92 protein-coding genes and 1 riboswitch (1 of these 93 only partly in view) are annotated in these 103,918 nt (G+C 59.5%); of the genes, 37 read left to right on the top strand and 55 right to left on the bottom strand.

Annotation, left to right across the window (positions count from 1 at the left end; all coding sequences use genetic code 11):
- A partial coding sequence (locus I2I05_RS17420; RefSeq protein ID WP_196283531.1) for a DUF4136 domain-containing protein occupies nucleotides 1–659 on the bottom strand: 659 nt, incomplete at its 3' end.
- 227 nt (nucleotides 660–886) lie between these two features.
- Between I2I05_RS17420 and I2I05_RS17415 the strand changes: the two genes are divergently transcribed.
- Nucleotides 887–1,198 (top strand): hypothetical protein, encoded by a 312-nt coding sequence (locus I2I05_RS17415; RefSeq protein ID WP_196283530.1) that lies wholly within the window; start codon nucleotides 887–889, stop codon nucleotides 1,196–1,198.
- A gap of 170 nt (nucleotides 1,199–1,368) precedes the next feature.
- On the opposite strand, the gene gcvP is transcribed toward I2I05_RS17415, so the two are convergent.
- Entirely contained in the window at nucleotides 1,369–4,287 is a 2,919-nt protein-coding gene (gene gcvP, locus I2I05_RS17410) for an aminomethyl-transferring glycine dehydrogenase (protein ID WP_196283529.1), read from the bottom strand.
- Nucleotides 4,288–4,500: 213 nt separating this feature from the next.
- Here gcvP and I2I05_RS17405 point away from each other — a divergent pair, with 213 nt between their 5' ends.
- On the top strand, nucleotides 4,501–5,724 hold the full coding sequence (locus I2I05_RS17405; protein ID WP_196283528.1) for an NAD(P)-dependent oxidoreductase: 1,224 nt from the start codon (nucleotides 4,501–4,503) through the stop codon (nucleotides 5,722–5,724).
- 93 nt (nucleotides 5,725–5,817) lie between these two features.
- Here the strand turns inward: I2I05_RS17405 and I2I05_RS17400 are convergent, their stop codons facing one another.
- From I2I05_RS17400 to I2I05_RS17390, 3 genes are all read right to left on the bottom strand, one after another.
- The gene (locus I2I05_RS17400) at nucleotides 5,818–6,648 is read right to left on the bottom strand and encodes a DUF1206 domain-containing protein (protein WP_196283527.1); all 831 of its coding nucleotides are present in this window, start codon (nucleotides 6,646–6,648) and stop codon (nucleotides 5,818–5,820) included.
- 178 nt (nucleotides 6,649–6,826) lie between these two features.
- Nucleotides 6,827–7,045 carry a CsbD family protein gene (locus tag I2I05_RS17395; RefSeq protein ID WP_196283526.1) on the bottom strand — a complete coding sequence of 73 codons (219 nt, stop codon included), beginning with the start codon at nucleotides 7,043–7,045 and terminating at the stop codon, nucleotides 6,827–6,829.
- Between the two features lie 339 nt (nucleotides 7,046–7,384).
- The gene (locus I2I05_RS17390; protein ID WP_196283525.1) at nucleotides 7,385–7,648 is read right to left on the bottom strand and encodes a hypothetical protein; all 264 of its coding nucleotides are present in this window, start codon (nucleotides 7,646–7,648) and stop codon (nucleotides 7,385–7,387) included.
- A gap of 235 nt (nucleotides 7,649–7,883) precedes the next feature.
- Here I2I05_RS17390 and I2I05_RS17385 point away from each other — a divergent pair, with 235 nt between their 5' ends.
- Nucleotides 7,884–9,455: a hypothetical protein gene (locus I2I05_RS17385; RefSeq protein WP_196283524.1), complete on the top strand. Its 1,572-nt coding sequence runs from the start codon at nucleotides 7,884–7,886 to the stop codon at nucleotides 9,453–9,455.
- A gap of 66 nt (nucleotides 9,456–9,521) precedes the next feature.
- Here the strand turns inward: I2I05_RS17385 and I2I05_RS17380 are convergent, their stop codons facing one another.
- The gene (locus I2I05_RS17380) at nucleotides 9,522–9,902 is read right to left on the bottom strand and encodes a hypothetical protein (RefSeq protein WP_196283523.1); all 381 of its coding nucleotides are present in this window, start codon (nucleotides 9,900–9,902) and stop codon (nucleotides 9,522–9,524) included.
- Nucleotides 9,903–10,070: 168 nt separating this feature from the next.
- Here I2I05_RS17380 and I2I05_RS17375 point away from each other — a divergent pair, with 168 nt between their 5' ends.
- The 4 genes from I2I05_RS17375 to I2I05_RS17360 all read left to right on the top strand — a co-directional run bounded on the left by I2I05_RS17375 (nucleotide 10,071) and on the right by I2I05_RS17360 (nucleotide 13,415).
- Nucleotides 10,071–10,472 (top strand): hypothetical protein, encoded by a 402-nt coding sequence (locus tag I2I05_RS17375; protein WP_196283522.1) that lies wholly within the window; start codon nucleotides 10,071–10,073, stop codon nucleotides 10,470–10,472.
- A gap of 120 nt (nucleotides 10,473–10,592) precedes the next feature.
- On the top strand, nucleotides 10,593–11,603 hold the full coding sequence (locus I2I05_RS17370) for a hypothetical protein (protein ID WP_196283521.1): 1,011 nt from the start codon (nucleotides 10,593–10,595) through the stop codon (nucleotides 11,601–11,603).
- A gap of 107 nt (nucleotides 11,604–11,710) precedes the next feature.
- The gene (locus tag I2I05_RS17365) at nucleotides 11,711–12,718 is read left to right on the top strand and encodes a DUF3089 domain-containing protein (RefSeq protein WP_196283520.1); all 1,008 of its coding nucleotides are present in this window, start codon (nucleotides 11,711–11,713) and stop codon (nucleotides 12,716–12,718) included.
- A gap of 169 nt (nucleotides 12,719–12,887) precedes the next feature.
- On the top strand, nucleotides 12,888–13,415 hold the full coding sequence (locus tag I2I05_RS17360) for a DUF6624 domain-containing protein (protein WP_196283519.1): 528 nt from the start codon (nucleotides 12,888–12,890) through the stop codon (nucleotides 13,413–13,415).
- Between the two features lie 39 nt (nucleotides 13,416–13,454).
- On the opposite strand, the gene I2I05_RS17355 is transcribed toward I2I05_RS17360, so the two are convergent.
- The 5 genes from I2I05_RS17355 to rplM all read right to left on the bottom strand — a co-directional run bounded on the left by I2I05_RS17355 (nucleotide 13,455) and on the right by rplM (nucleotide 16,437).
- Nucleotides 13,455–13,760, bottom strand: a complete 306-nt coding sequence (locus I2I05_RS17355; protein ID WP_196283518.1) for a hypothetical protein — start codon at nucleotides 13,758–13,760, stop codon at nucleotides 13,455–13,457.
- A gap of 77 nt (nucleotides 13,761–13,837) precedes the next feature.
- Nucleotides 13,838–14,674 carry a translation elongation factor Ts gene (gene tsf / locus I2I05_RS17350; RefSeq protein ID WP_196283517.1) on the bottom strand — a complete coding sequence of 279 codons (837 nt, stop codon included), beginning with the start codon at nucleotides 14,672–14,674 and terminating at the stop codon, nucleotides 13,838–13,840.
- Between the two features lie 102 nt (nucleotides 14,675–14,776).
- Nucleotides 14,777–15,544: a 30S ribosomal protein S2 gene (gene rpsB / locus I2I05_RS17345; RefSeq protein ID WP_196283516.1), complete on the bottom strand. Its 768-nt coding sequence runs from the start codon at nucleotides 15,542–15,544 to the stop codon at nucleotides 14,777–14,779.
- Between the two features lie 18 nt (nucleotides 15,545–15,562).
- Nucleotides 15,563–15,949: a 30S ribosomal protein S9 gene (gene rpsI / locus I2I05_RS17340; protein ID WP_035563789.1), complete on the bottom strand. Its 387-nt coding sequence runs from the start codon at nucleotides 15,947–15,949 to the stop codon at nucleotides 15,563–15,565.
- A gap of 35 nt (nucleotides 15,950–15,984) precedes the next feature.
- Nucleotides 15,985–16,437 carry a 50S ribosomal protein L13 gene (rplM, locus tag I2I05_RS17335; RefSeq protein ID WP_092670442.1) on the bottom strand — a complete coding sequence of 151 codons (453 nt, stop codon included), beginning with the start codon at nucleotides 16,435–16,437 and terminating at the stop codon, nucleotides 15,985–15,987.
- 213 nt (nucleotides 16,438–16,650) lie between these two features.
- Between rplM and I2I05_RS17330 the strand changes: the two genes are divergently transcribed.
- Nucleotides 16,651–18,114 (top strand): hypothetical protein, encoded by a 1,464-nt coding sequence (locus I2I05_RS17330; RefSeq protein ID WP_196283515.1) that lies wholly within the window; start codon nucleotides 16,651–16,653, stop codon nucleotides 18,112–18,114.
- 7 nt (nucleotides 18,115–18,121) lie between these two features.
- Here the strand turns inward: I2I05_RS17330 and I2I05_RS17325 are convergent, their stop codons facing one another.
- From I2I05_RS17325 to recA, 5 genes are all read right to left on the bottom strand, one after another.
- Entirely contained in the window at nucleotides 18,122–18,835 is a 714-nt protein-coding gene (locus I2I05_RS17325; RefSeq protein WP_196283514.1) for an RluA family pseudouridine synthase, read from the bottom strand.
- A 95-nt stretch (nucleotides 18,836–18,930) separates the two neighbouring features.
- The gene (locus tag I2I05_RS17320) at nucleotides 18,931–19,986 is read right to left on the bottom strand and encodes a sensor histidine kinase (RefSeq protein ID WP_196283513.1); all 1,056 of its coding nucleotides are present in this window, start codon (nucleotides 19,984–19,986) and stop codon (nucleotides 18,931–18,933) included.
- Nucleotides 19,987–20,122: 136 nt separating this feature from the next.
- A complete protein-coding gene (locus tag I2I05_RS17315) occupies nucleotides 20,123–20,818 on the bottom strand; it encodes a response regulator transcription factor (RefSeq protein WP_196283512.1) in 696 nt (231 codons plus the stop codon).
- Between the two features lie 123 nt (nucleotides 20,819–20,941).
- Nucleotides 20,942–21,760, bottom strand: coding sequence for a DUF3108 domain-containing protein (locus tag I2I05_RS17310; protein WP_196283511.1), 819 nt, complete (start codon nucleotides 21,758–21,760; stop codon nucleotides 20,942–20,944).
- A 147-nt stretch (nucleotides 21,761–21,907) separates the two neighbouring features.
- A complete protein-coding gene (gene recA, locus I2I05_RS17305; RefSeq protein ID WP_196283543.1) occupies nucleotides 21,908–22,960 on the bottom strand; it encodes a recombinase RecA in 1,053 nt (350 codons plus the stop codon).
- Nucleotides 22,961–23,393: 433 nt separating this feature from the next.
- On the opposite strand from recA, the gene I2I05_RS17300 reads away from it, so the two are divergent.
- Nucleotides 23,394–24,425 (top strand): hypothetical protein, encoded by a 1,032-nt coding sequence (locus I2I05_RS17300; RefSeq protein ID WP_196283510.1) that lies wholly within the window; start codon nucleotides 23,394–23,396, stop codon nucleotides 24,423–24,425.
- A 52-nt stretch (nucleotides 24,426–24,477) separates the two neighbouring features.
- Here I2I05_RS17300 and I2I05_RS17295 read toward each other — a convergent pair whose 3' ends face one another.
- The 10 genes from I2I05_RS17295 to I2I05_RS17250 all read right to left on the bottom strand — a co-directional run bounded on the left by I2I05_RS17295 (nucleotide 24,478) and on the right by I2I05_RS17250 (nucleotide 37,168).
- Nucleotides 24,478–25,035, bottom strand: coding sequence for a GNAT family N-acetyltransferase (locus tag I2I05_RS17295; protein ID WP_196283509.1), 558 nt, complete (start codon nucleotides 25,033–25,035; stop codon nucleotides 24,478–24,480).
- Between the two features lie 176 nt (nucleotides 25,036–25,211).
- A complete protein-coding gene (locus I2I05_RS17290) occupies nucleotides 25,212–25,637 on the bottom strand; it encodes a hypothetical protein (protein WP_196283508.1) in 426 nt (141 codons plus the stop codon).
- 135 nt (nucleotides 25,638–25,772) lie between these two features.
- The gene (locus I2I05_RS17285) at nucleotides 25,773–26,738 is read right to left on the bottom strand and encodes an AAA family ATPase (RefSeq protein ID WP_196283507.1); all 966 of its coding nucleotides are present in this window, start codon (nucleotides 26,736–26,738) and stop codon (nucleotides 25,773–25,775) included.
- A 139-nt stretch (nucleotides 26,739–26,877) separates the two neighbouring features.
- The gene (locus I2I05_RS17280) at nucleotides 26,878–28,269 is read right to left on the bottom strand and encodes a peptidylprolyl isomerase (RefSeq protein WP_196283506.1); all 1,392 of its coding nucleotides are present in this window, start codon (nucleotides 28,267–28,269) and stop codon (nucleotides 26,878–26,880) included.
- A gap of 224 nt (nucleotides 28,270–28,493) precedes the next feature.
- Nucleotides 28,494–30,818, bottom strand: a complete 2,325-nt coding sequence (locus I2I05_RS17275; RefSeq protein ID WP_196283505.1) for a peptidylprolyl isomerase — start codon at nucleotides 30,816–30,818, stop codon at nucleotides 28,494–28,496.
- A gap of 271 nt (nucleotides 30,819–31,089) precedes the next feature.
- Entirely contained in the window at nucleotides 31,090–31,503 is a 414-nt protein-coding gene (locus tag I2I05_RS17270; RefSeq protein ID WP_196283504.1) for an ATP-binding protein, read from the bottom strand.
- A 60-nt stretch (nucleotides 31,504–31,563) separates the two neighbouring features.
- A complete protein-coding gene (locus I2I05_RS17265; protein ID WP_196283503.1) occupies nucleotides 31,564–31,893 on the bottom strand; it encodes an STAS domain-containing protein in 330 nt (109 codons plus the stop codon).
- A 21-nt stretch (nucleotides 31,894–31,914) separates the two neighbouring features.
- Nucleotides 31,915–34,008, bottom strand: coding sequence for a PP2C family protein-serine/threonine phosphatase (locus I2I05_RS22375; protein WP_196283502.1), 2,094 nt, complete (start codon nucleotides 34,006–34,008; stop codon nucleotides 31,915–31,917).
- A 180-nt stretch (nucleotides 34,009–34,188) separates the two neighbouring features.
- Nucleotides 34,189–35,667, bottom strand: a complete 1,479-nt coding sequence (guaB, locus tag I2I05_RS17255) for an IMP dehydrogenase (protein ID WP_196283501.1) — start codon at nucleotides 35,665–35,667, stop codon at nucleotides 34,189–34,191.
- A gap of 88 nt (nucleotides 35,668–35,755) precedes the next feature.
- Nucleotides 35,756–37,168, bottom strand: a complete 1,413-nt coding sequence (locus I2I05_RS17250; protein WP_196283500.1) for an alpha/beta hydrolase-fold protein — start codon at nucleotides 37,166–37,168, stop codon at nucleotides 35,756–35,758.
- A 150-nt stretch (nucleotides 37,169–37,318) separates the two neighbouring features.
- On the opposite strand from I2I05_RS17250, the gene I2I05_RS17245 reads away from it, so the two are divergent.
- Entirely contained in the window at nucleotides 37,319–38,170 is an 852-nt protein-coding gene (locus tag I2I05_RS17245; RefSeq protein ID WP_196283499.1) for an oxidoreductase, read from the top strand.
- A gap of 107 nt (nucleotides 38,171–38,277) precedes the next feature.
- Nucleotides 38,278–39,120: an FRG domain-containing protein gene (locus I2I05_RS17240; protein WP_196283498.1), complete on the top strand. Its 843-nt coding sequence runs from the start codon at nucleotides 38,278–38,280 to the stop codon at nucleotides 39,118–39,120.
- Nucleotides 39,121–39,140: 20 nt separating this feature from the next.
- Here I2I05_RS17240 and I2I05_RS17235 read toward each other — a convergent pair whose 3' ends face one another.
- The 4 genes from I2I05_RS17235 to I2I05_RS17220 all read right to left on the bottom strand — a co-directional run bounded on the left by I2I05_RS17235 (nucleotide 39,141) and on the right by I2I05_RS17220 (nucleotide 43,803).
- Nucleotides 39,141–39,875, bottom strand: coding sequence for a DUF2490 domain-containing protein (locus I2I05_RS17235; protein WP_196283497.1), 735 nt, complete (start codon nucleotides 39,873–39,875; stop codon nucleotides 39,141–39,143).
- 105 nt (nucleotides 39,876–39,980) lie between these two features.
- The gene (hrpB, locus tag I2I05_RS17230; protein ID WP_317192369.1) at nucleotides 39,981–42,581 is read right to left on the bottom strand and encodes an ATP-dependent helicase HrpB; all 2,601 of its coding nucleotides are present in this window, start codon (nucleotides 42,579–42,581) and stop codon (nucleotides 39,981–39,983) included.
- Between the two features lie 9 nt (nucleotides 42,582–42,590).
- Nucleotides 42,591–43,379 (bottom strand): YqjF family protein, encoded by a 789-nt coding sequence (locus I2I05_RS17225; RefSeq protein WP_196283496.1) that lies wholly within the window; start codon nucleotides 43,377–43,379, stop codon nucleotides 42,591–42,593.
- Nucleotides 43,380–43,470: 91 nt separating this feature from the next.
- A complete protein-coding gene (locus tag I2I05_RS17220) occupies nucleotides 43,471–43,803 on the bottom strand; it encodes a rhodanese-like domain-containing protein (protein WP_196283495.1) in 333 nt (110 codons plus the stop codon).
- Between the two features lie 75 nt (nucleotides 43,804–43,878).
- Here I2I05_RS17220 and pnuC point away from each other — a divergent pair, with 75 nt between their 5' ends.
- Together pnuC and I2I05_RS17210 are read left to right on the top strand one after the other, a co-directional pair.
- The gene (gene pnuC, locus I2I05_RS17215) at nucleotides 43,879–44,523 is read left to right on the top strand and encodes a nicotinamide riboside transporter PnuC (RefSeq protein WP_317192370.1); all 645 of its coding nucleotides are present in this window, start codon (nucleotides 43,879–43,881) and stop codon (nucleotides 44,521–44,523) included.
- 130 nt (nucleotides 44,524–44,653) lie between these two features.
- On the top strand, nucleotides 44,654–46,099 hold the full coding sequence (locus I2I05_RS17210; RefSeq protein WP_196283493.1) for an aldose epimerase family protein: 1,446 nt from the start codon (nucleotides 44,654–44,656) through the stop codon (nucleotides 46,097–46,099).
- 159 nt (nucleotides 46,100–46,258) lie between these two features.
- Here the strand turns inward: I2I05_RS17210 and I2I05_RS17205 are convergent, their stop codons facing one another.
- The gene (locus I2I05_RS17205; protein WP_196283544.1) at nucleotides 46,259–46,483 is read right to left on the bottom strand and encodes a hypothetical protein; all 225 of its coding nucleotides are present in this window, start codon (nucleotides 46,481–46,483) and stop codon (nucleotides 46,259–46,261) included.
- A 174-nt stretch (nucleotides 46,484–46,657) separates the two neighbouring features.
- Nucleotides 46,658–46,763: riboswitch (TPP riboswitch) on the top strand.
- Between the two features lie 61 nt (nucleotides 46,764–46,824).
- On the opposite strand from I2I05_RS17205, the gene I2I05_RS17200 reads away from it, so the two are divergent.
- The gene (locus I2I05_RS17200) at nucleotides 46,825–49,311 is read left to right on the top strand and encodes a TonB-dependent receptor (RefSeq protein WP_196283492.1); all 2,487 of its coding nucleotides are present in this window, start codon (nucleotides 46,825–46,827) and stop codon (nucleotides 49,309–49,311) included.
- Nucleotides 49,312–49,443: 132 nt separating this feature from the next.
- Here the strand turns inward: I2I05_RS17200 and I2I05_RS17195 are convergent, their stop codons facing one another.
- Nucleotides 49,444–51,183, bottom strand: coding sequence for an APC family permease (locus I2I05_RS17195; RefSeq protein WP_196283491.1), 1,740 nt, complete (start codon nucleotides 51,181–51,183; stop codon nucleotides 49,444–49,446).
- Nucleotides 51,184–51,385: 202 nt separating this feature from the next.
- On the opposite strand from I2I05_RS17195, the gene I2I05_RS17190 reads away from it, so the two are divergent.
- Nucleotides 51,386–52,621: an acyl-CoA dehydrogenase family protein gene (locus I2I05_RS17190; RefSeq protein ID WP_230688388.1), complete on the top strand. Its 1,236-nt coding sequence runs from the start codon at nucleotides 51,386–51,388 to the stop codon at nucleotides 52,619–52,621.
- 88 nt (nucleotides 52,622–52,709) lie between these two features.
- Here the strand turns inward: I2I05_RS17190 and I2I05_RS17185 are convergent, their stop codons facing one another.
- Nucleotides 52,710–53,054: a hypothetical protein gene (locus tag I2I05_RS17185; RefSeq protein WP_196283490.1), complete on the bottom strand. Its 345-nt coding sequence runs from the start codon at nucleotides 53,052–53,054 to the stop codon at nucleotides 52,710–52,712.
- Between the two features lie 120 nt (nucleotides 53,055–53,174).
- On the opposite strand from I2I05_RS17185, the gene I2I05_RS17180 reads away from it, so the two are divergent.
- The 3 genes from I2I05_RS17180 (at nucleotide 53,175) to queG (ending at nucleotide 55,865) form a co-directional block, all read left to right on the top strand.
- Nucleotides 53,175–53,522 carry an HIRAN domain-containing protein gene (locus I2I05_RS17180; RefSeq protein ID WP_196283489.1) on the top strand — a complete coding sequence of 116 codons (348 nt, stop codon included), beginning with the start codon at nucleotides 53,175–53,177 and terminating at the stop codon, nucleotides 53,520–53,522.
- 211 nt (nucleotides 53,523–53,733) lie between these two features.
- The gene (gene ruvB, locus I2I05_RS17175; protein WP_196283488.1) at nucleotides 53,734–54,789 is read left to right on the top strand and encodes a Holliday junction branch migration DNA helicase RuvB; all 1,056 of its coding nucleotides are present in this window, start codon (nucleotides 53,734–53,736) and stop codon (nucleotides 54,787–54,789) included.
- Between the two features lie 140 nt (nucleotides 54,790–54,929).
- Nucleotides 54,930–55,865, top strand: coding sequence for a tRNA epoxyqueuosine(34) reductase QueG (queG, locus tag I2I05_RS17170; RefSeq protein WP_196283487.1), 936 nt, complete (start codon nucleotides 54,930–54,932; stop codon nucleotides 55,863–55,865).
- A 42-nt stretch (nucleotides 55,866–55,907) separates the two neighbouring features.
- On the opposite strand, the gene I2I05_RS17165 is transcribed toward queG, so the two are convergent.
- The 7 genes from I2I05_RS17165 to I2I05_RS17135 all read right to left on the bottom strand — a co-directional run bounded on the left by I2I05_RS17165 (nucleotide 55,908) and on the right by I2I05_RS17135 (nucleotide 62,023).
- The gene (locus tag I2I05_RS17165; RefSeq protein ID WP_196283486.1) at nucleotides 55,908–56,123 is read right to left on the bottom strand and encodes a hypothetical protein; all 216 of its coding nucleotides are present in this window, start codon (nucleotides 56,121–56,123) and stop codon (nucleotides 55,908–55,910) included.
- A 209-nt stretch (nucleotides 56,124–56,332) separates the two neighbouring features.
- Nucleotides 56,333–57,223 (bottom strand): ferritin-like domain-containing protein, encoded by an 891-nt coding sequence (locus tag I2I05_RS17160; protein WP_196283485.1) that lies wholly within the window; start codon nucleotides 57,221–57,223, stop codon nucleotides 56,333–56,335.
- 24 nt (nucleotides 57,224–57,247) lie between these two features.
- Complete coding sequence (locus tag I2I05_RS17155) at nucleotides 57,248–57,964, bottom strand: ferritin-like domain-containing protein (protein ID WP_196283484.1); 717 nt, start codon at nucleotides 57,962–57,964, stop codon at nucleotides 57,248–57,250.
- A 146-nt stretch (nucleotides 57,965–58,110) separates the two neighbouring features.
- Nucleotides 58,111–59,130 (bottom strand): ferritin-like domain-containing protein, encoded by a 1,020-nt coding sequence (locus I2I05_RS17150; RefSeq protein ID WP_196283483.1) that lies wholly within the window; start codon nucleotides 59,128–59,130, stop codon nucleotides 58,111–58,113.
- Between the two features lie 40 nt (nucleotides 59,131–59,170).
- The gene (locus I2I05_RS17145; protein WP_196283482.1) at nucleotides 59,171–59,971 is read right to left on the bottom strand and encodes a ferritin-like domain-containing protein; all 801 of its coding nucleotides are present in this window, start codon (nucleotides 59,969–59,971) and stop codon (nucleotides 59,171–59,173) included.
- A 431-nt stretch (nucleotides 59,972–60,402) separates the two neighbouring features.
- Nucleotides 60,403–61,233, bottom strand: coding sequence for a ferritin-like domain-containing protein (locus I2I05_RS17140; protein WP_196283481.1), 831 nt, complete (start codon nucleotides 61,231–61,233; stop codon nucleotides 60,403–60,405).
- A 34-nt stretch (nucleotides 61,234–61,267) separates the two neighbouring features.
- The gene (locus I2I05_RS17135; protein WP_196283480.1) at nucleotides 61,268–62,023 is read right to left on the bottom strand and encodes a ferritin-like domain-containing protein; all 756 of its coding nucleotides are present in this window, start codon (nucleotides 62,021–62,023) and stop codon (nucleotides 61,268–61,270) included.
- 24 nt (nucleotides 62,024–62,047) lie between these two features.
- Between I2I05_RS17135 and I2I05_RS17130 the strand changes: the two genes are divergently transcribed.
- The 4 genes from I2I05_RS17130 to I2I05_RS17115 all read left to right on the top strand — a co-directional run bounded on the left by I2I05_RS17130 (nucleotide 62,048) and on the right by I2I05_RS17115 (nucleotide 65,842).
- Nucleotides 62,048–62,284, top strand: a complete 237-nt coding sequence (locus I2I05_RS17130; RefSeq protein WP_196283479.1) for a hypothetical protein — start codon at nucleotides 62,048–62,050, stop codon at nucleotides 62,282–62,284.
- 13 nt (nucleotides 62,285–62,297) lie between these two features.
- Entirely contained in the window at nucleotides 62,298–63,908 is a 1,611-nt protein-coding gene (locus I2I05_RS17125) for a BatD family protein (protein WP_196283478.1), read from the top strand.
- Nucleotides 63,909–64,014: 106 nt separating this feature from the next.
- The gene (gene aroC, locus I2I05_RS17120) at nucleotides 64,015–65,094 is read left to right on the top strand and encodes a chorismate synthase (RefSeq protein ID WP_196283477.1); all 1,080 of its coding nucleotides are present in this window, start codon (nucleotides 64,015–64,017) and stop codon (nucleotides 65,092–65,094) included.
- 145 nt (nucleotides 65,095–65,239) lie between these two features.
- Nucleotides 65,240–65,842, top strand: a complete 603-nt coding sequence (locus tag I2I05_RS17115) for a NifU family protein (protein WP_196283476.1) — start codon at nucleotides 65,240–65,242, stop codon at nucleotides 65,840–65,842.
- Between the two features lie 329 nt (nucleotides 65,843–66,171).
- Here I2I05_RS17115 and secDF read toward each other — a convergent pair whose 3' ends face one another.
- The 6 genes from secDF to I2I05_RS17085 all read right to left on the bottom strand — a co-directional run bounded on the left by secDF (nucleotide 66,172) and on the right by I2I05_RS17085 (nucleotide 72,310).
- Complete coding sequence (gene secDF, locus I2I05_RS17110; RefSeq protein WP_196283475.1) at nucleotides 66,172–69,159, bottom strand: protein translocase subunit SecDF; 2,988 nt, start codon at nucleotides 69,157–69,159, stop codon at nucleotides 66,172–66,174.
- A 151-nt stretch (nucleotides 69,160–69,310) separates the two neighbouring features.
- Nucleotides 69,311–69,685, bottom strand: a complete 375-nt coding sequence (locus I2I05_RS17105) for a hypothetical protein (RefSeq protein ID WP_196283474.1) — start codon at nucleotides 69,683–69,685, stop codon at nucleotides 69,311–69,313.
- A gap of 86 nt (nucleotides 69,686–69,771) precedes the next feature.
- Nucleotides 69,772–70,233, bottom strand: coding sequence for a DUF4268 domain-containing protein (locus I2I05_RS17100; protein WP_196283473.1), 462 nt, complete (start codon nucleotides 70,231–70,233; stop codon nucleotides 69,772–69,774).
- A 99-nt stretch (nucleotides 70,234–70,332) separates the two neighbouring features.
- Nucleotides 70,333–70,959, bottom strand: coding sequence for a uridine kinase family protein (locus tag I2I05_RS17095; protein WP_196283472.1), 627 nt, complete (start codon nucleotides 70,957–70,959; stop codon nucleotides 70,333–70,335).
- A 93-nt stretch (nucleotides 70,960–71,052) separates the two neighbouring features.
- Nucleotides 71,053–71,637, bottom strand: coding sequence for an RdgB/HAM1 family non-canonical purine NTP pyrophosphatase (rdgB, locus tag I2I05_RS17090; protein WP_196283471.1), 585 nt, complete (start codon nucleotides 71,635–71,637; stop codon nucleotides 71,053–71,055).
- A gap of 220 nt (nucleotides 71,638–71,857) precedes the next feature.
- Nucleotides 71,858–72,310, bottom strand: coding sequence for a hypothetical protein (locus tag I2I05_RS17085; protein WP_196283470.1), 453 nt, complete (start codon nucleotides 72,308–72,310; stop codon nucleotides 71,858–71,860).
- A gap of 202 nt (nucleotides 72,311–72,512) precedes the next feature.
- On the opposite strand from I2I05_RS17085, the gene I2I05_RS17080 reads away from it, so the two are divergent.
- The 7 genes from I2I05_RS17080 (at nucleotide 72,513) to I2I05_RS17050 (ending at nucleotide 78,577) form a co-directional block, all read left to right on the top strand.
- A complete protein-coding gene (locus tag I2I05_RS17080) occupies nucleotides 72,513–72,782 on the top strand; it encodes a type B 50S ribosomal protein L31 (RefSeq protein WP_068191230.1) in 270 nt (89 codons plus the stop codon).
- Nucleotides 72,783–72,970: 188 nt separating this feature from the next.
- Nucleotides 72,971–74,179, top strand: coding sequence for a GlmU family protein (locus I2I05_RS17075; protein ID WP_196283469.1), 1,209 nt, complete (start codon nucleotides 72,971–72,973; stop codon nucleotides 74,177–74,179).
- Between the two features lies 1 nt (nucleotide 74,180).
- Nucleotides 74,181–74,720, top strand: a complete 540-nt coding sequence (locus I2I05_RS17070) for a hypothetical protein (protein ID WP_196283468.1) — start codon at nucleotides 74,181–74,183, stop codon at nucleotides 74,718–74,720.
- Nucleotides 74,721–74,726: 6 nt separating this feature from the next.
- Nucleotides 74,727–75,872 (top strand): DNA polymerase III subunit, encoded by a 1,146-nt coding sequence (locus tag I2I05_RS17065; RefSeq protein WP_196283467.1) that lies wholly within the window; start codon nucleotides 74,727–74,729, stop codon nucleotides 75,870–75,872.
- A gap of 44 nt (nucleotides 75,873–75,916) precedes the next feature.
- The gene (hemC, locus tag I2I05_RS17060) at nucleotides 75,917–76,852 is read left to right on the top strand and encodes a hydroxymethylbilane synthase (protein WP_196283466.1); all 936 of its coding nucleotides are present in this window, start codon (nucleotides 75,917–75,919) and stop codon (nucleotides 76,850–76,852) included.
- 77 nt (nucleotides 76,853–76,929) lie between these two features.
- Nucleotides 76,930–77,586, top strand: coding sequence for a peptidylprolyl isomerase (locus I2I05_RS17055; RefSeq protein WP_196283465.1), 657 nt, complete (start codon nucleotides 76,930–76,932; stop codon nucleotides 77,584–77,586).
- Between the two features lie 91 nt (nucleotides 77,587–77,677).
- Complete coding sequence (locus tag I2I05_RS17050) at nucleotides 77,678–78,577, top strand: SDR family oxidoreductase (protein WP_196283464.1); 900 nt, start codon at nucleotides 77,678–77,680, stop codon at nucleotides 78,575–78,577.
- A gap of 177 nt (nucleotides 78,578–78,754) precedes the next feature.
- On the opposite strand, the gene I2I05_RS17045 is transcribed toward I2I05_RS17050, so the two are convergent.
- The 5 genes from I2I05_RS17045 to I2I05_RS17025 form a co-directional block, all read right to left on the bottom strand.
- Nucleotides 78,755–78,958, bottom strand: a complete 204-nt coding sequence (locus I2I05_RS17045; protein ID WP_196283463.1) for a hypothetical protein — start codon at nucleotides 78,956–78,958, stop codon at nucleotides 78,755–78,757.
- Between the two features lie 370 nt (nucleotides 78,959–79,328).
- Nucleotides 79,329–80,240: an ABC transporter permease gene (locus tag I2I05_RS17040; protein ID WP_196283462.1), complete on the bottom strand. Its 912-nt coding sequence runs from the start codon at nucleotides 80,238–80,240 to the stop codon at nucleotides 79,329–79,331.
- 62 nt (nucleotides 80,241–80,302) lie between these two features.
- A complete protein-coding gene (locus I2I05_RS17035) occupies nucleotides 80,303–81,367 on the bottom strand; it encodes an ABC transporter permease subunit (RefSeq protein WP_196283461.1) in 1,065 nt (354 codons plus the stop codon).
- 3 nt (nucleotides 81,368–81,370) lie between these two features.
- Nucleotides 81,371–83,119 carry an ABC transporter substrate-binding protein gene (locus I2I05_RS17030; protein ID WP_196283460.1) on the bottom strand — a complete coding sequence of 583 codons (1,749 nt, stop codon included), beginning with the start codon at nucleotides 83,117–83,119 and terminating at the stop codon, nucleotides 81,371–81,373.
- 71 nt (nucleotides 83,120–83,190) lie between these two features.
- Nucleotides 83,191–83,553, bottom strand: a complete 363-nt coding sequence (locus I2I05_RS17025; protein ID WP_196283459.1) for a hypothetical protein — start codon at nucleotides 83,551–83,553, stop codon at nucleotides 83,191–83,193.
- Nucleotides 83,554–83,923: 370 nt separating this feature from the next.
- On the opposite strand from I2I05_RS17025, the gene I2I05_RS17020 reads away from it, so the two are divergent.
- Nucleotides 83,924–85,450 carry a hypothetical protein gene (locus I2I05_RS17020; protein WP_196283458.1) on the top strand — a complete coding sequence of 509 codons (1,527 nt, stop codon included), beginning with the start codon at nucleotides 83,924–83,926 and terminating at the stop codon, nucleotides 85,448–85,450.
- Nucleotides 85,451–85,493: 43 nt separating this feature from the next.
- On the opposite strand, the gene I2I05_RS17015 is transcribed toward I2I05_RS17020, so the two are convergent.
- Nucleotides 85,494–87,554, bottom strand: coding sequence for an OmpA family protein (locus tag I2I05_RS17015; protein ID WP_196283457.1), 2,061 nt, complete (start codon nucleotides 87,552–87,554; stop codon nucleotides 85,494–85,496).
- Between the two features lie 90 nt (nucleotides 87,555–87,644).
- A complete protein-coding gene (locus I2I05_RS17010; protein ID WP_196283456.1) occupies nucleotides 87,645–88,712 on the bottom strand; it encodes a tetratricopeptide repeat protein in 1,068 nt (355 codons plus the stop codon).
- A 414-nt stretch (nucleotides 88,713–89,126) separates the two neighbouring features.
- Between I2I05_RS17010 and moeB the strand changes: the two genes are divergently transcribed.
- The gene (moeB, locus tag I2I05_RS17005) at nucleotides 89,127–90,230 is read left to right on the top strand and encodes a molybdopterin-synthase adenylyltransferase MoeB (protein WP_196283455.1); all 1,104 of its coding nucleotides are present in this window, start codon (nucleotides 89,127–89,129) and stop codon (nucleotides 90,228–90,230) included.
- A 47-nt stretch (nucleotides 90,231–90,277) separates the two neighbouring features.
- Here moeB and I2I05_RS17000 read toward each other — a convergent pair whose 3' ends face one another.
- Nucleotides 90,278–90,946: an HD domain-containing protein gene (locus tag I2I05_RS17000; RefSeq protein WP_230688387.1), complete on the bottom strand. Its 669-nt coding sequence runs from the start codon at nucleotides 90,944–90,946 to the stop codon at nucleotides 90,278–90,280.
- A 618-nt stretch (nucleotides 90,947–91,564) separates the two neighbouring features.
- On the opposite strand from I2I05_RS17000, the gene I2I05_RS21960 reads away from it, so the two are divergent.
- From I2I05_RS21960 to I2I05_RS16970, 6 genes are all read left to right on the top strand, one after another.
- Nucleotides 91,565–93,796, top strand: coding sequence for an ATP-binding protein (locus I2I05_RS21960; RefSeq protein WP_230688386.1), 2,232 nt, complete (start codon nucleotides 91,565–91,567; stop codon nucleotides 93,794–93,796).
- Between the two features lie 111 nt (nucleotides 93,797–93,907).
- Entirely contained in the window at nucleotides 93,908–96,025 is a 2,118-nt protein-coding gene (locus I2I05_RS16990; RefSeq protein ID WP_196283454.1) for a tetratricopeptide repeat-containing sensor histidine kinase, read from the top strand.
- A gap of 189 nt (nucleotides 96,026–96,214) precedes the next feature.
- The gene (locus I2I05_RS16985; protein ID WP_196283453.1) at nucleotides 96,215–97,606 is read left to right on the top strand and encodes a sensor histidine kinase; all 1,392 of its coding nucleotides are present in this window, start codon (nucleotides 96,215–96,217) and stop codon (nucleotides 97,604–97,606) included.
- A gap of 82 nt (nucleotides 97,607–97,688) precedes the next feature.
- Nucleotides 97,689–99,656: an ATP-binding protein gene (locus tag I2I05_RS21955; RefSeq protein WP_230688385.1), complete on the top strand. Its 1,968-nt coding sequence runs from the start codon at nucleotides 97,689–97,691 to the stop codon at nucleotides 99,654–99,656.
- Nucleotides 99,657–99,707: 51 nt separating this feature from the next.
- Entirely contained in the window at nucleotides 99,708–100,085 is a 378-nt protein-coding gene (locus tag I2I05_RS16975) for a response regulator (RefSeq protein ID WP_196283452.1), read from the top strand.
- A 105-nt stretch (nucleotides 100,086–100,190) separates the two neighbouring features.
- Entirely contained in the window at nucleotides 100,191–101,237 is a 1,047-nt protein-coding gene (locus tag I2I05_RS16970; protein ID WP_196283451.1) for an adenylate/guanylate cyclase domain-containing protein, read from the top strand.
- 10 nt (nucleotides 101,238–101,247) lie between these two features.
- Here I2I05_RS16970 and I2I05_RS16965 read toward each other — a convergent pair whose 3' ends face one another.
- A protein-coding gene (locus tag I2I05_RS16965) for a cyclic nucleotide-binding domain-containing protein (protein WP_196283450.1) crosses the window boundary here: on the bottom strand, nucleotides 101,248–103,918 show its 3' portion. 632 nt of this gene lie beyond the right edge of the window; the window shows 2,671 of its 3,303 coding nt (coding positions 633–3,303); its start codon lies off the right edge, out of view; its stop codon occupies nucleotides 101,248–101,250.

Raw genomic sequence — 103,918 nt, 5'->3', positions numbered from 1 at the left:
AAAGCGGCCCGCTGGTGCGCAGCTCGTATCATGCTGAGCGCCACGTGAACGTGCCGGTCTAAAGCTATAGCGTTGTTTCCCTGGGGAGGGTAAGTGCCGAGAATGCCGTTGACAATGCGCAACGTTTCAGCCTCGTTGATAGAGTTTTGGTCCACTTGCGCTTGTCCAGTACCCCTCCATGCCAATTCTTTGCGTCTGGCATCGATAATGTCAATCACCACCGTGCCGGCTTTGTACTGAGTGATGGGTTGCATGCCGCGGCCGTAGTACCCGTATCCGTAACCATACGGATAGCCAAGACCATTATAGTAAGGCGAAACTTGCTGCTTGTCCTCTACGCGGGCACTGTAGGCCACATAAATATCGGGAGCGGTTGTGACTTCCGTCAGGCCTTTGCGGACCATCTCGGCCGAAACGGCTGCCCGCATGCGTTTGTCCAAAAAGGACTCGTAGCCTTTGGCGGGCCCGCCCTCGGTGTCAGTGGGCTGCTGCGGATACCACGCCCAGGTTTTAAACGCCAAAAAGTTAACCGAATGGTCAAAGTCGTTGGTCACGCCCACGCGGGAAGAAGTGGCGCAACCGCTGGTGCCCAGCAAGAGCGCAAGGCTCAAGGCGGCTAAGGCAGCGGGACGAGCCATAAAATGGGTCATTCGAATCATGGGATTTGAAAAAGACAGGTTAATTGAAGGGTCCAAAAGGCTGAATTTAGAGAGGAACAGCCGTTTTTGGGGAGATGCTATTATAACGATGAAACAAACCCCGGCGTTCCACTTTCTGCAGCCCCCAATTAGCTTCCGTTGCAGGCAATTTGGATGGTTTTAGTTTGGTATAAACAGATTTTGTCCTACCTTACCCCCGAATTTCCACTCATACCCACGCTTCGTCAATGAAAAGTACCGCCTTGTTGTTATTGGCTGTTACGGGCTTGCTGGCTGCCTGCTCTTCCACTCGCGACGAACGCATGCAAACCGCGGCCGGCAACAATACGCCCGTTGCCTATAATACTATCGTAAACTGCCCGGTATACGACGGCATGAAGAAATCCTCCTTGGTGCTTGCCCAAACCACCGCAGGCAACGAAGTGCAAGTAACGGATACCATCAACGCGTACTTTGTGCGGGTACGTCTGGATAAAGATGGCAAAACGCAGACTGGCTACATGGACCGGCGTTGCTTCGGCGAACGAGGAGCTAAGTAGCGTTCAACGCTGATTTGAAAAAGAGTTAAGGATGCAATTACTTCAGCTTTGCTTAGCTAGCTGATACCAACTTCCGAACACAAAAAGCCCCGTCTCTAACCTTGAGACGGGGCTTTTTGTGTTTAAATAGGCAGATAAGAGACGCTTATGTTTCGCTTATTCTTTCGGAACTAGTACGATGGGCCTTTATCAGCCTGTACCAATTCTTCTTCTTGGTCGGCGTACTGCTCGATTGGGGTACAGCTGCAAATCAGGTTGCGGTCGCCGTAGGCCGAGTCGATGCGGCTGACGGTGGGCCAGAACTTGGCGGCGCGCACGTACTCCATGGGGTACACGGCTTTTTCGCGGGAGTAGGGACGGGTCCACTCGTGCACCAGCACGGTAGCGGCGGTGTGGGGCGCGTGCTTCAGCACGTTGTCCTTGGCATCGGCTTTGCCCGACTCTACTTCTGCGATTTCCTTGCGGATGGAAATCATGGCATCGCAGAAACGGTCCAGCTCATCTTTGCTTTCGCTTTCGGTGGGCTCAATCATGAGCGTGCCGGCCACGGGGAAACTCACGGTAGGAGCATGGAAGCCATAGTCCATCAGGCGTTTGGCAATGTCTTCTACTTCAATGCCGGCCTTCTTGAAGTGGCGGCACTCCAGAATCATCTCGTGGGCGCAACGGCCGTGGCTGCCGGAGTACAGCACCGGGTAGTGCTCTTCCAGACGGGCCTTGATGTAGTTGGCATTGAGGATGGCAATTTGCGTGGCGCGGGTCAGGCCCTCGCCGCCCATCATCGAGATGTAGGCGTAGCTGATGGGCAGGATGCTGGCCGAGCCCCACGGCGCCGCCGAAACCGAGCCGTTGGTGCGGCCTTCTACGGCCACCACGGCGTGGCCGGGCAGGTAAGGAGCCAAGTCAGCTACTACGCCGATAGGGCCAACGCCGGGGCCACCGCCACCGTGAGGAATGCAGAAGGTCTTGTGGAGGTTGAGGTGGCAAACGTCGGCACCAATGTTGGCGGGCGAAGTCAGGCCGACCTGGGCATTCATGTTGGCGCCGTCCATGTACACGCGGCCGCCGTGGTTATGAATGGTCTCGCAGATGTCTACAATGGTTTCCTCGTACACGCCGTGCGTGCTGGGGTAGGTCACCATAAGGCAGGAGAGGCGGTCGGCGTACTTGGCGGCTTTTTCCTTGAGGTCGGCCACGTCGATGTTGCCGTCTTCGGTACTTTTCACCACCACTACTTCCATGCCGGCCATTACGGCCGAGGCGGGGTTGGTGCCGTGGGCCGAAGCCGGAATCAGGGACACATTGCGGTGGTGGTCGCCGCGGGCTTCGTGGTAGCCGCGGATGGCCAGCAGGCCGGCGTATTCGCCTTGCGCACCCGAGTTTGGCTGCAGGCTGACGGCGGCAAAACCGGTGATTTCACATAGCCAAGTTTGCAAGTCGGCGAAAATCTGCTGATACCCCTTGGTCTGGTCAAGCGGCGCGAAGGGGTGAAGCTGGCCGATTTCGGGCCAAGTCACCGGAATCATCTCGGCGGTGGCGTTCAGCTTCATGGTGCACGAGCCCAGCGGAATCATGCTGTGCGCGAGGCTGAGGTCCTTGTTTTCGAGCTGCTTCATGTAGCGCAACAGCTCGTGTTCGGCGTGGTGCGTGTTAAAGACGGGGTGGGTGAGGTAGTCGCTGGTGCGAACGAGGCTTTTGGGCCAGGTCAGTTCCAGCGACTCGGGCAGGCCCACTAGCTGGTCGGCTTCTTTGCCGAGGACTTTGCCGAAGACGTCCAGAATGTCGGCCACGTCGTGCAGCTCGGTGTTCTGGTTGAGCGAAATGCCCACGCGCACCTCGTCGAAGTAGCGGAAGTTGAGGCGGGCGGCTTCGGCTTCCTTGCGCAGCGACTGCTGCAACTCGGCGCTTTCGAGGCGCAGGTTCAGGGTGTCGAAGTAATTTTCGTTGGTTTGCTCCACGCCGAGCTTCTTCAGGCCGGCTTCCAGCGTTTGGGCCAGGCTGTGGGTGTTCACGGCAAACTGCTGGATGCGCTGCGGGCCGTGGTACACGGCGTACATACCGGCCAGCACGCTCAGTAGCACCTGCGCGGTGCAGATGTTGGAGGTGGCTTTCTCGCGGCGGATGTGCTGCTCGCGGGTTTGCAAAGCCATGCGGAATGCCTTGTTACCGGCCGCGTCGATGCTCTGGCCGATGAGGCGGCCGGGAATTACGCGCTTAAACTGGTCTTTGCAGGAGAAGAAACCGGCGTGCGGACCGCCGTAGCCCATCGGCACGCCAAAGCGCTGCGAGTTGCCCACGCACACATCGGCGCCGAGCTCGCCGGGCGAGGTGAGGAGCGTGAGGGCCAGCAAGTCAGCCGCCATCACCACAAACACGTTGTTGGCGCGGGCCTGACCGATGAATTCTTTGTAGTCGAACACCTCGCCGTCGGCGGCAGGGTATTGCACCATGGCGCCGAAGAAGCCTTCGGCGCTCAGGTCAATTTCGCGGTGGTCGCCTACCACCAACTCAATGCCGACCGGCGTGGCGCGGGTGCGCAGCAGGTCGATGGTTTGGGGCAATACTTGCTCGGAAACGAAATACTGGTTGGCGCCTTTTTTCTTGGTCTGGCTGTGCAGCATGTGCATGGCTTCGGCGGCGGCAGTGCCTTCATCCAGCAAGCTGGCGTTGGCAATTTCGAGGCCGGTGAGGTCAATTACCATCGTCTGGTAATTGATGAGGGCTTCGAGGCGGCCCTGGGCAATTTCGGCTTGGTAAGGCGTGTAGGCAGTGTACCAGCCCGGGTTTTCGAGGATGTTGCGCTGAATAACCGGCGGCAGCGTGGTGTCGTGGTAGCCCAGACCGATGTAGCTCTTGAACACCTGGTTCTGGCTGGCAATCTGCTTGAATTTCGCCAAAAAAGCCCGTTCGCTGAGGGCGGCGGGCAGGTCGAGCGGTTTTTTCAGGCGGATGGCGGGCGGCACGGTTTCGTCGATAAGCTGCTCGATGCTGCTCACGCCGATGGTGCGGAGCATGGCCGCCTGCTCGTCGGCGCCGGGCGCGTTGTGGCGGTCTTCAAAAACGTCGGCAGGCTGGGGTTTCAGCGTCATAAAGGCGAGAAATGGTGGGGTGGGAAACGGTTTTGATGCGGTGATTTTCAGTTTCAGAATCCTAAACAAAGGTAAGGGCCAAAAGGTCCGGCGGACTGCGGGCAAAACCGTAATTTTGGCGGACACCGCCGGTCGTCCTGCTCACAGGATGACACACGATGTGTAGAAGAGTAGACGACTCTTGCCCCTCACCCCACCCAGCCAATCCCACCCATGTCCCTCACCATCGGCCTCATTCGCGAAGGCAAGACGCCGCCCGACAAGCGCGTGCCCCTCACCCCCAAAAAGTGCGTGGAAGCCCAGTCCACTTTCGCCGACCTCCAGATGGTGGTGCAAAGCAGCCCCGTGCGCAGCTACTCCGACCAGGAATACCGGGACTTAGGGCTGGAAGTACGCGACGACATATCCGATTGCGACGTGCTCATGGGCGTGAAAGAAGTGCCAGTGCAGCAGCTTATTCCCAATAAAACCTACCTGTTTTTCTCGCACACCGTGAAAAAGCAGCCCGCCAACCGCAACCTGCTGCGGGAAGTGCTGAAGAAAAACATCACCCTGATTGATTACGAACTGCTGACCAACGCCCGGGGCGAGCGCATCGTGGCCTTTGGTCGCTACGCCGGCATTGTGGGCGCCTACAACGGCTTGCTCACGTACGGGCGCAAACACCAGCTGTTTTCCTTGAAGCCCGCCCACGAGTGCGTGGATATGGACGACATGCAGGAGGAGTTTTTCAAAGTGAAGAAACTGCCGGCCATCAAAATGGCGGTTACCGGCTCGGGCCGGGTGGCGCAGGGCGCCTTGGAAGTGCTCGACCGCATGGGCATCCGCCGCGTCAGCGTGTACGACTATTTGTACCTCACCTTCAATGAGCCGGTGTACACCCAATTGCGCAGCTCCGACTACAACCGCCGCCGCGATGGCCGGGTGTGGGACACGACCGATTTTCATGCCAACCCGCAGGAATACGAGTCTACGTTCGGCCTGTTTCTGCCCGTGACGGACCTGCTCATTGCCTGTGCGTACTGGCATCCGGCGGCCCCCAAGCTCTTCGAAGAAGCCGACACGCAACGCCCAAACTTCCGCATCAACACCATTGCCGACGTGACCTGCGACGTGAACGGTTCCATTCCCACTACCAAGCGCGCCAGTACCATTGCCGACCCGGCATTTGACTACAATCCCCAAACCGGGGAGTTGGAGGCGGCTTACGCCCGTCCCACAAACATCACGGTGATGGCTGTGGACAACCTGCCCTGCGAGCTGCCGCGCAACGCCAGCCGTGATTTCGGCCGGCAGCTCATCGACAACGTGCTGCCTCATTTAGTGGGCCACGACGACGAGGGCGTAATTGCCCGCGCCACCATCACCAAAAACGGCCAACTAACGCCGCGCTACCAATACCTGGCCGACTACGTAGCGGATGCGGTTGAATTATAGTCCCGAATCGCAGCGCCGAAACCAGATTTGATTAACAAACCGTGGGCAGGGTTGCGGGTGCTATTCGCGCCGGTGGTGGCTTCCTGCGCAGGCTTATAGCCCGCGCAGCACCGGGTACTTGGCTTGCACCAGCATAAACAGGCCGTAGGCAACCAGCCCGGCGGCTACCACGCCCAGCACGGCCGGCCCCATGGCGGCCAAAAAGTCGAAAGCCTCGTCGGTGCCGCCCACAGCCGAGGCGCGCGACTGCTGCCCGGCTTTCAGCAAGAAATAACCCAGAATGGCCAATACCACGCCCCGCGCGGTGAATCCTACTTGGCCGGCGCGGTACACCAGCTGCTGCTGCCCAGCCGAAAGGCCACTGGCGTTCACGTCTTTCTGGAATTTGCCGGAATACGCCCGGTACATCTGATAAATAGCGATGCCGATAACCACCACGCCGGCCAGCATGATGAGCCATTCGCCGCCGGGCCAACCCAGCACGGTCGCGGTAAGGGTCTTCGAGGTGTTGCCGCCTTTTTCGGCGCTTCCGTTGAGGGCGAGGCGGGCCGCGTATAAGGCCAGGCCGCTATATACCAAGCCACTGGCCGCGTACCAAATGCGCGTGCCGATTCCTTTGGCATCAGCACCCTTGCTTTCGGTATCGATAATGGCCTGGGTGAAACGCCACACGATGTAGCCCAGCAAGCCCAGGGCAATGAGGCCCAGCAACACGTTGCCGGCGGGCAGGTCCTGCAGCCGCTGCACGGCTTCTTCCCGGTCGGCGCGCTCGCCGCGACCCAGGCCCGTCACGGCCATCAGCGCCAACACGCCCATCAGCACATACACCACTCCGATGGCGGCAAAGCCCAGGCGGGCCAGTGTCTTTATGCCCGACGATGGCGAGCCGGGAACGGCAGAAAGCAAAGTATCGGAAGCGGACATGGAAATCGGGCGAAAGGTGAAACCGGGATTTTATTACGCACTTCCCTCGGACAAAGGTTGAGATTGGGGGCGCAGTTAACCAAAAAAGGCCCTTTCTGTCTCCAGAAAGGGCCTTTTTTTAATGAGTCAACCGCGTGTGGATTGGAAGGCGGGCTGCCTCATTGGCAAATGCAACGGGCTAGAAGGTTCGGTTGAACCAGTTCTTGATGTCTTCCACGGCGTGGCCGGTTTTTTCTTGCAAGCGGCCGTACCACTCGTCCTGTTTGCCGTCCTCGTAGTCCAGGTCGTCGTCGGTGAGGTTGCCCCACTTCTGCTTGGCTTCGCCTTTAACTTGATTCCAATTGCCGCGGGCTTTCAGCTCGCTTTGGTCGTCGATGTTATTGTTGTTGAGGTCCATCGTGTGAAAGAAAAAGGGGTGAAGGAAATGTGGATGGGAAGGAGGAATTTCTGGGGTTTTTACGCCGCGCCTTTCCATAAAGTTGAGCTTGTGGCCACAATGCCGGAATCTTGTTAGTGACTGTATTTAATTATAATTACTTAGTATATATTATTTTAAATAATTAATAAACGTTGTTAGAATGTTTTTTAGCAGTTGAAAGGCAGCGCATCAATCGTTTTTCTCCTTTTGCCGCAACCATTCCTGCGTTGTGCCAAGGGGGGCTCTATTCAAGGCAAATGCTGACAACAAAAAGCCCCGCTACGATGGTAGCAGGGCTCTCAACTAGAACGGATGGAGTTAGTCCTTCTTGTCAGGAATCTCTTCCACCACCTTATCGGCGGGCTGGTTGCGGACCACGGCGGTATCGCCGGGCTCGCGGGCAATGTCTTCTTTGGCATTGTCTACGGCGTTATCCATAGCGTTGGTGGTGTTTTCGGCGGCGTTGTCGGCGGCGTTTTCCACGGTATCAGCGGTGTTTTCAGCCTTCTTTTCCGAGCAGGAAGTAGTGGCAAAGGCACCAAAGGCCGCGACGAGGAAAAGGGTTTTGGGGGAAAATTTCATGAGTTTGGAAAGAAAGAGGTGATGAAAATTCATCATTAAACGAAGGAAACTGCAACGGGTAATCGGCTTTTACCCTGTAAGTAAGCGTTAGGTTTCGCGCCCAGCCCCAGCGCCAAGGCGGGAATGCACTGCGGAAGCAATGTTGCTACCGCTGCGGAAGCCCTGAGCAAGTGGCAGATAACCGTGGCTGCGCTCTTCCTCAAAACAGCCGGCCGTCGCATCGTAATTTGCTGCCATGGACGACCTGCGCACGACGCTTTTAACGCTTGGCCCCGACGAGCGCCGCGACTTTGGCGTATTCATTCAGCGCCAGCGGCGCAAGACGGCGGGCCGGCAAGATTCGCGGCTGTACGAACTGCTGGTGCAAGCCAAAGCGCTCAGCAGCCCCCAGCTCATTGCCAAGCTCTACCCCGACGAGCCCAACCCGGTGGCTTACTACGCACTCCGCAAGCGCCTGCTGCGCCACCTCACCGATTTCCTGCTCCTCCGCCAGCGGCAACTCGATACTACGGCCGCTGCCTCGGTGCGCGGGCAACTTACCCTGGCCCAGTACCTGTTTGAGGCCGGCATTCCGCGCCTGGCGTGGAGCACGCTGCGCAAAGCCGAAAAGCTGGCCCACGACAACGAGCAGTACGAGCCGCTGAATGCCGTGTACAACCTGCAAATTCAGTACGCCAATTCGCCGCACGCCGAGCCGCTGGCCGAAATAATTGCCCGCCGCCACGTCAATAAAAAAGCCGCCGACGAAGAGGAGCGCGCCAACATTGCCGATAGTCTACTGCGCCAGCGCTTGGGCGAAGCCCGGAAGCGAGGCCGTGCCGGTGCGCCGCTCGACACCCTCATGCACGACATTTTGGTGGAGTACGACTTGCAGGAAGCCTTTGCCCGTTCGCCGTCGCTGCTGTGCCGGCTCATGTCCATTGCCCGCAGTGCCATGCTCGTGCGCCGGGACTTTGCCTCGTTTGCCGTGTTCATTGAGCGTTGCTATCGGCTCATGGAGCGACGCCACGGCTTTGCGCCCGCCCAGCGCAACTACCAACTGCGGCTGCTCTACATGCTGGCCCACGCCTTGTACCGGTCGCGGCATTTTGCCCAGTCGGTGGCCTATCTGGAGCAAGGACGGGCACTGCTGCAAGGCGCGACCAACCGCAAATTCGCGGAGTTCGGGCCGCGCTTCACTTTTCTGCTGGCGGCCAATCTGGCGTTTCTTCGCCGCAATTCCGAGAGTATTGCCCTATTGGAGCAGGAGCTTGCGGCCACGCCGGCCCTGCCGATGATGGAGGAACTCACCGCCCGCCTCCAGTTGGTCTTCCATTACTTTGCCGAAGGGAATTTTGGCAAGGCCAATTACACCATGCTTCGGCTGGGCCGCACCGACCACTGGCTAGAAGAGCACCTGGGCCTGGAGTGGCTGCTGAAAAAAAACATGGGCGAGATGCTCATCCAACTGGAATTGGGTCACGAAGACATTGCCCTCGGGCGCATCAAGGCCATCGAGCGCCGGTTGGTGGAGCAGTTTCCGGGTAGGCTCGCCGGCGAGGACGTGCTCGATACGGCGGTGGCACAAACCGCGCTGGCTGGCGGGCCCTATCACTTTGTGCTCAACTACTTGGGTTTGGTGCGCGACCTCATCCACGACCCTGCGCTGGCCCAGCGGCCGGCTTTTGCCGAGCGGGTAGCCGAGTTTCCGGCCTTCCTGCCCTCGGAGCGCGAAGATTTGCAGGCCATGAGTTTCTATTCCTGGCTGCGCGCGCGCCTGCTCGGCCGGCCCTACTACGATGTGTTGCTGGAAGTAGCCGAACTCTAAGAACATTAAAAAAAGCCCGCACGCATCATGCGTACGGGCTTTTTCAATGCTACTACGGCTTGTGGCTTATTCCCGGTTCGCGTCTTTGACGTTCTCTTTGGTTTGGGTGGCGGAGCGTTCGGCGGCCCTGCCCATGGCCTTCATTTTCGATTCGAGCTTTTCGCCGGCGGCTTCCATTTTGTCGCCGGCTGCGTTCACCTTTGCTTCAAACTTTTCGCCGGCGGCTTCCATTTTAGCACTGGCTTTTTCGGCCGCGGCATCCATTTTGTCTTCGGCCCGGTCGAGGCCAGCTTCGGCGCGGTCGCCCATCGAATCGGCGGCTATTTCGGCATCGTTTGCCGTCTTTTCGGTGTTGGCTTCGGCGTTGCGCTGCTCGGTTTCGGTACAAGCGGTGGCACTCAGGGCCACGGCTACGGCAACAAATAAGGTTTTCAAAGACGTTTTCATGGCGAAAAGGAAATGAGATGAATAGATGCCAATTAATAAAAATCGGGCCCGAAAGGTAACCCGGGAGTATGCCAATGGGTGAGTTCGCGGTGGTTTGATAGTGGGTAAGCTAACTTTTTATTCTCCACGCTAGTATAGTTCTCTTGTAACTTCTTACTCCCATTTCCCATGGATTCCACCGCCGCCACTCCGCAACCGACCGTCCCGCACGAAGTGCCCATGGCCGTGACCGACCAGCAAAATACCGCCTTGCTCGACGATACGCTGACGTTTCTCTCCGCCAGTACCCCCACCAATTCCGGTCCGCAGGGCCGCGTTGAGGTTGAGCGCTGGGAAGCCGTTCTGGCTTCTTCCGACCGGGCGGGCCTGGCCAAAATCAAGCAGGGCCTCCACCAGCTCAACGAGCTACTGAGCGATGCCAAAAGCCCCGCCCACGACATCGCCGAAGTATTGGCTACCCTGGGCGCCGAAACCGCCAAGGTAGCCGAGGATGCCGGCGGGGATTACAGCGCCCCGCTCACCAACCTGAGCAAGCTGCTCATCCGAGCTGGGTCGTCGCTCTCGCGATAAATCCCGTCCGGCTGGGTTCGCTAACCGCCGTAGCGCGAACTTTGTGGTTCGCATCGTCTGTCCGTTTGGCTTGTTCCACGGGCGCGGCGGTGCGGGCCACCAAGTTCGCTTTCTTGTTTTATGCCCCAGCTCACCCCCGCCGACCTCATTCCCTACGACCCGTTCGATGGCATGCGGTTTGGCCCCACTACTTGTTTTCTCAGCGGCCAGCCCGTCGGGCCTGATGACACCGTCCCCGTTTTTGCGGAGTGGCTCCAGGCCCGCTACCACTTGGCCGAGCGCCCCATTCAGCTTCTCGACCAACGCACCGTTCAGTTCCGCGATTTGCGTCTGCCCGCCAGCCCCGCCGTGCGCCAGCGCATCACGGAACTTGAGAGCAGGGTAGAGGCCGCTGCGGTCCAAGGCCCCGCCGCCCTGCGTGCCCTCGGCGACGATGCGTTGTTTCTGTGGATGGGCAAAATGTTCTACGGCATCTTCATCACGGAACTGCTGAATGAGTTCGAGCCGCTGATAAAGCCCAAGTATCCTTTGGCCGAGAATGCGGCGTTGGTGCGCCGCTTTCAGGCGTTTTTTCAGCTTTTGCAGGGCTTGCGCGTGCCCACTGAGTACGCCGATTTCGTGCCTGGCTCCGTTTTCGTGCTAGAGGCCGATGCGGCTGAGGACGTTACGCCGTTCGAATACGACGACGACCTGAATACCCTCGTTTTCAGCATAAAACTCGATAAAACCGTGCTGGTGGCCTGTTTGGTTGATATCGGCCTCATTGGCCAAGCCATGGGCAAAGTGTACCAAGATGCTCAGCGCCCGCTACACCCTGTGCAGGTTGCCGAGTTCAAAGCCCGCGTGTACTATGCTGCGCACCTCCTCCACGTCGTGCCCGATATCTACCCGCGCACCCCGCGTGCCGGTGATACCCAACTGGTGTTCGACGCCCTCATCGACGACGTGACCGGCGCCATTTTCAACCCCTGGGAGAATTCGGCTTACACCCAGACGCTGGCCGAAATGTGGCAGCGCTGGAACATTTCCCTGGCAGATGTCGTCGCCAAACCCGCCGAGCCCATGAGCCTGTTGTATGACGAAACCGGCCAACCACGCGTGATTCAGCACTGGCCCACACCAATTATTTAATTCAGTACCAAATAAAACCCGTCATGCTCCGACCTGCTCAGCATGACGGACTACACAATATTGTTCCTGTGTTAAAACCCTGGTTACGCTACCTCTGCTTATCGCTGTTGCTGATATCACTGAACTCCTGTCTCAAGCTCCTCAAGCCGCGCCACGACTTCGTGGCCTACACTCCCACAACCGGCCCCGACTATGCGCAAGACAGCTTGTGGGCTGCTCTGCCAACCCGCCGCGACTCTGCCGATGTAGTTCCCGAAAACTCCGGGTTGCGCGATGAGCAGGCGACTGCTGCTGCCGATGTTTTTTTTATCCACCCCACCACCTACTACTGGCGCAAAGCCTGGAACGCCGACCTAAGCCGCGAAAAGCTCAACCGCTTCACCGACAAAAGCACCATTCGCCACCAAGCCACGGCCTTCAACGCCGCCGGCCGTATTTACGCCCCGCGCTACCGCCAAGCCACGCTCTATTCTTTTTTCGACGAGCAAACCCCCAACGGCCAAGAAGCCCTCAATCTCGCTTATGCCGACGTGAAATCGGCCTTCCAATACTACCTCGCCCATTACAATCAGGGCCGCCCCATCATCATTGCCGGCCACAGCCAGGGCACTGCGCATGCCACCCGTCTGCTTCATGAATTCTTCGAAAACGACCCGAAAATGCGCCGCAGACTCGTGACTGCCTACCTCATCGGCTTCAAAGTGAAGCCCGGCGAGTACCAAACCATCCGTCCCTGCCCCGATTCCCTTGCTACCGGTTGCTTCATCAGTTACAATGCCGTGGCTACCGGCAACGATTTTCCTCCCTTTCATCCCTTCGCCGTTACCAACCCCCTCACTTGGACGCTGGATACCCTGCTAGCCCCCGCTACCCTTAATCGCGGCGGCGTCAGTCAGGATTTCAAGCGCATCGACCCGCAGGTGACGGATGCTAAAATCCACCAAGGCCTGCTTTGGATAACACCGCCCAAGCCCAGCGGCTACCCACGCTTCTTGCTTCCCGGCCGCCCCGAACTGCGCCATTCCTTTCACATCGCCGACTACGCGCTATTCTACCTGAACATTCGCGAGAACGCCAATTCACGGGTACGGGCGTGGCAAAAAAATAATCAATGAGCTGGCCATACGCGAAGGCAACAACTTCAGCGTTGACCTTGAAAAGCTACACCACACGTTCCTAATTAGCATGAAGCACCTTCTTCTCCTCCTGTTGGCAACAACTTGTTTGGCTTTGCCTGCCTGGGCCCAAACGCAGCCCGTGCTCTACCCCGCGCTCAGCAAAACGTTGGACAGCCTGGCTTACGTAGACCAATGGCCGATGCAGCAAATATTCGGCGGTCAAAAAGTAGACAGTTTGGGAAATAGCCTAATTGATATGGAGAAGACGAATTTTGCGCGTCACCAGCCCGTGCTGGAAAAAATAGTAAAGCTATACGGCTACCCCGGGTTTAAGCAGGTGGGAGAAAAAAACTCGAATAATTTTTGGCTGCTCGTGCAGCACGCGGATGCTCACCTGGATTTTCAGCGTCAGGTGCTAACCCTGATGTTGGCAGAGGTAAAACGCAAAAACGCCAGCCCAATCAATTACGCCTACCTCACCGACCGCATAGCCATACATACGGGCAAGCCGGAAGAATACGGCACGCAGGTGAAATACGAAGGGCCCGGCCTAGGCAAAGCCGTTCCGGTTTCTTTACGCGGCCCTAAAAACGTAAACAAGCGCCGGGCGGCTATTGGCATGGAAACGTTGGAGGGCTACTTGAAAATGATGACCGACACGCACATCCAAATGAATTCGCCACAAAGCAACTAGACACAAAAAGGCCCGCTAGCACAATGCCAGCGGGCCTTTTTATTGTGAGTCAGTCAAAGCCATTTCAAACACCTTCTTGAAATGTAGTACGCTCAATTGTGGATTTGCCTGACTAAAGCTCTCTATACCTTGCCAGAATGTTGCTTCATCGAATGCAATGAAGTCGTCAGCCGCTGCTAGAGCAAAATTATGAAGCAGATAGGCCACTGCACCAGCATAATTGACTTGATTACGACACTGTTCGTCAGTGAAATACGCAGAGCTGTCTGGAGTAGGAGCTGTGCGAATGTCAAGTAGGAATTGATAAAGCAAGTAACGGTATGCCCGTTTTCTATGATGTTCCATGAACAATTGTTGTATCAAAGAAAAAGGCCCGCTAGCACAATGCCAGCGGGCCTTTTTTATTCAACTATAAGCCGCAATTAAGCGCCGATAGCTACACGCTTGAAGTCCGAAACCGTCATGCCTTTCGACTTGCTGTCGAGCAGCTGGGCGATGGTCATCGAGTTGTCTTTCACGAACTCCTGGTTCAGCAGGGTATTCTCCTTATAGAATTTGTTGAGCTTGCCTTGAGCAATTTTCTCCAGCATTGCCTCGGGCTTGCCTTCGGTGCGGGCCTGCTCTTTGCCTACTTCGATTTCACGCTCCACCGTAGCCGAATCCACACCGTCTTTGTCAACGGCAACGGGCTTCATGGCTACAATTTGCATGGCTACGTCGCGGCCTACGGCAGCAGCGTCAGCCGAACCAACATTCTTCAGGCCCACAAGTACGGCCTTCTTGTTGTCGGAGTGGATGTACGAAGCCACTTTCTCAGCGGTCAGCGTCGCGTAAGTTACTTCCAGCTTCTCGCCGATTTTGCCCATCAAGTCGGTCACGTGCTCCTGCACGGTCAGGCCGTCCGAAGCCTTGGCAGCGAGGATATCCTCCTTCGTGCCTGCATCGATGCGGATAGCGGTGTCCAGAATTTGCTGGGCCAGCTCGCGGAAGTTAGCCACTTTGGCTACCGATTCGGTTTCGCAAGCCAACGCCACCAGTTTGCCTTGGGTGCCGTCTTCGCTCACGTTCACCAACACGAGGCCTTCCGAGGTTTCGTTCTCGGCGCGCTTGTCAGCGATTTTCTGGCCGTGCTTGCGGAGAATGTCGCGAGCGGCTTCGAAGTCGCCGTCGGCTTCCACCAGGGCTTTTTTGCAATCCATCATGCCGGCACCGGTCATGGTGCGGAGCTTGTTTACGTCTGCGGCGGTAATAGCGGCCATTAGATGTGTTTTTTGTTGGGTTGGAATTCAGGTAAATAAAAAAGGGAACCTCCGGAGCCTAGCTACTCGAAGGTTCCCTTTTTTCAAAGAGCGATGAAGGGACTATTCTTCGTCAGCAGCCGTTTTTTCAGCAATGGCAGCCTCGTCGGCTTCCTTGCGGTCGGCGTCTTCTTTGTCAACTTTGCGCTCCGACAGGCCGTCTTCGATGGCCTTACCGATTACGCTCACGATGAGCTGAATCGACTTCGAGGCATCGTCGTTGGCAGGAATCGGGAACTGTACCAATTCGGGGTTCGAGTTGGTGTCGCAGATAGCAAACACCGGGATACCCAATTTGTGGGCTTCCTTCACGGCGATGTGCTCACGCTTCACGTCCACTACGAACAGAGCAGCGGGCAGACGGCCGAGGTCGGCGATGCCACCGAGTACGCGGTCCAGCTTGGCGCGCTCACGCGACATCATCAGCTTCTCGCGCTTGGCGAGAGCGGCGTAGGCCGTGTTCTCTTTCACCATCTTGTCGATGGTGGCCATCTTCTTCAGGCTCTTGCGAACCGTAGCGAAGTTGGTGAGCATGCCGCCCAACCACCGGTCGGTCACGAAAGGCATCTTCAACCGCTCGGCTTCGGTGGTCACAATTTCTTGTGCCTGCTTCTTGGTAGCCACGAACATCACCTTGCGGCCGCTCTTCGCAATGTTGCGAATAGCAGTGGCGGCGTAGTCGAGCGAAACCAGCGTTTTGTTGAGGTCAATAATATGGATGCCGTTCTTCTCCATGAAGATGTACGGCGCCATTTTGGGGTCCCACTTGCGGGTGAGGTGACCAAAATGGGCACCTGCGTCGAGCAGGTCCTTATAAGTCGTCTGAGCCATGATATATTTCCTCCTGGTTTAGCGTTTCGAGAACTGGAACGAGCGACGAGCTTTGCGCTTGCCGAATTTCTTGCGTTCCACCATGCGCGGGTCACGGGTCAGGAAGCCTTCTTTCTTCAGAGCAGGACGAGTCTCCTCGTTGTCGCTCACGAGCGCCTTGGTGATTGCGAGACGGATAGCCTCGGCCTGCGCCGAAATGCCGCCGCCTTTCACGTTCACCTTGATGTCGTACTGGCCGACTTGCTCAAGAATTGCCAGGGGTTGGTTCACAACGTTTTCCAGCAACTCGTTGCTGAAATACGCCTTCATGTCCCGGTCATTGATAGTGATATTCCCTTGCCCGGCCTGCATGTAAATGCGGGCCACCGAGGTTTTTCTTCTACCAGAGGTGTTGGTAATTGCCATTAGTGGAAAAATTAAAGAACGTAAGCCGTCGTGGCTTACAGGTTTTTGAGTTCGATAGCAACGGGCTGCTGCGCCTCGTGTGGGTGCTCGGTGCCGGCGTACACGTACAGGTTGCGGTACTGTGCCGAACCCAACTTGTTGCCCTGCAGCATGCCTTTAACAGCGTGCTCGATAACACGACGCGAATCGCGGTCCATCTGCTCACGCACGGTGCGACGCTTCTGGCCACCGGGGTAGCCCGAGTGCGTGATGTAGACCTTCTCGGTCATTTTCTTGCCCGTTACGCGCAGCTTGTCGGCATTGAGAACGATGACGTTGTCGCCGCAGTCCGAGTTGGGGGTAAACGAAGGCTTGTGCTTGCCACGCAGAATGTTGGCAATCTGCGAGCAAACGCGGCCCAGCGGGGCTACGCTGGCGTCTACGATAACCCAGCTCTTCTGGGCGTTGGCCTTATTGACGTGGGTCGTCTTGAAGCTCAGGTGGTCCATGAGTCGAAAAAAAGGTATGCTAAACTATTGAATAAGAGTTCGAAGCCCCTACGGCTTCGGGAAAAACGGACACAAAGGTACTGATTTATCGGGAAATAGCCAAGCGTGGCTGAGTAGTTTTTCCAAAGCGCTTCCCAACGCGGGCTGTTGCGGAAACGGCTTAACCAGCGCCCAGTGAGCAGAAGCGTACTTTTGAAGCTTATTATTGCCTTTATGACACTAGCTGCCGTCCACTCAGATTCTGCTGCTACCGACCGGCGCGCCTGGCTGCTGCTGGCCGGTTTGCTGCTACTATCCATCACGGTGGCCTTCGTTACCACGAATACATATGATTCTGGCGACAGCATCAAACACTACCTGTTTGCGCGGCACGCGCCGCAACATCCCCTGAATTACTTGGATTCGTGGGCCAAGCCGTTGTTCACCCTCTTGGCTTCGGGGCCGGCGCAACTTGGCTTTATTGGGATGAAGCTGTTCCAGTGCGGCGTGGTGGCGCTCTCGGCTTGGTGCGCTTTTGTGGTGGCGCGGGCCCTGCGGCTGCCCGCGCCGGAGTTGGCGCTGCTGTTTGCCTACGCGGCGCCCGACTATTTTCTCATCCAATTCTCTGGACTTACGGAGCCTTTGTTCGGGTTGGTGTTGGTGGGGTCGGTGGCGCTGGCCGTAACGAACCGTCCGGGTTGGTCGGCCGCGCTTATTTCCTGGTTGCCCTTTGTCCGTTCCGAGGGATTTGTGCTGATTGGGTTGTGGGTGCTGTATTTGGCGTGGCGGCGGCAGTGGCGCTTTTTGCCGCTGCTGATGGTGGGCTACGTGGTATTCAGCGGGATTGGGGCCGTGGTCATGGGCGAGTTGGATTGGGTATTCAGCCGCAATCCATATGCCACGATATCCGTTTACGGCCACGGTGACTGGGACCATTTCATATTCAGCCTGCCCGGGTTACTGGGCTGGGTGCTGCTGCTATTGGCTCTAATAGGAGGCGTACGCATGTTGCGCGACTGCCTACGGTCGGAGCGTCGCCAGCGCCCCTTTTTTAGCGCGGAATTACTCCTGGTTTACGGCAGCATCACCGTTTTCATTGCCGCGCACACTGTTTTCTGGGCACTGGGCCTGTTCAATTCCTTTGGCCTGACGCGCGTGCTCACCGTGACTACGCCGCTTTTTGCCGTGGTGGCCCTCAATGGACTGGACTGGCTAACGCAATTGGCGCCGTTGCCCACAGCGCAACGCCGGATTCAAATAGGCGTGGTTGCGGCCGTGGTACTCTTCCCGTTCTTAGGCACCCGCCAAGGGTTCCGCTGGCAGCGCGATTTTACCCGGCCGCCCGACCAGGAAGTGGCGGAAAATGCCGCCGCGTGGATACGCAAAACCTATGGCCAGGGCGCGCGCCCACTCGCTTATGATTTTCCTTATGTAGCCTTGGCTACGCAGAACAATTTCTTTGACTCTCAAGCGCACCCGGCCCTGAGCGTGAACAATGTCAGCCAAGCGGAGTCGCTGCCCGTGGGCACGCTGGTGCTGTGGGACGATTGGTTTGCCCGCACCGAAGGCCACGTTTCCTTGTCCCAACTCCGCTCAGATGCGCGTTTCCGGGAGCGGTGGGCCGATGCCCGACCTCGCAACCGCACGCATCCCGAGCGCGACACCACCCGCATCATCGTGTTCGAGCGCGTGCAATAAAAGCGGCTTACTGATTTTGGCGCAACGCCTCCACCAATACCCGAAAGTCCTTGGGATAAGGCGCTTCCACGGAGATTTCCTCGCCGTTCAGGCCGGAAAATTGGAGCCGCATGGCGTGCAAGGCGAAGCGCTTGATAAACGGTTGCTCTTCCTCGCCCTGCTTCAGGTTGAATTTCTTCTTCAGCGAAGAGAGAAAAAAATCTTCCCCGCCATACAGCGTATCGCCCACAATGGGCGCCTGCAAGTACATGAGGTGCAGGCGAATCTGGTGCATGCGGCCGGTGACGGGCTCGCAGAGGATGAGCGAGTGGCGGGTGAAGTTTTCGAGGGTGGTGAAGTGCGTTTCGGCGGGCTTGCCTTTGTAAGCGAGCCGGGCCTTGCCGCGCGTGGTGTTTTCGATGCTGCGCTCCACAATTTCGTCAGTGAACTGCGGTGTGCCCCACACCACGGCGTGGTACTGCTTTTTTACCTCGCGGTTCTCAAACTGCATGGCAAGGTGGCGGTAAGCCTCCGGGTTTTTGGCGAAGGCCAGCGCACCGCTGGTCTCGCGGTCGAGGCGGTGAGCGGCCTGGATATCGTCGTAGTTCTGGCGGGCTAGGCGCAGCATGTTGGGCGCGCCGCCCACCCGCTCGTCGAGCGTAGCCAGAAACGGGGGCTTGTTGACGACGAGGTAATCGTCGTTTTCGAAAATAATGAGGTCGGAGAAATCAGGAAGCTTCATAAGAGGCCCCAAAGGTAGCCGGTACGTGATTGGGGCGGGGAGTGAAAGGGTAAGCACTTCTACACAACCCCCCTCTGATGAAGAGCGGCTGGTGGCTACCCCGCGCCTTTGGGCTTGCTTAGCTTGAATTCGAGCGTGGTGCCCTCGCCGATGGTGCTCTTCACGCGTATGCTGGACTTGTGCGCTTCCACGATGTGCTTGCTGATGGCGAGCCCGAGGCCCGAGCCGCCGGAGTCGCGCGAGCGGCTTTTGTCGATGCGGTAGAACCGTTCGAAAATGCGCGCCTGGTGTTCGGGCGCAATGCCGGCCCCGTCGTCGCGCACGGCAACGCGCACCGAGCGGCCGCTCTCGGTTAAGGCCACCACCACGCGGCCGTGGTCGCGGCCGTATTTAATGGCGTTATCAATCAAGTTCACCAAAACCTGGCGAATGCGGTTGCGGTCGGCCACCACCGGAATTTCGGTTTCGGCCAGGGCAGGCGGAAACAATTCGAGAGCGGTGCCGCGGCGGGCGGCCTGCTGTTCCAGCAGCTCAAAGATTTCGCGCACCAGCGCCACCAGGTCGAACCGCTGACGCCGCATGCGCACCACGCCCTTTTCGAGCTGGGCAATGGTAATCAAGTCCTGCACCAGCGCATCCAAGGTGTCGAGGCTGGTGGCGGCTTTGCGGAGGAATTTGCGGCGGGTGGCGGGGTCAATGTCGTCGGCCTCATCGTCGAGAATGGTATGCACAAAGCCCTGGGCGGCAAAGAGCGGCGTTTTGAGTTCGTGCGAAACGTCGGCCAGGAACTCGCGCCGCAGGGCTTGCAGCCGCATCAGCTCGTCCAGCTCCTGCTGGCGGCGCTCGGCCATGAGCAGAATTTCGTCGCGCACGCGCTTCACCGGCTCCGGCCGAAACAGGAATTTATTGCTCAGGTGCTTGAATTCCTTGCGCTTGATGTGCTCAAGACCGGCGTAAATGCCGTTGATTTCGCGGAAAATCAACGCTTCAAACGACAAGTATACCAACAGGAAGCACGCCGCTACCGTGATGCCCGCCGCCAAAAAAGCCTCCCGAAAGGCCAGCGTGGGGCCGAAGTGGGCGTAGGTGGTGAGCACACCCGCCACCAGCAGCGAAATGAGAATGGCAATGGTGCGGGAAGAAAGGTTCATGTTTTAGCAAGCTGGATGCAGGGAGCCGTAACAACCGCGTCAGGCTCACTTTAATAAATTGATTTTCAAAGTAAAGAAAATGAGCAACAGTCGGACTGACCATTGCTCATTAGTTACTGCGAACGGCACCCTGAATTTAATCAGCGTTGAACTTATAACCCACCCCTTTAATGGTCTGGATGTGGTGGTCGCCCACTTTCTCGCGCACTTTGCGCACGTGCACGTCCACGGTGCGGGCCAGCACAAACACGTCGTTGCCCCAAATATTCTGCAGCAATTCTTCGCGGTTGAAAACTTTGTGGGGCGAGGCGGCCAAAAATGCCAGCAGCTCAAATTCCTTCTTGGGCAGCGTGATTTTGCGGCCTTCCTGGTACACGGCAAAGCCGGTGCGGTCGATGCGCAAGCCGTTGATGTCGATGGCATCAATAGTGCCGTGGGGGTCCTGGTCGCGGCGCTTCACGGCAGCCAGGCGGCCGAGCAGGGCCCGCGGCTTAATGGGTTTGGCGATAAAGTCGTCGGCCCCAGCGTCAAAAGCCGCAACTTCTGAGAATTCCTCGGCCCGCGCCGTGAGGAACAAGATGTAGGTTTCCTTGAACTTGGGCTGCTCGCGCAGAAGCCGGCAGGTGGCAATGCCGTCGAGGTTGGGCATCATCACATCGAGTAGGATGATGTCGGGGTTGAACTCTGCGGCAACTTCTAAGGCTTTGCGGCCGTCGCTGGCAGAAGCCGTCCGGTAGCCTTCCTTTTTCAGGTTGAACTCCAGCAGTTCAACGATATCCGGGTCGTCGTCAACGACCAGAATCTTGTATACGGGCGTTTGAGGAGTAGTCACGGCGTTGGGGCTTAAATGAAGCAAGGCATTGCTGCTGCAAAAGTACCGCTTGCCGCGCCTATGGCTATGTTACGATTGTGTGACCTACTTTCTTCATGGCCGCGCCAGCCGCAGCGCCACGGGTTAGCGCACCCGGTTCAGCGGCGACTTCAGGCCCTGGTATTTCACCATGTCCACCTTCACTGTTCCCACAAACATTTCGGCCTGAAACAGCACCGGAATCTTGTTTCGGTCATCGGAGAGGTACACGGAAATCGCATTCTCGCCCCGAAACAGCTTGTTGTTGGGCAGCTTCGGCACCAGCTTGAAGGTGTGGATGTCGCCGGCCAAGGTTTCCACAATTTGCCGGCCCTTGTACGTGACCTCAAGCATGAAATTATCGCCGTCGAGAAAGCCGGGCACTTTGATGACTTCGCCCACGCGCATCTTGTTAAAATCGAACGTGCGCAGGTAGTAAAAGCCGCTCACCAGCTCCAGGGTGTTGTTGGCCACCTTCACGGTGGTGCGCTTTGGGGTGTTTTTGTTGTGCACTTCCACCTCCGCCAGGTCGTTGATGTGGTCGTACGTGACGGTTTCCTTTTTGCGGTAGTTCTTCTCGGCAATGTCGCGCTGCGAGCGCAGGGGCAAAATGCTGGTGGTGTCGATGTAAGCCCGCCACTGGTCGCGGATGCGCAAAAAGAAATCAAACGAACCCGTGGTGCGGCCGCTCACGGTGGCTTTGTAGCAGGGCCGGTCGTTCACGCGCTCCAGGCTGCCCGCGGTTTCCACCGTGGCTTCGCCACCGTTGATGAGGCCGTAATGCACCGTGTACCGGATGACTTCGCCCCGCCCAAAACTGGACTGCGGAATGCTGCGCACGGCATCGCCGGGGCCCAAAACAGGTTGCGTGGCAGCCAGCAACAGTAAAAGTGCGGGGGTTAAAAGAAGCCAGCGGCGATTCATAAATCGTAACAGAAGGGGAAGCTGAACCGGCCTAAACAAACGCAATGCCAGCCTCGGATTCCTCAAATATACAGACACAAAAAAGCCCGCTGCGGTTTGCGGCGGGCTTTCTATTACGGTGCGCAATCTACTCAGGTTGAACCCGGATTAGAGCGTGTCTTCGCCGTCATCCTCGATGCTCATGTCCACGGGAATGACGTCTTCGTCGCCCTTGGCCATGGCCCGGATTTTGGCTTCAATTTCGGCGGCCAGCTCAGGGTTGTCGAGCAGCAACGTTTTCACGGCTTCGCGGCCCTGGCCAATCTTGGTATCGCCGTAGTTGAACCACGAGCCCGACTTGCCGATGATGCCCATGTCGACGCCAAGGTCCACAATCTCACCGACTTTCGAAATGCCCTGACCGTAGATGATGTCGAACTCGACCACCTTGAAGGGCGGCGCTACTTTGTTCTTCACCACCTTCACCTTGGTGCGGTTGCCGGTCACGTTGTCCTTGTCTTCCTTGATTTGGCCGATACGACGAATGTCGAGGCGCACCGAAGCGTAGAATTTCAGGGCGTTACCACCGGTCGTGGTTTCGGGCGAGCCGAACATCACGCCGATTTTCTCACGGAGCTGGTTGATGAACACGCAGCAGCAGCCGGTCTTGTTGATGGTGCCGGTGAGCTTGCGCAGGGCTTGGCTCATGAGGCGGGCGTGCAGGCCCACTTTCGAGTCGCCCATGTCGCCTTCCAATTCGCCTTTCGGCACCAGAGCGGCCACGGAGTCAATTACGATGATGTCAATCGCACCCGACGAAATCAGCTGGTCGGCGATTTCGAGGGCTTGCTCGCCGTTGTCGGGCTGGGCGATGAGCAGGTTGCTGGTGTCGATGCCCAGCTTCTCGGCGTAGGATTTGTCGAAGGCGTGCTCGGCGTCGATGAATGCGGCCATGCCGCCCTTCTTCTGCGCCTCGGCAATCATGTGCATGGTCAGCGTGGTCTTACCCGACGATTCCGGGCCGTAGATTTCAATCACGCGGCCCCGGGGCACCCCGCCAATGCCGAGGGCAATGTCGAGCGAGAGCGAACCAGTACTGATGCTCGGAATGTCGCCCACTTTGTTGTCGCTGAGCTTCATCACGGTGCCTTTGCCGTAGGCTTTGTCCAGCTTATCGAGCGTGAGCTGGAGGGCTTTCATTTTTTCGGCCGCGACGTTCATATCGCCTTTTTCAGCCTTTTCGACTTTCTCAGCTTTCGGGGCTGTTCTGGTAGCTAGTGCCATGTGGGGTTATTGGGGAAAAAGGGATTAGGTTTGGTAAAGTTAAGGGTTTTGGAGCCGTCGCAATCAGATAAATCTATCCCCTGGTAAAGACGCTAAATAGCCTCTTTGGGGACGGCTTTTTCTAACACAATGCCTAACGGTTTCGTGCCGTTGGAAGTGGAAATATATGGTGAATTATCTAAGAATTTTAGTTGGCCTTGTGGCTGTGCTAATTACAGTGGGAGAAGCGCGTGCGCAACTGGATAATCGGGCGTTTACAAGTCCCACGCCAGGGGCACTGCGCGACAGTGTAGCGGTATTGGAGGGGAACGATACGCGCGCGCAATCCGACTCAATCAACCGAAAAGCCCAAGCTTTCCAAAAAGGTGACGTGCGGATTTCGCTCTACGCTTTCGTCTTCTTCAAAGACAACGAGTACTTCAACAAGATTATCGAAGGCTACACGCTCTACGGCACGCAACTGAACCCGCAGCTCGTCTATTACCCCACCAAAAACCTGCGCCTAGAGGGCGGGGTTTTTCTTTGGAAAGACTTCGGCAACCCGGTGTTGCAGCAGGTGCGTCCCACGTTCCGCGCCACTTGGACGCAAGGCAAGCAACAGATAATCCTGGGGAACATCCGGCCGCATCTTCATCATAATTACATCGAGCCAATGCTCAATTTCGAGCGGGTGATGCTGAACCCATTGGAAGAGGGCATCCAGGTGCGCTACAATGGTACGCGGCTGTTTGTGGACCAATGGGTAGACTGGCAGCGCCAGCAGTACCGCTACAGCAATTTTCAGGAGGAAGTAGCCGGCGGCGTAAGCAGCAGCTACCGCATCAGCCCCGATGGCAGCCGGTGGCACGTGGCCATTCCGTTTCAGTTCACGGCCACCCACCGCGGCGGGCAGATTGATACCCTGGACCGGCCCCTGCGCACATCGTTCAACGAGGCCCTGGGGCTGGAAGCGCGGTACCGGTTTACCGGGCCTGCCCTGCAAGCGGTGCGCTTCAACGGCTACGTGCTCGGTTTTCAGAACTACTCGTTCACGCCCGGCCAATTCCCCTTCAAGTACGGCCGCGCGCTGTACCTGAACGCCACGCTCGAAAGCAAATTAGTGGATGTGATGGTGAGTTACTGGCAGGGTTCGCGCTTCGTTGCGCCGCTGGGTGGCGACTTGTACCAGAGCGCCTCGCGCACGGTGTCAAACCCGGACTTCCTGGACCCAAAGCGGCAGTTGGTTTTTGTGCGCCTCATGCGCGACATCCGCATCTCCGACGCAGCCGCGCTTACGGCGCGGGTAGAGCCGGTGTTCGACCTGAATACCGGGCTGCTGGATTATTCCCTGGCGATGTACTTGAACTTCCGGCAGGAATGGCTGCTGGGCAACGTTGGCAAGCGCGCCCGCGTGGGGCAATAACAGCCCCCCGCAAAGCACACGGACGTGCCCGAACGCTCTACTTGAGCGGTTTTCAGTTTCCGTTGCCAGCGCGGGAAAGCCAGAAGCGGCGGATATTACTTACCGCATCGGAGTTCCGGAACCAGCCGGGACGTTTTGGCGGTATTTCGAGCACAAAGCCGGCTGCCCGTGCCACGGCTTGGCCGCGCTCGTTGTCGGCGTAGCACCGGATGAGGAGGCGCTGACTGCCCACGGCTTCAAAGCCAAACACCACAATGGCGCCCAAAGCCTCGCGGGCGTAGCCCTGGCCTTCGGCTCCTGCCCCCAGATAATACCCTATTTCGGCCTGGCCCTTTTGTTGGGGCATGATGCAAATGTCGCCGAGGTAAATGGCTGAAACCCGGTGCCACAAGCCAAATACGTAGAAGCGGCCCGTTTGCCAGTCGGTGCTGAAATCGTGCAGGGCCTTGGCGGCGTCGTTGGGCGTGCGCACGGCCTGCAGGCGGTCGGGAAACGATGCGCGGAACCGGTCCCGGTTGCCCTCGAGCAGGTCAAAAAAGGCCGGCGCGTCGCTCAGCTCATACGGCCGTAGGCACAGGCGGGTAGTGAAGAGTGGAGTTCGAGGCAGCATGAATGCGTTGGGTACAAAGGGAGTCCGCCCACCAATCAAAACGGCAGTCTAAGACGAAGGATAACCGCAGACTCCCCATTTTGACTAAAAAGCGGCCGCTACAACGATAAGTTAAATGCAAAAAAAGCCGCTTCTGTCTGACAGAAGCGGCTTTTGCTACAAACTGAAATGGGGGTTTATTTATTCACGCCCTCGTATTGGCTGGGGCTGCCCAGCGCTTGCTGCGTGCGCATCACATTCACCTGCCGAGCGGCCTCGTTGAAAAACTCCAGCCGGCGAATGAGCATTTCCTTCACCAACACGCGGCCCTCGGGCGTGCGCATGGTGCCGCGCTTGTCGGCCAGCACGCGCGCCATGGCCGCCAGGGTCTGGCCTTCGTGCTTCATAAATTGCTGCTGAAATTCAGCCAGCCGGGCCACGCCGGTGGCGGTGAGCACAAAGTCTTCGCCGGCGCCTTGGTTCAGCACTTCGCACAGCACGTACACTTCAATGGGCAGGCTGGTTTCGAGGGAAGTGGTGCGCAGCTCCAGGCCAGCGGCCAGAGCGTCGAGGATGATGCGCACGTTGCGCTCAAATTGCTGGTAATAGGCTTGGGCTTCCATTCTTTTTTTACGAGGGAGACAACAAAGAACGTCATGCTGAGTGAAGTCGAAGCATCTCTACTTTGGCAGTAATTGATTTACTACTGCGATAGAGATGCTTCGACTTCGCTCAGCATGACGTTCTTTTCATAGTTTTTACAATAACTCTTTCACAATCTGTTCCACGCCAATGCCCTCGGCTTCGGCTTTGAAGTTGCGCACGAGGCGGTGGCGCAGAATGGGCACAGCCACGGCGCGCACGTCCTCAATATCGGGCGAGTACTTGCCGTTGAGCAGGGCGTTGCACTTGGCGCCCACAATGAGGTGCTGCGAGGCCCTTGGGCCCGCACCCCACTCCAGCAATTGGGTGGCGCGGGGTGCAGCGCGCTCGCTGCCGGGGCGGGTTTTGTGCACGAGGCTCACGGCGTATTCCACCACGTTATCGGCTACGGGCACGCGGCGCACCAGTTCCTGAAAGGCCTGAATGTCGGCGGCGTGCAGCACTTTGTTTACCGTGTGCTTGCGGTCTGAAGTCGTATTTCTGACGATGCTCAACTCCTCGGCGTAGGTGGGGTAGCCCAACTCGATGTTGAACATAAAGCGGTCGAGCTGCGCTTCGGGCAGCGGGTACGTGCCTTCCTGCTCGATGGGGTTTTGCGTGGCCAGTACAAAAAACGGGCGCGCCAGAGGGTAGCGCTGGCCAGCCACGGTCACGGCGTATTCCTGCATCGATTCGAGCAGGGCGGCCTGGGTTTTAGGCGGCGTACGGTTGATTTCGTCGGCCAGAATGATGTTGGCGAACACGGGGCCTTTCACGAAATGGAAGTCCCGCTGCTGGTTCATGGTTTCCGAACCCACGATGTCGGAAGGCATCAAATCCGGCGTGAACTGGATGCGGTTGAACGACAAATCCAGCGAATCGGCAATGGTTTGAATCAGCAGGGTTTTGGCCAGGCCGGGCACACCTACCAAAAGGCTGTGGCCCTGCGAAAACACGGCGGTAAGCACCAGCCGCACCACTTCGTCTTGGCCCACGATGACTTTGCCAATTTCCTGGCGCAGCTTCTGAAAGGAGGCGGCCAGCGCATCGGCGGCTTCTTTGTCGGAGGGAAATTGGGCCATTCGGAATGCTTCGGAATCTAAGGGAAAGGAAAGCGTCATCCTAAGCGCCGCGAAGGACCTGCTCACGTTCAAACGGTTTGTTTCGACGCAAGCAGGTCCTTCGCGGCGCTTAGGATGACAAAAAGAAGGGCATTGGGTTTTATCGTTCGGCTACGTCCAGCACCTTACACTGGGCGTATTCGGGCGCAATTTCCAAATACACCGTGCCTCGGTTCTGGAGGAACCACTCGTCGAGCGCTTTGTTGCGCTTTTCGTTGAGCGCAGCGGCCGCGATTTTCTGGTAATCTTCCTGCAGGTTGGCTTGGTGGGGCGCGGTGTTCGATTTCAGCCACAGAATACGCATGGCGTCCTTGCCGTCGTCGGTGCGGTAAGGCAGGGGCGGGGTGATGCTGCCCACCTTCATGGTGTCGATGGTGAAGAACACGGCCGGGTCCAGCTTGTCGAGGGGCAGGCGAGTGCCGCCGTCTTGGCGGTTTTGGAGCAAGCCGCCGTTGCCGCCGGTGGTTTTGTCCGAAGAGTACTCCTTGGCTGCTTTGGCAAAGCTGATGCTGTCGGACAAGATTTGGCGGCGCAGCTTGGTGAGGGTTTTGGCCGCCGCGCTGGCGTCGGCCGTGCCGGTTTCGGGCTTGAGCAGAATGTGCCGCGTCGAAAAGGTGTTGCCCTTGCGCTCAATAAACTGGATGAGGTGGAAGCCGAATTGCGACTGCACCACCGGCGAAAGCTGGCCGGGCTCCAGTTTCATGGAAGCCGCTTCGTACTCCGGCACCAGCTCGCCGCGCTTGAAAAAGCCGAGGTAGCCGCCTTCTTTGGCCGAGCCGGGGTCTTCGGAATACTGCTTGGCTAGGGTAGCAAAATCGGCCCCGCCCTGAATCTGTGCCCGGATGTCATTGAGCTTGGCCAGGGCTGCCTGCTTGGCTTTGTCGTTCACCTGCGCCAGAATGATGATTTCGCCCACTTCTACTTCGGTGCTAAAGTAGGGCAGGCTGTCCTTGGGCACTTTGCTGAAATACTGCGCCACTTCGCGCGGGGTCACCGTCACCTTGCCAGTGATGGTTTGCTGCATTTCCTGCTGCGTGAGCTGGTCTTTTACCTGGGGCCTGAGGTCGTCCTTTAGGGATTTGATGGACTTGCCGTATTGCTCTTCCAAGCGTTTTTCCGAGCCGATTTGCTGCACAAAATAGGCCATGCGGCGGTCTACTTCGCTGTTCACGCGCTGGTCGGTCACGGTAACGGAGTCAACTTCGGCCCGGGCCAACATGAGCTTGTTCAGCACGAGGCTCTGCAGGATTTTGCATTTCAAATCCGGCGGCAGCGCCTTTCCTTCGGCACGGGCTATTTCCTGGGAGTAAATAAGCTCCACATCGGACTGAAGCACAATCTGATTGTCAACTTTCACTACAATGCCGTCGAGCAATTGCTGGCCTTTGGGCCGGGTAATGCCCAATTGGGCCTGTGAGGTGGGGGCAAAGCCGAGTAACAGCAGCAGCGTAAGCAAGGTCAACGCCGTTGCGCGATTCACTTTAAAAAGCATAGAGTAGTAATGTAAAGCCTGACGGCCCAATGCCGGGGCTTGCGCCACGAATGCATAACACACAAACGGGCCCGCAAATTTCACGATAAATCCGTGGGCAGACAAAAACAAGGAGGCGGCCCGGCTTCGGAAGGTTGCAGCGGCCCCAAACAGGTAACAGCGCGGCGCTAGCCGTGAACGGTTTAGACTAAACCATTCGTTGCTAACGCCGCGCTGCGAAGGACCTATTTCGTAACGAGCTTGTTTACCTCTGCCTCGTTCACTTTAACGGGGCGGGTGGTGCGCATTTCCGTAATCCACTCTTTTTCCAGGTACGTCTGGTAGTCGGAAGTAGCCTGGCCACGGGCTTCAGCCAATGTTTTGGGGCCGGCAGGCAGCATCTTGTCGATGGTAACGGCATTGTAACGGCCGTCTTTGGGCACAGTGTAAGTGCCGGGGCCTTTGACTATCAGCTCATCTACTAGCTTGTTGTCGCCTTTCTGGAATACTCTTTGGGTTATTTGCACCGACAGCGGATTCTTCTGGTTCAACTCGGCTTCAATGGCGGTTGGGTTGCCGGTCACCATCGCTACCTGCACGCCAGCGGTGGAACTTGCAGCAGTTGGCGCTGCCTTGCTGATGCGGGAAGCCGGTATGCCGCGTGCCAGCAGGTAACTGGCTGCCGATTCGGCGCGGGCGCGGGCGAGGCTGGCTTTTTCGCCTTTTTTCACGCGGCCGGTAAGGGTTACACGGGCCAAGGTGTCTTGTAGCATGCGATTGGCTACTTCCCCAAGTGTATTGCCCGCGCCTTTGCCCACAGTGGCGGTGCCAGTAGAGTAAAGCACGGCTTTGGGGACGTTCTGGGTAACGGGGAAACGTGCCGCCTTCAACTCTTTTTGCGCCCGAGCCAGCAAGGCCGGCGTAGCTGCGCTAACCACGGTGCCTTGCACGCGCTGCTCCCACTGGTATTTGTCCTGGTTTGCCGCGAAGTACTTCTTCAGGCCCACGGTGTCTTCGATGGCCTTGCTCCATACTTTCTCGTCCATCAATTGGAAGAGCAGAATGCCGTCGCGGTATTCTTTCACCAGCATGCGGTAGTCCTCGTATTTGGTTTCGAGGTTGTTTTTCTCAAACTCCGTCAGGGACTGCTCCACGTACTGGTCGTAGAGTTGCTGCATGGCAAACGACGGCTCTGCGCCAGCGCGGGGGCGCTGGTTTTGCTGCACAAAGGCCAAGAAATCAGCCGCGTAATACGGCTTGTTTTTGATGGTGAACAGAATCAGCTTGCCACCGCTCGTCTTAGCCTGCGCGGGTTTCATGCCCTCGCCGGCCGCCATTTGGTACTTGAAACGGCCGGCTACCAAAGAGGTGTCGGCCTTGCCGAAGATGTAGAGCTTGGCTGCCGGAATTTCCATGAACTGGTTTTCCTGGCGCACGCGCTTGAGGAAAGCGGCTTTGTTGAGCTCTGAGCGGGAGTCTTTGGCGACTTTACTTTTCAAGCTGGGCTCCATATCGGCGAACTGGGCCAAGGGCTGGCGCTCAATCAGCTTGATGACGTGCCAGCCGTAGGGCGTTTGCACCGGGGCCGAAATATCGCCAGGCTTTTGCAGCTTGAAGGCCACTTCTTCAAACGACGGAATCATGCGGCCCGTGCCGAAGGGGGGCAATTCACCGCCGTTGGCTGCCGAGCCCGCGTCTTCCGAAAACTGCGCCACAAGCTTGTCCCAGTTTTCGCCTTTTTTCAAGCGGTTGTACAATTCGTCTGCCTTCTTCTTGGCCGTGAGCGAGTCGGCTTTGGGGGCGTTTGCGTTCATGCGAATCATGAGGTGCGCCACCTTGATTTCGCCCTGCGCGGCCCGCCTATCGTTCACCTTGATAATGTGGTAGCCAAAGCGCGTGCGGATGGGCGCCGAAACTTGGCCCACGGGCGTGGTGTAAGCCGCCGATTCGAAGGGGTACACCATCTGCATGGCCGTGAAGTAGCCCAGCTTCCCGTCGTTTTCCTTGGCCGACGGGTCTTCGCTTAGGGTACGGGCCAGCTGCGCAAAATCGGCTCCGCCCACTACCTGCTGGCGAATGCCTTGGATTTTTTGGAACGCCGCCAGCGTGTCCTGCGGTGTAGCATCGGGCGTGACGCGGATGAGGATGTGCGAGGCATTTACTTCCTGGCTCATGCGGTCGTAGGCCTCGCGCACCAGCTTATCGGTTACGCTCTTCTCCGTGAGGTAGGGTTGCGAAAGCTGCTGGCGGTAGCCATCAAGCTCGCGCTTGAAGGCCTGCGTGGTATCGAGGCCGCGCTGTTCTGCTTCCAGCACCTTGAGGCGGAAGTTGGTGTACAGGTCTAAGTAGTCGGTTACGCTTTGGCGGGTGCCATAGTCGGGAGCCGAACTGTTGTTTTTGCGGTAGACGTAAGCAAACTCGTTGGCCGGTACCGGATAATTTCCCAGTGTTTCGACGGCGGGGCCGGCAGCAGCAGAAGCGGTGGCGGCCGAAGTAGCGGGTTTGGAGGCCTGGCAGCCAGCCAGCAGTGTTACGACGGCGGTGCCGGCGTACAGAATGCGTTTGTGCATATTAACAGGTAGGGGACGATAGCGCCAAAGAAAAAGCAGCCAATAGCGCGGGCATAAAAGTACCAGTGCGAAATTAACTAATTTTTGAAGGGAAACGAAGCGAACGGGAAGCTTGGGGAAATTGACTCGCCGCTTCCCGAACAGGTTGGAAAAAAGAACGTCATGCCGAGCGGAGCCGGCGCTTCGTTGCTGCAGACACAATCCAATTACTTGGATTGGTTACGCAGCAAAGATGCTTCGACTTCGCCCGGCATGACGGGCTGGGTGGCTGTTACGCCAAATGCTTGCTCAGGTGGCAAACGGTGTGGTTGCCGCGAGTGAAAAATACTACCCTGTCCATGAGCCGGTTCACCAGCGTCATCCCCATGCCCCCCTTGCGGCCCTGGCGGATATAGTCGCGCAAATCGGGGTTTTGGTGGGGTTCGGGCAGGTAAATGGTGTCGCCATTGTCGGTGATTTCCACATTCAGCTCGTGCTCCTTGATGTCTATCTTCAGGTCCAGGAACTGGCTTTCGTCTTCACCGTTGGCGTGAATAATAAAGTTGGCCACCACCTCGTCCACGGCCAACACCACTTGGTTGATGGCGATTTCGGGCAGCTGCCGGTTGCTGAGGTAAGTCCGCACGAAGTCACGCACCTGCTGGAGGTGGCTGCGTGAGCAAGCAATGCGGAGGGCGGATTTCATCGTTGAGGGATGAATTATGAGCTTGAACCGGCTAAACCAATTCAATCCTCATAGTTCAACTTAAGCAGCTTCGGCTTCGGTGGCGGTGGGCACGATGGTCATCAATGCGTCCAGGCCCAAGATTTCAAATACGTTGAAAACCTTCTCCTGCATGTTAAAAAACACGAGTTTCACGTGGGCATCCTGAAAACGCTGCAGATGCGAGATGAAAACCCCCAGGCCAGCCGAAGAAATGTAGCTGAGCTTGGCGCAATCAATCAGCACCTTGCGGTAGTCGAGAATATCGGGTTTGGCCAGCTCAGTATCAAGAACAATGGCGGAGCTAGCGTCCAGCTCGCCGTCCAGTAGGAGGGTGAGCGTATCGGCGGTGGGTTGGGCAGTAACTTTCATAATGAGGGCGATACGTCAGGCTCACTGTGGGGGTTGAGCGGACTTGAATTTAATAACCAGCAGGGTCTGGTCGTCGTGGATGGGAAAGCCGTGCGTAAATGCGTTTAAGTCTCTTAGTATAAATGACTTGATTTCTTCGGCATTCTGGAAATAAGTTTCCTCCAAGCGCAACTTAAGTCGGTCTTCGCCGTATTCGGCGCCGCCCTCGCCCCGGGCCTCCACGATGCCGTCGGTGTAAATCACCATCACATCGCCGGGACTGTAATCGTAAAACTGGTTTTTGATGTGCTTCTCGTACGTGTCGTTTCGAATGATGCCCAAGCCCAAACCGGTCGATTCGAAATAAAAGACTTCTTCGCGCAGGGCGTGGTAGTAAAGCGTGTGGCAGTGCCCGGCGCGGGCAAATACAAAACCGCCCTGCTCGTAGTCAATGATGTAGAGCGAGGAGGTGATGAAGCAGGATTTTTCGAGGCAGTGGGCCAGGGCGGTGTTGGCTTGGGTCATAAACCGGCTGGGCACCGGAAATTTGTCGCGCTCGTTCTTCGCCAGCGGGTTTTCCTGCATCAGCGAATGAAAGATGCCTTTCATCTGGGCCATGTGGAAGGCCGCCGTCACGCCCTTGCCGCTCACGTCGCCGATGATAACGGCCAGCCGGCGGCCGGGCAAGTGCAGGAAGTCATAAAAATCGCCGCCCACCTCTTTGGCGGCCAAGGAATGCGAGCTGATTTCAAACCAGTTATCCGTCGGCAGGTTCTTCGGAATCAGGCTGTCCTGCACTTGGGAAGCAATCTTGAGCTCTTCCTGGGTGCGCTGGTTTTCGAGCGAAGTATGCACCAGTTCCAGGTTTTCGATGCTGAGCACCGCTTGGCTGGTGAAGGTTTGCAGGATGCTCAGGTCCTCCCGGTCGAAGGTGTGCGGCTCCGCTTTCAGCAGGTGCAGCATGCCGTAGTTGTAGTGCAGCCCGCGCAGCGGCAGTTGCAGCAACGAGCGGAACGCCTGCGGCATGCCTGCGAAGCCAGGCCGCAGGTTCAGGTCGTTGGTAATGAATTCGCCTTCCGGCAGCTCATGCCCTTTCAGCAGCTCCCGCAGAACGTTTACTTGGTTGGGCGCCAAGTTGTAGTAATACGTGGCTTCGGCCGCATCAATGCCGGCGTGACCGGGGTCGAGGTCGAGCCAGGCCGCTTCGGCCTGCACGGTTTGCACCGCCGATTCCAGGAGAATGTTGTAGACCTCCGCCGACGTCTGGCCGCGCTGGATAATCTGGGTGAGGCGCTGCAGGCGCAGGATTTCGTTGCGCCGCTGCTCGATGATATCGGCAATGGGCATGTTGAAAAACGTGACCAGCAAGCCCATCAAGGCGTAGAAAGCCGAGAAAAAAGCCGTCAGCAGCAAGAAAGCATACTGGGGTTTCGGGGCAATGAGCTGCGGGTCGACCTGTGTGACGCGGAAATATTGCACAAACACCAGCACGCCGAACAGCAGGCCCGCTTGCAGCAACACTGCGTTCCACTTGTCGCGCTGGCTGAGGTAAGCCACCCATTTTTGGTGCCCGCTGAGGTAAATGCCATATAGACCAAGCAACACCACAATGGGAATGCCAATGTAGTCGGGCGGATTCACGCCTACCAAGCGGAACAGCAACGTGGCCCCCAGCATCATTTCAAACAGGGTCCATTCGCGTTGGAGCCGGGCCGAGGAACGGAACAGCACCAGCGCCCGCCACGCGTAGTTGGTGCGGGCCAGAAAAATGACGAACAACCCCAGATTGAGGGTGTAAATGCAAGTGAAGAAGAGACTGTTGCCGCTGAAAATGGGCTCGTCCTTCGCCTGGCGCTCCAGTAAGTGCAGGCCCACACAGGCCAGGGCCAGAAGGCCTGGCCCCAGGAGCAAGCGCCGCAGCAGCTTCACAAATGCCTGGCCCTGCAAGGGCGACGGCTGGTACCGGTAGTACAAAAAGACACTCAGCACAAACGCCGCCTGGGTCAGCTGCGTCGTCCACTGGGGCCAGTTGCCCAGCCACGGCTCGGCTCCCGAGTGGCTGAGCGCACTAAGCAGCAGCAGCACCCAAGTAAGCAGGCTGAATGGGAGGAGGGAAAAGAGTAAGCGTTTAGGCACAGAATAAAACCAGGAATAACACAAGTGCACCAGCCCGCTGCATCTGCAAAGACGCTCAATCGGCATGCAAGATACAATCAGCCCTGAGAAACCAACCCGCGCCTAGTGCAACAAGCACAACGGGCAACCCCAGCATAAGCCAGCGTTGCCCGTTGGGTATCAATACGTCGTTTAATGGCCTTACCGGCTTGAATAGTTCGGGGCCTCGCGGGTGATTTGCACGTCGTGCGGGTGCGATTCGCGCAGGCCCGCCCCGGTGATGCGCACAAACTGCGCCGCTTGCAGCGCCTCCATGTTGGCGGCGCCCACGTAGCCCATGCCGGCGCGCAAGCCGCCCGCCAGCTGGTATATCACCTCCGATACGTTGCCTTTGAACGGCACGCGGCCCACAATGCCCTCGGGCACCAGCTTCTTCACGTCGTCCTCGGCATCCTGGAAGTACCGGTCTTTGCTGCCGTCTTCCATGGCTTCTACCGAGCCCATGCCGCGGTACGATTTGTACTTGCGGCCTTCGTAAATAATCAGCTCGCCGGGGGCTTCCTCGGTGCCGGCCAGCAGCGAGCCCACCATCACGGCGGCGGCACCGCCGGCCAGAGCCTTCACCACATCGCCGGAAAACTTGATGCCGCCATCGGCTACCAGCGTCACGCCGGTGCCTTCCAGGCCGCGGGCCGCTTCGAGCACGGCCGAGAGCTGCGGCACCCCAATGCCGGCAATGATGCGCGTGGTGCAAATGGAGCCGGGTCCCACGCCCACCTTCACGCAGTCGGCGCCGGCATCGGCCAGGGCGCGGGCGCCCGCGGCGGTGGCCACGTTGCCGGCCATCACGTCGAGCGTCGGGTAAGCGGCTTTGATGGCGCGCACGGCATCCATTACGCCCTTGGAGTGGCCGTGAGCGGTATCGAGACTCACAATGTCGACGCCAGCTTCAACGAGTGCGGCGACGCGCTGGAGCAAGTCAGGCGTCACGCCCACTGCGGCGCCTACACGGAGGCGGCCCTGGCTGTCTTTGCTCGCGTGCGGGGCGCGGCGGCGCTTGCGAATGTCTTTGTAGGTCATCAATCCCGCCAGGCGGCCGTCGCTGTCTACCAAAGGCAACTTGTCCACTTTGCTGTCGGTGAGCAACTGTTCGGCGGCGGCCTGGTCGATGCCGGCGGGGGCCGTGACGAGGCGGGACAGTGGAATCATTACCGTGGTCACGGGCTGGCTGAGGTCTTTCTCGAAGCGCAGGTCGCGGTTGGTAAGAATGCCTTCCAGCCGGCGGCCGTCGCTGATGATGGGAATGCCGCCGATGCCGTGCTTGCGCATCAGCTGGCGGGCATCGGCCAGCGTGTTTGTGGGCATCAGGGTGAACGGGTCCTGAATCAGGGCCGATTCGCTGCGCTTGACGCGGCGCACCTGGTCGGCCTGCGCCTTGATGGACATATTCTTATGAATGATGCCTAGGCCGCCTTCCTGTGCCAGCGCAATGGCCATGTCCGACTCCGTAACGGTGTCCATGGCCGCCGAAATGAGCGGGGTTTGCAGCCGAATGTTGGGGGTGAGGCGGGTGCCGGTGTCGCAGTCTCGGGGCAGTACCTCGGAGTAGGCTGGGAGCAGCAGTACGTCGTCGTAGGTCAGCGCCTCGAAGGCAATTTTGGGGGTTGCGGAATCCGCCATAGCAAAAGGGGTTGGGGGTTGGGGCCTTTTGCCAGGCAAAGGTACGGCGAGAAGTTGAGTTAGCGCCTCGCTAACTCCCAGCTGGAAATTACTCTTTTGCGAATTTCACCACCTTTACCTCGTTGCCAGCCGTTATCCGCGACAGATAAAGCCCCGCCGCTAAGCCGCGCAAATTCACCGCCTCGCCATGGTGCACGGCGGTTCGGAGCACCGTCCGGCCGCGCGCATCGGTGATTTCGAGCTTGGCTTCGGCCAAAGAAACCGGGAATGCTATGCGCAGTTCCTGCGCGGCCGGATTGGGGTACACGCTGGCCGACAGCCGCTGGCTGTGGCGAACCGGCGTGGCGGTAGCCGGCGCGAATAGGAAGTTGTAGGCCGCTGGGAATTCCCGATTCCAAAACCATTCGGCGTGCTGGCCATCGGCGCGCGGGTTGAAGCTCAGGTTGGCAGCCGGCACGCCGCCGCGCAGCAGCGAATCGCGCATGGCGGCCATGTTGGGCACCATGGAGGTGCTTTCGGTGGTGCCGCTCACGAAATAGAAGCGGGTGTTCGGGTTGGCCGGGTGCTGGTGCACGTACTCGAACAACGGCTGGGACGCAAACCAGTAAGCCGGCGAAAACACGCCCACCTTGCCAAAAACCGTGGGGTGGCGCAAGGCCGCGTACGTGGCGATGAGCGCGCCCATGCTGGAGCCGGCAATGCCGGTATTTTCGCGGGTGGCCAGCGTGCGGTAGTTGGTGTCGATGTACGGTTTGAGGGTTTGAACGAGGAAGTCGAGGTACAAGTCGCCCTGGCCGCCGCCGTTCTGCGGGTTGTTCCAGGGCGAGTATTCGTCGAGGCGGCTGCCCCCGCCGTTGTCGATGGCCACCACGATGCAGCCCGTGGGGTCCTGGCCGTTGGTTTGGAGAAGGTTCAGGGTTTCGTCTACGCCCCACTCCCCGGCAAAGGCGGTGAGGTTGTCGAATACGTTCTGGCCATCCTGCATATACAGCACCGGGTAGCGGCGCCCGCTGGTGGCGTAGCCCGGCGGCAGGTACAGCCACACGCGCCGGGTGCGCCCCAGCTGCGGCATCTGAAACGTGGTGGAAATGACGCTGACGTTGGCCGCCGCCGTGGACTGGCCGCCCCCCGGGGTGCCGCCGGCCAGGTCTTCCCAGTTCAATACTTGGTGCAGCACTGGCCCGGGGCTGCTGCCGAAAGTGAACGTCCGGTTCGGCACCTGGCCGTTACTAGCCGTAGTTTCTACCGAGGCCCAGGCCCCGCGGGTGAATTTGTATTCGATGGTGCCCGTGGCCGCGGGCAGCGTGATTTGGTAGCTGCCATCGGCGTTGCGGGTGAGCAGATGGGCGGCGCTGGCGGGGTTCCAGCTATTGAAAGAGCCGGCCATGTAAATGGTGGCATTGGCCGGGGTGTTGGCCGGCACGGCGGTGATTTTGAACGTTACCTGCGCCTGCGCCGTGAGCCCAAGTAAAAAGAGGAGAAACGAGAAGAGCTTTTTCATCGGCTGGAATGCGGCGCGGAGCGTGTTGGGTGGGATTTGTGGGGCGCGAAGGTACGGCAATGGCCTCAGCCCCGCGCATTTCGGTTGCGCCCGCAAACAATTCGCGGCCGCAAGCCGTCTTAGCACCTACCATTTCCCAATACGAATTGTATGCCTGATTCCACCCCCCAAACCTGGTTTATCACCGGGGCGTCGTCCGGCTTTGGCGAAGCCCTGGCTACTTATATTCTGGAGCAAGGCGGCCGTGTGGCCGCTACCTTTCGCCAGCCCGGGCAAGCCGAGGCGTTTACATCCCAAGCGCCCGGCCGCACCTTGGGCCTGGTGTGCGACGTGACCAACGAAGCACAGGTGAAAACCGCCGTGGCCGATGCCATTGCCCATTTCGACCACCTCGACGTGGTCGTGAACAATGCCGGCTACGGCTCCATGGGCAGCATCGAAGAGGTGCCCGCCGAGGAAGTGCAGCGGCAGTTCGACGTGAACGTGTTCGGCGCGCTGCACGTGCTGCGGGCCGTGCTGCCGCATCTGCGGGCGCGCCGGTCGGGCCATATTCTCAACATCACCAGCATCGGCGGCCTGCGGGCGTTTCCCGGCGTGGGCGTGTACAATGCTTCCAAATTTGCGCTCGAAGGCATCGGCGAGAGCTTGTCGCTGCAACTGGCACCGCTGGGCATTCACGTCACCAACGTCGAGCCCAGCGGTTTCCGCACAAAATGGGCAGGCGAGTCGGCCACCTTCGCCGATACCAAAATTGACGATTATCAGGCCACTGTGGGCGAAAACATGCGCGCCATCCAGGGCTACAGCGGCCGCCAGCCCGGCGACCCCGTGCGCGCCGCCAAGGCCATGTACGACGTCGTGCAACTAACCAAGCCGCCCCTGCACCTGCCCCTGGGCAAAGCCGCAGTGAAAGGCGCCCGCGAGAAGTTTGCCGCCCTCAGTCAGGAACTGGAGCAGTACGCCGCGATGGGCGATGCTGCCGATTTCCCGGCCGGTGGATAAGAGTTGCGCCCAGCGAAGCTTCCGGTTTTGAAGCCGGTGGCTCGCCAGGCGCTACGCTTGGTAAGCTCAAACGAACGGCTGCTGCTGGCGCCGCGTATCTTCGCCCCATGCCCCTTTCTGCCAACGATTACGAAGCTACTTCCTGGGAAGACCTGCAACGCCTGCTCTTTCAGGATACCTGGGACGGGGGCCTGGGGCGGTTCCGTTCGCCGTTTGTGTACCGCGGGAGCCGTTCGCGCCACTACCAGCTCAATACCAGCGTGCAGCGCCTCGGGGGCGAATACCACAAGCTGGAAAACCACCTGCTGCGGAATTTCCGCAAGTACGCCCACGACACCACCCAAACCATTCAGGCGGCCAGCACCTGGGACTGGCTGGCCCTGGCCCAGCACCACGGCCTGCCCACGCGCCTGCTCGACTGGACTTACTCGCCCTACGTGGCCCTGCATTTCGCCACCGACGACCTCGAAGCCTACCACGAAGACGGCATTATTTGGGCCCTCAACTACGTAAAAGCCGCCGAGCACCTGCCCCAGCGCCTGCGCCAGGCCCTGCAAACCGAAGGCTCCAACGTGTTTACTTCGGAGCTCCTGCAGCCCCTGGCCAGCAGCCTGGGCGAGCTGGAAGAGCTGCAGGACGTGCCCTACGTGCTGTTTCTCGAGCCGCCAAGCCTCGACGCCCGCATCGTGCACCAGTACGCGTTGTTCTCGCTGATGAGCACGGCCCAAAGCGTGCTGCACGACTGGCTGACGGAACGCCCCGAGCTGTATTTCCGCATCGTTATTCCCGCCCGCCTGAAGTGGGAAGTGCGCGATAAGCTCGACCAAGCCAACATCACGGAGCGGGTGTTGTTGCCCGGCCTCGGCGGGCTGAGCCGCTGGCTGCATCGGCATTACTCGCCCGCCCGCGGCCGGGACGCCAGCGGTCCGGGCAGCGAGTTGCCGGGCTAGCCAACAAGCGGAAGCAGCTATCAGCGGCGCACCAAGGCAAGATGGTTGGGTCGAGCCACGGCCACGCTCACTTGCACCGCATTGCGGGCCAGGGAAGCGCCCGCCGACCCCGCCGCCTGGGTCTGGTGCAGGTAAGCCATTTCCACGGTGGCGTGGCGGCTGACGCGGTAGCCCAGGCCCGCACTTGCGCGGTTTTCTTCCAAAAAGCTCCGCCCTTCGCGCCGACCCAGGCCGGCAAATACTTCATTGCCCACCACCAGGAACACGCCGCCGATGGGCAGCGTCCCGCCCGCCCGCAACGGCAGCACCAGTCGCAATTGGTAGCGCAGGCGCGGGGCAAACCGAAAGGCGGCTTCCGGTGTGGCGCGCAGCCACCGCTCTTCGGCCCGCAGGCGGTGGCCGGCGCGTATGGCCCCGGTGGCGTCGTTCACAGCTACTTCCTGATACAGGCGGTGTTCGGGAGTGGTGGACTCGTCGCCGCTGGCGCGGCATTCGTTTGCCGCCAGCACGTAGCCCGTGGTGAGGCTGAAATTAGGGGATACGTTCAAGCGGAAGCCCAGGCGGCCGAGCTGCTGGGCAGTGAGTTGAGCATTGCTCTGGCGCGTCTCCACTTCCGAGTACATGCTCCAGCGGCCGCGCAGGGGCAAATCGGCGCTGAGTTTCATCCACCCCACGGGTGCCCCTCCGCCGCCACCTTGGCCCTGGGCCGTGCCAGTAAGTAGAGCCAGAATGAATGAGGAGAAGAGGTGTTTCATACCCCAATTACGCACCGGTCGGCCAACGTTACGCAATTGTTACCTCATAAATTACCGGTTTTTGAGTAATGATAACATTGGCTATTAGTCCGTAACGAAAACCGGCTACTGGCCCAGCCGCTTTTTGGTGAGTTTGGTGGGAATGTGCTCCATGGGTTTGTCGGGCCAGGGATGCCGGGGGTAGCGGCCCTTCAAGTCCTTGCGCACCTCGAAGTAGCCCCGTTCCCAAAAGCTGCGCAGGTCGCGCGTGACCTGCGCCGGCCGCCCGCCCGGCGACAGCAGGTGCAACAGCAGCGGCACGCGCCCGCCGGCCACAGTGGGCGTCTCGGTAAGGCCAAATAGCTCTTGCAGCTTCACGGCAAGCACCGGGGCGGCCGGGTCGCTGTAGTCCAAGGCAATGTGCGAGCCACTGGGTACTTCCAGCGCGGCCGGGGCCAAGCGGTCGAGCACTTGGCGTTGGTTCCAACCGCCGGGCAGGCGCGCCAGCAGCGGCTCGGTCAGGTTGAGACGCTGCACATCAGCCAGGGTTTTGAGGCCGGTGAGGTGCGGGCCCAGCCACTCCGTAAGCTCCCGGGTCAAGGTTTTATCATTGAAAGTGGGCCACTCTTCCCCGGGGTTTGCTTCGGATGCGGGGAACTGCTGATGCAGAAATTCCAGTCGTTGCTGTAGCTGCCGGGCCTCGGCCGTCCAGTTCAATTTGCTCAAACCCGCTTCCTGCAAATACGTACCCAGGGCCTGGCTGACCAGCGCCGGGTCGGGCTGGCCAATAACCGCCTCCGAAAGCAATAACGCCCCCAGCCGGCGCACGCGGCGGCCACTTACGCGCTGGGCCGCAACGTCGTAGCCCACTTCGTCGGTGGTGGTAATCTGGTCGGCGAAGGCCAGTTCCAGTTCGTCTTTGCCCAGCGGCGCGGCCAACGTAGCGCGGGGCGCCGCCGCCGTGCCGGCCAGGTGAGCCACCGCAAAGAACTCGGCCTGCGGGTCCACATCCGTCGTGTTCAAGCTCACGCGCTGGCCCGTTACGAGGCGGAGCCGGTCATGGGTTTCGCGCTGGGCCAAGCGGTCGGGGTACGCCAGCGCCGTGAGCAACCCAACGGGCGCCTGCGCGGCCGAATAGCCAGCCGCGGCCGGCGCCTGCCGCTGTCGGGCTTGCAGGTTGCGGGCCACGTCGCGTACGCGCTGCAGCGTGGCGTGGTGCAGCGCCAGGCCGGGCAGCGGCGGCCGGCCGCTTTCCAACGCCTCCAGGCGCAGGCGCAAATCCGGCAGCATCGGGCGGGTATCGGTTGGCGAAGCCCAGCGCAGCAGGTCGCGCTCGGCCAGTAATGCGGCCAGCGCGCCCGCCGCCGCGCCGTAGCCCAACTCCTGGCCGCGCACCACCAAGTGTCCAAGGCGGGGCGGCAGGCCCAGCGCCGCCAACTGCCGGCCGTGCGGCGTGACTTTGGTCTCGTTAGCCAACGCTCCCAGCCGCAGCAACAGCTCCCGGGCTTGCGCGAAGGCGGCCACCGGCGGCACATCCAGCCACCGCAAGCCGGTTGGCTCCGTCGCTCCCCACAGGGCCAGTTCCAGCACCAGGCTGCTTAGGTCGGCGGTGTGGATTTCGGGCGGGCGGTGGGCAGGCAGGTTGTGGTGCTCGGCTTCGGTCCAGAGGCGGTAGCAGGTGCCGGGGGCCAGGCGGCCGGCGCGGCCCCGGCGCTGGTCGGCCGCGGCGCGGGCCACGGGCACGGTTTCCAGGGTAGTGAAGCCGGTGCGGGGCACAAAGCGCGGCACCCGCGCAAACCCGCCGTCAATCACCACCCGCACGCCTTCAATGGTGAGGCTGGTTTCGGCAATGCTGGTGGCCAGGATGACCTTGCGGCGCCCGGCGCGGGCGGGGCGCAGGGCGGCGTCCTGGGTTTCGAGCGGCAACTCGCCGTGCAGCAAGTGCAGGTCAACGGTATCGGCCAGGGCGTCGGTGAGCTTGCCGGCACTCCGCTGCAAGTCCCCCACGCCGGGCAGAAATACCAGAATGTCGCCCTCGGCGTGGGTATTCAGGGCCGCGCGCACCTGGGCGGGCACCAGCTCGGCCAGCCGCTCGTTGGGCTTGTTGGGCAGCGAAGAAGCGCGGCGCGGGTCGAGGTAGTGAGTGTCAATCGGAAACAAAAAACCGGCCGAGGACACCACCGGGGCGGGCAGCCATTGGCCCAGGCGCTGGGCCTCCAGCGTAGCACTCATTATCAGAATCCGCAGGTCGGGCCGCAGCACGGCTTGTGCATCCAGGGCCAGGGCCAGCCCCAAATCGGCATTGAGGCTGCGCTCGTGAAATTCGTCGAACACCACGGCCGCCACGCCTTCCAGCGCCGGGTCGTCCTGAATCATGCGCGTGAGAATGCCTTCGGTGATGACTTCCACCCGGGTTTCCTGGCTCACTTTGCTATCCAGCCGCACCCGATAGCCGATGGTGCGGCCCACGGGCTCACCCAGTAGCTGCGCCAGGCGGGCGGCGGCCCCGCGCACGGCCAACTGGCGGGGTTCGAGCACCAGAATTTTATCGTCCGGATTCCGCCAGCTGGCGGCCAAAAGCTCCAGCGGCACCACGGTGGTCTTGCCCGCGCCGGGGGGGGCTTCCAGCACCACGCGGGCATTGCTGGCCAGGGCAGCCCGCAACGCGGGCAGGGCCGCAATGATGGGCAATTCGGGCAGCGGCGGCAGGATAAAGGCAGGTTTCACCCACCAAAATTACACCCGCTGCATCGGCCACAGCTCCACGCTCACGGGGCCGCCGGCGTGCAGCACGGGCAGTCCAGCGGGCGTAGGCAGGCCGTGGCTCTCTATTAGCGATGATTCGAAGTGCAGCACATTGGCCGAGGACAGGGGCCACGGTGCATGCGCCACCCGGCCCCGGTAGAGCTTGGTGTGCGCCTTATTGCTGGCATAAAGGCAGTAGCGCTCCGTGAGAAAAAAGGCCAATGAGCCGGGCTCGGCGGGCGGCAACGGCGCGCCCACCGTCCAGGTGGCGCGGAAAGTGGCGGCCGGGGCGCTTGGGTGGGTGCGTTGGGCCCGGAACTGGCGCAGCTGCGGGCTAGGGCTGTCCAAGCTCATGTTGGCACGCAGGTAGGGCAGGTTAAAAAACGTGCGGGCCGCCCACACGGCCAGCGCATTGGTGGCATCGAGCGAGAAAAACCACACGCCCGGCACGCCATCGAGGTGCACGTAGGTGCGCACGTTCAGCTCCAGAAATTCATTGGCGCCCGGCACCGGCGGGCTGATGCGGGTACGCACTTTCGACATGCGAAACGGTACCACCGCCAGCCAAGCCATGCCGTCGTAGGTGTCGATGGTCAGCCGCGGCGGCAGGTAGGGCTGAAGCAGTTCGGCCGGAACCGGCCAGTGCATGAACAGCAAGTCGCCCCATTCCTGGCGCAGTAATGGCGTGCCGGCCGGCCGGTCGCGCAGTGCCACCCTGGCGGATAGGGTAGGGGCGCCCGCATCGGCCAGCAGCGCGGAGGAGAGAGAGAAATCGGGCATGGGTAGCGGAAAGCAGCAGGATATGTGCCTTCAACGAACCCAACTCCTAAACGACGGGACTGGTTTGAAATTGACCTGCTTGCTCTGGCGCTTAATAGCGCGGAAAGGCGGGGTCGACTTGCTCGGCCCAAGCGGCTACGCCGCCGCGCAAGTTCAGCAGGTTGGTGCGGCCGAGGCGGTGGCGCAGGTAGCCCAGTGCGTGGGCCGAGCGCACGCCGTGGTGGCAAATAAGCACCACCGGGCCGTCGGGGCGAATTTCGGCCGCGCGGCGGGGCATTTCGTCCAGGGGCAGCAGGAGGCTGCCGGGCAGGTGGCAGTAGTCAAATTCTTCGGGCTGGCGCACGTCCACGAGTTGCAGGTCGTCGCCGGCTTGCAGGCGGCGGTGCAGTTCTTCGGGGCTGATTTCCAGGGATACGCTTTCCATAGCTGAGCAGTAGGTGGGGCAAAAGTAGGCGTCGGAGCCCTACCTTGCGCCTTTCTTCTTCTGCTGGCGTTGGCTGTGGTTCTCTCTGCTACTTTATTTTCGGCGGCCTGGGCGGCAGTGCAGGCCGCTAGTCCGGTGGAAGTAGCCGGCGTGGTGACGGGCGTGGCCTGCGTGTGGCTGGCCGCCCGAAATTCCATCTGGAATTTCCCTATTGGCATTGTCAACGGTGGGCTTTACTTGGTAGTTTTCAAGCAGGCCCGGCTCTATTCGGATGCCGGCTTGCAGCTGGCTTTCATAGCCTTGCTGGTGTATGGCTGGGCGAAATGGCTGCGCAAGGACGCTTCGCCCGAAGCGCCCTCGCTGCCCATTTCCCACACCCCGCGGCGGGTGGCCTGGTGGCTGGGGGCGGCGGGCCTAGTGTTTGCGGTGGTTGTGGGCTTTTTGTTTAGTCGATACAGCGACGCGGCCCTGCCGTATTGGGACAGCAGCACCACGGCCATCAGCCTGGCGGCCCAGCTGTTGCTTTCGCGCCGCAACATCGAAAACTGGCTGCTCTGGATTGGGGTCGACGTGGCCTACGTAGGCATGTACTGGCACCGCGACTTGCACCTGACCAGCGTGCTCTACGCCGTGTTTTTGGGGCTGGCCGCGTACGGCTATTGGCAATGGCGGCGCGAGCTAGCAGCGCAGACGGCGCAAGCGCAGTCCGTTGTTTCTTAAAAGCTGGCGGGAGATGAGCCGCGGTTCCCAGCCCGGTTTTTCGTTTCCAGCCACTTACTAGGTTGCACCGGCTAAATAATTTCTGGTTTTATTTAGGCCGCCGCTCACTCCGTTTAACCTCCCTTTTTTTTTGCATAAGTTGCTGCGCGTTTCCCTTACTGGTCCCGAATCCACGGGCAAGTCGACGTTGGCCGCTCGGCTGGCGGCTCACTACGGAACCTCTTTTGCTCCCGAATTTGCCCGCGAGTATCTGGCCGATTCCGGTCCCCATTACACGCCCGAGGATATTGAGGAAATAGCCCGTGGCCAGGTCCTGGCCGAAGCGCACGCCGAAGCCCAGGCCAACGGGCTGGTGTTTTACGACAGCGACTTGCTGGTAATTAAAATCTGGTCGGAGCACGCTTTTGGCACTTGTCCGGAGTGGATATTGCGCCGCATCAGCCAGCAGCACTACGACCTGGTGCTGCTCATGGGCATCGACCTGCCCTGGCAGCCCGACCCGCTCCGCGAACACCCCTTTCTGCGCCAGCAGTTCTACGACCTCTACCAGCGCGAGCTGCGCGAGCAAATGGCCAATTTTGCCGAGATATCCGGCAACGAAGACCGCCGGTTCACCCAGGCGTGCTTTCTGATTGATGAGCTGCTGCGGGGCGCTTCGCTCCCTCTCCCCACCTCGCCTCTTCCCATGCCCGCCCGCCCCGACCAATACACCCTCACCTCGCCCAGCTGCCGCGCCACGTTTGCCGCATACGGCGCCGAGCTGACCAGCCTGGTAACCCTGGCCGATGGCCTTGAGTACTTGTGGCCCGCCGACCCGGCCGTGTGGGCGCGCCACGCGCCGGTGCTGTTTCCGCTGGTGGGCCGCCTGCCCGGCGATGCGTACTACCACGAAGGCCGCGACTACAGCCTGCCCCAGCACGGCTTTGCCCGCGACCAGATGTTTACGGTGGCCCAGCAAAGTGCATCGCAGTTGGTTTTCCAGCTGCGCCACGACGAAAAAACGCGGGCCGTTTTCCCTTTCGCTTTCGAGCTAACCATCACCTATACGCTGCGCGACGCCCTGCTCACCGTGCGCTGGGACGTGCGCAACCCCGCCCCCGAACAGCCGCTGCTGTTCAGCATTGGGGCGCACCCCGCGTTGCGCTGCCCCTTGCTGCCGGATGAGCAATTTGAAGATTACTTCTTTGAATTCGACCACCCCGTGACCTTGGACCGTCACCTGCTGCAAGGCGGCCTGCTCACCGGCCAAACCGCGCCGGTACTCCGCAACGAACGGGAATTGCCGCTCAGCTACGAGCTGTTTGCGGACGATGCCTTGGTGTTCAAGCACTACGATTTTACGCGCCTGACGCTGCGCTCGCACAAGTCGGCGCATTTCGTGCGGTTCCAGTTCGATGGCTTTCCCTACCTCGGCCTCTGGACCAAAGGCCCCGGCGCCGGTTTTGTGTGCATCGAGCCCTGGCACGGCATCGCCAGTCCCACGGGCGAGCCCGGCGAGCTCAGCGAAAAAGAGGGCATTCTGACGCTGGAACCGGGGCAGGTATTCTCGGCTGCCTACACCATCGAAATCGGCTGAAGGCAGGACTTGTGCCGGGCCCGGATTTAGGTGTTCGGGCTAGCCATGCTGCAAAAAGAAAGGAGCGGTTTGAGGGCCATAAATTGACCGTCAAACCACTCCTGAACCCACTCGTGGCGGCCTTTATATTATAGTAAAAGCAAGGGTGCGCTATGCGCGCTATACGCCCACCCGGCGCTTGTTGTAGTCGGGCTCCCAATCGTTGATGGGCCGGGAAATGCCGGGGGGCAAATCCAGGTCGGGCAGGCCGGGGTCGTGTGGTTCGCCGCCGTCGTCGTCACCGTCGGGCGGAGGGGGCGGCGGCATGGCCCGGCGGCGGCGCGGGAGAACCAGCAGAAACAGGAAAAAGGCGCAAAAAGCAACGGCGTAGACAAGGCTGAACATGGCGATAACAGCTGAAGCGGTGCAAAACTTTCAACGAAGGTTCGCGTCCCGGCGTTGCGCCGGCCGACGTCCCTAAATTAACTGACTTTCAACAAACGGCCAAGGGCAAAGTTGCCTGCCGAGGAGCTTGGCAGCTTGTTTTGCGGGCCGTATGGCGCGGGGCGTATACCTTTGCATCCTGTTTAGGGGTGCTGATGTTGTGCACGACATCGGCTGAGATGATACCCATCGAACCTGAACCGGGTAATGCCGGCGAAGGGAACAAACAATCCGCGGACGTTTCCGCTGTCACTCCGACCCCTGGGGTGATGGCGCGTTCCATTTTTTACGCCATAATCTTTTTGAAGACTGTATTGATTGCGGGAGCCGCCCTTCTGGGGACGGCCTTCGCGCCGGCATGGGCCCAAGGCCCCGTGTCCGGCACGGTTACCGATGCCCGAACGGGCGACGGACTACCCGGCGCCACCGTATTGCTCGACGGCGTGGCGGGCCCGGCCACCGATGCCACGGGCAGCTTTGTGCTGGGCGCCGTGCCCGCCGGGACGCATGAGCTGCGCATCAGCTTTGTTGGGTATGAGCCCGTGGTGCGGCAAGTGCAGGGCCAGGCCACCGAGCAACGCCTGACTGCCAGCCTGAAGCCCGGCGCTGTGCTCACCGGCGAAGCTCTGGTGACGGCTTCCCGCGCCAGCGACCGCACCGCCACGGCCTACACCAATCTCAGCAAGGAGGATTTGGCCAAGCGCAACTTCGGCCAGGATTTGCCCTATCTGCTCGACCAGACGCCTTCGGTGGTGGTGAATTCCGATGCCGGGGCGGGCGTGGGCTACACCGATATCCGCATTCGGGGCACGAGCAACATCGGCATCAACATGACCATCAACGGGGTGCCGTTGAACGACCCGGAATCCCGCGGCGCGTTCCTGGTGAACCTGCCCGACTTGGCTTCGTCCGTCAATTCCCTGCAGGTGCAGCGCGGCGTGGGCACCAGCCAGAACGGCGGGGCCGCCTTTGGGGCCAGCATCAACATTAGCACGCTCGACAACCGCCGCGAAGCCTATGCCGAGACTAACAACACCTACGGCTCATTCAACACCTGGAAGAACAACGTGCAGTTTGGCACCGGGCTGGTGGGCGGGCACTTCACCTTCGACGGCCGCCTCTCGCGCATCGCCACCGACGGCTACATGAACCGGGCTGCTTCGGATTTGAAGTCGTATTACCTGGCCGCGGGCTACCAAGGCAAGAATACACTGCTCAAATTCATCACCTTCTCGGGCCGCGAAAAAACCTACCAGGCCTGGAACGGTGTGCCCGAGCCGGCCATTACCGGCAACCGCGCCCTGCTGCAGACTTACGTGGACAACGGGGAATTATCGGAAGCCGACGCCGTGCGTGTGCAACAGGAAGGCCGCCGCTACAGCTACTATACCTACGACAACCAAACCGATAACTACCAGCAAAACCACTACCAGCTGCACCTCTCGCAGGCCTTAGGAGCAAACTGGAACCTGGGGGCGGCGCTGCACCTCACGCGCGGCCTGGGGTACTACGAAAACTACCGCGCCAACCGCCGCTTCTCGGCCTTTGGCCTGCCGGACGTGGTGATTGGCAGCCAAACCATCACCCGTACCGACCTCATCGACCGGAAGTGGCTCGATAACTACTTCTACGGCGGCACTTTTGCCTTCAACTACCAACCCAAAGACAACGACAAATTTCAGGCTACTATCGGGGGAGCGGGTAATATTTTCCACAACGACCATTACGGCGAGATTATCTGGGCCCAATACGCGGCCAATCTCCGGCCGCGCCAACGCTACTATTTCAACGACGCCACCAAATCGGACAACAACGCCTACGCCCGCGCCACATGGCAGGTGCTGCCCCGGCTTGGCGTGTACGGCGACTTGCAGGTGCGCCGCATCGAGTACAAAATCGATGGCCTGGAGGACGACCAGAACGACGTGACCACCCGCGCTAATTACACTTTTTTCAATCCCAAAGCCGGCGCCACTTTCACCCTGGCCGAGGGCCAGCAGCTCTACGGCAGCTTTGCCGTGGGCCAGCGCGAGCCCGTGCGCGCCGACTTCACCGACCGCCCCGCCGGCGACCAAACCGCCCGCGCCGAACGCCTCGAAGACTACGAAGCGGGCTACCGCCTCACCCGCGCCGACCTGAGCCTGCTGGGGCCGCGCACGGCCGTGCGCCTCGAAGCCAACTATTTCTACATGAACTACCGCGACCAGCTGGTGGCTACCGGCCAGCTCAACGACGTGGGCGCGCCGCTCCGCACCAACGTGGCGCGCAGCTACCGCACCGGCCTGGAACTCACCGGCGCTATTTCGGCCGACGATAAAATCAGCCTGAGCAGCACCCTGACGCTGAGCCGCAACCGCATTCTGGAGTACCGCGACGTGACCTACGATGCCAACTACGAGCGGGTGGAGGCCGCCCCGCGCACGTCCACCATTTCCTATTCGCCCGGCGTCGTTTCGGCCCACACTTTGGAAGGCCAGCCCCTGAAAGGCCTGCGTTTGGCCTTGCTCTACAAAACCGTGGGCCAGCAATACCTCGATAACTCGGCCAACGAGGCACGGCGCATTGCCGCCTATCAAGTGCTCGATTTACGCCTGCGCTACGTCATTCGCCCGGTTTTCATGAAGGAAATCGAGCTGGCCTTGCTGGTGAATAACCTGCTCAACCGCGAGTACGTGGCCAACGGCTATACCTACAGCTACGTGGGTTTCAGCGGGCAGCAGGAAACCTTCAATTGGTTCTTCCCGCAGGCCACCCGTAACTTCCTGGCTTCGGTGAACCTGAAGTTTTAGGTATCGGCCAATAAGCTAGAACGTCCTGCTGAGTGGGTCGAAGCATCTGTGACACGAGGAGTAATCAGTTACTACTGCGGTGGAAATGCTTCGGCCCGCTCAGCAGGACGTTCTTTTTTGCGCGCCTTTTCCTCAAATAATCAGACGTACGCCGCCCAACTCGGAAATCTGGTACGGAAACCGGTCGCCGGGAGAGCCGATAAACATGAAGTTCTTGGGAATGCACCACTTCTCGGACAGTTCCTCAATCAGCTCGGGGCCAAATTTGCCTTCCATCGTCACGAAATCCACTTCGATTTGCTCGTAGGCGCGGTCCAGCACCCGGATGTCGTTGAGCAAATCCTGGGGGTAGTTTTCGCCGTCTTTTAGCAACGTCACGATTTTGAGGCGGTTGGTAAACTCGTTTTCCACTACGTAGGCCATCACCTTGTTCAGGTTGGCCACGTTGTCGCCCTTGGTGAAAAACACAAATTCCTGCTTGGACAGCTCGCGCAGCTGGCGCCGCACCATGAGGCGCCCCAGCCGGGAGGCCCGGGGCAGGTGGCGTTCAAAGGCATCCACGGCCTTCAAGATAAAGTTAAGTATGGCAATGCGGTTGAGCATGATGGACACCACGGCCATGGTCGGCAGAAAGTACTGCAGGAACACCACCAGGTATTCGGGGTGAATCTTAACATTGCCATACAAGGCTACGAAAACGCCCAGCAAGGCCAGCGTAACCGTAATGATGCCGGCGTACACGGGGCGCGGCAGGTTGGGCCGCTTGCGCTTCAGCAGGAAGTTGCCAAGGGCAAAAAAGGCCATCACCGACAGAAACGAAATGGTGTACACCCCGGCCAGCGGCCCCAGTTTGCCGTTCGTAATCAACAGCACGGACACGCAGAGCACGAAAAACGTGATGAGGATGACGTAGTTGCTGCCCCGCTTGTTCTCCTTGAGGAAAAACTGCGGCAGAATGCGGTCCAGCGTCATCCGCTTCATCAGGCCGCTCACGCCCACGAAGGAGGTGAGCACGGCCCCGCTGAGCACGGCCACGGCATTGATGGAGATGAGCGTGCCCAGCCAAGGGCCGCCCGTGACGGTGCCCATGTGCGAAAGCAGGGTTTCGGTGTGCTGCCCTACTTCGGCCAGCGGGAGCACGGCAATGGCCAGAAAGGCAATCAGCGGGTTGAACACCGTGACCACCACCCACATGTTGCGCAGGGTTTTCTGGAACACGCCTCGGGCCTGCTCCTCCACGAAGTTGGCCGAGCTTTCGAACCCCGAAATGCCCAGCATAGCCGCACTAAAACCAAAAAACAGCGCATTCATAACGCTCCCGCCCTTGACGGGCATTTGGAAGTTGAGCGACAAATTATCGAAGCCGTTTTGGGCCAGATACCACACCGCCACGCCCACCAGCAGCGTGAGCGACAGCAGGTGAGTAATGAAAATAACCACCGCCACAATGGCTGATTCGGACATGCCCAGTATGGTTAGCAGCAGAAACAGCGCCAGCAGCCCCATGGTGGCGCTAATAATGGGCAAGCTGTGCCACAACGTGTGCAGGTAGTGCATGGCCTCGTTGGCCGAGAGCACGGCCGTGGCCATGTAGGACAGGATGGTGAGGCAGGCGGCCAGGGCGGCGTTGCGCTTGCTGGTGGTGTTCAGGAGCACGTTGTAGGCGCCGCCGTTCAGGGGCAGGGCGCCCACTACCTCGCCGTAAATTTTACGAAACAGAAACAGCACCGCCCCGACTACCAGCAGGGCCAGCCAGGCATATTGCCCGGCATAGGAAATGGCCAGGGCCGAGACGTACAGGCAGGAAGAGGAAATGTCGTTGCCGCAAATGGCAGTGGCTTCCAGTTCGTTAAGTTTCTTTGCGTGGCTCATGTGCGGCCTTAGCTAAGGCGGGTAGGTGGGAATGGATAGTCTGTACGGCGAAGCCTGCGTTTGGGAGCAGTAAGAAGCGAAATTTTTGCAAAACCTCACCACAACGAAATTTTTAATCTGGTTTTCGGGCTGTTGCGCAGCGAACTGCGCCCCCGCTACGGCTGTTATCTTTGCGCGCACATCCCACCTCACCACCCCCTTTATGTCCTCCCAAGCCGACGTTCTTTCCCCGGAATCCAAAGCCCACACCGCCCAAAAAGGCAGCACCAACGCCAACGGCTTCACCGATTACTTCGACCTCGACGGTCTGCTCACCGAGGAGCACCTGCTCATCCGCCAGAGCATCCGCGACTTCGTCAAAAAAGAAATTAATCCGAACATTGAGAAGTGGGCGCAGGACGCGCATTTTCCTTCGGAAATCGTGCGGAAGTTTGGTGACGTGGGCGCTTTCGGTCCCACCGTGCCCCAGGAGTACGGCGGCGGCGGGCTGGATTACATCAGCTACGGCCTCATCATGCAGGAAATTGAGCGCGGCGATTCCGGCATGCGCTCCACGGCCTCGGTGCAGGGCTCGCTGGTGATGTTCCCCATTTACCAATATGGCTCCGAGGAGCAGCGCAAGAAGTTCCTGCCCAAGCTCGCCAGCGGCGCATGGCTGGGCTGCTTCGGCCTCACCGAGCCCGACCACGGCTCGAACCCCGGCGGCATGACCACCAAAATCGAGGACAAAGGCGACCATTACTTGCTGAACGGCGCCAAGCTCTGGATTTCGAACTCCCCCGAGTGCCAAGTGGCCGTGGTATGGGCCAAAAACGAGCAAGGCCGCATCAAAGGCGTGATTGTGGAGCGCGGCATGGAAGGCTTCAGCACCCCCGAAATCCACAACAAATGGAGCCTGCGCGCCAGCACCACTGGCGAGCTGGTGTTTGAGGATGTAAAAATCCCAAAGGAGAACATCCTGCCCAACATCGACGGCCTCAAAGGCCCGCTCAGCTGCCTCGATTCGGCCCGTTTCGGCATCGCCTGGGGCGCCATCGGCGCGGCCATCGATTGCTACGAGTCGGCCCTGAAATACTCGCTGCAGCGCGAGCAGTTCGGTCAGCCCATCGGCGGCTTCCAACTGCAGCAGAAGAAACTGGCCGAGATGATTACCGAAATCACCAAGGCTCAGCTCATGGCCTGGCGCTTGGGCGTGCTCAAAAACGAAGGCAAAGCCACCAGCGCCCAAATCAGCATGGCTAAGCGCAACTCCGTGGAAATGGCCCTGCATGTGGCTCGCGAAGCCCGCCAGATTCACGGCGGCATGGGCATCACCGGCGAGTACCCCATCATGCGCCACATGATGAATCTGGAATCGGTGATTACCTATGAGGGCACCCACGACATCCACCTGTTGATTACGGGTGCTGATATTACGGGCATTCAGGCGTTTAAATAATATCGACGGCTTCTGGCTCGAGACACACAAAACGGCCGCTCTAGTAATGGAGCGGCCGATTTGTGTAGGCGTTTGGGATGGCTAGGCTTCAGCGTTTCTCCAACAAATACGTCTCGCTGAAAGTATTATTATAGTAATTGCCATTGGTTGTGGATGGCGTGTTTCGGTCGGTCATCTGCACCACCTGCCACCCATCGTGCCGCAGTTCGTTAAGTTTGAGCAGCGTTTTGGAGCGACCCAGGGGCGCGTCCGCCTCCTTCACCTGTATCATGTTCACCTTGCCATCAGCTGCAGTAATAATTAGGGTGCCCCGGCCGTCTACGTTATAAGCATCCAGTTGCATGTAGGTACCGGGCTGGTTCTCATTGGGAGCGAAGGCCCAGGAGCCGGCCACGGCCAGCGCCAGCGCGGCGGCGAGAAATGCTTTTTTCATAAAAAGTTAAGAGGGAAGAGTGGAAATATTGATTCAATATACTGAGGACGGCGTGGCATGGCCTCGAACGCAAGCATTACACAAAACCAAAACCTGCCGCCCATGCCGTAATTTGGCCCCATGATGAAAATCGCTACCGATTCCGAACCCCTCGTGCTGCTCGAGTGCCTCGTGGCCGGCACTTCGCACCGCGACAACCTCGTGCAGTACGAGCCCAGCCTGAGCGTGGGGCAGGCCCTGCAGCTGAGCCGCGAGCCCAGCAACAAATACGACGACTGGGCCGTGCAAGTGCACACCGCCCCCGCTACCGACCCCGCCAACGTGTGGCTCGGCTACCTACCCGAAGGCCGCAACGAAACCGTAGCGCGCCTCCTCGACGCCGGCAAAAACCTTACGGCCCGCCTCAACCACAAGTCCTGGGAATCGGATTGGCTGCACTTGGATATTGAAGTGCTGTTGAACGAGTAATAACAGGAACGTCATGCCGAGATTGTCGAAGCATCTCGCGTGTGGTAGTAATCTTAGTCGTTCAGCGAAGCACGCGAGATGCTTCGACAAGCTCAGCATGGCGTCCTTTATATAAGGCTACTTTTTTGGAACGCAAAGGAGCTTTTTTGCCGGCAACAAGGTTACTCACTAGCTTAGCAAGCGTCGACCAATTAATTTAGTAAATACCATTATGCGCGAAGCCTATCTCACTGGCGGCAACGAGAGTTTCGATGCCACCGATAAGGACATTGACAAGGCCCTGCGGCCGCTTAGTTTCGACGACTTCACGGGCCAGGAAAAAATTCTGGAGAACCTGAAGGTGTTCGTGGCCGCTGCCAAGCAGCGCGGCGACGCCCTCGACCACGTACTGCTGCACGGCCCTCCCGGCCTGGGCAAAACCACGCTCTCGCACATCATTGCCAACGAGTTGGGCTCGGGCATCAAGATGACGAGCGGCCCGGTGCTGGACAAGCCCAGCGACCTCGCCGGCCTGCTCACCAACCTGGAGCCGCACGACGTGCTGTTCATCGACGAAATCCACCGCCTCAACCCCGTGGTGGAAGAATACCTCTACTCGGCAATGGAGGACTACCGCATCGACATCATGCTCGATTCGGGTCCGAATGCGCGTTCGGTGCAAATTTCGCTGTCGCCCTTCACCTTGGTGGGCGCCACCACGCGTTCGGGCATGCTCACGGCGCCGCTACGGGCCCGTTTCGGTATTTCGGCCCGCCTGGAATACTACGATTCCAAGCTGCTGACCACCATCGTGCATCGTTCGGCCGAAATCCTCGGTACGCCTATTCACGAAGACGCAGCTTTTGAAATTGCCCGCCGCTCGCGCGGTACCCCGCGCATTGCTAACAACCTGCTGCGCCGCACCCGCGACTTTGCTCAAATTAAGGGCGACGGTACCATCACGGTAGACATTGCACAGTTTGCCCTCAATGCCCTTGACGTAGACGCTCGCGGCCTCGACGACATGGACAAGCGCATCCTGACCACCATCATCGACAAGTTCAAAGGCGGCCCGGTGGGCATCAGCACCATCGCCACGGCCTGCGGCGAGGAAGGCGAAACCATCGAGGAAGTGTACGAACCGTTCCTGATTCAGGAAGGCTACATCAAGCGCACCTCGCGCGGCCGCGAGGCTACCGAGGCTGCGTACCAGCACCTGGGCCGCCTGCTCCCAAACCACTTGCGCGGCAACAACGGCGCTAGCTTGTTTGATGAAATAACGTCGTAGCGTCGTAGTGTGAACTCTGCGAGTCCGCGTTTCGAACGAACTGAACCATGCGCGGACTCGCAGAGTCCACGCTACACTACGGAACGCGCCGCCCCCAGCGGCGCGTTTTCTGTTTCTTTGCACCTCTTTCTCCGTCGCCCATGCTTCCCCAATCCGAATGGGCCCCGTTTATCAAGCGCCGTGCGGCCGAGCTAGGCTTCATGGCCTGTGGTATTTCCAAGGCCGAATTTTTGGAGGAAGAGGCCCCGCGCCTCGAAACCTGGCTCACGCGCCGCATGAACGGCAAGATGGGCTATATGGAAAACCACTTCGACAAGCGCCTCGACCCACGCCTGCTGGTAGACGGTGCCAAATCGGTGATTTCGCTGCTGCTGAACTACTATCCCGCACCGGAAGACCAGCAAGCCGATGACACGCTCAAAGTGAGCAAATACGCTTACGGCCGAGACTACCACTTCGTCATTAAAGACAAGCTGAAGCTGCTGCTGGCCGATATGGAAGCCGAAATAGGGCAGATTGGTGGGCGCTGCTTCGTCGATTCGGCACCAGTACTGGACAAGGCCTGGGCCAAGAAATCCGGCCTTGGCTGGGTGGGCAAAAACTCCAACCTAATAACGCCCGGCACCGGCTCGTTCTACTTCATCGCCGAGTTAATTGTGGACGTGGAACTGCCCGCCGACGGTCCCATCCGGGACTACTGCGGCACCTGCACCAAATGCGTGGACGCCTGCCCCACGCAGGCCATCACGGAGCCGTATGTGGTGGACGGCAGCAAGTGCATCAGCTACTTCACCATCGAGTTGAAGGACCAGATACCCACCGAGGTGGCCGGGCAATTCGGCAACTGGGTTTTCGGCTGCGACATCTGCCAGGACGTGTGCCCTTGGAACCGCTTTTCGAAACCGCACAGCGAGCCCCAGTTTCAGGCGCATCCTAGCCTGAAAGACCTGACGCCCGGCGACTGGCGCGAAATCACCCACGAATTGTTCACGGAGCTGTTCCGCCAGTCGGCCGTGAAGCGCACGGGCTACGAAGGGCTGAAGCGCAACATTAAGTTTGTGCTCGACACCGACTAAGCGGCCACAGTTTGGGCATATGGCGCGGCGCTACTGGCTCGACTACCCGACGCTGATTTGAAAGGCTGATTCGTCGAGGCTGCCAAACACGCGTTGCAGCACAAGGCGATAAACGCGGGCAAACTGCTGGTAGCACCACACCCGAAAGTCTGGCACCTCCGCTGGCATGAGCATTTTGAGAGACTTACGGAGTTCTTTTTCGAACAGGGCTTGGTTAAAGCTTACTTTGAGCAGAATCATTTTCACGTAGTCTAGCATAGCGTTGGCAGTACGAAAGAAAGAAGAAATATAAAAATGGGCACCAATTCCTACGGAAGAGCTTGGTTGCCACCCTTTAATAAAGATACAATAGCAAGGGAGAATTGTGCAAGAGAAGCACATAGAATCTAATTGCCCAAGCAGACCGAATACGCAAAAGGAGCGGCCTGAGCCGCTCCTTTCCGTCATAATACCCAAATTTTATATCCTTAACCAAAAATACTAAGCAGCGCCGTAGCCTGGAGCGTAGGCAGCGGTTCGTCGAAAGCCTCCGCAAATGCCCTGGACTGCACCGCGTTAACGCCAGTGAGAATGGTTGGGAAGGGGACAACGGTGGTACCGGTCGAGATTTGCCGCTCGTTGGCTTCGAAGGTGTAGATGGACGTGGGTGTAGCGCCACTGCTGCTGGTGCTGGGAACCAACACGGCAGCGGTAGGGGCCGTGTCGGCGGTGCTGGGCCAGCTTTTTACCGCTGTGGCCGGCGTAGCGGAGCGCCGCAAGGTGCGAACGTGCGAAGCGTGGCGGGCTTCCACCAACTGCATGCGGAGTACAGCGTCAAACAGGGGCTTGTCGGTGGTGAGGAAGGCAAGCTGGCCGAGGTAAATGCTGGCGCTGGCGTCCTCCAGTTGCTGGGCAAGCTGCAGGAAAGCCGTGTAGTCGGTCAGCACGTTAGGGAACAGCACGGGGTTTGCCGGGTTGTTTCGGCGGCCACTGAAGTCGAAGCTAGGCGCCGGGGGCGGAGTTACACCCGCAAACGAAAGGGTATCGCGCAGAAAACGGGCGTGGCCCTGCTGCTGCTGCTGCAGGCGCACAAAATCGAGCCGGACGGCGGCCTGGGCAGCGTTGGTGAGCACGGGTGCCGCCAGCGCCTTGGTGTAAAAGTCCATGAGCAGGTCTTCGAGCTTGAGGAGCAGAACAACGGCGTCGAAGGAATTATTGGCGGGAGCCGCTTGCGCGGGCGTACCGAGGGCCAGGGGCAAGGCGGCTACTGCCGCGCGCGCACCGGCTTGGCCCAGCTGGCGAAGCAGGTCACGGCGGGGAGCGGCGTCCGAGGGAGCGTCGACGGAACTGATGCGGTCGAGAAGCGAGAGGAAATTCATGCGGAATCAGGCAAAAAGGAGGCGCTACGCCGTGGGCAGTGAGCTGGGCGAAACCACAACGGGCAAGAAAAAAGCTTTGGTCTCGTCGAGGACCTGAGTGGGGGTTTTGGCCAAACTCACGCTCTGCAGGGCGCCTTCACTCACCACCACATCGGTGTCGGCAAAGGAGCCGGGGGTGCGCAGGTCGCGGACGAAAGCGGCATGGCGGGCTTCCACCGAGGCAATCTTGGCTAGCAGCGCTGCCGTGGGAACAGCCGCCAACAAGCGCAAGCTCCCGGCGTAGGCCGCCACCGACAGGTCTTCGAGCTGCTGCGCACCTGCCAGCACGCCGGCCCGTGAGGTGAGCGTCAGGCTGGAGAAGTCAAACGGCAGCGGCTGCAACAGGGCCGTGTCGTAGGCGTTGGCGCCCAGCATAAAGCGCAACGTTTCGCGGTGGACCAGTTCATGGTCGCGCAGGTCGTTGAAAGCGAGCTTCTCGGCTGCTGAAAAGTCACTTGGAAATGCATCGACCACCTTTTGGTAGAAAGCCGTTTGGAGCTGCTTTAGCAAATACAGGTAATTGAGCAGGCCCGGGTCGGCCTGGGCCAGTTGCAGCAAGTTTGGGTCAACGACTACGGGCGTAGGCTCCGTGTCGGAGCAGCCGGCCAATACCAGCGAGGCGGTGGCCGCCGAAGCGCCCGCTACCCGTAAAAAAGTCCGGCGATGCAAAGCCCCGCTCCGGGAAAAAAACGAATCAGACATAAGAATAGAACCGCCGGGTGCCCAAGCGCACCTCGCCGCTACCTACAAAGATACTCGCAGCGGCCCAGGGGTGGCATGCCCCCAAAAAAAGGATGGCCCGGGGCGGGCCATCCTTGTATGAAACACATTGACTGAAAATTTTTTGGCTACGACAGAAGCGCAAACGTTGGGGTGCCGGTTTTGACGAAGTTGCGGGCAATGGCTTTCACTGTGGCCATGTCCAGGGGTTCGTCAAACGCTTCAGAAGCAGCCGTCGGGATATTGGTCGTGGCCAGTCCCGCAATAACAGCCGTGGTGAGGATGGTGCTGATGCTGGCCCCGGCCTGGGTCACATTGTCTTCGGCCGGGTAGAAAATCGTGGTGGCCGTGCCCGATGCCGGCGTGCCCGGGCCATACACCGCGTCGGTTGTGCCCGGGGCGGGGCCACCTCCGTCGCGGCCCGATACCCAACTCTTGGGCGAGGTGCTGAGGTTGGCACCCGGGGCAACCAGTGAGGCACGGTCGTTGGCGGGCATCAGCCCGCCACGGCGCATGGTGCGCACGCGGGCAGCGTGGCGAGCTTCCACCGAATGAATGTTGAGGGCGGCTTCGAGCACGGTTTTGTTCGACATCAAATCCGTGGCGCTGCCCTTGTAGGCCCGCACGCCGGTGTCTTCCAGGGCCTGGGCCACAGCCAAAAACGTGGCTGGGTTGGTCAGCACATCGGCAAAAAGCGCGGCCCGCGAGCCGCCCTGCGCGCCGGTGTAGTCAAAGTCCGTGGCGGCTGGCGCCACTGGCGTGGCGTTGAATGGGGCCGCTGCGATGACCCCGCGCAGGAAGGTAACGTGGTTGTTTTCGTCGGTTTTAATCGAATTCAGGGACTTGACGTTGTTGGCGCTCAAGGCACTGGTGATGGTGGTGCTACCCGTGCCGATGTTGTAAAAATTGGCTTCGAGGTGCTCCAGCAGCAGCGCGTAATTAAGCACTTCCAGCACGGTGGCCTGCGTGGCGGTGGCGCCGGCGTAGGCTTTGTTGAAGATAGAACCCAGGGCAAAGGGCACGGCGGCAACGGCCAACTTGCCGCCCAGCCCGCTCAGGTGCTGGAACACGCGGCGGCGTGAATCGAGGCGACCGTACACTTCGGGGTCCACCTTTTCGATTTCGGAGAGAATATTCAGAAGATTCATAAAGCAGGAAGATTAAAATAAGGAAAAAGCCCGTCCGGACTTATACCAAGCCCGATACGTCCAGCTTCGAGCCTGCTTTTAGAAACGTGTTGGCTATGGCTACTACTTCGGTTGGGGATTTGGAGCGCTCCAGGCCGGTTGGGGTGGCCGAAACCGGCCCGCCCGCCACAATGGGGCCGCCGGTGGTCACTTGCACCACGTCATCGCCCACAAAGGTGGCTTCGGCAAGCAGGTCGCGTATGAGCGAGGCGTGGCGGGCTTCAACCGACACAATTTTGCCTGCCAATACCAGGTTCAGCGGGCTTTGAATGTAGCGCCCCGCACCGTTGTAAGCTGCTACGCCCAAGTCTTCGAATGCTTTGGCGGCATCGAGCACGCCCAATTTTCCGCCGGTCGCACCCGTGCGCACGCCAAAGTCGATGGTCGCAAAATCGGGTTCGAGGTTTTTGATGGCGTTGCTGCTCAGGGCCGCCCGAAAGAAATCACGGTGCGCCACCTCGTGGTAGTGGAGGTCGTCAAGAATCTGCTTTTCGGCGCTCGATGCGGCCAGCGACTTGTAGTAGTCACCGTCTTTGAGTTGGGTGTAAAACGCGGCTTCCAGCTGCTCCAAAGCATAAGCGTAGTTGAGCACGCCAAAGTCGTTGGCACTGCTGATGCCCACATTCACCAAGCCACTGTTGGGTGTGGTGTCGCTGTCATCGTCGCAGCCGGCCAGCACAAGCGCCGTGGCCCCGGCAGTAGCACCAGCGTACAGGAAGAACGAACGCCGTTTGATGGGGGCGTACAAGGGCGGCGCGGGCGAAAGACGCTCGGGGCCAGTGGGCCGGGTAGTGTCGGACATGAGAAGAAAAAAGTTAGTGAATTAAGGAATGAAGCCGTCGGGCTGAGCCCATCAGGAAAATCGAACGCAGCCCACCATGGCATGAGCAAGCACACTCGAATCAAGACAAATACGGCGGATTGTGATGGAACGGCGAATAACCAGTTGCTTGCAGTAAGAACGCTGATTAGTCAATAACCCGCCGTAAAGCTACCGGATGGTTGGTGCTGATGAGGTTGGTTCAATGCCTTATTTCGGGCCAAGACGAAGCATAAGAAGGCGGCTTAGCTAAAATTATGTTGAAATAACGGTGCAAAACCTACACCTTAGCCAGTATCATCGTTTAGGCGCAAACCACTACCCATTTAGAAACACAAAAGCCGGCCCCGCATATGCGGGGCCGGCTTTTGTATATAAGCTGCTTCGATATAGAAGCGGATTACCGATTGGTATTAACCAACAAGACCACCGGCGCGCGAAGGGGCAAGTACTTCGGCCTTAGTCAGGATTTCGTCGAACGAAGCCTGTGCGTCTTTGGCAGTATAACCGCCACCAAGCTTGGTAATGTCCACGCCCGACTGCGTGGTGTTGCTCTCGGGAATAGCACCTTTATAGTGTTCCTGGCCGTCGAGGTCACCGTCGCCGCTAATCCAAGGCGTTTGACCGCGCATGTAGCGAATGTGAGCCGCGTGACGGGCTTCCACCGAGTGAATCTGCAGAGCAGCCTGGAGCGGGTTCACCATGCCTACGCCGGTGATGTTTACGTCGGGAATACCCAACAAGTCTCCAGCGCGGCCTTTGTAGGCCCGTACGCCGGTGTCCTCAAGTAGCTGGGCTACTTGGAGTTGTGCCTGGAAGGAAGTGAGTGTCGCAAACGTGGTTGCTTTGAAAGTGACCGGAGCAGTCGGCGTTCCACCAATGGTGGTAATTACCGTTTTCAGCAGGTTCACGTGAGCCGTTTCATGCTTCAGGATTTGACGGATGGCAGCTTGGTCATCAGCGGAAACCGTAGCAAAAATGGGCGAAGCAACTACCTTTTTGTAGAAATCCTCTTCCAAGTACTCCAGCGTAAGGGCGTAGTTGAAAACTTCCTTGGGGTCGCCGGCGGTAGTGCCAGCATAAGCTTTCGAAAAGAAGGCAGCCAAAAAGGCGGGAGCCGAAGCCAAAGCAGCGCGCTTACTTACCGTGGTCAACGAGTTGAACACAGAACGCCGGGTATCCAAGCGACCCATTACGTCGGGGTCTACTTCGGAAAGCTGATTGATAATGTTGAAGAAATTCATGGTGAAGATTGATTACGATTGGAGGGAAGGGGGATTAATTAACGCCAATGGAGCTACCATCCAGCTTCTCGGTAATGAAGGTTTGCGCAGCGGTGAGGACCTGAGCAGGGGTCATTGCCTTATCGAGACCAAGGGCGTCCACATCGGACGAAAAAGAGCCTTTCTCAACCAAGTCGCGGACATAAGCAGCGTGGCGTGCCTCAACCGAAACAATTTGGCCGGCAATAACCAGGTAAGCAGCCGTTTTGAGGAGCTTGCCCGCGCCATTATAGGCCGCTACACCGAGGTCTTCAAATGTCTTGGCAGTATTCAGGATAGTGGCACGGCTAGTGAAGGTGGCAGCGGGGTACTTCGGCGTCAGGCCGCGCAGGGTTTGGCCAGCGGCGTCGCGGTCAAGGGCAGCCTTAAAGAAGTCGCGGTGAATGGCTTCGTGCTTGGCTACTTGCTGGAAGTAGGCAAATTCGGTAGCGCCGAGTAGCGTAGCGCCATTGGAAAGAGCTGCAACTTTTGCGTAAAAGTCAGCCTCCAATTGCTCTAGAGCATAAGCGTAGTTCAAAACGCCTACATCACCCGAACCCAGGCTAATAGAACCATCGGCCGTGGTGCTGTTGCCTTTAGGAAGCGACGGCGTCGCATCATCCGAATCTTTGGAGCAGCCGGCCAACACCAGGGCCGAAGCACCCGCTGTGGCACCAGCGTACATGAAAAAGGAGCGCCGCTTGATGGGCGTGTACAGCGGTTGGGCGAGCGTGGATTCCTCGGTGCCGCGGGGCTGAAGTTTGTCAGACATGGAATAGAAACGGTTAGGTGAGAAGTGAAATTTTATTTAGAAGGCAATACGGTTCCACACGACGCCAGCGGGCCGTTTTTTGGAGGTAAAAACCTGAACTGTTATGGGGATTTGAAACCAGATACGGGAATAGTGTCGCAAAAGGATTCCCTAAGCCCGTATTTTTTATTTCAAAAACGCCGCTTTGCTGTGGATTTAGTAATTAGCACTCTGCAAGGAAATGGCATTCCCGCGTTTGAAGCTACATTTAGGGTTCGCTAACAAGCCAGCGATTATGGGAAGACTTTTTGGGTGGATGGCGGTGTTGTGGGGCGTATTGGGCGCAGGGGCAGCCAGTGCTCAGCCCACGGCGCCCCCAAAACCGGCCATAACCGCGCCGGCCGCTAAAACCCCGCCTCAGCCAAAGCCCACCGCTCCGGCCGATGTAGCGTTGCTGCCGGGCCCAGCCACGGTGCCCGTCACGGGGGTATTCACGCTGGCCTTTCGGCTGCGAGGCGGGGCCTTGGGGCAGTATTCGGAATTTCCGGAGCTGGAAGGCTTCAAAAAAAGCGGCAAAACCAGAACCACCACCACGCGCATTGTGCAAGGCCGCCGGTTCACAGACCTGACCATAACGCAGCGTTACGTGCCTTATGGCGAGGGCGAATTCAGCATCAAGCCCTTTCAAATAACGGTGAATGGAGTGGTGCTGCGCAGCCGACCCGCTACCGTACGCGTGCTGCCCGACCCGGCGGCCGTGCCGCCCGCGAACTCACCCGCGCCCGCGGCCGGTAGTAATGTGCCGGTGACCACTCCGGGCAATGCACCCGCCCTGACCCCGCCGGCCGACCCCACGGCGCCGCTCCAAGCCGTGGGCGACCTCGACAAGCTATTTGGCAAGCCCAAGCCCGCGCAATATCAGGAGTTGCCCGATGGGGCCTTTCTGGCTGTGGTGGCCGACCGGCCCAGCGTGTATGTGGGCGAGGGCGTGCGGGTGGGCCTGTATTTCTACCTCAAGCCCTCGGACCAGGCTTTGTTGGCCTTCCACGATTTTAATGACCAACTTCCCCCGCTGCTCCAGGAGTTGCACCAGGCCACGGCTTGGCAGGAGCCCGGCCCCGAGGCCAGCGTCACCCCCGACAGCGTGCGCCAGCAAGGCCAGCTGTACCTGCGCTTCCGGCTGGCCGAACACGTCTATTACCCCCTTACAAATGCCCCGCTGCGCTTTCCGCCCCTGGCGTTGACCATGGTGAAGTTTAAGCTTTTGAAAAAGCCAGAACCGGGGCAGGATAATCGCCTGGCAGGCTACAAAACCTATTTGTCGAAAGGCCTGACAGTGATGGTGCGCGCTTTGCCGCTGCATCCGGAGCAGGCGGCAGTGGCCGTGGGAACTTACCAGTTGCAGGAAGCTATTAGCCGTTCTGTGCCTCAGGTAGGGCAGGCGTTTACTTACACGTTTGTTGTACAGGGGAAGGGAAATTTGTCGGCGGTGCTGGCTCCGGATTTCACCGAGTGGCCAGGACTGGCCGTGTACGGCCCCGAGGTGCGCGAGCAGGCCACGCCGGGCGGGGGGCGCAAGGTGTTTCGCTATCGGTTGGTGGCTCGTCAGCCCGGCATCATTCCCTTGGATAGTTTGGTTCGCCTTATCGTTTTCAACCCTTTAACGGCCCGCTACGATACCCTGCGGCCCAGAATTCGTCCCCGGGTCAGCGGGGGGCTGGCTGCTCCCAACGTGCTGCCCAAGCCCGAAGAAGACCCTTTTTACGGCCCCGCCCTGGCCGATGCGGATACCCGCCTGCAGTCGTTGGATGTGTACCGCGATGTGCGCCGCTATGCCAGCTGGCTCCTGCTGGGCTTGGTGGGCGTAGCCGGATTGGGCTGGTGGCGTGCCGGGCGCCGGGGCTGATTTTCGGTGGCGCCGTGCCAACTTTGCCTGGCGTTTTCGGGTTGCCGGCTGCGCAGGACGTCCTGCCGGGGCCTCTTCTTAGTCATTGCCATTTACTACTCGCTTCATGTCCAATACGTTCGGCTCTGTTTTTCGCATCACCACCTTCGGCGAGTCGCATGGAGCGGGCATCGGCGTCATCATCGACGGTTGCCCGGCCGGTGTGGCGGTAGAAGCAGCCCACATTCAAACGGCCCTCGACCGGCGGCGGCCCGGCCAGTCGGACCTGACCACGCCGCGCAAGGAATCGGACACCGTTCAGATTCAGTCGGGCTTATTCGAAGGATTCACGACCGGCACACCCATCAGCCTGTTCATCCCCAACGCCGACCAGCGTTCCGATGACTACTCGCACATTGCCCACGCCTACCGCCCCAGCCACGCCGACTACACCTACGACGTGAAGTACGGCCGGCGCGACCACCGCGGCGGCGGCCGCAGTTCAGCCCGCGAAACGGCCGCGCGTGTCGCCGCCGGCGCCATTGCCGGGCAGTTATTAAATCACTTCGGAGTTGAAATCGCCGCCTACGTTTCTGCCGTGGGCGAAGTAGAAGTACCCGTGGAGTACCAGGAACTGGATTTGAGCCTTATCGATGCCAACCCCGTGCGCTGCCCCCACCCGGAAACGGCGGTGCGGATGGAAGCCCGCATTCGCCAGGCCCAGGCGACGCATGATACCGTGGGCGGCGTAATTACCGGAGTAGCACGCCATGTGCCCGCGGGCTTGGGCGAACCAGTGTTCGACAAGCTACCCGCCGTGCTAGGCCACGCCCTGCTCAGCATCAATGCTGTGAAAGGCTTCGAGTTCGGCTCCGGTTTTGCCGGTACGAAATTGCCTGGCTCGGTGCACAACGACGAATTTTATACCGACGAAGCTGGCGCGGTGCGCACCCGCACCAACCACAGCGGCGGTAGCCAGGGGGGCATCAGCAATGGGCAGGATATTAATTTTCGGGTGGCGTTCAAGCCCGTGGCCACGCTGCTACAGCCCCAGCAGACCATCAACGACCAGGGAGAAGCCATTACGCTAGTGGGGCGCGGCCGCCACGATGCCTGTGTGCTGCCCCGCGCCGTGCCCATCGTAGAGGCCATGACGCAGCTTGTGCTGGCTGATTTGCTGCTCCGGGCCCGCGCCAACCAGTTGTAGCGCGGACTCGCAGCGTCCACGCTACGGCGGCGAGGCTCAAACCAAATGATGTAGGTACATTTGCAACCTCTAACGCCCCCGTGCGGTTGTATATTAGTTGTCGCGACCTACGCGACCTCACCCCTCGATTTTAAGCCCCGAAACCATGTCTGCTGTTTCCATTTATGCCGAAGCCTCTCCCAATCCGGAGAGCATGAAGTTTGTCCTGAACTCCAACTTGCTGGTCGACGGCGTGAGCGTGGACTACCCCAACCTCGAAGCCGCAGCCAACTCGCCGCTGGCGCAGGAGCTGTTTGGCTTCGATTACGTAGGCCGCGTTTTCATCGCCCAGAACTTTGTCACGGTAACCAAAAGCCAGCCTGAGTTGGCCTGGACCCAGCTCATTCCCGAGTTGCGTCAGTTCCTGAAAAGCTACGTAGAGGCCGGCGGCCCAATTTTCCTGGTCGACCCTGCTGCCGAGCAAAAGGCTGCCCAAGCCGCCACCGCTGGCGACCCCACCCAGCAAGACGGTCAGATTGCCCAAAAAGTAATCGACCTCCTCGATAACTACGTGCGTCCCGCCGTGGAGCAAGACGGTGGCAACATCACCTTCAAAAGCTACCACGAAGGCATCGTGACCGTGAACCTGCAAGGTTCCTGCTCCGGCTGCCCCTCAGCTACCGTCACGCTCAAGTCCGGTATTGAAAACCTGTTGAAGCGCATGGTGCCCGAAGTGCAGAGCGTAGTTGCCGAAGGCATCACGGTTTAAGGAACCAATAACTAAGAATAAAAAATGCCCACCTGATTTATCAGGTGGGCATTTTTTTTGAAACAGTTTCACAGTTCATCTTTTCAGCGTTTGTCATCCTGAGCGGAGCGAAGGACCTTATCAGGTTAGAACGATTTGTTCAAGCGTGATAAGGTCCTTCGCTCCGCTCAGGATGATAGATGTCTGGACTTTCTAGGTAGCTTATTTTTTAAAGAAAGCTTTGATTGCGCGCTAAGTGGCGTTCTAGTAGACCAAATCCACGCACAAAAAAGCCCGACCACATGGTCGGGCTTTTTTGCAAATGTTGCGCTGGTTGCGCAAGCAGGGCATTACATATTGGCCGTGCTCAGCTTGGGTGCGTCGCCGGGCAGGCCGGTTACGTCCTCGCCGGCAGCTTTGCGCTCACGCTCCTCTTTCCGGCCGTAGGTGTCGAGGATAATCGGAGTGGCGATAAACAGCGACGAATAGGTGCCGAAAATCATACCGATAATCATCGAGAACGAGAAGGAACGGAGGGTTTCGCCGCCGAAGATGTACAACACGATTACCACCATCAGAATGGTCGACGACGTGATGATGGTCCGCGAGAAAGTCGAGTTCAAGGCCGGGTTCACCACTTGGGCAAAGGTCAGCTTGGGGTTCTCGCGCAGGTATTCGCGGATACGGTCGTAGATAACTACCGTGTCGTTCATGGAGAAACCCAGCACCGTGAGCACAGCGGCCACGAAAATCTGGTCCATTTCATACACCACACCGAAGGCCCGGGCGATGGGGAAGGCCGCAATTACCAGCAAGGCATCGTGGAACAACGCCACTACCGCCGCCATCGAGTACTGCCACTTGTCGAAGCGGAACAGTACGTAGATGAAGATGCCTAGCAGGGTGAGGCCCAGAGAGAGCACCGAGGTGCGCTTGATGTCGTCGGCGATGGTAGCACCTACTTTTGAGAACGACGGCACATTTGGGCTGGCCGAGGCGAAGGGCTGCAAGCCCTGGTCCAGGGCGGCGCGTACCTGCTTGTCGGCTTCCACGCTTTCGTCGCTGGCCAGGTAGCCGGTGGTCACGCGCAGGCGGCTCGGCGAGCCGTATTGCTTCACTTCTAGGCCGGCGCCTTTGAAAGCTGGGCGTAGCTGGTCCGCTACGTCTGAGGCCACCATGGGCTTGTTGAAATCGACCACGTAAGCGCGACCACCCTGGAAATCGACGCCCAGGTTAGGACCACCTTGGTACGCCATTAAGGCAAAGCCAATGACGATGACGATGGCCGAAACCGTGTAGGCAATCTTGCGCTTGCCCACGATGTCGAAGTTGATGTTTTTGAACAGGTTGCGCGAGAGCACCGTGTCAAACGTGAGGCTGTGGTCTTCGCGGCCTTTCACCATCCACTCGATGATAAGGCGCGACACAAACACTGCCGACAGGAACGAAGTGAGTACACCAATACCCAAGGTAACGGCGAAGCTCTGCACCGGACCCGTGCCGAAGAAGCCGAGGATAACGGCAATCAGCATGGTGGTCACGTTTGAGTCGAAAATAGCCGAGAAAGCACGCGAGTAGCCTTTGTTGATGGCATCGGGCACATTGTGGCCGTGGGCCAATTCTTCCCGAATCCGTTCAAAAATCAACACGTTGGCGTCAATGGCCGAGGCAATTACCAGAATCAAACCGGCAATGCCAGGCAAGGTCAGGGCCGTACCGAACTGGGCTAGCATGCCCAGAATCAGGAACATGTTGAACAACAGTGACACGTCGGCCACCAAGCCGGCGCGGCCGTAGTAGGCGGCCATGAAAATCATGATGATGACCAAACCGGCCAACGACGAGTACAGGCCCTGGTCGATGGCTTCTTTGCCCAGTGAAGGGCCCACAATGGCTTCTTCTACAATACGGGTAGGAGCGGGGAGCTTACCCGCTTTCAGCTGGTTGGCTAAGTCCTGGGTGTCTTCGATGGCGAAGCTGCCCGTGATGCTGGTGCCGCCGCCCGTAATCTCGCTCTGTACCACCGGCGCCGAACACACGTAGTCGTCGAGCACCATGGCCACCTGGCGGCCGATGTTGGCGCCGGTCATTTTAGCCCACTTGCGCGAGCCGGCCGGAGTCATGTTCATCAGCACTTCGGGCTGGCCGTTCTGGCCGATGTCGGCACGCGCGTCGCTGATAACTTCGCCGCTCATGGGGGGCACGCCGTCGCGGGTTTTGCGCACGGGCACCAGCTCCAGGTATTCCTGCTTGTCGATGGTGGTTGGCTTCAGGTTCCAGAGCAACGCCAAGGTGGGGGGCAACACGGCTTTGGCTTCGGGCGAGCGCAGGATGTCGTTCATGCGAGCGGTGTCGCGCAGGTTCACGCCCAGGCGGCCGGGCATGGTGAAGAGGCGGGCCAACTGGCCACCTTTGGTAGAAGTAGCGGCCGAATCAGCAGCAGCGTCTTTGGTTTTCTTGGCCAGCTGGGCAGCCAGGGAGGTCGAGTCGCCGGTGGCGGTGCTGGCTACGGCAGTGGTGTCGGCGGTCGCGGTGGAGCCACCTGCTTTGTTGGCAGCTTCTTTGGCCGACAATTGCTGGTCGAGCTGCACGAGGTAAGGACCTACCTCGTTCTGGTTCCACACTTCCCAGAACTCCAATTTGGCCTGGCCTTGCAGCAGTTTGCGCACGCGGTCGGGGTTGTCTACGCCGGGCAGCTCAATCTGAATGCGGCCGGTACCCTTCACGCGCTGAATGGTGGGCTGGTTCACGCCAAACTTGTCGACGCGGGTGCGCAGGATGTTGAACGAGCGGTCAATGGCTTCGTCTACTTCTTTATCGATGGCGGCAACTACCTTCTCATTTGACGAATTGATGTCGATGCCGCGGCTCTTGTTGGTGGTGTTGGCGAAGATGCTAGCCAGCGACTTGCCAGGGGCGGCCGCCTGATAGGCCTGCGAAAACAGGGTGGTAAACGGCGTGCCCGAGTTGGTTTTCTGAGCTGCCTGGGCTTGCTCCAGGGCTTTGTTGAACGCGGCATCTTTGCTGTTGCCGCTCAATGCCCGTACGATTTCTACCGGCGAAACTTCCAGCGTGACGTGCATGCCGCCTTTCAGGTCGAGGCCGAGGCCCAGTTCGCTCTGGCGTACTTCGCGGTAGGTGAACGGGCCGAATACCGGCGCGCGCCACACCGAATCGAGGTAGTGCTGGCGGGCCGATTCGTTGAGCTTGCCGTTGGTGGTGGCGTAGGCTACGGCCTTCTGCTGCACCCCGCGCGAGACGTAGGTGAAGAACAGGAAGTACGCGCACAGCGCCGTCACCACGACGGTTAGGGCGATGATTAATCCTTTATTACGCATGAGCGTTGCTAATTATGAATGAGGAGTGATGAATTATGAGTTGACGTTCGGGCGGCGAGTCAGGAATCATACCTTATAAGCGGCTCTTGCTCATCGGGCTTTCGCCCAACCAGCCAACTTATAATTCATAATTCGCAACTCATAACTCCCCTTAGGGGGCCTGCGGCGACAGGGCCACGGCCAGCAGCCGCGCTCGAAATACCTCGCCGGCGCGCACGCCCGCGTGCAGCCGCGGCACGGCCAGGGCCCGGCGCAGGGCCGGCAGCCATAGCGCGGGCACCGCGGCCGGCAACCACGCCACCAGTGGCGGGGCCACAAAATGGTCCAGTGTAGCCGTGGCTTCCAGAAGTACTTTTTGTTTCACCACCGTGGCCTTGGGCGGCGCGGCCAGGTGCGTCTCGCCCTTGCTCACCGGCAGGCGCAGTATGCTCACGGCGCGTTGGTTCAGGCCCAGCACCAGCAGCACCGTAGCGGTGAGCAGGGCAAAGCGGAGCGAAAACCAAAAACGAGTGAGCAAGTCCAGCATGGGTATGTACGGGGACTGCAAAGATAATCTTTTGCCGGGGATGAAGGCAAAATGTCGTATTACTTCATTTAACAAGCGGTTAAGGCCTATTTCAAGGCTTCAAACGTGTATTGGGCGTCGGCCCAGAAGGCGTCCAGCGCAATCATTCGGGGCTTGAAAAACGAAATCAGCGCCGGCCAATCGTCCCGGCTGAACAGGTTGACGGGGCTCAGCTCCTTATAAATGCGGCTAAACGGCACGCCGTGCGCGTCGGCCGCCTCTGCTTCCCAGGTCCATTCCTCGCCCAAGGTTTCGTGCAGCAGGCCTTTCAACTCCCGAAACTGCTCGAAAAACAGCTCCCGAATGCCCGCGTCCGGGTGGCTGAGCTCGATGGCGATGGTGGCCTGGCGGTTGTCGGCCTGCATGCGGAAGTACAGGTGCTTGACGCCGGTTTTGTAGTTTATCCAATTGGTCGTCTCGCCCTCGGCCGACGGCACGGGCGCCATGTATTGCCCAAAGGCCGTCCAGAACGCTTGGCGGAGCTGGGTTACTTCTGCTTTGCTGTACATGCTATTTAAAAGTGTGTGCCACAAAAAAAAGCACGTCAGGCCGGTGCTTGACGTGCTTCTGAACCTTGTTGCACCTTGAGTAAATGCAGCGCAATGCGCTTAGCGTTCCGCCACCACTTTGCCTTGCAGGAAGCCCACCAGCACTTCCAGTCCTTTCTCGAAGTGGCGGTTGTTGGGAATCACGATATCGGCGTAGTGCTTGTACGGGGCGATGAACTGCTCATAAGTGGGCGCCACGTGGTGGGTGTAACGGTAGAGCACATCGGCCAAATCATAGCCCCGCTCGTCGCGGTCGCGGATGATGCGGCGGTGCAGCTTCACGTGTTCCTGGGCATCGATGTACACCTTGAGGTCGAGCAGCTTGGCAATCTCCTCGAAGTGAAACACGAAAATGCCTTCCACCACCACAATGGGCGCCGGCCGAAACACCAATTCCTTGGCCGTGGCCGCCGCGTTGTTAAAGGTGTATTCCCTGCGCCGCACCTCGTGGCCCTGGCTGATGCGCAACACGTCGTCGGCATACGCGGCGGCGTCGATGCTGGCGGGCAGGTCAAAATTTTCTACGCCCTTATCGTCGCGCAGCTGCTTTTCGCGGGGGTGGTAATAATTATCCTGCGAAATGAGGCAAATCTGGTCTTCGGGAAACGCCGCCAGGAGCCGGCGCAGAAACGTGGTTTTGCCAGAAGCGCTGCCGCCGGTGATGCCAATAAGATAAGGGGTTTGCATAGCAGGCAAAGATAAGGCTTGGCTTTAGGAGGAACGAAAAAGCAGGAGCGAAGAATTCGGTCATCCTGTGCTAACCCTTTTTCGCTCACGAATTTACTCGTTGCTCAAAAAAGCCAGCAGCCCCGCCACGGCCCGGGCGCGGTGGCTGATGCGGTTTTTCTCGGTGCCGCTCATTTCGGCAAACGTGCGGCCGTCGCCCTCGGCGGGCGCAAACACGGGGTCGTAGCCAAAGCCGCCCGTGCCGCGGGGCGCCTCGGTGATGTGGCCGGCCACTTCGCCCGCAAATTCGTGCACGGCCCCATCGGCGCGGGCCAGCGCCACCACCGTGCGGAACCGGGCCGAGCGGTCAGTCGCCCCGGCCAACTCCTGCAGCAGCTTGGCCACGTTGTCTTCGGCCAGCCGCTGGGGGCCGGCGTACCGGGCCGAGTACACGCCCGGCTCCCCGTTGAGGGCGGTTACCTCCAGGCCGGTGTCGTCGGCAAAGCAATCCACGCCGTAGTGCTGGCGCACGTATTCGGCTTTTTGGCGGGCGTTGCCGGCCAGGGTGTCCTGCGTTTCGGGCAGTTCTTCGTGGCAGCCGATGTCGGCCAAACTTAACAAGGTGAAATTAAGCGGCAGCAGCGGACGAATTTCGTCGAGCTTGTGCTCGTTGTTAGAAGCAAAGCAGAGTTGGGTCATTATAAGGTTGGAATGTCAGTGGATAAGCAAAAAAGAACGTCATGCTGAACTTGTCGAAGCATCTCTCCTGCAATACTAAAATGAATTAGTTGCGCGGGAGAGATGCTTCGGCAAGCTCAGCATGACGGGCTGGTGGTTCGTCGTGAGTTGGTAGTTCTTGGCAGTGTTTAATGCGCGCTGTCCTGATGACACGCTCAACCTACTAAAGGCACCTTCAACCCTAACGGAACATGGACTTGATAGTGCCCCAGGAACGCTGCACTGCACTGGGCGTGCCGGCCAGCACGGTGAGGTAGCTCGGGTCGGGGCCGGGGCCGAGCACGGTGAGGCGGTAGGTATACGGCCCCCCGGTGGTGGGGGCCGCGGTGCCGGTGCCCCCGGCGGTCCGGTACACGTTGGCGTCGAGGTACTGGTAGCGGCGCTGGCCGGTGGCCGTCACGTTGCTCAGCACCGTGTACGCCGATTCGTTGGCTGCTTTGCGGGCAAGCTCGAAGCCGGTGACGTCGGTTTCGGTGTTCACTTCCCACTCCACGCGCACGGTGGTGCCGTTGTAGGCGGCCGTGAACAGGGTGAGCGTCGCGGCTATGGCCGCCCCCATCCCGCACAGCAACACCAGCACGGCCACCAGGCCAGAACGGCGGAACAGACGGCGGATGAGGTAGGATAGGAGCACGCGCGACGGACCGCCCCCATGTGGGGGTCGGATTCAAATGTACAACCGTTTCAGAAAGTCAACAAGCTCAGCTACACCCATCGGCGGAGCTTGTTAATAGGAAATTATTGGGTTCGGAGTTGGGTATTTACGAGCTAAGCTGTACTTTTGCAGTCCCTTCCGCAAAATCGGCAGGGTTCAACTGGTAAAACTGGCCCCCGATATGAAAAAAGAGACCCATCCCGAATATCAGGAAGTCGTGTTTCAGGACACTTCCTCGGATTTTAAGTTCATCACGCGCTCCACGATGAAGCCGACCGACACCATCACGATGGAAGACGGCAAAACATATCCGCTGGTGAAAATCGAAGTTAGCAGCGCTTCGCACCCCTTCTACACCGGCAAAAACATGTTCATCGACACGGCCGGTCGCGTGGAGAAATTCCGCAGCCGCTACGCCAAGAAAGAGCAGAACAGCGCCAACAAAGAATAGCTGGCCTGGCAGCAGGCTTGCCGCCCGCTGCTATCCGCATTCTGAAAACTCCTTTCGGTGAACCCGGAAGGAGTTTTTTTATGGCCCCGGCCGAGCCCGGTTGCCGTAAATTCGCCCCGTTATCGTAACAAAAAGTTAACCGCCCGCGCCCGCCGCAATGCTCCGGCTCCGCGCTAACCGCCCTACCCATGCACGTTCTGCTTTTTGATGACCCGGCCATTCGGCCGCATCTGTTGCCCTTCACGTTCACGCGGCCCGTGGCGGCTTTGCGCTGCGGCATCCTCACCCTAGCCGAGAAGTGGCAGCACCGGCTGGGCACCGCATCGGTCGGGTACCTCACGCAACCGTATTTGCAGGCCAAGTTTCCGGCCGGCGACGTGAGCGGCCCGGCGCTCATCATCAACGGCGCCGTGTGCCCCGATGACTTGCTCACGCGCCAGGTGCAGGCGCTGCAGCCCGGCCAGGCCCTGTATTCCGACGACCTGCTGGTGGCGGCGCACGTGGCCGATGCCACGCTGGTTGCCGAACTCATTCAGGACGGCTTGCCCGAAACCCAGCAAGTAGCCGAGCCGGTGGCCGTCATCAAGCGTCCGTGGCAGCTGTTTCTGTTCAATGGGGTAGAAATCCGCCGCGATTTTGCGCTCCTGACGAAGGGCCGCACCTCGCAGCCCGTGAACGACCCGCACACCATCGTGTACGGCGCCGAAAATATCTTCATCGAAGAAGGCGTGAAAATCCGCGCGGCCATTCTCAATGCCGAGGACGGGCCTATTTACCTGGGCAAAAACTCGCAGGTGCACGAGGGCGCCATTATCAAGGGCCCGTTGGCTTTGTGCGAGGGTTCGCACATCAACGCCGGCGCCAAAATGCGCGGCGACAACACCGTGGGCCCCCACTCCAAGGTGGGCGGCGAAGTGGGCAATAGCATCCTGCTGGGCTATTCCAACAAGGGCCACGACGGCTACCTCGGCAACTCCGTCATTGGCGAGTGGTGCAACCTAGGGGCCGATACCAACACGTCGAACCTTAAAAACAACTACGCGCCCGTCAAAATCTGGAGCCACGTGGCCGGCCGCTTCGTCGATACCGGCCAGACCTTCTGCGGCCTGATGATGGGCGACCACAGCAAATGCGGCATCAACACCATGTTCAACACCGGCACGGTGGTGGGCGTGGGGGCCAATGTTTTTGGAGCGGGTTTCCCGCGCACGTTCATTCCCTCCTTCAGTTGGGGTGGCGCGGCGGGCTTCGAAACCTTTAAGCTGCCCAAAGTAGCGGAAGTGGCCGAGCGGGTGATGGCCCGCCGCGCGCTGCCTTATGATGAGGTGGAGCAGGGAATTATGCAGACAGTGTTTGAGGCCACGGCAGGGGATAGAATCTGGGAGAAGGTTAAATAAGATGAAGCCCTACCATGTCGAATATGTGCAGCTTGCTGGTTGGGAAGCCGACGAGGTGGGCCTGTGGCTGGCCGAAGACAACGATTGGTTATTGCTCCGCTCTATTCCGAATGATTATATGATTGACGGGTACGTTTTGGTTGTGAAGGAGCACATCGTGTCCCGCAAACCACATCGTGACCGCAAACAGGTTGAGCAGGTACTAAAGCTGAAGGGCATTCAGCCGGAAGTGCCGTCAAATTTTTCCTTTCTTGAATTAGTGGACATGATGCGCTGGGTAGAGCACCAATATGGGTTGGTTGAATTTACGGACAAAGAGGACTGCACATTTTTTGGTTGGGTAAATGAAGCCGACGCGGTGCATTTATGGATGGATACGCTCTCTTCGAACTGTACGGTGGCCGTGCGCGACAACGACAACCCACCTTTCGTACTTTCTGAAATCCAGCTTCTCCGTTTTGATGCCGATTATTTCAATTCTCTAAAGCTGCTGTGGCAGCACAAGTCGCGTCAGAAACTTTTGAAACCAAGCGACAACTAAACCGAAGTGCTTTTCAACGACATTCCCAACCAAGCCGCCGTTAAGCAGCTGCTGCGCCAATCGGTGCAGCGGCAGCATGTGGCGCACGCGCAGCTTTTTCGGGGCAGCGAGGGCGGCGCGGCTTTGGCGCTGGCGCTGGCCTACGCCCAGTATCTGAACTGCGAAGAGCGCACCGCCGATGCCGGGGACAGCTGCGGCCACTGCCCGGCCTGCACCAAAACCGCCAAGCTGGCCCACCCCGACCTGAACTTCATCGTGCCCGTGACCACCACCAAAACGGTGGCCAAGGATGCGGTGAGCAGCAAGTTCATGGCCGAGTGGCGCAGCTTCGTGCTCGGCAATCCCTACCAAGGCCTCAACGACTGGATGCAGCACATCGGGGCCGAAAACAAGCAGGGCAACATCTCCAAGGACGAGGCTGTGCAAATCCTAAAGCTGGTGTCGCTCAAGGCGTTTGAGGCCCGCTTCAAAATTGTGATTCTGTGGCTGCCAGAATTGATGCACCCGGCCGCCGCCAACGCGTTGCTGAAACTGCTGGAGGAGCCGCCGCCCGCCACCATTTTCCTGCTGGTGTCGCACGCGCCCGAGCAACTGCTGCCCACCATCATCAGCCGGGTGCAGCCGGTGGTGGTGCGCCCGTTTTCGGAGGACGACATCACCGAATTCCTGCACGCCCGGCACCACGTGCCCGAGGCCAAAGCCCGCCAGGTAGCCCAGCTGGCCGACGGCAGCCTGGGCGCCGCCCTGGCCAGCCGCGACGCCAACGCCGACCATAACTACTTTGAATTTTTCCGCGACTGGATGCGGCTGTGCTTTAACTACGGCAGCAAGGCGGGCGACATTCTCAAGAAAAGCGAGGAATTTCAGAAGCTGGGCCGCGAAAACCAGAAAGAGTTGTTGGCCTACTCGTTGGGCTTGGTGCGCAAGGTGTTGCTGTTTGGCATCGACCCGAAATTTGTGCCGCACCTGGCCGGTGGGGAGCAACAGTTCGTGGTTGGATTTGCCAAGTTTGTGACACCGCGCAACGCCGATTTATTAACCAAAGAGCTGACCGACGCCCATTACCACATCGAGCGCAATGCCAACCCGCGCATGGTGTTTTTCGACAGCTCGTTGCGGCTGGGCAGTCAGCTGCGTTTGGCCCAGGCTTAGGTTTCGCATTGCCAGCGGCTACCCGTTAATTGAACATTATTTACATGTCCCAAGAACCCATTCGCCTCGCTACACGCGCCAGCCGCCTTGCCCTTTGGCAGACGGAGCACGTAGCCAGCCTGCTCCAAAAAGCTGGTTTTGCCACCGAAATCGTGCCCATGCAAACCACCGGCGATGCCGTGCAGGACCGTTCGCTGGCCAAGATTGGCTCGAAAGGCGTGTTTACCGAAGAGCTGGAGGAAAGTCTGCGGCGGCGCGAAACCCATTTGGCCGTGCACTCGGCCAAGGATGTGCAAAGCAGCATCCCGCGCGACCTGGAGTTGCTGGCCTTTCTGGAGCGGGAGCAGGTAAACGACGTGGTTCTGAGCTTCAACGAGCAATTTTCGCTCGCTAAGCCCGGCATTGTGCTGGGCACCAGCAGCACCCGCCGCAAGGCCCAGCTGCGCCGCTTCTATCCCGAAGCCACCACCGCCGAGGCCCGCGGCAACCTCCAAACCCGCCTTCGCAAGCTGGAAGAAGGCCAGTTTGATGCGCTGGTGCTGGCGTATGCGGGCGTGCACCGCATGGGCTACGACCACCTCGTGCGTCACGTGTTGCCTACCCAGCAGTTTGTGCCCGCCACCGGCCAGGGCAGCATCGCCATCGAATGCGCCGCCGACCTGAATCCGGCGCTCAAAGCCCAACTCAAAATCGCCCTCGACCACCCCGCCACCCACACTTGTCTGCTGGCCGAGCGCGCCTTTCTGCACACCATGGAAGGCGGGTGTAGTATCCCCTCATTTGCATTGGCCACGCTGGATAGCAACGGCGCGGTACGCCTGCACGGCGGCCTCATCAGCCTCAGCGGCGAAGAATACGTGGAAGAAATTCAGCAAGCCGCGGCGGCCGATGCCTACGCCCTGGGCGTGGCCGTGGCCGATGCGGTGCTGGCCCGTGGCGGCCGCGAAATTCTGGCCAGCATTCGCGAGCACCGCGGGTAATGCCTGTTGCCGACATCTGGCGGCAAGCGCGGCACCGTAATTTTGTGGCACTGTTTCCTTTCTCTTTCCTTTTCCCAATGAAATTCTCTGTTCATCGTTTTGGGGTGCTGCTATTCGCTTTGTTGTGGGTGGCTGGCTCCGCTTTTGCCGCCGATAAACCCGCCAAGCCCGCCAAAAAAAGCAGCCGGGACGAAGTCGTAACCATCACCACGGCGCAGGGCATCATCCGCGTCATTCTCTTCGATGACACGCCTTTGCACAAAGCCAATTTTCTGAAAAAAGCCAAAAGTGGCTTCTATGATGGCACCTCGTTTCACCGCGTTATCCCCAATTTCATGGTTCAGGGAGGCGATGTCAACTCCAAAGACGGTGACCCCAGCAACGACGGGCTGGGCCAGGCCAACGAGGGCACGGTTGCGGCCGAACTGGTCGCTGGGCACCAGCACAACTTTGGGGCCTTGGCCGCCGCACGTCAAGGTGACTTTGCCAATCCCCAGCGCGCCAGCAGCATCAGCCAGTTTTACTTGGTTCAAAACCACGACGGCACCCACTTCCTCGACGGGCAATACACCGTTTTCGGGCAAACCATTCAGGGGCTGGATGTCATCGACAAAATTGCCGCCCTGCCCCGCGATGGCCGCGACCACCCCACTGGCGACGCCAAAATGACCATGAAAATTGAGAAGCTGAAGCGGAAGAGAATCACCAAGCTCTACGGCTACAAGTACGAGTAGCAAGGCCCGCCGCTTGGTGAGAACACCACGGTAGTAGTGCCCAGTGGAGGCCGTCTGACGCATGACAGCCAATAAACGCAGTCACTCTCCCATGAAAATACTTATCACGGGTTCCAACGGCCTGCTGGGCCAGAAGCTGGTGGCGCTATTGCGCCAGCAGGTGGGCGTGGAGGTGGTGGCAACGTCGCGCGGCGCTAATAAACTGGCCGGGCTCTACCCCGATGTCCGCTTTGAAGTACTCGACGTAACGGACGCGGCCCAGGTGCGGCAAGTGCTGGCTCAAGAGCAGCCCACCCACCTTATCCACACGGCGGCCATGACCAATGTGGATGAGTGCGAGCTAAACCAGGAGGACTGCTGGCAGCAAAACGTGACAGCGGTGGCGCACGTGGCCACTGCCTGCGCCCAGCACGATATTCACCTCACGCACCTCAGTACTGATTTTATTTTCAGCGGAGAGGCTGGACCGCTCACGGAGGCCGCCGAACCCGGGCCGGTAAACTTTTATGGCCACAGCAAGCTGGCCGCCGAACGCTTGGTACAGGCTAGCCCCGGCCGCTGGGCCATTGCCCGCACCGTGCTGGTGTATGGCGTCGCACACGAGTACGGCCGAACCAATATTGTGGTGTGGGTTCGGGATGCCTTGCGCGCCGGCAAATCCATTAAAGTAGTGGACGACCAGTGGCGTACGCCCACCCTGGCCGAGGACCTCGCGCAGGGCTGTTGGCTACTGGCCCGGCAGGGCGCGCAAGGCATCTACCACCTCAGCAGCGACGAATTGCTCACGCCCTACGCCATGGCGCTGCGCGTGGCGGACTATTTCGGCCTCGACCAAAGCCTGATTGAAAAAGTAACTGCCAGTACGTTTTCGCAGCCGGCTCGGCGGCCGTCCCGCACCGGGTTTTACATCGACAAGGCCCGGCGGGAACTTGGCTTTCAGCCGCACACCTTCGCCGAAGGCATTGCGCTAATTGGTGAGCAGAGTAACTAGTCGGCACAAAAAAAAACCCACCGGGGTAGACGGCGGGTTTAAACTCAACGGGGGTAGCCTGTGAGTAAGGGGTAGAGGTAATGGTGGTAGAGAGGTTGCCTATGGGTAGTAGGCCGGTGTTGGATGGAAATCTGAAAATGGAATGAAAAACAAGTCGACTAAGCCGAGGGGCTAAGCTCAGGATTGGGGCCAGACGCCCACCAAAAGCCCACCTACCAGCACGGCAGTGTGGCCGAGCAGCGCGGCTTCGCCCAACGCGCGTGGCACAATCAGGCCATCGGGGGTAATAAAATCGGCGCCGGTAGAAGCAGCCCGAGCAGCACCGCTCGATGATTTTGAACGGCGTGAGGGGCTTAGTGCGGGATAGATAAGTAGATACATGGGTAGCAGCGGTAGAGAGAATGAAGCCGTCGGGGTAAGTAGATAGCAAGCATCCCTAAGGCGATACAATGTTACCGCGCCATTCTACCGCAGAAAAGGACACTAGCGTAGAATAGGCGACATTCAAATGCGCCAATATTTGTGATAAAATGCAATGATTAATATTGATAATTTATAAAATAGTAAAAACGGGTTTTTGTATTACGGTAATCAAACAATTGAAAAATAGATTGTTGATGAAAATATATTTTGCATTTGAATGCTCTCTAAGTCTCCAAAAAAATGCCCATTTGCGACATGACGCAAATCTAGATAAGCAAATGATTGGGAGGTTTACCGACTCCTTGATTTTAGCGGAATAATTGAAGATTTATAGCGATTTGTGTCGGCTGCGCCCTAGTGCATTGAGTGATAAAATACTTGCTATCAGGCATGTGGCTGGAAGCGCAAGCGTCCACCAAGCGTCTGGTTCGTTGCGGATGGCGCTCATAAGTCTGCCCCAACTCGCTACATCAGGGGGCAAGCCAATGCCGAGAAAAGACAAGGTGCTCTCCAGCCCCAGCAGCCCAGCTATACTGAGTGGCAGGGCTGTTCGCAGGGGTTGGATGGCATGCGGCAACGCGTGATGCAACCAAATTTTGCAGGATGAAAGGCCGGCTGCATGGGCTGCTTCGATGAAGGGCAGGGTACGGATTCGCAGCATTTGGGCCCGTACCAAGCGGGCCGAATGCGGCCACGCCGTCAGGGTAAGCAAGGCCAGCAGGCCGGGTGCCGAGACCCCACTGCCGGCAGCTATGGCCACCACCAGAATCAGGCGCGGAATGGAATCCAAGGTGGTAGCGGCTCCCATGACTATGGCGTTGATAGGAACTGGCCAAGTGGGAATAGGGCGTGGGCGCAGGAGGGCCAGCACGATGGCGGCGACTCCCAGAGCGGCAACTCCTGCACCCACTAAGGGCACTGGAAATCGCAGTCCCCACCACAGGCCGCCCAAGGCCAGTAGCCAATAAGGCACTGCCAGCCGGCGGGTATTTCCCCAAAAGCCGGCGGCCCCGCCGGCCAGTGACCCCAGCAAAGCCGCTAGAAAGGCCGCCGGAAGCGTAAGCAATACGGCCGTACGGGCCCCGAATACAAGCACGCTCAACACGTCGCGCCCCTGCGGGTCGGTGCCCAACCAGTGCAAGCCCGTGCTGCCCATGCTGTAGGGCGCTTCGGCTACGTGTGCCAAATCGGACTCATGAGGAGGGTAGGGGAGCGGCAAGTACGGCGCCAGCAGTGCCATAAGCACTATGAAGCTTAGCCAAACCCCAGCCAGCTTTTGTGGCCAGGAGAGCGAAGAAAAAGTTAGGATTGCCACCGGATGCGCGGGTCGGCCCAGAAATAAAGAAGGTCGGCCAGAAGCAGCGCCAGCAGGCGGGCCGCCCCCGTTAGCAGAACCCCGCCCACCAGCACGGGATAGTCGCGGCCGGCCGCGGCGTCGGCCAGCAGCCGGCCCATGCCGGGGAGGGCAAACACCACTTCCACCACCACGGCCCCGGCCACCATGGCAGGCAGCAGCTCAGCCACTTGGGTAAGAGTAGGTAGCAAAGCATTGCGCAGGGCGTGGTGCCGGATGACGGCTCCTTCGGCCAAGCCTTTGGCGCGGGCGGTGGTGGCATAATCGGTGCGCAACTCCTGGGTTAAGGCCGCATCGAGCTGCAAGGTGAGTTCCGGCAGCGCCGCGAGCGTGAGTGCAGCCACGGGTAGCACCAAATGCAGCAAGTAGGTTTGAGTACGGCTCCAGTTGTCTGAATCAGCCGCCAATTGGTCGAGGCCATAAGCTGGAAACCAGGCAACTACTGCAGGATTAGCAAACGTCAGCAACAGCAATAAGGCCAGCACAAACAGGGGCAGCGCGTGCACTGCCACCAGTGCCGCCCGCACGGGGTGCTGCCACCAGGGCTTGGCCGCTAGGCGCCGAGCCAACGCCAAAGCCGTCAAGACGGCCAGCAGCGCCGCCGTGCCGGTTAGGGGCAAAGTGAAACCCAATGCACTACACATCCGGGTGGTGACAGGTTGCGCCGTGCGGAAAGAGGTGCCTAAATCGCCGTGCAGGAGGCGGACCATCCAGCGATGGTATTGGTTTTGAGTGCCATTCCATCGCCATTGTGCCGTGTTGGCCGGCGCGTTGGGCTGTTGGCTTGCGTAAAACAAAGGTAAGTCGAGGCCCAGGCGGTGTTGGACGGCCCGCTGCGCCGCGGCGTAGTCAGCCGCATTGCCATTGCCGGTGGCCACCGATTCCGAAGAGTCGGGCAGGAACAGTAACGTGGCGGTGTTCGCGTCGTGGCGGCTTAGCAGAAATACCGAAGATGCCAAGGCCCACACGGCCAGTACCGTCCGAAATAAGCGCCTGAGCAAGGGCCACACCATGCGCTACGGAGTGGGAGTGGATTTCGCCGAACGCTCCACAGCGGTAAGGGCAAACCCGGGTTTGAGGCCTGTGACGTGAAGGCCGGTTAGCTCGTGGCTGGCCGCAATGCGGGTAGGCAGGAAGAATAAGGGCACCCAAGGCATTTCGGCTTGCATCAATGTTTGGAACTTCCGCAGCAACTGCGCCCGGCGCGTGGGGTTTTCAGCTACAGCAATGGCGTCGAGGAGCCGGTCACTCGCTGCCCCACTGTAGCCCGTTGTGTTGCTCTGGCCAATGGCGCGCGAATGCAGCAGCGGCGCAAGGTTGAACATGAATGGATTGCCCTTGAGCGTGCGCACGTACATATCAAAGTCGCTGGTGCGCAAAGCCGTGGTAAACGAGCCCGCTTCGGTGGGCAACAGCGAGACGGCAATTCCCAGGCTCGCCGCCGCGGCCTTGAATTGGAGCGCAATGGTCGCGAAAGTGGTTTCATCGGCCCGATAGCGCATGGATACCTGTAAAACCTCGGGCTGTTTGCTGCCCGGCCGGGTCCGGACCCAGCCTGTTTCGGTGCCGGCCCGGCGCTGCCAGCCCGCTTGGCGAACAAGCGCCTCGGCTTTGGCGAGGTCGAACGGCACGGGGGCAAGGCTGTCGTTGTAATTCTGGCGGTCCAGCGGGCTGATGATGCCGACGGTTTGCTGTCCTTCGCCCATCTGGGTGGCCTGCAACAAGCCCGCCGCATTAAAGCAATGGCTCAGCGCCCGCCGGGTCAGGGCATCGGCAAGGGCCGGTCGGCGGGTATTAAAGCCGGCCGTTACCACATCGTAGGATGGCACCGAGTAAAAGGAGAGCGCAGGCCGCGCGGCCGTCGCCTTGCGCAGCCGCGCAAATTCTCGAGCAGGCATTTGCGGGAAAATATCCAAGTCGCCGCGTTGCAGGGCCAAACTCGCCGTCGCGGCATCTGGAATGATGACGAAAGCCAACTTCTGAGAGCGGGCCTGCAGCACGAACGGCGTGGGCCGGAGCCGGCTGCCCCACCAGTTTGCCTTGCGGCGAAAGGCGAGGTACCGGTCTTTTTCCCAGGCGGTTAATTGGTAGGGGCCGCAGCCTGGTAATTTGCCGGGGGCTAGGGCGCGGTAGCGCCGGGCCACGGCGGCCAGTCCCGAATCGGGGGCGTTCTGGGGGCGGCGCTGCAACGCGGCCAATGAAAAGCGCCGCAACTCGCCTTGAGGGTCGAGTGCGGCTTCTGGCAGAATAAAAAAGTCGCCCGTGGCTTGTTGGTATTCCGTTCCTTGACCGCGGCATTCCAAGGTGAAGCGGCGCGGGTCGTGCGGGTCGGGAATAAGGCCTTGGATAAACCCAAATTGGAGGCGTGAAGTCTCGTTGGGCACGCCCGGGCAAAACATCAGCTTTAAGGTAAACGCCACATCCGTGGCCAGCACGGGCCCGCCGGTATCCCAGGTTGCCGCCGGGCGGATGCGGTAAGAAACGCGGGTCAACGAATCCCCAACGAGCTCAGCCGTAGGAAGGGCTTCGGCCAGTGCAGGGGCTATTTCCTTTTTAGAAAAATCGGCTTGTAATAAGCTGACATGCAGCAGATTCGCGGCGTCAAAAGCCTGCTGGTTAGGCAGCTGTAGCGGGTTCAACGACTCGGGGTCATAAGCACAGCGCACCCGAATGGCGAGGTCCTTGCCCTCGGGCGCAGAACAGCTTTGACTACAAAAACCTATTGCAGCACAAAGCAGAAAAAAGGCCGAAGAATGAGGCTTCATGCGAGGTGTCTAAACTGCCGTTTATGCAGCAGCGAAGCAAGATAGACACGAAACGTGAGCGCCGGGAAGACCTAGGCGGCGATGATGTCGCCAACCCAGCCGCCGGTGCCGCCCACTGAAGCGATATCGCCGACCCAACCACCAGTTCCACCCGCTACAGCGATATCGCCAACCCAGCCGCCAGTACCGCCTACGGCCGCAATATCACCAACCCACCCGCCGGTTCCACCAACCGCGGCAATATCGCCAACCCAACCACCGGTGCCGCCCACTGCAGCGATGTCGCCAACCCAGCCGCCGGTGCCGCCCTCACCACTTACTGCGATGCTGGTGCTCGCTCTGACCGAGTTAGCCTGAACGGTGGCAGTTTCCTTAGCAACACCAGACGAGAGGCTAGCGAATTGGAGCAGGGCGATGGCGAGGAGATTCAGCACGGCGTTTATCGATTAAGAGGTGTGTCAGATGTTTGAGTGACACAAAGTTGACGCATCCTGCTACCGTACAAAAGGACAATGTTGCCTTAAAACAGACTTGTTCTTTGGTAATAAACTATGGTATTTTAATATGTTAAAAGAAAATGAAGAGCAATTCCGTTTTCCTAACGGTGTTATTTAGTTTGACCGTTAAAAAAAAAGGCTCAATTTGTGACGTCAAACCCTTGAAATGGGGATGAATAATCACGATACAAAGATTGTAGGGCGCAAAGCAATGAAAAAAGGAAATAAGCGGCGCAAATGCGACATGGGTTTGCAGAGCCGTCTGATTGCAAAAAGGCTCAACAGGGGCTTGTAGAAGACTTTTATCATGAATGAAATTGCGAATTTGGCGCGAATTGTGACATTCCGGAGCTTGGCTTCTTTGCCCGTGTTGGACTTGCGGGGCAAGCAGTCGAGCAAGGAAAATCAATTTGTAACCATTTTGACCAAGTCGCCCGACGCTACCCAGCTGCAAGTAGTGAAGGCGCTATACGGAAAAGCAACGCCGGCAAATGTGCGGGCGCTGCAGAAGCTGCAGTCCCGGGTGCGAAGTAAGTTGCTGAACCAGCTTTATTTCCTAGACCACTCGGACCCAAGGCATTTGGTATCGCGGCGCTACGAACTGGAGTGCTTGGACCAGCTGCATAAGGTGAGCATTCTGTACGCCGAACGGGACTTCAAACTGTCGGAGCGCTTGCTGCAGCGCTGCCTGCGCCTGGCCGAGGCGGGAGAATTTACGCAGTACGTGGTGCAAAGCGCCCGCATGTTGCGCAACCTGCATATGGAACAGCGGCAGGCCATTCCCTACAAGAAAACGGTGAAAGTGCTGCTGAAGGCGCAGCAAGTGCTGGCCCTGGAAGACGAGGCCGAGCAGCTGTACGCCGATACGCAGCTGGCCCTAAACGGCACGGTGGCCGCGCGCCGCGCCGTGCTGGTGCTACTGCCCACCCGCATTGAGCAACTGGAAGCCTTGCACCGCCGCGCCCGCAGCTTCGTAACGTATAACCTCGCCTACCGGGCGCGGCTGGCGTACGAAGAGCTGCAGGGAAACTACGTTGAGATGATTCGGGTGACGGCAGCGGCTTCCCGGCGGCTGCGCGAAGGCAAGCTCAATGCACGGCGCTTCGACTTGCGTTTCAATCACTTCGTGAGCATTTACGCCTATTTGCGCAGCCGGCAGCCGGTGCAGGGCTTGCGGCTAGCAGAGCAGTATTCGCGCGATTTTCACCCTTCGTCCAACAACTGGTTCTACTTCCAAGAGCACCACATGTTGCTGGCGCTGCACGCGCAGCAATACGAACGGGCCCAGAATTTGCTGGCGATAATAGCCAAAAATCCGGGCTACCCCAATCAGCTCGAAACAGCGTTGCAGCGTTGGGATTTATATAAGAGCTACCTCGAATTTGTGCTGCCTCCGCAACGCCTCACCACGGCCCGGCAGCGGCAAATGGCCCAATGGGTGTTGCAACTGCCCGAGTACAGCCGCGATAAGCGCGGGCACAACGTGGCCATTTTGGTGCTCCAGCTGCTGCACTTCCTGCGCGAACGCAACCTGGAGCAAGTGCTGATGCGCCTGGAACGGCTGCGCAAGTACCAGCAGCGGCATTTGTACGAGCCCACCACCTTGCGGAGCCGGCTGTTTCTGCGCCTTTTGCAGCTGATTGTGGAAAAGAACTTCGAGGCGGCGCAGGCGGCCGAAAGGGGCGCGGTCCTTCTGGAGCAGCTACGCGACACCCCCCCGCCCGGCGAGGCGTTTGCTGAAGTCGAAATCATTCCCTACGAGCACCTGTGGGAACTGGTCCTGGGCTTGCTACGCGAAGGCCCGCCCGTGCCAAACGACCTGGTGACTGGATAGCTGGGAACATGAACGGTACCGGCGGTTTTCGGCGCCCCAAAGATTATTTGCCGGTCACTTTAAACTCGGTGCGGCGGTTGAGCTGGCGGTTGGCTTTGTTGGTATTGGGCGCTACGGGACGGGTTTCGCCGTAGCCCGCGGCGGTGAGGCGGGCGGCCGCAATGCCGTGCTGGGTAAGGTAAGCAACCACGGCTTGGGCGCGGCGCTGGCTGAGGTCCTGGTTTTTGGCGGCTTCGCCCACATCGTCGGTGTGGCCGGCCATCTCCAGCTTCAGGGCCGGGGTTTCGGTGAGGAGCTTTTGCAGGCGCTCCAACTCGGCAGTGCTTTCGGGGCGTAAAGACGCTTTGCCCGTATCGAAGAAAATGTTCTTCAACACAATGGTGACGCCCATTTCCAGCCGCTTGAGGGGAATGTCTTTCACTACTTCGGCGTAGGCGGCGCCAGCGGGCAGGTCGAAGTTTTCGGAGTGAAACAAGTAGCCTTCCTGCCGCACCACAATGCCGTAGTTGGTACCCGAAGGCAAACTCACCAAGTACCGGCCCGAAGTGGAGTTGCTGCGGAACGTGGCAATGGTCTGGCCGCTGGTGTTGTCGATGAGGTCAATGGCCGCTTCCACGGGCTGCTTGGTGGCGTCATCGGTCACGGTGCCTTTCAGAATGGTGACCTGGGCGGTGGCTACTTCCACGGCCGGGGCCAGCACGGTTTGCTTCATGGGCGCGAGCCGCGAGGCCAGCAACTGGTCTTCTTCGCTCAGCAGGGGCTGTTTTTCGGGGCCGAGAAAGGTGATGCGGTAGATGTCCTTGGCGCCCAGCCCGCCGGGCCGGTCGCTGGAGTAGTAGCCGTGCCGCCCCGACGCCGAGGTAACAAAAAACACGTCGTCGTCGGGCGTATTGATGGGCCAGCCCAGGTTTTCGGGCTTGCTCCACTTGCCGTTTTCAAACACCGACTTGAAGATGTCGTAGCCGCCCATCGTGTTGTGGCCTTCCGAGGAGAAGAACATGGTTTTGCCATCGGGTTGCATAAACACGCCTTCTTCGCCGTAGGCCGTATTAATTGTAGAGCCCAGGTTCACGGGCGGCGTCCGGCTTTCCAGCTCTACCTTATAAATGTCGGAGCGGCCCAGGCTGCCTTCTTCCCGGTCGCTCACGAAGTACAAGTATCGACCGTCGGGCGAGTAACTGGCCGACGTTTCGTGGCTGCGCGTGTTGATGCGCGAGCCCAGCTGCTTGGGCTTGCCCCAGGCGCTGCCGCCCAGGTTGGCCTCGAGAATGTCGCCGCCGTTGGCATTGGAGTATACCAGCATGCGCTGGCCGTCGGGCGCGAGGCCCACAGTGGCGTTGTGTTCGTCGGTGTTCACGGGCGCGCCCAGGTTGGCGGCGCGGCTCCAGGCTTTGCCCGTCCAGGTCGCTTGGTAAATGTCTTCGAAGTAGCCGTTGCCCTCGGGGTCCTTTTTGCCACCAATCGAGCCGGCCCGCCGGGAGGTTATGACAATAGTCGACTCGTCGGCCGATACCACGGGCCCATAGTCCGAATCGGCCGAGTTCAGCTCCGGCCCGGCATTGTCGACGAACACGCGCACGGGGCGAGCCATCAGCAATTGGCCGTTGCGGCACTGCTGAATGTAGCGCTGCAAATCATTTGCCGTCAGGGCGTCGGCGCTGCCGTTGCGCGTATTGCCGCCCACGGGCGGGGCCAACTGGTATTCGGCAATGGCTTCGCGCCACTTGGCACTCAGGTGCAGGGCGCGGGCCAGCAGGAAGTGCGTGCGTGCATCGGCGGTGGCGTCGAGCTTGGCGGCTTTTTGCAGATAGGGAAGGGCAGCCGTTTTGGTGGTCGAATGCAGGTAGCAGTCGCCGATTTTCACGTTCAGGCCCGCGTTGTTGGGGTTGAACTCCTGAGCGGCCAGGTAATGGGGCAGGGCCTGGGCGTAGCGGGCCGGGTCGGCGCTGTATTCGGTGTCGCCTTCTTTCATCTCGCGCATTGCCTCGCGCAAGCCTTCCTTGTTCTCAGAAAACTGGTCTTTGCTAAAGGCCACGCTTTGGGCCGCCGCTTGGAACGTAGGAGCCAATAGCAGTAGCAGAAACAGGCGGAAGAGGATAGGCATTGACATAAATAAAAGGGGTAGGAACGTGCCTTGACGCGTTCAATCAGTGCACCGGTAGCAAAGTGCGGTTTGGGTGCCGAATGCGCCTTCTTACTGGGCTTCACCTGCGCAGCCGGCGGCCGCGGCGTAATTATCGCCGGCCGCAATGCCCAGTTCGGCGGCTTTGCGCCAGTCTTGGCAGGCTTCGTCGGCTTGGCGCAGCATTTCGCGGGCGTGGCCGCGGTTGAGGTAGGCCTCGGCGTAATCGGGTTTCAGCTTAATGGCTTGGCTGGCGTCGGCGGCAGCCGGCGCGTATTTCTCCAGCTTGAGCTGGGCGGCGGCCCGGTTGTTCCAGGCATAGGCATAAGCCGCATCGAGCTTGATGGCTTGGCTGAAATCGGCAATGGCGCCGGCGTAGTCCTTGTTTTCGAAGCGCGCACTGCCCCGGTTGCTGAACGCCAGTGCATTGTCGGCTTTCTTTGCGATGTAGGCGTCGTAGTCGCGCAGGGCTTGGGGCAGCTGGCCCGTGCGGCGCTCGGAGGTAGCGCGGTTGAGCAGGGCCGCCAGCAGGTCGGGCTGCAGGGTCAGGGCCTGGGAATAGTCTTGGGTAGCGGCGGCGTAGTTGCTCAGCTTCTGGTTGGCGCTGCCGCGGTCGTGGTAGGCGTAGGCCATTTTGGGGTCGGCCTTGATGGCGCCGTCAAAGTCATCGCGGGCCGCTTGGTAATCGCCTTTTTCAAAGCGCAGCACGCCGCGGTTGTACCACGCCGGGGCGTAGTCGGGCTTGGCTTTCACGGCTTCGGAATAGTCTTGGTCAGCTTCGGCCGGCTGGTTCTGGGCTTCGCGCACCCGGGCCCGGCCAAAGTAGCCCGCGTAGTTGCCCGGTTCCAGCTTCAGGGCTTGGTCGTAGTCGGCCAGCGCCTGCGAATATTCTTTGAGTTCGTAGCGAGTAGCGGCGCGGTTGGCATAAGCCGCCGCAAAATCAGCCTTGGCCGCAATGGCCTGGTCGAAGCTGCGCAAGGCGGCCGAGTAGCTTTGGGCATTGAAGCTGGCCAAGCCGCTGTTGTACGCCTTCTCTGCCAGCTGGGGGCCGGGCAGCGTGCTGGCCCGAACGGTGTCGACTTGGGCGTAGCCTACAAGTGGAAGTGCTAGTAATAAGGATAATAGTAGAGGCTTTGGCATAATAGCTAGAGAGAAATCAGTTTAATGCTCGTGCTAAGCGAAGATATTGGATTTTATTATTCAGCACGTTGTGCACGGGTAGAATTTTAAATAAAAATCGGGTCAGTATCAGGGCCTGTAAATTATTTTAACTAGCCTGTTTTATTATTATGTTAAGTGAAATGGGCTTAAATATTATGGAACTTATTAGTATTTATAGCTTCAGAATCCAGCAAATGTAGCGTATTCATCGTCTCACACAAGAGCTATGAAAGAGGTAGTTTGCCACAGTCAGGTGCTCTTCGAATCGGTGCCCTAACTGAGCGGAAATCCCTTGGCCAGCCAACGGGGAGCAGTCGTGCTGAAATTGCGACCTTAATTAAGTCAGAAGCGTTGCTGAGTTGTTTGGTATCCGCTCCCTTGTCTTCTCTGTTGATGAAACCTGCCGAAGAAACCCTTTCCGCTGCCGAAACCAACCGCTACAGCCGCCACTTGCTTCTGCCCGAAATCGGCTTGGTGGGCCAGCAAAAGCTGAAAGCCGCCCGCGTGCTGGTGGTGGGCTGCGGCGGGCTGGGCTGCCCGGTGCTGCAGTACCTCGCCGCCGCGGGCGTGGGCACGCTGGGCTTGCTGGATTTTGACACCGTGGACGACAGCAACCTGCAACGCCAGGTGCTGTACGCCACCACCGATGTAGGCCGCCCCAAAGCCGTGGTGGCTGCCGAAAAACTCCACGCCCAAAACCCGTTTATCGAGCTGCGCACCCACCAAGTGCACCTCACGGCGGCGAATGCGCTGGAACTGTTTGCCGACTACGATTTGGTGGTGGACTGCTCCGACAATTTCGCCACCCGTTATCTAGTCAACGACGCCTGCGTCATCCTGGGCAAGCCGTTGGTGTTCGGCGCTATTTTCAAGTTTGAAGGCCAGGTTTCGGTGTTTAACTACCAGAATGGCCCTACCTACCGCTGCCTGCACCCTACGCCGCCAGCCCCGGGTGAGGCTCCTAGCTGCGCCGAAATCGGGGTGTTGGGCGTGCTACCTGGTTTGGTGGGCACGCTGCAGGCAACCGAGGCGCTTAAAATCATTCTCGGTATCGGGGAAGTATTGAGCGGGCGCCTGCTGCTGGTGGATGCGCTTGGAATGCGGTTTCAGCCCATTCGCTTCCGGGCCGTGACCGCCAACCAGCAATTCACGGCCCTGGCCGCTGACTACGCGGCATTTTGCGGCGAAACTCCAAGCGCCGACGGCGCGGCGCAGGCCCCCGAAATCAGCGCCGAGGAACTGAAGACTTGGCAGCACAGCGGCCGGCCCTTGCAGCTGCTGGATGTGCGCGAGCCGCACGAATACGCCCAGTACCACATCGGCGGCCGCCTGATTCCCTTGGGGGAACTGCCAGATAATCTCGCTAAAATTCGCGTCGATGTTCCGGTGGTAGTGCATTGCGCCAGCGGCCGGCGCAGCCAGCAAGCCGCCGCCCTGCTACTGGCCCACGGCTGCGTCACGGTGTATTCGCTCCGCAATGGCTTAGCCGATTACTAAGGGCCGCCGGTGCAGGCACGCCCGCGTTGTCGCGAACCAGCGAGACGCTAGACGTTCTGGAAATTCCCGTCCGGGTTGGGCCAGGCCGCGAGCAGGGCGAGAATACGGTCGAGGCGCGCCTGCTTGGACGCCGCCCGCCGGGCCACAGTGGTGGGCGTCCAGTAGCGGTGGTGGGTCAGGAAATTGGCTTGCAGCTGATACCACTCGTATTCGTCGGCGATTAGCTCGCGGGCGGTCAATTCTTTGAAAAGGCTGGTTGAAATTGGCTCAAAATCGGGCCGGCCCAGGTAGTCGAGGTCGGCGTCGCACAGGATTTCGGCCAGCTGGCTGCGCGGTTCCTGGGGGTACTGCGTAGCCATTATCATGACACAAATCTGTTCGATTTGGTCTGGGGAGTAGCCGAAGTCCGGCAGCGTGACCCGGACCAGCTCGCAACCTTCGGCTTCGTGTCCTTGGTAAGTCCGCAAAAAGCCGGCGTCGTGGTACAGGGCCGCCGTGCGCAGTAGGCACAGTGCTTCCGCGTCGGTTACGCCTTCGGCTGCGGCGAGCTCCATGGCCACCGCCGTCACGTCGAGGGTGTGGTGCAGGCCGTGGTAGTAGAGCGTGGGGGAGAGGCCCCGGCGTAGCTCCTGTACGATGTATGCTTCGGCGGCTTGGGCGTGCATGCGGCTGGGCGCGGAAACCGGAGCATCCAGCCCCGCGCCAACGTAAAGCAAGTACTTAAAAATGAAAATACAAACATCCAATGGCTGGTGCTGAGCAGTGGCTGCGGGGCCAGGGCAAATGCGCTGCCGGGGCCTCCAATTCAATTGCGGATTTTATAAACTTCTGACGAAAAAAATGCTAGTGAAGCGCCGGGTCCCGCGCACCAAGCAGTGCAGTTGGGAACCCCGCTCGGGCTAGGCAATGCCAGCCGGGAGCAAACGCCAAAGCACGGGGATGTGAAAAATGATTAGTTCAGAAAATAATATATAACGAAAATAATATATAACGAAGCAATATTTACTAAAAAACTTGGTTTTTGCTTGAAATTCAACAACCACTGTTAGTAGTGTTGTGTTATAGGCGCCTATTTAGGTATAGTAAATTGAACGTTCTGTGCAATCGGGTGCACCGATTCATCAATCTTTACCAAATGGAACGTGCCGCCTGCTATTCTTTCTGGTACTAACATTTAGTATGGCATGCTCCTTACCCCAGCTTTTCTACCGTTTGCCTGCCATGAGTTGTCAAGATAATCTCCTTTTGCCAGGCTGCAGCAGGCCCCGGTTGTTGGCGGGTATGGCCAGCAATGCGCTGCCCCATTTGCCTGCATCAAAGTCCTGTCTTTGCCCATGAAATGGATACTGACAGTCCTGGTCGTTTGGGGCATGTGTGCACCCTTGCAGGCACAGCATCGCTACTGGGATGCGGATTATGACTCCTTGGCGGGGACCCTGCCCCAGCAACGCACAGATACGGCCCGGCTCCGAACGCTGGTGCACCTGCTCGACCTGCGCCCATCCAACACCCAGGCCTTGCCGTTGCTCGACCAGCTTTTGGCCTTGAATCAGCGCGCCAATGCGCTGAACGAAAAGCCTTACCGCCGCCTGCGGGCGGGCCTCGCGCTCTGGCACCAGCCCGCCGTGGAGATGGTGGCCCTGGACAGCATGCAAGCAGCTGTAACCGAGTTTGACCGGGCCGGGCGCGCCATTCCCTGGCTGCTCATTGACTTGGTCACGCTCTTCAACCGCTTAAATGCGCTGGACGAACGCAAGCAGTACTACGACCGCAAATTGGCCTTCTACCGGCTGCGCGGCGACGATGAGAACGTGGCGGCCTGCTACTTATCGCAAGGTGCCTACTACCGGCGCATGGGCGACTACAACCGCGCCATCAACAGCAGCCTGCGCGCGGCCGATATGGCGCAGCAGTTCAGCCGAAACCTGTACCTCAACGAGCTGCTGGTAACCGGCGCCATTTATGCTGATTGGGACAACGCCAACAAGGCGGTTCAGTACCTGAGCAAAGCCCTGGCCCAGCCCGAATTCCGGCAGGTGCAGGGCCAGAACCGGGTGTTTACCTACGTGGCGCTCTCGAAGCTCTACTTGCAGCAGCAGCAACACCAGGCCGCCCTGCGCGCGTCCGATTCGGCCCTGGCCGCCCGCGTGGTCGACCCGCGCGAACAGAGCATGATTCGGGCGCATGCGCTTGTGCAAAAAGCGGCGGTGCTGCTGCAAATGAAGCAGGTAGAGCCCGCCGGCCGCCTCCTGAAGCGCGCGCAGCACCTGGAGGATTCGCTGCGCTTGCCGATGTCGGACAAGCCGGGCGAACTGGAGATTGACGCGGCCTGGGCCCGGTACTACACGGCCCGGCAGGACGATGCCCGCGCCGAAACCCACTGGCTTTTGGCTTACCAAAAAGCAACGGCGGCCAAACTCGACCGCCTGCGCCCCAAGTATTTGCAGCAGCTAGCCGCCTTCTACGACGCCCAGGGGCGGCCTACGGAGGCGCAGCGCTATTCCCGCATTTACATGGCCCTAACTGCGGCCTTTAATGCGGCGCAAAATTCCTTTCATGTGGCGCAGTACGAGAGCGAGCGGGTGGAGCAAGCGCAAAACACGCAGATTAACAACCTCCACCAAGCGCAGGCCGTGCAAGCGGAGCGCCTGCGGCTGGGCAATTGGCTGCTGCTAGGGGCGCTGCTGGCAGTGGTGCTGGTTTCGGGATTGGGAGCGTTGATTTACCAGCAATTGCGCACCAAGCGGCGGGTGCTGGCCCAGCTTCGCCAAACGCAGTCGCAGCTGGTGCAGGCCGAAAAGATGGCCTTTCTAGGCGAGCTCACCGCCGGCATTGCCCACGAGCTGCAAAACCCGCTCAACTTCATGAAAAACTTCGCCGAAGTCAGCACCGACCTCGTCGACGACATCAACAGCGAAGGCGCCGATGGCCGCCCCAATTCCGGGCTGGAGGGCGAAATTTTGGTCGGGCTCAAGCAAAACCTGCAGCAGATTAGCCAGCACGGCCAGCGCGCTTCGGCCATCATCAAGGGCATGCTGGAGCACTCGCGGGCAGGCGTGGGACAGCGCGTACCAACCGACCTCAATGCCTTGGCCGGCGAGTCGCTGACCTTGGCTTACCAAGGCTTTTGTGCCCACGACAAGTCGTTCAGCGCGCAGTTAGAGATGGATTTTGACCCCAAGCTGGGCCTTGTGTCCGTGGTGACGCAGGACATAGGGCGGGTGTTGCTCAACATCTGCACCAATGCCCTGCACGCCGTGCGCGAACGCCAACAGCAAGCCGCCGCGGCCGGCGCTGCTTACCAGCCCACGGTAGCGGTGAGCACGTGCTGCCGGCTGCCTGGGCGAGAAGTTGAAATCCGGGTACGGGACAACGGGGCGGGGATGAGCGAGGCGGTGCGAGCGAAAATCTTCGAGCCCTTCTTCACGACCAAGCCGGCGGGGGAGGGCACGGGCCTGGGCCTGTCGCTGAGCTACGACATCGTGACCAAGGGCCACGGCGGCACGCTCACGGTAGAGAGCCGCGAGGGCCACGGCACCGAGTTCCTCATCGCCCTGCCGCAGTAGGAAGTAGAACACCCAAAAAGCTTGATTCTGGGGCAAGATATGTTTGGCAATCAGTTATTATAAGCTCGACACTAAGAGCTGGCTGACCATTTGGAGGTTTCTTTGCGCTACATGAGAAGAATCTACCTTCTTTTAATGGTGACATTGCTGGTTCCGTTTGGACTGCTGGCGCAAAAGCTTTCATCTGAGGAGCTGCGCACCGCTTTGCAAGCCCAGCCGCGGGCCGACACCGCCCGGGTAAACCGCCTCAATGCGCTGGCGTTGGCGTTGCGCAATACAGAAGTCGAAGAGTCGGCGGGTTTGTTTCGGCAGGCGTTGCGGCTAGCGCAGCAGCTGGCGTACACAGCCGGCGCCGCGGAGGCCCGTTTGGGACTGGGGTTCTACTACCGCCACCACGGCGAGTACGGGCTGTCCCACACCTACTCCGAGCAGGCGCGCCAGGATTTTGCCCGCGTTGGTGACCGCGAAGGCCAGACCCGGAGCCTGTATAATTTGTCGGCGGGGTATTCGGAACAGGGCCGGTACGTGAAGTCGCTGGAAGCGAATTTGCGGGGGCTGGCGCTGGCCGAAGCCATGCACGACCGGAAATGGATGGCTTTTCTTAACACCCGTCTCGGCGTCACCAGCACTTTTTTGGGTGAGTACGAGCACGCTTTGGATTACCTTAACCAAGGCATGAAGTGGGCCAAGGAATCGGGCGACCCCCAAAGCATTGGCAACGCGCACGCGGGCTTGGGCGACCTAGCCCGCATGCAGGGCCAGTGGGCGCAGGCACAGCGCAGCTACGAGCAGGAGGCCATTATTGCGCAGCAAACGAATAACCAAGCGGGCCAGCTGTTCGAAGAACTCAACATTGGCGAGATGGCGGAGCGCCAGGGAAAGTACGCCCAAGCGTTTACGCACGGGCTGCACGGCCTTGCCGAAGCCCGGCGCCTGCACGTATTGGCCGAAGTGCCCCGCGCCCAACTGCTGCTGGCCCGCGCCTTGCTGAATACGGGCCAGCCCGACAGTGCCCTCGTCTACGCCAAAAAAAGCCTGCAGGGCTCGCAGCGTAACGGCACCAAAACGTTCAGCCGCGACGCCAGCGAAGTCATTGCCCAGGCGTCTTACCGGCTTGGTCGCTACGCCGATGCCTACCGCTACGAGCAACTGTTTAGCTCCTACAAAGACAGCCTCAATAGCAGCGACCTGCAGCGCCGGGCTGCCGTGCTCGAGTACCGGGCCGACCTCGCCAAAAAGCAAGCCCAAATTGGCTTGCTTACCAAAAACGACCAACTTATCAGGAAGCAAAACCGCGCCCAGCAGTGGTTTCTGCTCGGGGCTTTGCTGAGCTTGGGCGCAGTGGCTGCCCTGAGCGCGGTACTCTGGCGCAGCAACGGCCAAAAGCGCCGCGCCTATGCCTTGCTCAAGCAGCAGCAGGACGAGTTGCATGCCGCCCAAGGCCAGCTGGTACAGGCCGAGAAGTGGGCTTTTGTGGGCGAACTCTCGGCTGGCATTGCCCATGAGCTGCAAAACCCGCTCAATTTCATGAAAAACTTCGCCGAAGTGAGCGTGGCCATGTTGAGCGCCGAAGACAAAGGGCGCCCACCCGGCCGCCCTGGCGCGGCCGAGCTGGAGAAAGAAATTATGGCCGGTTTGAAGCAGAACCTGCTGCAAATCAGCCAGCACGGCCAGCGCGCTTCTTCTATCATCAACGACATGCTGGCCCACGCCCGGAGCGGTACCGGCCAGCGCGTGCCCACCGACCTCAACGCCCTGGCCGGGGAAGCCCTTGCCCTGGCCTACGAGGCCCTGTGCGCCACCGACAGCGGCTTTCGCGTGCTGTTGGTGAAGGAATTTGACCCCGAACTGGGCGCCGCTAATGTAGTGCCGCAGGATTTTAGCCGGGTATTACTCAATCTGTGCGCCAACGCCTTGTATGCCGTGCGCCAGCAGCAAGCGGCGCTGGCCGGCCAGCCTGGCGCCTACGAGCCCACCGTCACCCTCAGCACCCGGCGAATTGCCGACCACGCCATTGAAATACGGGTACGGGACAACGGGGCAGGGATGAGCGACGCGGTGCGGGCGAAAATCTTCGAGCCCTTTTTCACCACCAAGCCGGCGGGGGAAGGCACGGGCCTGGGCTTGTCGCTGAGCTACGACATCGTGACCAAGGGCCACGGCGGCACGCTCACGGTGGAGAGCCGCGAGGGCCACGGCACCGAGTTTCTCATCACCTTGCCCCGCTAAGGGCATTGGGGCGTGTACGCACCGGGCGGCGTTGGCGCTACCGGGTGGCGCTTGGCTAAAAGCGCGGGAGGCGGCAGCGCATACCGGCAGCTTTATTGCTATTGCCAAGTGTATCTTGGCGGTGCTGAAAATTAGGGTTTGAGCTAATATTTTTCTTCTCTACTACCCTGCTACCGCGTTTTTGCTGCAATGGAAGCCACCCCTAGTAACGGTCAACTCCTGTTTTTGGCCCCGCTCGCCCTGCTGATTATTAGGGGCTTGCGCCGCTTTTTGGACTTGCCGGCCCGGTTGTCCTGGAACAACCTGCTGAGATACATCTGGGTGCCCGGCGTCGTCCTGTTCTTAATGGGGTGGGTGTTCAATCTCCATAGCCCGTTGCTGGTGGATGGGTACTGGCTGTTTGTGCTGCTTGTGGTGGCGACCGTGCTGGTGGCCTTGCGCGACTACCGCCCGGCCCGCACGCTGCTGCTGGCCCTGGCGCCTTTTCTCATCAACAAGCTCCTCGAATTTGTGCTGACCGGAGCCGATGGGCGCCTGCCCAAGCGCTTCGACCAAGTGCTGGATACCACGCAGGGATTCGCCATTGTTTGGCTGATTACCTTCATTATCATCGCCCGCAACCAGAAAAAGACCCTGGAACAGGAGCGTTTGCAGCGTGAGGAGGAGGAAAAAGCCAAACGCCTTATCGAAGCGCAAAATGTGGAGCTGGAGCGGCTGGTGGTGGAGCGCACCGCGGCCCTCACCTTTCAGGCCGAGGAGCTGCGCTCGGCCCTCACCGAGCTGCGCACGACCCAGGCCCAACTGGTGCAGTCCGAAAAAATGGCCAGCCTGGGCGAACTCACGGCCGGCATCGCCCACGAAATCCAGAACCCGCTCAACTTCGTCAACAACTTTGCCGATGTGAGCGTGGAAATGCTGGCCGAGCTGCGCGAGGAGCAGGCCCGCCCCATCCGCGACCCCGAGCTGGAGGCCGACCTGCTGGCAGACATTGCCCAGAACCTCCAAAAGATTCACCACCACGGGCAGCGGGCGGCCAGCATCGTGAAGGGCATGCTGGAGCACAGCCGCGCCAGCAGCGGCGAGCGCCAGCCCACCAACATCAACCACTTGGCCGACGAGTACCTGCGCCTGGCTTACCAGGGCCTGCGCGCCAAAGACAAAACCTTCAACGCCACCCTCAACACCGAATTTGCGCCCGACCTGCCGCTGGTGCAGGCCATCGGCCCCGACCTGGGCCGGGTGCTGCTCAACCTGTTCAGCAACGCCTTTTATGCCGTGCGCCAGCGCCAGCTGCGGGGCGAGGCCGGTTACGCGCCCACCGTCACGGTGTGCACGCACCAGCGCGGCGACCAGATTGAAATTAAAGTGCGCGATAACGGACCGGGTATTCCCGAAACTGTGCGCCAGAAAATCTTCCAGCCGTTTTTTACCACCAAGCCCAGCGGCGAAGGCACTGGCCTCGGCCTTTCGCTGAGCTACGACATTGTAACCCAAGGCCACAGCGGGACGCTCACGGTAATTTCGGAGGAAGGAAAATACACCGAATTTCTGATTAGCTTGCCTATTAATCAGGCCGACTAGTGCCTGATTTGCCTTGCAGAGGGGTTGCTTTCTTCGGGCTCGCAGTATTTTAAGTTTACTATAATAAAATCCCTTTTTCTTCATGTGTTTTCGGCTGAGCCTCTTGGTGCTGTTGCTGCTGAGTGGACTAAACTCAGCGGGCGCGGCGCCGTTGCCGGTGCCTGCCCAAAGCCGAACCGTGGACAGCCTGCGCCAGCTACTAGCCCAGCCGCAGCCCGACACCCTGCGGGTGACTGTGCTGTGCCAGCTCAGCGACCAGCTGTGGACGCAGCGCACCGATTCGGCCGCCGTGTACGCCCGCAAAGCCCTGGCCCTGGCCCGCAGCATCGGCTACCGCCAGGGCGAAGGCGAAGCCCTGAACCGCCTCGGCGCCGCCCTGCGCGAAAGCAACCTCGCTCGCTCGCTGGAGCTATTTCAGCAGTCGCTACGCATTGCCAAAGCCACCCGCGACCGGGCTCTGGAAGCCCAGAACCTGCGCAGCATCGGCATTATTTACGTGTATTTGCGCGACAAGCGCCAGGGCTTGTCATACTACTTCCGGGCCCTGAAAATTGCCGAAGAGCTGCGGGCCGAACGCCGGATTGTTTTGGAGTTGAGCAACATTGGCTTGGCCTACGACTTGTTCGACCAGCTTGATTCGGCCAAGCTTTTCCAGGAGCGCGCCTTCGCGCTGGCGCGCCGGCTGCGCACGCCCACCAACTACATTTTGTATGGGCTGGGCAACGTGGCCCGCAAGGAAGGCAAGCTAGACCAAGCGGCCGCCTTTTACCGCGAAAGCATTGCCGAATCGAAGAAAGTGCGCCATTTGCGCAGCCTCAATTTCGCCTACGTGGGAATGGCTACGCTCTACCAGCAAATGGGCCGGCTTGATTCCAGCATTTACTACGCCCGCCTGGGCTGCCAAGCTGGCCAAACCAACGGCTTTCTGCGGGGCGTGCTCAATGCCAGCACCTTGCTCACCAAGGACTTTAAAGTGCGCGGCTGGCCCGATAGTGCCCTCAAATACCAAAGCATGATGCTGGTGATGAAGGACACGCTCTTTGGCCAAGAAAAGGTGATGCGCCTGCAAAGCCTGAACTACCGCGAGCAGCAGCGCGCGCAGGAGGCCGCCGCCAGCCAGGCCGCGCTCAAAACCCGCTACCGGACCTATGCCTTTGTGGCGGGCTTGGTTGGCCTGCTCACGCTGGCCTTGCTGCTGGGCCGGCACGCCCGCCAGCAGCAGCGCGCCCGGGAAGCCCTGGAAGAATCCCTGGGCGAGCTTAAAACGGCGCAGGAGCAGCTGGTGCAGCGCGAGAAAATGGCCTTTCTGGGCGAGCTCACGGCCGGCATTGCCCACGAGCTGCAAAACCCGCTCAACTTCGTGAAGAACTTCGCCGAAGTCAGCACCGACCTCGTGGATGAGATTACCGGCGAACACCGCGACCCTACCCGCAACTCGGGCTTGGAACAGGAAATCTTGGCTGGCCTAAAGCAGAACCTGCAGAAAATCAGCCAGCACGGCCAGCGCGCCACGTCCATTATCAAGGGCATGCTGGAGCATTCGCGCACGGGCACCAGCCACCGCGAGGCCACCAATCTGAACGCGCTGGTGGAGGAAAGCCTGCGCCTGGCCTACCAGGGGGTGCGCACCAAGGAAAAAGAGTTTAATGCACAACTCACCACCGCGTTTGCCCCCGACCTGCCCCTGGTTTCGGTGGCACCGCAGGACTTGGGGCGTGTGCTGATTAACTTGTTTACCAACGCGTTTCATGCCGTGCAGCAGCGCCAGCGCCAAGACGGCCAACCGGCCTACCAACCCGAAGTGACGGTGTCCACGCGGGCCGTAGCAGGCGGCGTCGAAATTCACATTCGCGACAACGGCACGGGCATGTCGGAGAAGGTGAAGGCCAAGATTTTTCAGCCTTTTTTCACCACCAAAGCCGTGGGCGAGGGCACGGGTTTGGGCCTGTCGCTCAGCCACGACATAGTGACCACCGGCCACGGCGGGAGCTTGCTGGTGGAAAGCGAGGTAAATGCCGGCACCGAATTTATCGTGGCGTTGCCGGCCTAACCGGCGGCAAGCCCTAACTTTGGTGCCAGTTCATCCCTGAAAAATCTAGTTATGAAAATCCTGGTTGTTGATGACGAAACCGATGTCCGCGACTTGTTTCAGCAGCGTTTTCGGCGTGAAATCCGCAGCGGAGAAATGAGTTTCAGCTTCGCTTTTTCGGGCGAAGAAGCCATGACCTACCTGCGGGCCCACCACTCGGAGGTCCTGATTATCCTCTCTGACATCAACATGCCCGGCATGAGCGGGCTGGAGTTGCTCAGCCACGTGAAGGAGGAGTTTGAGATGCCGCCCACCACCATGATGATGATTACGGCCTACGGCGACGACGAAAGCTACAGCAAAGCCATGGAACTGGGAGCGAACGATTTTCTGACCAAACCCGTGGATTTTGCGGTGCTGAAGGATAAATTGCTACAGTTGATTCCCTAGAGCTGCTGTTTGAAATAACGACAAGTAGAACGGTTCTGCTGCGGCAGTGCCCACCACGAACCGTTCGATACCACGCCCGGCCAAGCTCTTAACTCCGCTATTGCTATGAAGACCAAAATACTGGTGGTCGACGACGAAGCCGACCTCGAATTACTCATCAAGCAGAAGTTTCGGCGCAAAATCCGCGAAAGCGTCTACGAGTTTGTCTTCGCCAACAACGGGCAGGAAGCCTTGGCTCGCATTGACGAAAACCCCGATACCGACGTTATTCTCAGCGACATCAACATGCCGGTGATGGACGGGCTAACCCTGCTCACGCACACCCACGCCGAGCACCCGGCCATGAAAACGGTCATCGTATCGGCCTACGGCGACCTGGGCAACCTGCGCACCGCCATGAACCGGGGCGCGTTTGACTTTGTGGTGAAGCCCGTGGATTTTCAGGACCTGGAGCTTACCATCGAGAAAACCGCCGAGCAGGTGCGCCAACTGCGCGACACCCTGCGCGCCATTCAGGAGAACAACATCCTGAAGATGTACGTCGACGAGACGGTGCTCAATTTCATGACCCGGCCCGACTTCGAAAACCGGCTGCTGGCCAGCGAAACTGTGGAAGCCACCGTCGTTTTCCTCGACATCTGCGGCTTCACTTCCTTGGCCGAAAAGCTGGCGCCCACCGACGTGGTGAGCCTGCTCAATACCTACTTCGACGTGATGGTGAAGGAAATCATCGCGCAGGGCGGCTACGTCGATAAGTTCATGGGCGACGCCGTGATGGCCGTTTTCCGCGGCGAACACCACCTCGACCGGGCCATCGACGCGGCGCTCTCGGCCCGCTCGGCGCTGCAGAAAAGCGACGCCCCGCTACCGCCCGGCTTCGAGTATCGCCCCCAGGTCAGCATCGGCTTGAACACCGGCGAGGTGGTGTCCGGCAACATTGGCTCAGCTTCGCTCAAGCGCTTGGATTACACCGTGATTGGAGACGTGGTGAACGTGTCGCAGCGGCTGCAGGCGGCGGGCAAGCCCGGCCAGATTATCATCAGCGAGGCCGTGTACCTTAAAGTAAAGGAATCGTTTCAGTGCCAGTTCGTGAGCGAAGTGAAGCTGAAGAACAAGTCCTTGCCCGTGAAAATTTACGAAGTGGTAGAGTAGCCGCGCAATCCTAGCCGGCTAGCTCGCGCATCTTCTCGTTTTGCTGTCGAATGCGCTGGCACAGCATGCGCATGATGTTGCGCAGCACTTCGCCGCGCTCTTCCATCACGTCGTAAAAATCTTCCTGGTCGAGGCGGAACGCCAGCACCTGGCTCAGCGCCGCCGCCGAGGCCGAGCGCGGCTCGGTGTCGAGCAAGGCCAACTCGCCAAAAAAATCGCCGGGCCCGAACGTCGCCAGCTGCTGGCTGCCGTTGAAAATTCCCACCTGCCCGTCGTGCACAATGAAAAGCGAAGTGCCAATGTCGCCTTTGGCAAAGATTTCCTCGCCTTCCTGAAACGTCACTTCCCGCATAATGGGCACGATGCTGCTCAGTACGTTTTCGGGCGTTTGGGCAAACAAGGCGGTGCTTTTGAGTACCACCACGCGCTCCAGGGCAGAGATGCGGGCGTCGGCGGTAGTGGGGGCGTGGCTCATGGCTGAAAGTGGAGAAGGCAAATCGGATAAAGGCTGGCCCGTATGCGTGACCAGCGCGGCGGCCGCTACTGCTGCACTTTCGCGCAACAGCGGAATGGTGGCTTGCAAGTAAGGCAATAGCAGCGCGGCGGCATCGGTTTCGGTGGGTTGCCAGTGGCGCAGGGCCACGCTTAGCGTCCAGGCGGTGAAGGCGCTGTGGCCGCGGCGGAGCAGGAACACCGGCAACGCTTCCGGAAGGGCAGCCGCTGGGGCTTGGGGCAGTGCCACTGCTGTCCCGCGGGCTCCGGCTGCCTTTTTAGCGGCAACGGACCGCGGCGGACGGGACGGAGTGGTGAGGGTGGCGAATAGCCGGGCTTTTTCCGCCACGGGCGTGTCGTCGAGCAGGGCCTGCAGGCCTTGGTAAATGGGCCGGGGAATGAGGTTGTCTAGTATTTCCAGGGCATTGGCCTGGCGCTCGCGGGCGGCGTGGGCCACGTTGCGCTGCGCCGTGGCCACCAGGTCGGCATCGTAAAGCTGGGCCAGAATGCCAAATACGCGTTGGTGCAGCAAACCCAGCTCGTAATGGACGGTGGCTTGCAAGGCGAGCGGTTGGGTCGGCACCAAGCCATGCAGCAGTTGGGAAGCCAAGCGGAATTCCTCGCGCAGCAACCGCTCAAAAACGGACTGTTCAGCGGACGTCGGGGAAAAGTGGCGCAAGGCGCGCAGCGCCACCAGCCGGAAAAACAAATTGGAAGACTGGGCCAGCTCCACCAGCGCCGTCCGGCTGGCCGGGGCATCGAGGCGTTCGAGCACGGCGGCCAGCCGATGCGTCAACACGTTGCTGGTTGACTGCTGAAGCGCTTCGCGCAGCGAGGCCACTACTGGCGGGCCCAGCGCCACGAGGCTATCGGCGGCGGGCTGCCACCGCTTTTTGTCGCCCAGTGCCCGCACCAAGTAAGGCGCAAGCTCGACGTGGCCCAAGGTGCCAATGGCGCTCAAGGCGGCATGGGCTACCGTTGCATCCGCATTGGCTAAGCTCCGGTCCAGGAGTTGGGTTTGCGTATCAGCGGGAAAAAATATCAACAGCCCCAACGCGGCACAGCTGGCTTCCGGCGAAGCCTCCTGCAGAAGCTGCTGGAGGCTGTGGCGGGCCAACTCATGGTCGGGCAGCGCTTCAAGGCTGCCTCGGATGGCACCTTGGCGGGCGGCCAAGTCCGGGCCGGCCAGCAAGTTCGCTAGCCCGGGAGAATCGGGGGGGGCACTCGCAAACTGCTGGGCGGCGGCTTCGCGCACGGCCGGGGTGGGGTCGTGCAAGGCCAGGGCGTGCAAGGATTCGGGGGGCAGGGGCCGTACTTCGGGAGTAGCCAGCAAAGCCAGGCGCACCCGTTCGTCGGGGTGTTGGAGCAGCGTGGGCGCGTGGCTGGGCAGGGCCGTTGGCTCGTGTTGGCGAAGCCACGCCACGGCGTTCAGGACTTCGGTGGGGCGGGGGCTGCGCAAGTGAGCCAGCACAACCTGGCGGGCGGCCTCGGGCAGGGCTAGCTCGGCAGTGTCAGCAAAGCGGCGGCCCAGCCCGTCCTTCAACTCTGCTAGATAGCCGCGGTAGGTGCGCCGCAAAAACCACAGCGCCAGCACCAGCAGCCCGCCCATCCAGGCAAAAGGAATCCAGCCACCCAGCATATCACCCGCGCCCAATGCCAAGAAGAGCAGGCCAGTTAGGCCCATGCCCAGCGGCTCGTAAAAGCCTTTGGCCAGGGTGTGAGCCGCCAGGCGCTGCTGCGGGGCCAGGGGTTGAAAGAGCACCAGAAACACGGGGTCAAACACGGTGCGGCGCAACACTTCCAGCAGCAGGTAGAGACCGCAGAAATAGGCTAACAAAGTGGTTTGGCTGGAAGCACCCATGACTTGCACGCCGCCAAATACCACCAAACACACCAGCGCTACGGCCGGCAGTAGTTGCAGCGACCATTGCACCCCGTACCGGTCCAGCGCCTGCCGGCTTACCAAGAGCTTAAAAAACATGGCCGCCAAGTAAGTCAGACCCAAGACCCAGCCCACGGAGCGGGTGATGTCTTCCGACGCATGAAACCGATGCTTCACGTTGATGAAAAACATGTACTCTACCCCCGAAATCACGGCGGCGATGGCCACCAGACTCAGGCACATGGCCAGTACCAATTCGCTGCCGCCAAACAAGCGCTTCACCAGGGGCGCCGAATTGTGCTGGGAC

It is taken from the genome of Hymenobacter jeongseonensis (assembly GCF_015694725.1).
In the GTDB taxonomy this organism is placed as follows: Bacteria; Bacteroidota; Bacteroidia; order Cytophagales; family Hymenobacteraceae; genus Hymenobacter; species Hymenobacter jeongseonensis.
The sequence above is the reverse complement of the archived record's forward strand: the minus strand, read 5'-3'. Positions and strand labels throughout refer to the sequence as shown.

Excerpts from the sequence above, each read along its gene's own strand:
- I2I05_RS17275 (WP_196283505.1), bottom strand. The coding sequence starts at position 30,818 with ATGCACAAACGCATTCTGTACGCCGGCACCGCCGTCGTAACACTGCTG.
- rpsB (WP_196283516.1), bottom strand. The coding sequence starts at position 15,544 with ATGGCTCAGACGACTTATAAGGACCTGCTCGACGCAGGTGCCCATTTT.
- I2I05_RS17370 (WP_196283521.1), top strand. The coding sequence starts at position 10,593 with ATGCCCCAGCTCACCCCCGCCGACCTCATTCCCTACGACCCGTTCGAT.
- I2I05_RS17235 (WP_196283497.1), bottom strand. The coding sequence starts at position 39,875 with ATGAAACACCTCTTCTCCTCATTCATTCTGGCTCTACTTACTGGCACG.
- recA (WP_196283543.1), bottom strand. The coding sequence starts at position 22,960 with ATGAACGTCGCGGCCGAAAAAATGAAAGCCCTCCAGCTCACGCTCGAT.
- I2I05_RS17405 (WP_196283528.1), top strand. The coding sequence starts at position 4,501 with ATGTCCCTCACCATCGGCCTCATTCGCGAAGGCAAGACGCCGCCCGAC.
- I2I05_RS17070 (WP_196283468.1), top strand. The coding sequence starts at position 74,181 with ATGAAGCCCTACCATGTCGAATATGTGCAGCTTGCTGGTTGGGAAGCC.
- rdgB (WP_196283471.1), bottom strand. The coding sequence starts at position 71,637 with ATGACCCAACTCTGCTTTGCTTCTAACAACGAGCACAAGCTCGACGAA.
- I2I05_RS17045 (WP_196283463.1), bottom strand. The coding sequence starts at position 78,958 with ATGTATCTACTTATCTATCCCGCACTAAGCCCCTCACGCCGTTCAAAA.
- I2I05_RS17195 (WP_196283491.1), bottom strand. The coding sequence starts at position 51,183 with ATGAGCCACGCAAAGAAACTTAACGAACTGGAAGCCACTGCCATTTGC.
- queG (WP_196283487.1), top strand. The coding sequence starts at position 54,930 with ATGCTTCCCCAATCCGAATGGGCCCCGTTTATCAAGCGCCGTGCGGCC.
- I2I05_RS17245 (WP_196283499.1), top strand. The coding sequence starts at position 37,319 with ATGCCTGATTCCACCCCCCAAACCTGGTTTATCACCGGGGCGTCGTCC.
- I2I05_RS17115 (WP_196283476.1), top strand. The coding sequence starts at position 65,240 with ATGTCTGCTGTTTCCATTTATGCCGAAGCCTCTCCCAATCCGGAGAGC.
- I2I05_RS17375 (WP_196283522.1), top strand. The coding sequence starts at position 10,071 with ATGGATTCCACCGCCGCCACTCCGCAACCGACCGTCCCGCACGAAGTG.
- I2I05_RS17415 (WP_196283530.1), top strand. The coding sequence starts at position 887 with ATGAAAAGTACCGCCTTGTTGTTATTGGCTGTTACGGGCTTGCTGGCT.
- aroC (WP_196283477.1), top strand. The coding sequence starts at position 64,015 with ATGTCCAATACGTTCGGCTCTGTTTTTCGCATCACCACCTTCGGCGAG.
- moeB (WP_196283455.1), top strand. The coding sequence starts at position 89,127 with ATGAAACCTGCCGAAGAAACCCTTTCCGCTGCCGAAACCAACCGCTAC.
- I2I05_RS17225 (WP_196283496.1), bottom strand. The coding sequence starts at position 43,379 with ATGCCCGATTTCTCTCTCTCCTCCGCGCTGCTGGCCGATGCGGGCGCC.
- I2I05_RS17380 (WP_196283523.1), bottom strand. The coding sequence starts at position 9,902 with ATGAAAACGTCTTTGAAAACCTTATTTGTTGCCGTAGCCGTGGCCCTG.
- I2I05_RS16970 (WP_196283451.1), top strand. The coding sequence starts at position 100,191 with ATGAAGACCAAAATACTGGTGGTCGACGACGAAGCCGACCTCGAATTA.
- I2I05_RS17250 (WP_196283500.1), bottom strand. The coding sequence starts at position 37,168 with ATGAAAAAGCTCTTCTCGTTTCTCCTCTTTTTACTTGGGCTCACGGCG.
- I2I05_RS17135 (WP_196283480.1), bottom strand. The coding sequence starts at position 62,023 with ATGTCTGACAAACTTCAGCCCCGCGGCACCGAGGAATCCACGCTCGCC.
- I2I05_RS17180 (WP_196283489.1), top strand. The coding sequence starts at position 53,175 with ATGATGAAAATCGCTACCGATTCCGAACCCCTCGTGCTGCTCGAGTGC.
- I2I05_RS17395 (WP_196283526.1), bottom strand. The coding sequence starts at position 7,045 with ATGGACCTCAACAACAATAACATCGACGACCAAAGCGAGCTGAAAGCC.
- I2I05_RS17295 (WP_196283509.1), bottom strand. The coding sequence starts at position 25,035 with ATGCTGCCTCGAACTCCACTCTTCACTACCCGCCTGTGCCTACGGCCG.
- I2I05_RS17390 (WP_196283525.1), bottom strand. The coding sequence starts at position 7,648 with ATGAAATTTTCCCCCAAAACCCTTTTCCTCGTCGCGGCCTTTGGTGCC.
- I2I05_RS17015 (WP_196283457.1), bottom strand. The coding sequence starts at position 87,554 with ATGCCTATCCTCTTCCGCCTGTTTCTGCTACTGCTATTGGCTCCTACG.
- tsf (WP_196283517.1), bottom strand. The coding sequence starts at position 14,674 with ATGGCCGCTATTACCGCCGCAGACGTAAACAAGCTCCGCACCATGACC.
- secDF (WP_196283475.1), bottom strand. The coding sequence starts at position 69,159 with ATGCGTAATAAAGGATTAATCATCGCCCTAACCGTCGTGGTGACGGCG.
- I2I05_RS16985 (WP_196283453.1), top strand. The coding sequence starts at position 96,215 with ATGGAAGCCACCCCTAGTAACGGTCAACTCCTGTTTTTGGCCCCGCTC.
- I2I05_RS17160 (WP_196283485.1), bottom strand. The coding sequence starts at position 57,223 with ATGAATTTCCTCTCGCTTCTCGACCGCATCAGTTCCGTCGACGCTCCC.
- I2I05_RS17145 (WP_196283482.1), bottom strand. The coding sequence starts at position 59,971 with ATGTCCGACACTACCCGGCCCACTGGCCCCGAGCGTCTTTCGCCCGCG.
- I2I05_RS17285 (WP_196283507.1), bottom strand. The coding sequence starts at position 26,738 with ATGGCCCAATTTCCCTCCGACAAAGAAGCCGCCGATGCGCTGGCCGCC.
- I2I05_RS17270 (WP_196283504.1), bottom strand. The coding sequence starts at position 31,503 with ATGAAATCCGCCCTCCGCATTGCTTGCTCACGCAGCCACCTCCAGCAG.
- I2I05_RS17080 (WP_068191230.1), top strand. The coding sequence starts at position 72,513 with ATGAAAAAAGAGACCCATCCCGAATATCAGGAAGTCGTGTTTCAGGAC.
- I2I05_RS17150 (WP_196283483.1), bottom strand. The coding sequence starts at position 59,130 with ATGAATCTTCTGAATATTCTCTCCGAAATCGAAAAGGTGGACCCCGAA.
- I2I05_RS17185 (WP_196283490.1), bottom strand. The coding sequence starts at position 53,054 with ATGAAAAAAGCATTTCTCGCCGCCGCGCTGGCGCTGGCCGTGGCCGGC.
- I2I05_RS17050 (WP_196283464.1), top strand. The coding sequence starts at position 77,678 with ATGAAAATACTTATCACGGGTTCCAACGGCCTGCTGGGCCAGAAGCTG.
- I2I05_RS17020 (WP_196283458.1), top strand. The coding sequence starts at position 83,924 with ATGAATGAAATTGCGAATTTGGCGCGAATTGTGACATTCCGGAGCTTG.
- I2I05_RS17140 (WP_196283481.1), bottom strand. The coding sequence starts at position 61,233 with ATGAATTTCTTCAACATTATCAATCAGCTTTCCGAAGTAGACCCCGAC.
- I2I05_RS17325 (WP_196283514.1), bottom strand. The coding sequence starts at position 18,835 with ATGAAGCTTCCTGATTTCTCCGACCTCATTATTTTCGAAAACGACGAT.
- hemC (WP_196283466.1), top strand. The coding sequence starts at position 75,917 with ATGTCCCAAGAACCCATTCGCCTCGCTACACGCGCCAGCCGCCTTGCC.
- I2I05_RS16975 (WP_196283452.1), top strand. The coding sequence starts at position 99,708 with ATGAAAATCCTGGTTGTTGATGACGAAACCGATGTCCGCGACTTGTTT.
- I2I05_RS17125 (WP_196283478.1), top strand. The coding sequence starts at position 62,298 with ATGGGAAGACTTTTTGGGTGGATGGCGGTGTTGTGGGGCGTATTGGGC.
- gcvP (WP_196283529.1), bottom strand. The coding sequence starts at position 4,287 with ATGACGCTGAAACCCCAGCCTGCCGACGTTTTTGAAGACCGCCACAAC.
- I2I05_RS17035 (WP_196283461.1), bottom strand. The coding sequence starts at position 81,367 with ATGGTGTGGCCCTTGCTCAGGCGCTTATTTCGGACGGTACTGGCCGTG.
- I2I05_RS17105 (WP_196283474.1), bottom strand. The coding sequence starts at position 69,685 with ATGCTGGACTTGCTCACTCGTTTTTGGTTTTCGCTCCGCTTTGCCCTG.
- I2I05_RS17400 (WP_196283527.1), bottom strand. The coding sequence starts at position 6,648 with ATGTCCGCTTCCGATACTTTGCTTTCTGCCGTTCCCGGCTCGCCATCG.
- I2I05_RS17290 (WP_196283508.1), bottom strand. The coding sequence starts at position 25,637 with ATGGAAGCCCAAGCCTATTACCAGCAATTTGAGCGCAACGTGCGCATC.
- I2I05_RS17030 (WP_196283460.1), bottom strand. The coding sequence starts at position 83,119 with ATGAAGCCTCATTCTTCGGCCTTTTTTCTGCTTTGTGCTGCAATAGGT.
- I2I05_RS17165 (WP_196283486.1), bottom strand. The coding sequence starts at position 56,123 with ATGCTAGACTACGTGAAAATGATTCTGCTCAAAGTAAGCTTTAACCAA.
- ruvB (WP_196283488.1), top strand. The coding sequence starts at position 53,734 with ATGCGCGAAGCCTATCTCACTGGCGGCAACGAGAGTTTCGATGCCACC.
- I2I05_RS17280 (WP_196283506.1), bottom strand. The coding sequence starts at position 28,269 with ATGCTTTTTAAAGTGAATCGCGCAACGGCGTTGACCTTGCTTACGCTG.
- I2I05_RS17155 (WP_196283484.1), bottom strand. The coding sequence starts at position 57,964 with ATGTCTGATTCGTTTTTTTCCCGGAGCGGGGCTTTGCATCGCCGGACT.
- I2I05_RS16990 (WP_196283454.1), top strand. The coding sequence starts at position 93,908 with ATGAGAAGAATCTACCTTCTTTTAATGGTGACATTGCTGGTTCCGTTT.
- I2I05_RS17095 (WP_196283472.1), bottom strand. The coding sequence starts at position 70,959 with ATGCAAACCCCTTATCTTATTGGCATCACCGGCGGCAGCGCTTCTGGC.
- I2I05_RS17265 (WP_196283503.1), bottom strand. The coding sequence starts at position 31,893 with ATGAAAGTTACTGCCCAACCCACCGCCGATACGCTCACCCTCCTACTG.
- I2I05_RS17190 (WP_230688388.1), top strand. The coding sequence starts at position 51,386 with ATGTCCTCCCAAGCCGACGTTCTTTCCCCGGAATCCAAAGCCCACACC.
- I2I05_RS17075 (WP_196283469.1), top strand. The coding sequence starts at position 72,971 with ATGCACGTTCTGCTTTTTGATGACCCGGCCATTCGGCCGCATCTGTTG.
- rplM (WP_092670442.1), bottom strand. The coding sequence starts at position 16,437 with ATGGACCACCTGAGCTTCAAGACGACCCACGTCAATAAGGCCAACGCC.
- I2I05_RS17330 (WP_196283515.1), top strand. The coding sequence starts at position 16,651 with ATGACACTAGCTGCCGTCCACTCAGATTCTGCTGCTACCGACCGGCGC.
- I2I05_RS17240 (WP_196283498.1), top strand. The coding sequence starts at position 38,278 with ATGCCCCTTTCTGCCAACGATTACGAAGCTACTTCCTGGGAAGACCTG.
- I2I05_RS21960 (WP_230688386.1), top strand. The coding sequence starts at position 91,565 with ATGAAATGGATACTGACAGTCCTGGTCGTTTGGGGCATGTGTGCACCC.
- I2I05_RS17320 (WP_196283513.1), bottom strand. The coding sequence starts at position 19,986 with ATGAACCTTTCTTCCCGCACCATTGCCATTCTCATTTCGCTGCTGGTG.
- I2I05_RS17040 (WP_196283462.1), bottom strand. The coding sequence starts at position 80,240 with ATGGCACTGCTGGCGCCGTACTTGCCGCTCCCCTACCCTCCTCATGAG.
- I2I05_RS21955 (WP_230688385.1), top strand. The coding sequence starts at position 97,689 with ATGTGTTTTCGGCTGAGCCTCTTGGTGCTGTTGCTGCTGAGTGGACTA.
- I2I05_RS17010 (WP_196283456.1), bottom strand. The coding sequence starts at position 88,712 with ATGCCAAAGCCTCTACTATTATCCTTATTACTAGCACTTCCACTTGTA.
- I2I05_RS17205 (WP_196283544.1), bottom strand. The coding sequence starts at position 46,483 with ATGTTCAGCCTTGTCTACGCCGTTGCTTTTTGCGCCTTTTTCCTGTTT.
- I2I05_RS17055 (WP_196283465.1), top strand. The coding sequence starts at position 76,930 with ATGAAATTCTCTGTTCATCGTTTTGGGGTGCTGCTATTCGCTTTGTTG.
- I2I05_RS17385 (WP_196283524.1), top strand. The coding sequence starts at position 7,884 with ATGGACGACCTGCGCACGACGCTTTTAACGCTTGGCCCCGACGAGCGC.
- I2I05_RS17355 (WP_196283518.1), bottom strand. The coding sequence starts at position 13,760 with ATGGAACATCATAGAAAACGGGCATACCGTTACTTGCTTTATCAATTC.
- I2I05_RS17100 (WP_196283473.1), bottom strand. The coding sequence starts at position 70,233 with ATGTACAGCAAAGCAGAAGTAACCCAGCTCCGCCAAGCGTTCTGGACG.
- I2I05_RS17310 (WP_196283511.1), bottom strand. The coding sequence starts at position 21,760 with ATGAATCGCCGCTGGCTTCTTTTAACCCCCGCACTTTTACTGTTGCTG.
- rpsI (WP_035563789.1), bottom strand. The coding sequence starts at position 15,949 with ATGGCAATTACCAACACCTCTGGTAGAAGAAAAACCTCGGTGGCCCGC.
- I2I05_RS17220 (WP_196283495.1), bottom strand. The coding sequence starts at position 43,803 with ATGGAAAGCGTATCCCTGGAAATCAGCCCCGAAGAACTGCACCGCCGC.
- guaB (WP_196283501.1), bottom strand. The coding sequence starts at position 35,667 with ATGGCGGATTCCGCAACCCCCAAAATTGCCTTCGAGGCGCTGACCTAC.